General features: G+C 65.4%; 107 protein-coding genes, 4 tRNA genes and 1 pseudogene (1 of these 112 running past the window's edge). 45 read left to right on the top strand and 67 right to left on the bottom strand.

What is annotated here, in order from left to right:
• Nucleotides 1–10: 10 nt before the first annotated feature.
• The 3 genes from QW887_RS13325 to QW887_RS13315 form a co-directional block, all read right to left on the bottom strand.
• Nucleotides 11–163 carry a hypothetical protein gene (locus QW887_RS13325; RefSeq protein WP_315715000.1) on the bottom strand — a complete coding sequence of 51 codons (153 nt, stop codon included), beginning with the start codon at nt 161–163 and terminating at the stop codon, nt 11–13.
• 130 nt (nt 164–293) lie between these two features.
• The gene (locus tag QW887_RS13320; RefSeq protein WP_315714683.1) at nt 294–593 is read right to left on the bottom strand and encodes a hypothetical protein; all 300 of its coding nucleotides are present in this window, start codon (nt 591–593) and stop codon (nt 294–296) included.
• Nucleotides 594–751: 158 nt separating this feature from the next.
• Nucleotides 752–1,234 (bottom strand): hypothetical protein, encoded by a 483-nt coding sequence (locus QW887_RS13315; protein WP_315714684.1) that lies wholly within the window; start codon nt 1,232–1,234, stop codon nt 752–754.
• A gap of 75 nt (nt 1,235–1,309) precedes the next feature.
• Between QW887_RS13315 and QW887_RS13310 the strand changes: the two genes are divergently transcribed.
• Entirely contained in the window at nt 1,310–1,615 is a 306-nt protein-coding gene (locus tag QW887_RS13310) for a hypothetical protein (RefSeq protein ID WP_315714685.1), read from the top strand.
• Nucleotides 1,612–1,773 carry a hypothetical protein gene (locus QW887_RS13305; RefSeq protein ID WP_315714686.1) on the top strand — a complete coding sequence of 54 codons (162 nt, stop codon included), beginning with the start codon at nt 1,612–1,614 and terminating at the stop codon, nt 1,771–1,773. The genes QW887_RS13310 and QW887_RS13305 overlap by 4 nt, the downstream gene beginning before the upstream one ends.
• A 28-nt stretch (nt 1,774–1,801) precedes the next feature.
• Here QW887_RS13305 and QW887_RS13300 read toward each other — a convergent pair whose 3' ends face one another.
• Both QW887_RS13300 and QW887_RS13295 read right to left on the bottom strand, forming a co-directional pair.
• Complete coding sequence (locus QW887_RS13300) at nt 1,802–2,332, bottom strand: gamma carbonic anhydrase family protein (protein WP_315714687.1); 531 nt, start codon at nt 2,330–2,332, stop codon at nt 1,802–1,804.
• Nucleotides 2,333–2,415: 83 nt separating this feature from the next.
• The gene (locus QW887_RS13295; RefSeq protein WP_009027540.1) at nt 2,416–2,745 is read right to left on the bottom strand and encodes a DUF6949 family protein; all 330 of its coding nucleotides are present in this window, start codon (nt 2,743–2,745) and stop codon (nt 2,416–2,418) included.
• A gap of 196 nt (nt 2,746–2,941) precedes the next feature.
• On the opposite strand from QW887_RS13295, the gene QW887_RS13290 reads away from it, so the two are divergent.
• A complete protein-coding gene (locus tag QW887_RS13290; RefSeq protein WP_315714688.1) occupies nt 2,942–3,640 on the top strand; it encodes a hypothetical protein in 699 nt (232 codons plus the stop codon).
• A gap of 448 nt (nt 3,641–4,088) precedes the next feature.
• Here QW887_RS13290 and QW887_RS13285 read toward each other — a convergent pair whose 3' ends face one another.
• Both QW887_RS13285 and cysE read right to left on the bottom strand, forming a co-directional pair.
• A complete protein-coding gene (locus QW887_RS13285; RefSeq protein WP_006611186.1) occupies nt 4,089–4,301 on the bottom strand; it encodes a DUF3126 family protein in 213 nt (70 codons plus the stop codon).
• A 266-nt stretch (nt 4,302–4,567) separates the two neighbouring features.
• Nucleotides 4,568–5,398, bottom strand: a complete 831-nt coding sequence (gene cysE, locus QW887_RS13280; RefSeq protein ID WP_315714689.1) for a serine O-acetyltransferase — start codon at nt 5,396–5,398, stop codon at nt 4,568–4,570.
• 453 nt (nt 5,399–5,851) lie between these two features.
• Between cysE and QW887_RS13275 the strand changes: the two genes are divergently transcribed.
• Nucleotides 5,852–7,216, top strand: coding sequence for a hypothetical protein (locus tag QW887_RS13275; protein WP_409977901.1), 1,365 nt, complete (start codon nt 5,852–5,854; stop codon nt 7,214–7,216).
• Nucleotides 7,217–7,337: 121 nt separating this feature from the next.
• On the opposite strand, the gene QW887_RS13270 is transcribed toward QW887_RS13275, so the two are convergent.
• A complete protein-coding gene (locus tag QW887_RS13270; protein WP_315714691.1) occupies nt 7,338–8,087 on the bottom strand; it encodes an alpha/beta hydrolase in 750 nt (249 codons plus the stop codon).
• A 147-nt stretch (nt 8,088–8,234) separates the two neighbouring features.
• Nucleotides 8,235–9,386, bottom strand: coding sequence for a hypothetical protein (locus QW887_RS13265; RefSeq protein ID WP_409977892.1), 1,152 nt, complete (start codon nt 9,384–9,386; stop codon nt 8,235–8,237).
• Nucleotides 9,387–9,678: 292 nt separating this feature from the next.
• On the opposite strand from QW887_RS13265, the gene QW887_RS13260 reads away from it, so the two are divergent.
• Nucleotides 9,679–9,921, top strand: coding sequence for a zinc-finger domain-containing protein (locus QW887_RS13260; protein WP_315714692.1), 243 nt, complete (start codon nt 9,679–9,681; stop codon nt 9,919–9,921).
• A gap of 10 nt (nt 9,922–9,931) precedes the next feature.
• Nucleotides 9,932–11,131, top strand: coding sequence for an FAD-dependent monooxygenase (locus tag QW887_RS13255; protein WP_315714693.1), 1,200 nt, complete (start codon nt 9,932–9,934; stop codon nt 11,129–11,131).
• A gap of 16 nt (nt 11,132–11,147) precedes the next feature.
• Here the strand turns inward: QW887_RS13255 and QW887_RS13250 are convergent, their stop codons facing one another.
• The 5 genes from QW887_RS13250 to QW887_RS13230 form a co-directional block, all read right to left on the bottom strand.
• Nucleotides 11,148–11,600 (bottom strand): hypothetical protein, encoded by a 453-nt coding sequence (locus QW887_RS13250; protein ID WP_315714694.1) that lies wholly within the window; start codon nt 11,598–11,600, stop codon nt 11,148–11,150.
• Nucleotides 11,601–12,168: 568 nt separating this feature from the next.
• Entirely contained in the window at nt 12,169–12,735 is a 567-nt protein-coding gene (locus QW887_RS13245; RefSeq protein ID WP_315714695.1) for a hypothetical protein, read from the bottom strand.
• 40 nt (nt 12,736–12,775) lie between these two features.
• Entirely contained in the window at nt 12,776–13,249 is a 474-nt protein-coding gene (locus tag QW887_RS13240; RefSeq protein WP_316194606.1) for a hypothetical protein, read from the bottom strand.
• A 443-nt stretch (nt 13,250–13,692) separates the two neighbouring features.
• On the bottom strand, nt 13,693–14,736 hold the full coding sequence (locus tag QW887_RS13235) for a transporter (RefSeq protein ID WP_315714978.1): 1,044 nt from the start codon (nt 14,734–14,736) through the stop codon (nt 13,693–13,695).
• A gap of 376 nt (nt 14,737–15,112) precedes the next feature.
• Nucleotides 15,113–15,250 (bottom strand): hypothetical protein, encoded by a 138-nt coding sequence (locus QW887_RS13230; RefSeq protein ID WP_315826228.1) that lies wholly within the window; start codon nt 15,248–15,250, stop codon nt 15,113–15,115.
• 388 nt (nt 15,251–15,638) lie between these two features.
• Between QW887_RS13230 and QW887_RS13225 the strand changes: the two genes are divergently transcribed.
• The 4 genes from QW887_RS13225 to QW887_RS13210 all read left to right on the top strand — a co-directional run bounded on the left by QW887_RS13225 (nt 15,639) and on the right by QW887_RS13210 (nt 20,613).
• A complete protein-coding gene (locus tag QW887_RS13225; RefSeq protein ID WP_316194605.1) occupies nt 15,639–18,125 on the top strand; it encodes an arylsulfatase in 2,487 nt (828 codons plus the stop codon).
• A 178-nt stretch (nt 18,126–18,303) separates the two neighbouring features.
• On the top strand, nt 18,304–19,785 hold the full coding sequence (locus QW887_RS13220; RefSeq protein ID WP_315826230.1) for a DUF1254 domain-containing protein: 1,482 nt from the start codon (nt 18,304–18,306) through the stop codon (nt 19,783–19,785).
• Nucleotides 19,786–19,811: 26 nt separating this feature from the next.
• A complete protein-coding gene (locus QW887_RS13215) occupies nt 19,812–20,264 on the top strand; it encodes a DUF2721 domain-containing protein (RefSeq protein WP_315826231.1) in 453 nt (150 codons plus the stop codon).
• Between the two features lie 115 nt (nt 20,265–20,379).
• Entirely contained in the window at nt 20,380–20,613 is a 234-nt protein-coding gene (locus QW887_RS13210; RefSeq protein WP_316194604.1) for a hypothetical protein, read from the top strand.
• A gap of 45 nt (nt 20,614–20,658) precedes the next feature.
• Here the strand turns inward: QW887_RS13210 and QW887_RS13205 are convergent, their stop codons facing one another.
• The 3 genes from QW887_RS13205 to QW887_RS13195 are packed head-to-tail and all read right to left on the bottom strand — an operon-like array spanning nt 20,659 to nt 21,893.
• The gene (locus tag QW887_RS13205; protein WP_315826233.1) at nt 20,659–21,066 is read right to left on the bottom strand and encodes a hypothetical protein; all 408 of its coding nucleotides are present in this window, start codon (nt 21,064–21,066) and stop codon (nt 20,659–20,661) included.
• A gap of 21 nt (nt 21,067–21,087) precedes the next feature.
• Entirely contained in the window at nt 21,088–21,552 is a 465-nt protein-coding gene (locus QW887_RS13200; RefSeq protein WP_316164480.1) for a toll/interleukin-1 receptor domain-containing protein, read from the bottom strand.
• Nucleotides 21,549–21,893, bottom strand: a complete 345-nt coding sequence (locus tag QW887_RS13195) for a GrlR family regulatory protein (protein ID WP_315826235.1) — start codon at nt 21,891–21,893, stop codon at nt 21,549–21,551. Before QW887_RS13195 ends, QW887_RS13200 begins: the two co-directional genes overlap by 4 nt.
• A 93-nt stretch (nt 21,894–21,986) precedes the next feature.
• Here QW887_RS13195 and QW887_RS13190 point away from each other — a divergent pair, with 93 nt between their 5' ends.
• Nucleotides 21,987–22,307 (top strand): hypothetical protein, encoded by a 321-nt coding sequence (locus tag QW887_RS13190; protein ID WP_316194603.1) that lies wholly within the window; start codon nt 21,987–21,989, stop codon nt 22,305–22,307.
• A gap of 88 nt (nt 22,308–22,395) precedes the next feature.
• A tRNA-Leu gene (locus QW887_RS13185) sits at nt 22,396–22,482 on the top strand.
• 34 nt (nt 22,483–22,516) lie between these two features.
• Here the strand turns inward: QW887_RS13185 and QW887_RS13180 are convergent.
• The 4 genes from QW887_RS13180 to QW887_RS13165 all read right to left on the bottom strand — a co-directional run bounded on the left by QW887_RS13180 (nt 22,517) and on the right by QW887_RS13165 (nt 25,002).
• Nucleotides 22,517–23,242 carry a Crp/Fnr family transcriptional regulator gene (locus QW887_RS13180; protein ID WP_316164479.1) on the bottom strand — a complete coding sequence of 242 codons (726 nt, stop codon included), beginning with the start codon at nt 23,240–23,242 and terminating at the stop codon, nt 22,517–22,519.
• A 261-nt stretch (nt 23,243–23,503) separates the two neighbouring features.
• Nucleotides 23,504–24,163: a glutathione S-transferase family protein gene (locus QW887_RS13175; protein WP_316172943.1), complete on the bottom strand. Its 660-nt coding sequence runs from the start codon at nt 24,161–24,163 to the stop codon at nt 23,504–23,506.
• A gap of 31 nt (nt 24,164–24,194) precedes the next feature.
• Entirely contained in the window at nt 24,195–24,680 is a 486-nt protein-coding gene (locus QW887_RS13170; protein WP_315826239.1) for an SRPBCC family protein, read from the bottom strand.
• Nucleotides 24,673–25,002 carry a metalloregulator ArsR/SmtB family transcription factor gene (locus QW887_RS13165; RefSeq protein ID WP_315714704.1) on the bottom strand — a complete coding sequence of 110 codons (330 nt, stop codon included), beginning with the start codon at nt 25,000–25,002 and terminating at the stop codon, nt 24,673–24,675. The genes QW887_RS13170 and QW887_RS13165 overlap by 8 nt, the downstream gene beginning before the upstream one ends.
• 214 nt (nt 25,003–25,216) lie before the next feature.
• Between QW887_RS13165 and QW887_RS13160 the strand changes: the two genes are divergently transcribed.
• The gene (locus QW887_RS13160) at nt 25,217–26,620 is read left to right on the top strand and encodes a methyl-accepting chemotaxis protein (protein ID WP_316194602.1); all 1,404 of its coding nucleotides are present in this window, start codon (nt 25,217–25,219) and stop codon (nt 26,618–26,620) included.
• A gap of 328 nt (nt 26,621–26,948) precedes the next feature.
• On the opposite strand, the gene QW887_RS13155 is transcribed toward QW887_RS13160, so the two are convergent.
• Nucleotides 26,949–28,562 carry an ABC transporter substrate-binding protein gene (locus tag QW887_RS13155; protein WP_316194601.1) on the bottom strand — a complete coding sequence of 538 codons (1,614 nt, stop codon included), beginning with the start codon at nt 28,560–28,562 and terminating at the stop codon, nt 26,949–26,951.
• Between the two features lie 264 nt (nt 28,563–28,826).
• Between QW887_RS13155 and QW887_RS13150 the strand changes: the two genes are divergently transcribed.
• A complete protein-coding gene (locus tag QW887_RS13150) occupies nt 28,827–28,967 on the top strand; it encodes a hypothetical protein (RefSeq protein ID WP_315714707.1) in 141 nt (46 codons plus the stop codon).
• Nucleotides 28,968–29,065: 98 nt separating this feature from the next.
• Here QW887_RS13150 and QW887_RS13145 read toward each other — a convergent pair whose 3' ends face one another.
• Nucleotides 29,066–30,679 (bottom strand): ABC transporter substrate-binding protein, encoded by a 1,614-nt coding sequence (locus QW887_RS13145; protein ID WP_315749432.1) that lies wholly within the window; start codon nt 30,677–30,679, stop codon nt 29,066–29,068.
• 269 nt (nt 30,680–30,948) lie between these two features.
• Between QW887_RS13145 and QW887_RS13140 the strand changes: the two genes are divergently transcribed.
• The 8 genes from QW887_RS13140 to QW887_RS13105 all read left to right on the top strand — a co-directional run bounded on the left by QW887_RS13140 (nt 30,949) and on the right by QW887_RS13105 (nt 41,877).
• Nucleotides 30,949–32,079 (top strand): M20/M25/M40 family metallo-hydrolase, encoded by a 1,131-nt coding sequence (locus QW887_RS13140; RefSeq protein WP_316175576.1) that lies wholly within the window; start codon nt 30,949–30,951, stop codon nt 32,077–32,079.
• A 407-nt stretch (nt 32,080–32,486) separates the two neighbouring features.
• Nucleotides 32,487–33,428, top strand: a complete 942-nt coding sequence (locus tag QW887_RS13135) for an ABC transporter permease (RefSeq protein ID WP_315749429.1) — start codon at nt 32,487–32,489, stop codon at nt 33,426–33,428.
• An 11-nt stretch (nt 33,429–33,439) separates the two neighbouring features.
• Nucleotides 33,440–34,330 carry an ABC transporter permease gene (locus QW887_RS13130; protein ID WP_316175574.1) on the top strand — a complete coding sequence of 297 codons (891 nt, stop codon included), beginning with the start codon at nt 33,440–33,442 and terminating at the stop codon, nt 34,328–34,330.
• Between the two features lie 133 nt (nt 34,331–34,463).
• Nucleotides 34,464–36,110, top strand: coding sequence for an ABC transporter ATP-binding protein (locus tag QW887_RS13125; RefSeq protein ID WP_315714712.1), 1,647 nt, complete (start codon nt 34,464–34,466; stop codon nt 36,108–36,110).
• A gap of 295 nt (nt 36,111–36,405) precedes the next feature.
• A complete protein-coding gene (locus tag QW887_RS13120; RefSeq protein ID WP_316185317.1) occupies nt 36,406–37,905 on the top strand; it encodes a M81 family metallopeptidase in 1,500 nt (499 codons plus the stop codon).
• A gap of 20 nt (nt 37,906–37,925) precedes the next feature.
• A complete protein-coding gene (locus QW887_RS13115; RefSeq protein ID WP_315714714.1) occupies nt 37,926–39,089 on the top strand; it encodes a M20 aminoacylase family protein in 1,164 nt (387 codons plus the stop codon).
• 65 nt (nt 39,090–39,154) lie between these two features.
• On the top strand, nt 39,155–40,576 hold the full coding sequence (locus QW887_RS13110; RefSeq protein ID WP_316185315.1) for an amidase: 1,422 nt from the start codon (nt 39,155–39,157) through the stop codon (nt 40,574–40,576).
• Nucleotides 40,577–40,986: 410 nt separating this feature from the next.
• Nucleotides 40,987–41,877 carry a crotonase/enoyl-CoA hydratase family protein gene (locus QW887_RS13105; protein WP_316170264.1) on the top strand — a complete coding sequence of 297 codons (891 nt, stop codon included), beginning with the start codon at nt 40,987–40,989 and terminating at the stop codon, nt 41,875–41,877.
• A gap of 211 nt (nt 41,878–42,088) precedes the next feature.
• On the opposite strand, the gene QW887_RS13100 is transcribed toward QW887_RS13105, so the two are convergent.
• The 4 genes from QW887_RS13100 to QW887_RS13085 all read right to left on the bottom strand — a co-directional run bounded on the left by QW887_RS13100 (nt 42,089) and on the right by QW887_RS13085 (nt 46,731).
• Complete coding sequence (locus QW887_RS13100; protein ID WP_316194600.1) at nt 42,089–44,128, bottom strand: methyl-accepting chemotaxis protein; 2,040 nt, start codon at nt 44,126–44,128, stop codon at nt 42,089–42,091.
• A gap of 92 nt (nt 44,129–44,220) precedes the next feature.
• On the bottom strand, nt 44,221–45,198 hold the full coding sequence (locus QW887_RS13095) for an NADPH:quinone oxidoreductase family protein (RefSeq protein ID WP_315714718.1): 978 nt from the start codon (nt 45,196–45,198) through the stop codon (nt 44,221–44,223).
• Complete coding sequence (locus QW887_RS13090; RefSeq protein WP_315714719.1) at nt 45,198–45,803, bottom strand: 2-hydroxychromene-2-carboxylate isomerase; 606 nt, start codon at nt 45,801–45,803, stop codon at nt 45,198–45,200. Before QW887_RS13090 ends, QW887_RS13095 begins: the two co-directional genes overlap by 1 nt.
• A 223-nt stretch (nt 45,804–46,026) precedes the next feature.
• Nucleotides 46,027–46,731 (bottom strand): glutathione binding-like protein, encoded by a 705-nt coding sequence (locus tag QW887_RS13085; protein ID WP_316170266.1) that lies wholly within the window; start codon nt 46,729–46,731, stop codon nt 46,027–46,029.
• A gap of 137 nt (nt 46,732–46,868) precedes the next feature.
• Between QW887_RS13085 and QW887_RS13080 the strand changes: the two genes are divergently transcribed.
• Nucleotides 46,869–47,891: a methionine synthase gene (locus QW887_RS13080; RefSeq protein WP_316194599.1), complete on the top strand. Its 1,023-nt coding sequence runs from the start codon at nt 46,869–46,871 to the stop codon at nt 47,889–47,891.
• A 502-nt stretch (nt 47,892–48,393) separates the two neighbouring features.
• Nucleotides 48,394–51,600, top strand: coding sequence for an autotransporter domain-containing protein (locus QW887_RS13075; protein ID WP_316185308.1), 3,207 nt, complete (start codon nt 48,394–48,396; stop codon nt 51,598–51,600).
• A gap of 51 nt (nt 51,601–51,651) precedes the next feature.
• Here QW887_RS13075 and QW887_RS13070 read toward each other — a convergent pair whose 3' ends face one another.
• The 3 genes from QW887_RS13070 to QW887_RS13060 all read right to left on the bottom strand — a co-directional run bounded on the left by QW887_RS13070 (nt 51,652) and on the right by QW887_RS13060 (nt 53,671).
• Nucleotides 51,652–52,269, bottom strand: a complete 618-nt coding sequence (locus QW887_RS13070; protein WP_316185307.1) for a hypothetical protein — start codon at nt 52,267–52,269, stop codon at nt 51,652–51,654.
• A gap of 104 nt (nt 52,270–52,373) precedes the next feature.
• The gene (gpt, locus tag QW887_RS13065) at nt 52,374–52,895 is read right to left on the bottom strand and encodes a xanthine phosphoribosyltransferase (protein ID WP_315714724.1); all 522 of its coding nucleotides are present in this window, start codon (nt 52,893–52,895) and stop codon (nt 52,374–52,376) included.
• Nucleotides 52,896–52,933: 38 nt separating this feature from the next.
• Nucleotides 52,934–53,671 carry a competence/damage-inducible protein A gene (locus QW887_RS13060; RefSeq protein ID WP_316175562.1) on the bottom strand — a complete coding sequence of 246 codons (738 nt, stop codon included), beginning with the start codon at nt 53,669–53,671 and terminating at the stop codon, nt 52,934–52,936.
• Nucleotides 53,672–53,899: 228 nt separating this feature from the next.
• Here QW887_RS13060 and QW887_RS13055 point away from each other — a divergent pair, with 228 nt between their 5' ends.
• The 5 genes from QW887_RS13055 to QW887_RS13035 all read left to right on the top strand — a co-directional run bounded on the left by QW887_RS13055 (nt 53,900) and on the right by QW887_RS13035 (nt 59,155).
• Nucleotides 53,900–55,318 (top strand): circularly permuted type 2 ATP-grasp protein, encoded by a 1,419-nt coding sequence (locus QW887_RS13055; protein WP_315714726.1) that lies wholly within the window; start codon nt 53,900–53,902, stop codon nt 55,316–55,318.
• 89 nt (nt 55,319–55,407) lie between these two features.
• Nucleotides 55,408–56,352, top strand: coding sequence for an alpha-E domain-containing protein (locus QW887_RS13050; protein WP_315714727.1), 945 nt, complete (start codon nt 55,408–55,410; stop codon nt 56,350–56,352).
• Between the two features lie 171 nt (nt 56,353–56,523).
• The gene (locus tag QW887_RS13045) at nt 56,524–57,372 is read left to right on the top strand and encodes a transglutaminase family protein (protein WP_315826251.1); all 849 of its coding nucleotides are present in this window, start codon (nt 56,524–56,526) and stop codon (nt 57,370–57,372) included.
• 234 nt (nt 57,373–57,606) lie between these two features.
• Nucleotides 57,607–58,365 carry a peptidase gene (locus QW887_RS13040; RefSeq protein ID WP_315714729.1) on the top strand — a complete coding sequence of 253 codons (759 nt, stop codon included), beginning with the start codon at nt 57,607–57,609 and terminating at the stop codon, nt 58,363–58,365.
• Nucleotides 58,366–58,399: 34 nt separating this feature from the next.
• A complete protein-coding gene (locus QW887_RS13035; RefSeq protein ID WP_316185305.1) occupies nt 58,400–59,155 on the top strand; it encodes an SDR family oxidoreductase in 756 nt (251 codons plus the stop codon).
• A 209-nt stretch (nt 59,156–59,364) separates the two neighbouring features.
• On the opposite strand, the gene QW887_RS13030 is transcribed toward QW887_RS13035, so the two are convergent.
• Nucleotides 59,365–60,591 carry an MFS transporter gene (locus QW887_RS13030; RefSeq protein WP_315749409.1) on the bottom strand — a complete coding sequence of 409 codons (1,227 nt, stop codon included), beginning with the start codon at nt 60,589–60,591 and terminating at the stop codon, nt 59,365–59,367.
• A gap of 117 nt (nt 60,592–60,708) precedes the next feature.
• On the opposite strand from QW887_RS13030, the gene QW887_RS13025 reads away from it, so the two are divergent.
• A complete protein-coding gene (locus QW887_RS13025; protein WP_316194598.1) occupies nt 60,709–61,959 on the top strand; it encodes a NupC/NupG family nucleoside CNT transporter in 1,251 nt (416 codons plus the stop codon).
• On the opposite strand, the gene QW887_RS13020 is transcribed toward QW887_RS13025, so the two are convergent.
• The 3 genes from QW887_RS13020 to QW887_RS13010 form a co-directional block, all read right to left on the bottom strand.
• Complete coding sequence (locus QW887_RS13020; RefSeq protein ID WP_316194597.1) at nt 61,897–63,918, bottom strand: acyltransferase family protein; 2,022 nt, start codon at nt 63,916–63,918, stop codon at nt 61,897–61,899. The genes QW887_RS13025 and QW887_RS13020 overlap by 63 nt on opposite strands.
• Nucleotides 63,919–64,139: 221 nt before the next feature.
• On the bottom strand, nt 64,140–64,745 hold the full coding sequence (locus QW887_RS13015) for a cupin (RefSeq protein WP_316194596.1): 606 nt from the start codon (nt 64,743–64,745) through the stop codon (nt 64,140–64,142).
• A 203-nt stretch (nt 64,746–64,948) separates the two neighbouring features.
• Nucleotides 64,949–65,233, bottom strand: a complete 285-nt coding sequence (locus QW887_RS13010) for an usg protein (protein WP_315714735.1) — start codon at nt 65,231–65,233, stop codon at nt 64,949–64,951.
• A gap of 379 nt (nt 65,234–65,612) precedes the next feature.
• Between QW887_RS13010 and groES the strand changes: the two genes are divergently transcribed.
• Both groES and groL read left to right on the top strand, forming a co-directional pair.
• Nucleotides 65,613–65,927 (top strand): co-chaperone GroES, encoded by a 315-nt coding sequence (gene groES / locus QW887_RS13005; RefSeq protein ID WP_315714736.1) that lies wholly within the window; start codon nt 65,613–65,615, stop codon nt 65,925–65,927.
• Nucleotides 65,928–66,014: 87 nt separating this feature from the next.
• Entirely contained in the window at nt 66,015–67,655 is a 1,641-nt protein-coding gene (gene groL, locus QW887_RS13000) for a chaperonin GroEL (protein ID WP_315714737.1), read from the top strand.
• A 177-nt stretch (nt 67,656–67,832) separates the two neighbouring features.
• On the opposite strand, the gene lepB is transcribed toward groL, so the two are convergent.
• The 10 genes and pseudogenes from lepB to QW887_RS12950 form a co-directional block, all read right to left on the bottom strand.
• Nucleotides 67,833–69,047: a signal peptidase I gene (gene lepB / locus QW887_RS12995; RefSeq protein WP_315826254.1), complete on the bottom strand. Its 1,215-nt coding sequence runs from the start codon at nt 69,045–69,047 to the stop codon at nt 67,833–67,835.
• 322 nt (nt 69,048–69,369) lie between these two features.
• Nucleotides 69,370–70,713 (bottom strand): RtcB family protein, encoded by a 1,344-nt coding sequence (locus QW887_RS12990; RefSeq protein ID WP_316194595.1) that lies wholly within the window; start codon nt 70,711–70,713, stop codon nt 69,370–69,372.
• 321 nt (nt 70,714–71,034) lie between these two features.
• Nucleotides 71,035–71,326 (bottom strand): annotated as a pseudogene (locus QW887_RS12985) (GIY-YIG nuclease family protein).
• A gap of 215 nt (nt 71,327–71,541) precedes the next feature.
• On the bottom strand, nt 71,542–72,693 hold the full coding sequence (locus tag QW887_RS12980) for a slipin family protein (RefSeq protein ID WP_315749397.1): 1,152 nt from the start codon (nt 72,691–72,693) through the stop codon (nt 71,542–71,544).
• 354 nt (nt 72,694–73,047) lie between these two features.
• Nucleotides 73,048–73,113, bottom strand: a tRNA-His gene (locus QW887_RS12975).
• A gap of 2 nt (nt 73,114–73,115) precedes the next feature.
• Nucleotides 73,116–73,188: transfer RNA gene (locus QW887_RS12970), tRNA-Phe, on the bottom strand.
• Between the two features lie 300 nt (nt 73,189–73,488).
• Nucleotides 73,489–74,025: an HNH endonuclease gene (locus QW887_RS12965; RefSeq protein WP_316194594.1), complete on the bottom strand. Its 537-nt coding sequence runs from the start codon at nt 74,023–74,025 to the stop codon at nt 73,489–73,491.
• A 40-nt stretch (nt 74,026–74,065) separates the two neighbouring features.
• A tRNA-Asp gene (locus QW887_RS12960) sits at nt 74,066–74,140 on the bottom strand.
• 1 nt (nt 74,141) lies between these two features.
• Nucleotides 74,142–74,318 carry a hypothetical protein gene (locus QW887_RS12955; RefSeq protein WP_315767494.1) on the bottom strand — a complete coding sequence of 59 codons (177 nt, stop codon included), beginning with the start codon at nt 74,316–74,318 and terminating at the stop codon, nt 74,142–74,144.
• Nucleotides 74,319–75,715: 1,397 nt separating this feature from the next.
• Nucleotides 75,716–76,891 carry a DUF2778 domain-containing protein gene (locus QW887_RS12950; protein ID WP_315749391.1) on the bottom strand — a complete coding sequence of 392 codons (1,176 nt, stop codon included), beginning with the start codon at nt 76,889–76,891 and terminating at the stop codon, nt 75,716–75,718.
• 542 nt (nt 76,892–77,433) lie between these two features.
• Here QW887_RS12950 and QW887_RS12945 point away from each other — a divergent pair.
• Nucleotides 77,434–78,234, top strand: a complete 801-nt coding sequence (locus QW887_RS12945) for an FkbM family methyltransferase (RefSeq protein WP_315749389.1) — start codon at nt 77,434–77,436, stop codon at nt 78,232–78,234.
• Between the two features lie 8 nt (nt 78,235–78,242).
• Here the strand turns inward: QW887_RS12945 and QW887_RS12940 are convergent, their stop codons facing one another.
• The 3 genes from QW887_RS12940 to QW887_RS12930 all read right to left on the bottom strand — a co-directional run bounded on the left by QW887_RS12940 (nt 78,243) and on the right by QW887_RS12930 (nt 81,356).
• Nucleotides 78,243–79,760: a glycosyltransferase family 39 protein gene (locus tag QW887_RS12940; protein ID WP_316194593.1), complete on the bottom strand. Its 1,518-nt coding sequence runs from the start codon at nt 79,758–79,760 to the stop codon at nt 78,243–78,245.
• Nucleotides 79,757–80,890, bottom strand: coding sequence for a glycosyltransferase family 2 protein (locus QW887_RS12935; protein WP_316164460.1), 1,134 nt, complete (start codon nt 80,888–80,890; stop codon nt 79,757–79,759). The genes QW887_RS12940 and QW887_RS12935 overlap by 4 nt, the downstream gene beginning before the upstream one ends.
• Nucleotides 80,891–81,155: 265 nt before the next feature.
• Nucleotides 81,156–81,356, bottom strand: coding sequence for a hypothetical protein (locus QW887_RS12930; protein WP_315714746.1), 201 nt, complete (start codon nt 81,354–81,356; stop codon nt 81,156–81,158).
• A 158-nt stretch (nt 81,357–81,514) separates the two neighbouring features.
• On the opposite strand from QW887_RS12930, the gene QW887_RS12925 reads away from it, so the two are divergent.
• Together QW887_RS12925 and QW887_RS12920 are read left to right on the top strand one after the other, a co-directional pair.
• Entirely contained in the window at nt 81,515–82,339 is an 825-nt protein-coding gene (locus QW887_RS12925) for a DUF72 domain-containing protein (RefSeq protein ID WP_316175550.1), read from the top strand.
• A 15-nt stretch (nt 82,340–82,354) separates the two neighbouring features.
• Nucleotides 82,355–82,816 carry a DUF488 domain-containing protein gene (locus QW887_RS12920; RefSeq protein WP_316175549.1) on the top strand — a complete coding sequence of 154 codons (462 nt, stop codon included), beginning with the start codon at nt 82,355–82,357 and terminating at the stop codon, nt 82,814–82,816.
• 4 nt (nt 82,817–82,820) lie between these two features.
• Here the strand turns inward: QW887_RS12920 and QW887_RS12915 are convergent, their stop codons facing one another.
• The 18 genes from QW887_RS12915 to QW887_RS12830 form a co-directional block, all read right to left on the bottom strand.
• Complete coding sequence (locus QW887_RS12915; protein ID WP_316175547.1) at nt 82,821–84,506, bottom strand: tannase/feruloyl esterase family alpha/beta hydrolase; 1,686 nt, start codon at nt 84,504–84,506, stop codon at nt 82,821–82,823.
• Between the two features lie 92 nt (nt 84,507–84,598).
• Nucleotides 84,599–85,903 (bottom strand): adenylate/guanylate cyclase domain-containing protein, encoded by a 1,305-nt coding sequence (locus QW887_RS12910; protein WP_316175545.1) that lies wholly within the window; start codon nt 85,901–85,903, stop codon nt 84,599–84,601.
• Nucleotides 85,904–85,942: 39 nt separating this feature from the next.
• A complete protein-coding gene (locus QW887_RS12905) occupies nt 85,943–87,100 on the bottom strand; it encodes an ABC transporter permease (protein ID WP_316175543.1) in 1,158 nt (385 codons plus the stop codon).
• The gene (locus tag QW887_RS12900) at nt 87,097–88,035 is read right to left on the bottom strand and encodes an ABC transporter ATP-binding protein (RefSeq protein WP_315749378.1); all 939 of its coding nucleotides are present in this window, start codon (nt 88,033–88,035) and stop codon (nt 87,097–87,099) included. The genes QW887_RS12905 and QW887_RS12900 overlap by 4 nt, the downstream gene beginning before the upstream one ends.
• Nucleotides 88,032–88,823 (bottom strand): efflux RND transporter periplasmic adaptor subunit, encoded by a 792-nt coding sequence (locus QW887_RS12895; RefSeq protein ID WP_315714754.1) that lies wholly within the window; start codon nt 88,821–88,823, stop codon nt 88,032–88,034. Before QW887_RS12895 ends, QW887_RS12900 begins: the two co-directional genes overlap by 4 nt.
• Nucleotides 88,820–89,488: a TetR/AcrR family transcriptional regulator gene (locus QW887_RS12890; protein ID WP_315714755.1), complete on the bottom strand. Its 669-nt coding sequence runs from the start codon at nt 89,486–89,488 to the stop codon at nt 88,820–88,822. The genes QW887_RS12895 and QW887_RS12890 overlap by 4 nt, the downstream gene beginning before the upstream one ends.
• 116 nt (nt 89,489–89,604) lie before the next feature.
• The gene (locus QW887_RS12885) at nt 89,605–90,885 is read right to left on the bottom strand and encodes an alpha-glucosidase/alpha-galactosidase (RefSeq protein ID WP_315714756.1); all 1,281 of its coding nucleotides are present in this window, start codon (nt 90,883–90,885) and stop codon (nt 89,605–89,607) included.
• 96 nt (nt 90,886–90,981) lie between these two features.
• Nucleotides 90,982–92,007, bottom strand: coding sequence for an alcohol dehydrogenase AdhP (gene adhP, locus QW887_RS12880; protein ID WP_316188434.1), 1,026 nt, complete (start codon nt 92,005–92,007; stop codon nt 90,982–90,984).
• Nucleotides 92,008–92,129: 122 nt separating this feature from the next.
• Complete coding sequence (locus tag QW887_RS12875) at nt 92,130–92,543, bottom strand: DUF2000 family protein (RefSeq protein WP_316188435.1); 414 nt, start codon at nt 92,541–92,543, stop codon at nt 92,130–92,132.
• Nucleotides 92,544–92,667: 124 nt separating this feature from the next.
• The gene (locus tag QW887_RS12870; protein ID WP_316188436.1) at nt 92,668–93,072 is read right to left on the bottom strand and encodes a DUF4189 domain-containing protein; all 405 of its coding nucleotides are present in this window, start codon (nt 93,070–93,072) and stop codon (nt 92,668–92,670) included.
• 177 nt (nt 93,073–93,249) lie between these two features.
• Nucleotides 93,250–94,854, bottom strand: coding sequence for a molybdopterin-binding/glycosyltransferase family 2 protein (locus QW887_RS12865; protein WP_316185284.1), 1,605 nt, complete (start codon nt 94,852–94,854; stop codon nt 93,250–93,252).
• Nucleotides 94,851–95,552, bottom strand: a complete 702-nt coding sequence (locus QW887_RS12860) for an XdhC family protein (RefSeq protein ID WP_316194592.1) — start codon at nt 95,550–95,552, stop codon at nt 94,851–94,853. The genes QW887_RS12865 and QW887_RS12860 overlap by 4 nt, the downstream gene beginning before the upstream one ends.
• Nucleotides 95,553–95,555: 3 nt before the next feature.
• Nucleotides 95,556–95,879, bottom strand: coding sequence for an XdhC family protein (locus tag QW887_RS12855; RefSeq protein WP_315750017.1), 324 nt, complete (start codon nt 95,877–95,879; stop codon nt 95,556–95,558).
• Between the two features lie 13 nt (nt 95,880–95,892).
• Complete coding sequence (locus tag QW887_RS12850; RefSeq protein ID WP_315749367.1) at nt 95,893–97,098, bottom strand: VWA domain-containing protein; 1,206 nt, start codon at nt 97,096–97,098, stop codon at nt 95,893–95,895.
• Between the two features lie 168 nt (nt 97,099–97,266).
• Complete coding sequence (locus tag QW887_RS12845; protein ID WP_315714763.1) at nt 97,267–98,175, bottom strand: MoxR family ATPase; 909 nt, start codon at nt 98,173–98,175, stop codon at nt 97,267–97,269.
• A gap of 31 nt (nt 98,176–98,206) precedes the next feature.
• On the bottom strand, nt 98,207–99,064 hold the full coding sequence (locus QW887_RS12840; protein WP_315714764.1) for a xanthine dehydrogenase family protein subunit M: 858 nt from the start codon (nt 99,062–99,064) through the stop codon (nt 98,207–98,209).
• Between the two features lie 48 nt (nt 99,065–99,112).
• Nucleotides 99,113–99,598, bottom strand: a complete 486-nt coding sequence (locus tag QW887_RS12835) for a (2Fe-2S)-binding protein (RefSeq protein WP_172180444.1) — start codon at nt 99,596–99,598, stop codon at nt 99,113–99,115.
• A 131-nt stretch (nt 99,599–99,729) separates the two neighbouring features.
• Entirely contained in the window at nt 99,730–100,176 is a 447-nt protein-coding gene (locus QW887_RS12830) for a carbon monoxide dehydrogenase subunit G (protein WP_315714765.1), read from the bottom strand.
• A 231-nt stretch (nt 100,177–100,407) separates the two neighbouring features.
• Between QW887_RS12830 and pcaD the strand changes: the two genes are divergently transcribed.
• On the top strand, nt 100,408–101,190 hold the full coding sequence (gene pcaD / locus QW887_RS12825; RefSeq protein ID WP_315749364.1) for a 3-oxoadipate enol-lactonase: 783 nt from the start codon (nt 100,408–100,410) through the stop codon (nt 101,188–101,190).
• 22 nt (nt 101,191–101,212) lie between these two features.
• Here the strand turns inward: pcaD and QW887_RS12820 are convergent, their stop codons facing one another.
• Entirely contained in the window at nt 101,213–101,758 is a 546-nt protein-coding gene (locus QW887_RS12820; protein WP_315714767.1) for a hypothetical protein, read from the bottom strand.
• Nucleotides 101,759–102,192: 434 nt separating this feature from the next.
• Between QW887_RS12820 and QW887_RS12815 the strand changes: the two genes are divergently transcribed.
• The 8 genes from QW887_RS12815 (at nt 102,193) to QW887_RS12780 (ending at nt 111,881) form a co-directional block, all read left to right on the top strand.
• Complete coding sequence (locus tag QW887_RS12815; protein ID WP_315749362.1) at nt 102,193–103,398, top strand: HlyD family secretion protein; 1,206 nt, start codon at nt 102,193–102,195, stop codon at nt 103,396–103,398.
• Nucleotides 103,398–105,368 carry a glycosyltransferase gene (locus tag QW887_RS12810; RefSeq protein WP_315749361.1) on the top strand — a complete coding sequence of 657 codons (1,971 nt, stop codon included), beginning with the start codon at nt 103,398–103,400 and terminating at the stop codon, nt 105,366–105,368. Before QW887_RS12815 ends, QW887_RS12810 begins: the two co-directional genes overlap by 1 nt.
• Nucleotides 105,369–105,441: 73 nt before the next feature.
• Entirely contained in the window at nt 105,442–106,491 is a 1,050-nt protein-coding gene (locus QW887_RS12805; protein ID WP_316194591.1) for a hypothetical protein, read from the top strand.
• Nucleotides 106,492–106,788: 297 nt separating this feature from the next.
• Nucleotides 106,789–107,706 carry an ABC transporter permease subunit gene (locus tag QW887_RS12800; RefSeq protein ID WP_315714772.1) on the top strand — a complete coding sequence of 306 codons (918 nt, stop codon included), beginning with the start codon at nt 106,789–106,791 and terminating at the stop codon, nt 107,704–107,706.
• Nucleotides 107,707–107,719: 13 nt separating this feature from the next.
• The gene (gene livM / locus QW887_RS12795; RefSeq protein WP_316194590.1) at nt 107,720–109,048 is read left to right on the top strand and encodes a high-affinity branched-chain amino acid ABC transporter permease LivM; all 1,329 of its coding nucleotides are present in this window, start codon (nt 107,720–107,722) and stop codon (nt 109,046–109,048) included.
• Nucleotides 109,045–109,878 carry an ABC transporter ATP-binding protein gene (locus QW887_RS12790; protein ID WP_315714774.1) on the top strand — a complete coding sequence of 278 codons (834 nt, stop codon included), beginning with the start codon at nt 109,045–109,047 and terminating at the stop codon, nt 109,876–109,878. Before livM ends, QW887_RS12790 begins: the two co-directional genes overlap by 4 nt.
• Nucleotides 109,875–110,606: an ABC transporter ATP-binding protein gene (locus QW887_RS12785; RefSeq protein ID WP_315749359.1), complete on the top strand. Its 732-nt coding sequence runs from the start codon at nt 109,875–109,877 to the stop codon at nt 110,604–110,606. The genes QW887_RS12790 and QW887_RS12785 overlap by 4 nt, the downstream gene beginning before the upstream one ends.
• Nucleotides 110,607–110,762: 156 nt before the next feature.
• Nucleotides 110,763–111,881, top strand: coding sequence for a branched-chain amino acid ABC transporter substrate-binding protein (locus QW887_RS12780; RefSeq protein ID WP_315737407.1), 1,119 nt, complete (start codon nt 110,763–110,765; stop codon nt 111,879–111,881).
• 138 nt (nt 111,882–112,019) lie between these two features.
• On the opposite strand, the gene QW887_RS12775 is transcribed toward QW887_RS12780, so the two are convergent.
• On the bottom strand, nt 112,020–112,421 hold the full coding sequence (locus tag QW887_RS12775) for a response regulator (protein WP_315714777.1): 402 nt from the start codon (nt 112,419–112,421) through the stop codon (nt 112,020–112,022).
• A 237-nt stretch (nt 112,422–112,658) separates the two neighbouring features.
• On the opposite strand from QW887_RS12775, the gene QW887_RS12770 reads away from it, so the two are divergent.
• Nucleotides 112,659–113,395, top strand: partial view of a PAS domain S-box protein gene (locus QW887_RS12770; RefSeq protein WP_315714778.1) — the 5' end (the start) only. It continues 2,038 nt past the right edge of the window; the window shows 737 of its 2,775 coding nt (coding positions 1–737); it begins with the start codon at nt 112,659–112,661; the stop codon falls past the right edge of the window.

Below are 113,395 nucleotides of genomic sequence, written 5' to 3'. Positions count from 1 at the left end.
CCGTCGGCTGCTAGCGCAGGCGACGATCGTCGCGACGGATCTTCGCCAGCTGCCTGCCGCCCTGCTCGAGCTCCCAGGCCATCCAGACCAGCGCGGCGCCCAGGCTGACGACGACGCCCATGAAGACAAACGTGAGTTCAGGGGATGTGAGTGTGTTGATCATGCCTGGATCCCATGCAAGCGTTGCGCCAGCTACTTCTCCGCCGCCGCTCCGCCGATCGGAGCGGCAACAAATCGTCACGAGATGTCGTTAAGGCGAAGTGACCGGATCGGCCGGTCGCCTCGCCCAAGCTTCATTCACACACCTCGACGTTGCGGAAGCGCCAGCCGCGCGCTGTCCGCACACGCTTGCGGGCGACGTAACAGCCGCCGAGGTCCTCGTAGGTGTACGGGTAGTAATAGGGATAGCCTCCGTATCCGTAGTAGCCGGGATAACCAAAACCCAAGCCAAACCCGAGTCCAAAACCCGGGCCAAAGCCACGATGGCCGAAGCCATGATGGAAACCGCCCGGCCCGTGCGCCGACGCCATGCCCGGAATCATTGCGGCCGCGATCACGGCGCCCGCCAGCAATCCCATCAATCTCTTGCGCATCGATCCGTCTCCAAATTCAACCGGCATGAGAGCGTCATTGTACTCTGTGCTCCCAGCGGGATGTCTCTAAGCCGGATTTGGAACGGCGCGCGGGCAACCCCGCTCACATCTGCGCGATCTCGATGTCGTTACGTGACGTCCGGAGCCGCGGGCAATATTCAGCAACCGCGGCAGATGCTCTTCACCTTCCGGTCGACCGTCTTGTTCTCCTGCTGAACCTGCTCATCGGTATCACTGGCGCGGTTCGGTCCCGTCGCCGCGGTGCCTCCCGCCGCTCCACGACCCACGCCGGTCGTGACGCCGGAATTGCTCGACCCCACCCGGCTTGCGCCCGAGCCGGACGACTGCGCTGTGCCGAGGCTGTTAGTCCCGTTTGCAGCTGCCGCCCCCGGTTGCGACAGCCGCGAGGGATTGCTGCCGCTTCCGGCTCCGTTCTGCGCGTTGCCGAGACCGGCGACGTTCCCTGATCCTGCAGCGGTACCGGTCGTGCCGATGCCGGCGGCTCCCGCGCTCGCCGCGCCACCGGCGCTCGCTCCACCGCCAGCGCCTCCCGCACCGCCGCCACCGCCTTGCGCAAACACCGCAGTGGCCGTGCCGAGGCCTGCAATCACGATCAAAGTGCCCAATGAAAACCTGGCCATGGGACCGTCTCCCTTTACACTTCAACCCAACCGGACGGACCGCGTTCCGGAACGAATGTTGATCGGAGAGGATTGATGGGGCGAGGAGAGCAAGGAGCCGTGCGCAAGCTGATCGCCTTCGACGAGGACACGTTCGACAAGCTCAAGCAGCTCGGCGGCGATCAGATGCTGAGTCTGCAGGACCTCGCCGACGAGGCGTTCATGGACCTGTTGGAAAAGCACGGCGTACCGGCGGATCTGAAGGACGCGCTGCGCAAGAGCGCTGCGGAGGATGGCGATGGCGCAGGCAAGCCTGCGCGCAAACGCAAGAACGAGCCCGACGACAAGTCCAGAAACCAGTCGAAGCACAAGCCGAAGCAGAGGAGCAGGACGTCAGCATGAGCACCGACCCGTTCGAACAGGGCGAGCGCGCCGCGCGCGAGAACATTCCGGCCGAGGCCAATCCCTATCAGGACGGCAGCGAACAGCATGCGCTGTGGGCGAGCGGCCACGAACGTGTCGCCAGCGCAGCGGAGGCAGGCGAGTCCGAAGGGACGTGAAGAATCTCCGACTCCATCGGCCGTGATGTCAGCCGATCTTCTTCAGACCCTTGGTGTAGCGCGGTCCCTTGGCGACATAGGCCTTGGCCGCGATGCCCATGCGCTCGACCTGCGCCGGCTCCAGCGTGCGCACGACACGCGCGGGCGCGCCGACGATCAGCGAGTATTCCGGAAAATCCTTGCCCTCGGTGATGATGGCGCCGGCGCCAACGACGCTGCCGCGGCGGATATGCGCGCCATTCATGATGATCGAGCCCATGCCGATCAGGGCATCATCCTCGACGGTGCAGCCGTGCAGGATCACGTTGTGGCCGACGGTGACGTTGCGGCCGACGCGTAGCGGGAAGCCAGGATCGACGTGACAGGTGGCGTTGTCCTGGATGTTGGAGCTCTCGCCGATCTCGATCCAGTCATTGTCGCCGCGGATCACCGCGCCAAACCAGACCGTGACCTCCTTGGCGAGCTTCACCCGGCCGATCACGGTGGCATTGTCGGCGATGTAGTAGTTGCCGTCCGCCGGCAGCTCGGGCGCCTGCCCGTCGAGTTCGTAGATGGCCATCGAGGTCTCCCGTTCGCAGGCGACCTTGGCACAGCCCCCGGAGCGATTTCAAGCAAGCGCCGCTGCGGCGCCCGGCACGGGAACTAGGCCAGCACGCCCGCGGCGCGCAGCGTCATCACCACGAAGGTGCCGCACATCATGCTCCAGAAGCCGGCGATCACGGTCGCCAGCATCACGAACTCGAAGCGACGGCGCTCGATGCGGGCGCCGCGCAGCGTGTTGCGCATGATGATGAAAGGCGCGGCGAACACCAGGAATGGCACCGCGGCGAACCGCCGGGGCGTGACGCCCTCCTGCAGCAGCTCGAATCCCGGCGGACGTTCGGCATAGGCCTGGTAGCCGCTCGCCAAGGCGCCGGCCAAGGCGAAACCGATGAGGAGCGAGAACAGGGAATTGAACGCCTCTGCCGACATCGTACGCACTCACACACTTGCAGAACTGACCGATGCTGGTTTGGCAAAAAGCGACCGCGCCCGCCACATTATCCTTAAGGAAGGGTTAATGGCGGCCGCGGCCGGTGCGCGGCTCCCTGCAGGTAAGTTTCTGCAGAATGCCGCATCGCCATGGCATAGTCGGCGCTGATTCGGTCCTTGAGATCCCCTGCCCGCCATGACGATGTTTTCGGTCCGCAGTGCCCGCCCTTCGAACGGACATGGCCATGCCGTGCCGATCATCCTGGGCTGCGTGCTGGCGGCGGCGGCAATCGCGCTGGTCGCCTACCTGCTCTGGCCGACCTGGCGCGCCGGCACCTTCAAGGGACCCGAGCGCCTGCCGGTCAGCATCGGCGGCACCGTGTTCAACGTGCCGGCGGCCGCCATCCGGGTGAAGATCCAGCGCCATACGGGGCCGCAGGAGCGCGTCGATCTCGGCTTCGAATATCCCTCGCTCACGCCGCCCGAGGCGCCGCATCACGTCAGCGCCGACCAGATCGATCAGGCGCCGCACCCGATCGATCGCATCTTCGTCTCGATATCGGCGCATCACGACGCGATGTCGCCCGAGATGCGACTGAAGACGATCTATCCGCGCTATCTCAATCCGACGGCCGTGCCGGTGCAGGACGGATTGAGCATGCGAAGCTTCCGCGCGGGCACAGCGTACGACATGGAGGATCTGTTCACGGCCGAGCAGCCTTTGCTGGTCGCCCGCTGCACGCGTGATGCCGCCACGCCGGGCATGTGCCTCAGCGAGCGCCGCGTCGAGGGCGCGGATCTCGTGTTTCGCTACCCCCGCAGCTGGCTGTCGCAATGGCAGGACGTGGCGAGCGCGATGGAGCGGCTGACTGCGCAGATGCACGCGGTGAAGTAGGTCGTAGGCAATCGTTGAAATCGTGGCCCGGATGAGCGCAGCCCGCGCACGGACGTCGAATGTGAGAGCTGCCAAACTCTCTCCGATCGTCATTCCGGGGCACGCGAAGCGTGAGCCCGGAATCCATACTCACGAGCGGATGTTGGGGCGACCACATGCGCCACGGCCATCGCGCGTCTCACGCCGTCCTGGGGCTATGGATTCCGGGCTCGCGCTTCGCGCGCCCCGGAATGACGGCGTGGATGGAAGCTGGGCTCATCCGCGGACGGATTGCGTGCTGACAGCGTGTGCGTAAGCACGCTGGAGCCGGTCTGCGGGAGCTGCTCTCTCAACCCGCGCGAGCGCGCCCCTGGGCGCGCCTGCACCACGATTCGTTCTGGCAACGCCGCCATCTTCGCAAGCGTCCCCGCATGCGCTTCGCGCTCATGCGGGCCGCTGCATCCGGCAACTACTCGACCAGATCGTCTTCCAGGATCGCCATCTGGAACTGGAACGAGCGGTCGTCGTCCTCGTCGTCGACGAACAGCACGCCGATGAACTCTTCGCCGATATAGACCTCGGCGGAGTCTTCCTTCTTCGGCCGCGGCACCACACGGATCTTGGGATTGCCGAACACGCGCTTCAGATACGCGTCGAGCTTCCTGACTTCCTGAACGTCCACGGTGATCTCCAATCGACAGCGAGGTTTGCAGATGATGCGGACGTTGCAGCGCGAACGTCCGTGTCCTTATGAGTTCGACATTCCAGCCCATCGATCGAGGCAAGACGAGCCGGCGATGTCGAACGACCTGAAAGGGACGCCGTGGATCTCACATTCACTCCGCCAAGACAAACGGCGGATCGTCAAATCCACGGACGCCAATGTGTTCGCACGAATTTCCCTGGATGAGAAGGTCTTGACTTCGCTGTCGCCGACGCGCTCGCGGCTCAGATCCCGATCGCGTTGATCATCTGATCCATGGTGCGCGACGGCTCCGCACAACCGGCCTCGCCGACGATCTTCGCCGGCACGCCTGCGACGGTGACGTTGTTCGGCACCGGCTTCACGACGACTGAACCGGCGGCAATGCGCGCGCAATGACCGACTTCGATGTTGCCGAGCACCTTGGCGCCGGCGCCGATCAGCACGCCGTGACGAATCTTGGGATGCCGATCCTCGTTCTCCTTGCCTGTGCCGCCGAGCGTCACGCCGTGCAGAATCGAGACGTTGTCCTCGATGATGGCCGTTTCGCCGCAGACGAAGCCGGTGGCGTGATCGAGGAAGATGCCGCGGCCGATGCGCGCCGCCGGATTGATGTCGGTCTGGAACACCGCCGAAGACCGGCTCTGCAGATAGAACGCGAAATCCTTGCGGCTCTTGCGGTACAGCCAATGCGCCAGCCGGTGCGTCTGCAGCGCGTGAAAGCCCTTGAAGTAGAGCAACGGATCGATGAAGCGCGTGGTGGCGGGATCGCGATCGTAGACGGCGACGAGATCGGCGCGAAACGCATGGCCGAGGTCCGGCTCGTCGCGCAGCGCGTCGTCGAAGGTCTGGCGGATCAGGTCGCCCGACAGCGCGGAATGATCGAGACGATCGGCAACCCGGTGCACGACCGAATCCTCGAGACGGCCGTGGTGCAGAACGGTTGAATAGATGAAGGTCGCAAGCTCGGGCTCGCGACGCACGATCTCTTCTGCCTCGTGGCGGATCCGATCCCATATCGGATCAAGCGTCGCCAGCTTGCTGCCCTGCTGCGGATTGGTCTGATGCATAGCCATGGCTGCTTCTCGCAGTTTCAGTGGGCGGGCCTTATAGCACGGCGCATGGAACGATGTCCTCAGCGGGCTGCGCGAGGCCGGGGATCCATTCCAGCCAGCCTGCCTCCCAGAGAACACGGGATTGAGACATTTCCGTTACGCCCCGCCGGTGACGTCCCGGTTGCGCCGCCATGCCATTCGGCACCGCGTCGGCTCAAGGTGGGCAGCAGGAACCCAAAATCAAGACGATCACCGGGGAAGCAATCCGTTCCCGCCCCCTGGAGCACCCTGCGGGAGGGCGGGTGGGGCGGATACCGGTGGCTGCGGCAAAAAGGAACCACCCGGAGGATCGAAGGCCGGCGGCCCCCCGTTCGATCACGGGATCGGCTTTACCATCCATCGCTCTGCGTCTACTAGTGAATATCGCCCTGACCATACTTCGGCCACGGTGCTCCTGATCGGGGGGACACGGGTATCAGTAACACTCAGATCCTGGACGAACGCGCGACCGAGGCCGGATTGGCCTGGCTCCCCGTCATCGTCATCCCGCTCTTCCTGGTCGCGCCGGCGCTGTGGAACGGCTACCCGCTGCTGCAGTGGGACACCGGGGGCTATCTCGCGCGCTGGTACGAAGGCTATCTGGTGCCGAGCCGCTCGACCGTGTTCGGGCTCTATCTGCATTGGGGCGAGGGCTCGAGCTTCTGGCTCAATCTCGGCCTGCAGGCGCTGGCGACGCTGTGGATCCTGCAGCTCACCTTGCGCCTGCTGGGACTGGCCCAACCGCTGCGACTGCTCTGGATCGGCCTGCTGCTGATCCTGACCACCGCCCTGCCCTGGCTCGCCAGCATGCTGCTGACCGACATCTTCGCTGGCCTGTCGGTGCTCGCGCTCTACATCATGGTCACTCAGGCGCGCCGGACCACCGTCCTGGAAAAGTGCGCGCTGTTCGGCTTCGTCGCCTTCGCCTCCGCCACCCACAGCGCTACGCTGGGCGTGCTGTTCGGCCTGTGCTGCGCCGGCTGGATCGCCTATCCCTGGCTGCGCCGGCAGATCGCGCTCTCCGGCCTGGTCCAGGCCAGCATGACGATCGTCGCGGGTGCGGCGATGCTGCTCGCGGCCAACTTTGCCCTGTCCGGCCAGCTCGCGTGGACGCCGGGCGGTACCGGCGTCGCCTTCGGCCGCATGCTCCAGGACGGCATCGTGGCGCAATATCTGAAGGACCATTGCGCCCGCGAGAAGCTGAAGCTCTGCCCCTATCGCAACGAGCTGCCGCCCACCGCCGACGACTTCCTGTGGGGCAACAGCATGTTCAACAAGCTCGGCCGCTTCGAGGGCATGAACGACGAGATGGGCTTCATCGTGAAGCGGTCGCTCGCGGCCTACCCGCTGTGGCAGGCCAGGGCCGCCGCGGTCGCCACCGCCGAGCAGCTGGTGCATGTGGCGACCGGCGAGGGCACCAACGGCTGGCTGCCGCACACCTATGGCATCATCGAGCGCTACGTCCCCTCGCAGGTCAAGAAGATGCGCGCCGCACACCAGCAGCACTGGGAGATCAGTTTCGCCGTCATCAACTGGCTGCACGTGCCGGTCGCGCTGGCCTCGATGCTGGCGGCGGCGGCGATCGCAGCGCACGCGATCTGGCGCCGGCGGCGCGACGACGTGGCCCTGCTCGCCATCACCGTGACCCTGGCGCTGCTCGGCAATGCCGTGATCTGCGGCGTCATCTCCGGCCCGCATGACCGCTACGGCGCCCGGATGGTGTGGATCGCCACCTTCACCGCGCTGATCGCGGCGGCGAGGTGGTTCAGCGGCGAGCGTGTGGACGGCTCCGCCGCATGACGCCCCCGTAGCCCGCATCAGCGACAGCCGGCGCCGCAAGGCGTCGGGATAGCGACATGCGGGGTCTCGCGCGCTGTGCCGGAGACCCCGGGGGGTCGCTGCGCTCGCCCGGGCTACGGCTTCAGCGCCGTGACAGAAAGTCGATCACCCCGGCCTTGTAGACCTTGTCGCCGACCGCGCGCATGTGATCGCGATTGGGGATATCGAGCACTTCGGCACCGGGGATGAGCGCGCCGAGCGCCGGACCGGAGCCCGACACTTCGTCGGCCGTGCCGACCGCGACCAGCACCGGCACGGCGATACGGCGGGCGTCGTCGCGCGAGATCAGGCCGCGCGAGCCGCGCATGCAGGCGGCCAGCGCCAGACGGTCCGAGCGGGTCTGGTCGGCGAAGGCGCGGAAGGTGCGGCCCACGGGATCGGTCACGTTATCGATCGAGGGCGCCTCGAGCGCGGCGGCGACGTTCTCGCCGGGACCGCCGCCTTCGATCATCGCCATGCCGATGCCGCCGAAGATCGCCGAACGCAGCCGCTCTGGCGCGGTCAGCGCGATATGCGCGGCGATGCGGCCGCCGAGCGAGTAGCCCATCACGTCGGCGCTGGCGAGGCCGAGATGATCCATCAGCGCCGTGACGTCGCTCGCCATCTCCGCGATCGAATACAGCGTGGGGTCGTACAGCTTGGCCGAATCGCCATGGCCGCGGTTGTCGAGCGCGATCACCCGGCGGCCATCCTTGCGCAATTCGGAGATCCAGGCCGGATAGACCCAGTTGACGTTCTTGCTCGAGGCAAAGCCATGGACGAGCACGATCGGATCGCCCTCCCCCTCGTCGATGAAGGCAATTTCAACGGCGCCGTTGTGAAAGCTCGGCATCGGTCGCGAATCCCGGAACGCTGGAGTGAAGCTGGTCGGACGAAGTCTAGATCATGATGCGATTCCACGGAATCGCATCATGATCTTATCCCTTTGTTTGAGCATGATCTTTTCGGAAAACCGGCTTCCACTTTTCCGGATCATGCTCTAGCCGCAGGACGCGGTTGCGGCCAGTTCGGGAGCGACGGCCGCGGCCTGCATCCGGCGCAGGCGGCGCCGCCGGCTCCGGTCGAGCCAGGCCTGGGTGGCCCGCTCGGTCATCGCCTTCAGCGATGCGACGAAGCTGAGCAGCGTCATCAGCGCGCCGAACAGCCAGAGCGCGAGATTGAATGCCCCCGCGGTCAGCAGCAGCGCGCCGCGGCCGAGCAGCTTCAGGATCGCCCGCGTCTGCCCGCCCTTGGCCTCCGCCAGGCGGGCCGCGCGGGCGATGTCCTTCGGTCCTTCGGCGAGCTTGAGCGAATCCAGTGCGCCGCGCGTGCCGGCCTTTTCGGTGATGCGGCCGACATCCTTGGCGAGCCGCACCAGCGCGCCGGCCTTCTCGGCGCGGAACGCCGCCCGGATCGCGGTCGCGGTCTGGCCCGGACGAAGCACCGAGCCCGAGGCCACCGCCTGCTGCAACAGCGGCGCATCGACCACCTCGCGCGCGGAGCGTCCCGCCCAGGCGGCGAGCCCCTCGCCGAGCCGGCCAACCTTTCGCGCATCCTTCACCAGCGTCAGCCCGGCCCGCACTGGCGCGGCGGTGCCGGCCGAGGCATAGGTTGCGGCGGTGACGGCAAGACCGGCCGTGGCCAGGCCCAGCACCAGGCGGTCGGTCTCCTCGCCCATCACCAGATGCTTGCCTTCGCGGACCGCGTCGCGGATGTCGCCGAACACGAAGAGATCGCCGGCCACCGTGCCGGACAGGCTCGCGACGTCGTCGGCCTGGCCGGTGACGAGCCCGGTCGCGAACCGCTTGGCAACGCTGGCCGGCGCCTTCTCGGCGGCCACCGCATCGCTCACGCGCTGCACCAGCACCTCGTCGAGCGCGACCTGCTGATCCCGCGCGAGCGCGACGAAGCTCTCCGCGAGATCTGGATCGCCGGCGGCGAGCGCGTCCTCGATATTGCCGATGATCCGCGCCGGATCGTTCTGCAGAACGGACGCGATCTGAAGCTCCGACAGCCTCGCCGGATCGTCCTGCGCCACGACGATGGCTCCGGCCCCATAGGCGTGCGGCCATATCGCAGCGCCGACCGCGGCGCTCACGGCGAGCCCGGCCAGCGCCAGACCGAGTCCCAGCTTGATTCGCTTCGAGATCACGCCGCCTTCACGTTTTCGCGGGAACGATGCGGAGAGACATAGTAATTCCCGTGCCTGGCACAACGGCCCCGACGAAAGAAGGGCTTCTCGGCGGCCCTGAGTTTGTGTCGAATCCACAGGCCACAACATAACGGCGTGCGTTGCACCAAACGCGGGTTCCCAGCACTAGGAATTGGCCTTAAGGCTCAGTATGGTCGCGCCGTTTTCGACGCGCGCGGCCGTGCGACCTCAGTTCCGTCCCGCTCCGTCGTGCTGACCGCATACGCTCCCGTTGCCACGCGAGGTGATACCGATGGCCGATAACATCGTCCCGCATTTCAACAACGATGCCGGAGTCCCCGTCATCGAGATCGGCTCGCATGAGTTCATGTGCGTGGGCGCCAATCCGCCGTTCGATCATCCGCACGTGTTCCTCGATCTCGGCAACGACAAAGAGATCATCTGCCCGTACTGCTCGACGCTGTACCGCTATGCGCCGGACCTCGCCGCCGGCGAGGCGCGGCCGCCGGAATGCGTGCTGAAGGACGTCGCCTGATCGGCGTGTCGTGGCATCGCGTACCGTCTATGTGGCGGGGGCCGGAATTGGCGGCCTGACGGCTGCGCTCGCGCTCGCCACCAAGGGCTTCCGCGTCGTCGTGCTGGAGAAGGCCGAACGGCTCGAGGAGGTCGGCGCCGGCCTGCAGCTCTCGCCCAACGCCAGCCGTATCCTGCTCGATCTCGGCCTGGGGCCGCGGCTGACCGCGCGTGCCGTGGTGCCCGACGCCGTCAGCATCATGAGCGCGCGGGCCGGCGGCGAGATCGCCCGCCTGCCGCTCGGCGAGGCCGCGAGCCAGGCGGCTGGCGCGCCTTATTGGGTGATCCACCGCGCCGATCTGCAGGCGGCGCTGGCCGCGGAGGTGATGGCGCATCCGGACGTCGAACTGCGGCTCGGCTGCCAGTTCGAGGACGTCGCCGCCCACGCTAAGGGCCTGACCGTGGTGCATCGCCGCGGCAATGAGCGCCGCCAGGACGTGGCGCTGGCGCTGATCGGCGCCGACGGCGTGTGGTCGGCGGTCCGGCACCACCTGTTTCCGCAGGTCCGCGCCGAGTTCTCCGGCCTGATCGCCTGGCGTGGCACGCTCGACGCCCGGCAATTGCCACGCGAATTGACGGCAGCGCGGGTGCAGCTCTGGATGGGCCCCGAGGCCCATCTCGTCGCCTATCCGATTTCGGCCGGCCGCCAGGTCAACGTGGTCGCGGTGGTGCCGGGGACCTGGAACCGGCCGGGCTGGAGCACGGAGGGTGATCCGAGCGAGCTCAAGGCGGCGTTCGCGCCGCCGCGCTGGCCCGCGACGGCGCGGCTGCTGCTCAATGCGGTCGACGGCTGGCGCAAATGGGCGCTGTTCGGCGTCCCCGAAGGCATCGAATGGACCGAGGGCAGCGTCGCGCTGCTGGGCGACGCCGCGCACGCCATGCTGCCCTTTGCAGCGCAGGGCGCGGGAATGGCGATCGAGGACGCGGTGGTGCTCGCCAAGTGCCTGAGCGAGGCGCGCCCGGACGGTCCGGGCGCGATCCCGGCTGCGCTGAAACGCTACGCCAAGCTGCGCCGCCCGCGCGTCGGCCAGGTGCAGCGCACCGCACGCAATCAGGGCCGCCTCTATCACATGACCGGACCGCTGGCGCTGGCCCGCGACCTCAGCATCAAGGCGCTCGGCCCGCAGCGCCTGTCGGCGCGGCAGAGCTGGATCTACGACTGGCGGCCGTAGGCGAAGTGGCCCGGTCTCAGTAGACCGAGCCGTCCCGCGGCAGGGTCGACGGCGTACCCGCACCGGAGGCCATCGGCCGCGCGGGACGCGCCGGCTTGACCGGCTTGCCGGATTTCGCAGCAGCCGGCTGCGGCGCCGGGGTCTCCTGGCACTTGTTGCGGCGCCAGGCCTCCTCGGCGAACTGGGTCTGGCCACGGATCGCGATATAGTCGTTGCGATAGGCGACCTCGGCCACCACCGCGCCGCCGGCTCCGGTCTCTGCCTTGGCCATCAGGCCCTGCAGCTCGGCTGCGCGCCCGGCCAGCGCCTTGCGCTCGGCCTCGAGCTGCTTGCAGTCATAGAGCTCATACTTGGCCGGATCCGCGAAGGCGGTCGACACGCTGTCGCTCATGCCGGCGCAGCCCGACAGCAACGATCCCACCCCCAGCAGTCCCGCGGCCAGCGCGACGCGAAGCCGATCGCTGGTCATGCAGCCTCGACCGTGCGGCGGCGTCGAGCCATGGGCTCGATCATGGGCCGATCGGCCGCGGACATCGGCCCGAACGGCGGCAGCATTCGTCTCTGCGATGGTCCTCGGATTCGTCACGCTCACCTCGCCCAACGACCGGCCCGCAAGGGATGCGGATCCGAATCGGATTCTCGTGATGGGTCCGTGCCTTACAACGGCCGCTTCGTCCATGTCTTGCACCACGTGATCCCAGACTTGGCAAAGCGCTTCAACGCGAAGGCATCTCAAAGCAGCTGGTGACGGCCGGATTGAGGCTTTACCAAGGCGCTCGCGCTGGCTTGAGCAGGAGCTTCGTCAGGCACGCCATTGCCGGACGCTTACGGTTTTCACCTTGATCCGGTCCCTTTCATGGTGCGGGCGGTCAATCGGTTTCGACACCATCCCCTCTTATCCCTTGCTGCGGGCGGCGGGACAGGTCGGCCCCGATCTCGCCGCGCCCAAGGGAGCGACGAGGAGGCCGCCCGAGCGAGAGAAACAAGCTTCGGGGCGGGACGGCGGCGCCGGCCACAGAGCGCCGCCGTTGGCGAGATCAGCGATCGGCATCACCGATGCGAATATAGATGCGCGATCCATTGCAGATCTGAGCGTACTGGTTGCCATCGGAACGGCTGACCAATTGGACGATCGGCGCGGGCTGGGCGAATGTGATGGTCCGCGCGCCCTCGCTGATCACCCCAGTCGCATCTGCAACGTCGGCGACTTGCGTCAGCCCGGCGATCGGGCCGGTCAGGATCGTGTGGCTGTACGTGCCCGGCACCGCCTTAAGCAACACCCTCTCATCGGAGGTGATCGTGTACGTGAACTTGTATGAGGTAACGCCGGTCTCGCCTCCGCCGGTGTCCACCGAGAAGTCCTGGACATCCATCATCCCGGTGCCATCGGCGCGAAGCACCATGACGCCTTCGACGGTGAAGGAAAAGAGCTTCAGCGGGCCGCCCTTTGGCGTGAAGTTCGAATTGAATCCGACAGCGGCCGGATTCCGGATGCACAACGATTTGCCAGCTAACGCATAGGTTCCGCGTAGACTTGCATGATCATTCGCAGACGCGGCCGTGCTTGCCGTCGCAGCGGCGGCCAAAATAAGAAAGCGGTGCATATGGTTTCCTCCCCAATCCGAACAATGGCTCGCCCTTACATCAGCGGTCGTCGTCGCTGAGGCGGGTCATGAGGAGAGATCCATTGCAGATCCGGGCAAACTGGGTGCCATTGGAACGACTGACCGTCAGGACGGTCGGCGCGGGCGGAGCGAGGACGATGGCCCGTGCTGCTTCGCCGATGAATCCGCTGGTGTCGGGAACATCGACGACTTGCGTCAACCCGGCGTTCGGTCCGGTCAGGGTCGTGGAGCTGTACGTACCTGGCACCGCCTTGACCGACAGCTTGCCACCGGGGTCGATCGAGTAGGTGATCTGGTACGAGATATCGCTGGTCGTCCCTTCGCCGGCGTCGACCGTGAAGGACCGGTTGTTCACCGTGCCGGTGCCGTCGGCGCGAAACACCATGACGCCGTCGACGGTGGTGGCGAAGAACACGACCGGACCCTTCGGCAAGAAGTTCGAATCGAATCCGATCGACGCCGAGTTCTGGATACAGTCCGATGCGCCCGTCATCGCATAGGTCCCGTGAAGCCGACTAGGGTGATCATGAGCAAACGCCGCCGCGCTTGCAGTGATACCGACGAGGACCAGAATAGAAGAGCGATGCAAAGTAGCCTCCCTGATCGAATGATCGCCCTTGCGTGGGCTGGAGGTACCATATGCCGCAAAGATGACGATTAGTCGTTGTTAGTAACAAAGCTGCAAAAATAGCACCACACCCGCAAGAGTTGAATGCTCTGCGGCAATTTCTCATGCGAACAGCTCGACTCCAGCAAGCGCAATCTTCACATCAGTCCCCGCTCCTCGTGCATCCACAACCAGCCGTGCCGGATCCGAGGTCGTCTCCCCGGTGGTGGTGTAGCTAGCGGTGGCGCAGCGCGTTCGCCGGGGAGAGCCGGGCAGGTCAGCTGGCGATTGCCGGGGCGGGAGCTGGGCCGCCACGGCTCATCAAAGCCTTATTTCGTGATCATCCGCCTCGGTGGCGCGGTCGGTGTTGGTGCTGCCGGCGAGATGACAAACGTCACCCAGGCGTTCCAGCCGTCAGGCCGGTTTTCCGCGGCAAATTCCTTGTAGGCCTTGAAGTTGAGGTAGCCTTGCATGTCACCAACCGGGAAGATAAACCCGACCTGCGGGCCGACACCCGCGACCTGCGAGCGGAAGCAGCCGACGCGATCGCCGGAGCCGCTATCGCAGCCAAGTTGCTTGTAGACGTAGCCCACCAGCCCGATCTGGACCTGCTTGCTCAGGAATTGCGAAGCGCCCCAGTCGAAGTGCATGTCGACGCCGCTTTGATACTGCGTGTCAGGATTTGTGAAATTGTAGGTGAAGCCTAGCACGCCGGAGAGCTCATGTCCGCTCTGTGGATTGAAATAGGTGTAGCCGCCGCCCGCATCGATCGTCCCATGCCCGATCCCGATATTGGCGAGGCGCGTGGACTGGTAAGCGCCGACAGGGATGTCACCCATCACGTAGGTCATGTAGTTGTTGACGCCCGCGTTCCAGCGCAGTGCGAATTGGGGGATCAAATCGCCGAAGCCAGTGATGGAATCGCTGACGGAATCAAAGCGCGAGAACGGAATTGAGCCGCCCGGTGTTGAAAGCGAGCCCGTCACCAATCCATTGAGCGAGGTTGTATTTGCGCCGTAGATTCCGATCAGGCTTGCAGACGCCTGACCACCGAGAACCGGTGTCGCGAAGACGTAGGTCGCGTTCAGCAGGCCAAGATCGACGTTCGCATTGACGTTTGCGTTCAAGGTAGCTGTCAGATTCGCAGGAATACGGCCGATCTGGATCTCACGAGCGCGCGCCACGTCCCTGCCGGCAGACACTGAGGTATGATAGTAAATTGACGCAGCCGACCAACCGGGCTGCTGAGGCGTGGCGGCAAGGCTACCGAATGTGCCCGGAATCCAAAAGCTGATGCCGCTCTCATCTGCCGAGACAATCGTCGGTACTGATGCAATGGTCGCAAATGCAATAGCGCCAAGCGCCCTCGTCATTCTCATGGCAATCTCCTGCCGAACCACAACCCTCGCTCATAGTGAGTGACGAGCATGATGCTGACAGCATGACAGGCCGTACTGCGCCGGGCGATAGCCGTCACGATGATAGGGAACAATTTGCAACCGGATGTTGCAAATGGAGCACAGTGTCGCGCTGGTCCGCCGCTTAGCAAAGAATTGCTGTTTGTTCCTAAGGAAATTCACGCGGCGCTTTGAGAGACAGGATAGCCTCGCGCGTGATCATGAGAGACAAACCTTGTCGCCGTTTGGGAAAGTGCCTTTTGGTTTCTCGTCTTTCAGGAGGCAGTTGCCAGCTACATCCATAGGGCCGCACGGCCTCCGCACAGCCATCTCCCAGGTCAAGACGATTGCCCTACTCGAGACGATCGCTCTTGATCGCAAGCCGATGCTTCGCAGAAAGCTTCTGCCAAGAAACCAACGAAACTGCTGCAACCAAGGTGATCGCGAGCGCGGCGCCGACGACGGGATGATTGAGCTTGTAGGCGAGCATAGCGTATCGCTGTCGATCCAGGAAGACCAGGAAAGCTTGCCCTTGACGGTTTGAGACTCAGAAAATGTTCCCCATTGATTTCGCTCAAGGTCCGTTATTCGACTTGTTCGGTGCAGCACGATGCCGAGCGTGTGCGCGTGTCCTGCTCTTCAGTATTTCTTCGATATTTGATGGTTCTTTGCAGATGCCTGACCGGCGTGAGACATCGGCAGGTCCATACAATAATACAATAGATGAGCGTGCCCCGCTGGTTAGCACAGCCAGGCGATCGCATCTGCCCTAGGCGCCTTCGCGCGTGGGTTGATCTGCGTCAACGTCGCTCCTTGCGCCGTCCTAGAGGATCACAAGTATCTGCGCGGTTGCGCGCACCTCTTGGGGAGGGCCTGCGATGAATTTTCGTGCGATTGCTTCCATATTGTTTTTGACGTCGGCGATATCCGCCCCCGCGTTTGCACAGCAAGCGCAACCGACTACGCCGCCGCTCGGCTCCCCGGCCGCGACCATCACCATTCCGGGCGACCAGCTTCCACCGCCACCGCCGAAATTCGGCGGCACGATCACGGAGGATGCGAAGACCTCGAAGCCGTGGTGGCCTCCGACGGTCGTGCCGCGTAAAGGTGCGCCGAACGTTCTGCTGATCATGACCGACGATTCCGGTTATGGCGTGCCGAGCACATTCGGCGGGGTGATCCCAACGCCAACGCTCGATCGCATCGCCAAGAATGGCCTGCGCTACACCCAATTCCACTCGACGGCGCTCTGCTCGCCGACGCGAGCGGCTCTGATCACCGGTCGCAACCATCACTCGGTCGGCTTCGGCCAGATCAGCGAACTGGCGACTGGATATCCGGGCTATGACTCGGTCATCGGTCCGGAGAACGCGACTATCGGCCGGATTCTGAGCGACAACGGATATGCCACATCGTGGTTCGGCAAGAACCACAACACGCCGTCCTTCCAATACAGCGCGGCCGGTCCGTTCGACCAATGGCCGAGCGGGATGGGCTTCCAGTACTTCTACGGCTTCATGGGTGGCGAGACCGACCAGTGGACGCCGTACCTGTTCCGCGACCACACCCCCGTTTACCCGTGGGTCGGGAAGAAGGGCTACAACCTGATCACCGACATGGCGGACGACGCGATCCGTTACATGAAGGAACTTGACGCCGCGGCGCCCGAGAAACCGTTCTTCGTCTACTACGTACCTGGCGCAACCCATGACCCGCACCAGCCAACCAAGGAATGGATCGACAAGATCAGCAAGATGCACCTGTTCGACCAGGGCTGGGAGAAGTTGCGAGACCAGATCTTCGCCAACCAGAAGCGATTGGGCGTGATTCCCGCAAACACGCAGCTCACGCCGTGGCCGGACGTCTTGCCGAAGTGGGATTCGCTCTCGGAGGTGAAGAAAAAGATCGTCATTCGCGAGGCCGACGTGTTCGCGGCCTATACCGCCTATGTCGACGATGAGATCGGCCGGGTGATCCAGGCGGTCGAAGACATGGGCAAGCTCGACAACACGTTGATCATCTACATCAACGGCGACAACGGCACGAGTTCGGAAGGCTCGATGATGGGTACGCCAAACTGGCTGACGGTCGCCAATGGCGTGCTCGATTTGCCGGAGGTCGAGTATCTTCGATATTACGAATCCTGGGGTTCGGACCAGACCTATCCGCACATGGCCGTGCCGTGGGCGTGGGCGTTCGACACGCCATTCAAGTGGACCAAGCAGATCGCGTCGCATTTCGGTGGGACGCGGCAGGGTATGGCTATCTCGTGGCCCGGCCACATCAACGATGTCGGAGGCATTCGCCCCCAGTTTCATCACGTGATCGACATCGTGCCCACAATCCTTGAGGCGGCCGGCATCAAGGCGCCCGACATGGTCGACGGCATCAAGCAGAAGCCCATTGAAGGCGTTAGCATGGCGTACACGTTCGACAAGGCAAATGCCAACGCACCGTCGAAGCGCACGACCCAGTACTTCGAGATGTTCGCCAACCGCGGCATTTACCACGAAGGCTGGTACGCCGCGACCACACCACCCGAGCCGCCGTGGCTTGTCGGCACGAAGGCGCTGCCGCCGGTCGAGCAGTACAAGTGGGAGCTCTACAACCTTGCCGAGGACTTCTCGCAGGCGGACGACCTTGCGGCGAAGAATCCCGAGAAGCTCAAGGAACTGCAGGCGGTGTTTGCGGCGGAGGCGAGCAGGTACCAGGTGTTTCCGCTGGATAACTCGGTGCTCCCGCGACTTCTCACGCCGCGGCCGAGTGGGACGGCGGGGCGAACGGAGTTCACCTATGTCGGTGAGAACGCTGACATTCCGATTGCCAATGCTCCCAGCCTCCTGAACAGGGACTACACGATCACAGCCGAGATCACCGTGCCCAGTGGCGGTGCCGAAGGGATGATCGCTACAATGGGCGGGAGGTTCGGTGGCTACGGCCTTTACCTGCTCAAGGGTAAACCGGTCTTCGTCTACAATCTTCTCAATCTCAAACGTTACAGCTGGGAGGGCGGCGTTGGAGCCGATGACTGGCTGGGCCAGGCGCTCAGTCCGGGTAAGCACAAGATCGTCTTCGACTTCAAATACGATGGACCCGGACTCGGCAAAGGCGGCAGCGGTGTCCTTTCGGTTGACGGCCGGGTGCTGTCGCAACAAAAAATGGAACACACGATTCCATTCATGATGGCGATCGATGAATCCATGGACGTTGGGCTCGATACCCGCACCGCGGTCGATGATAGCTATACGCTGCCATTCCGATTCACCGGCAAGATCGACAAACTGACCTACAACATCAAGCCGGAACAGTTGGCTGAGGAAGATCGCAAAGCCATGCAGAAGGCCGCGACCAAAGCAAACGACTAGCCTGGTCATTCCCAGCAAAGCAGTGGGGAGCAAAAGCTCCCCACTCTCAGAATCCGATATGTTCCGGGCGTCATCTGCGGTGGTCTCCCTCTTCCACGGCTTGCGACCGAAAGACGGGACGTTTCGAGCTTAGGTCAAATATGGGTCGAGCGGCGCGTTAATGAAAAGGAGATCGCTCATGAATTCATCTGCTGGACAGGAAGGCATTTCGCTTGATCGCCGCTGCCTGCTCACGACCGCACTCGGTGCCGGGCTGGGCACAGCCTTGTCATCCACAAGAAGCGAGGCGGCCGGCCCGCTGCTGCGCGCACTCGGCGACCTGAAGGGCGATGTCGAGGAAGAACTGGCGTATGTTCTTGCGTTGGAATGCTATGTCTACGGCTTTCCGCTTGTCATGATGGACGCAACCCGAGCGGTGATGACGGCCACGTCGAAGTCCGAACAGTATAAAGCGCCTGTCAACCAGTTCGGCAGGATGCGGACTTATGTCGATCCGGATTTCAAAGACTGCGTCCGCATCAGCGTCAACTCCCTCTGGGCGTTTTCATTCATCGACCTGGACAAGGAGCCGTTCGTCTATTCTCAGCCCGACACTCAGGGGCGATACATCATCATGCAGGCGCTCAACATGTGGACCGACGATTTCGCCTCGGCGGGCAGTCGGACGACCGGAACTGGCGCCGGAAACTTCCTGATCGCCGGCCCCAAATGGAACGGTGTTGCGCCCAATGGCATCAAGCAAACGTTCCGTTCGACGACCCGCTACGCATCCGTTCTGGTCCAGATCGCATGCGACAGCCCCAAGGAGTTCGTTGCAATCAACAAGCTGCAGGATGAATTGCAACTGACGCCGCTCAGCGCCTGGGGCAAGTCCTACACGCCACCCTCCGATGTGCCGATCGACACCAGTGTCGATACAACGGCGACGCCGTACGATCAGGTGCGGCTCATGACCGGCGAGATGTTCTTCAAGCGCCTCGCCGCTGCGTTGAAGGACAACCCGCCTTACCCTGACGACGCCAAGACTATCGACAAGCTCAAGCGCATCGGGATCGAGGTCGGCAAGGACTTTGAACCGTCCAAGCTCGATCCGGCCGTTCTGCGGGGGATCAACCGGGCGCCGGCCGAGGTCTGGTACAAGCTGGAAACAGGCCCCTACACTGCGCCGACCGTCAACGGCTGGCAGGGCGCGCTGAATATCGGTCGCTTCGGTACCGACTACACCACGCGGGCATTCATCGCCTGGTTTGGATTGGGGGCGCTGACATCGGACGATGCGGTCTATCCAACCGCCTTTGTCGATGGCGACGGCAACGTGCTGGACGGCGCGGCGAAGTATGTTCTCCATCTGGAGAAGGACGAGATATTCCCATCCGAAGCTGGGGTCTGGTCGGTCTCGCCCTATCGCGAGAATTTCTATGTTCGGAACGCGATCAACCGCTACGGCATAACTTCGGCGATGCCGATCAAATACAATCCAGACGGCTCGCTCGATATCTACATCCAGGCGCAATCACCAGGCGCCGACAAGGAGACGAATTGGCTTCCGTGTCCGCCGAGCCTGCCCTTCAATCTCAGCGTCAGGGTCTATCAGCCCAAGACTGCCCTTAAGGATGGCACGTTCAAGATCCCGCCCATCCGGCGCGTTCGCGACACCTGAAGAACTTGCAAGGACTGCGCGAGGAGATGGACAGTGTAATCCAGTTAGTGCCGGTAACGCCTTCAATCGACCAGCTGGCACGGATCATCGGCAACGTGGCGGCCCCGGCTTTCCTGCTGGGAGCCGTCGCGTCCTTCATCTCGGTTCTTATTTCCCGCATCAACCGTGTGGTCGACCGGGCCCAGTTCCTTCACGGCATCACCGATGATGATGCTTCAAAGGCTTACCTCAAGACGGATATTCCCCGGCTGCGGCACCGGGCTTCGCTCCTGAACAGGTCGCTGTTCTGCTCCATCCTTTCTGCGATCCTCACCGCCCTCATCATCATCGTTGCCTTCATCAGCGCCCTGTTCGATGTTGCCCACGAATATGGCGTGGCGCTGCTGTTCATGGCTGCGCTGCTGACGTTCTGCGCTTCTCTCATCGACCTCGCCCGCGAAACCCGAATTGCACTTCACGACAACGACCTGCGCGTGTAAGTCTTCCAGGGCAGTCGAGGGGTGATCGGATGTGACGAAGAGGTCTCGGAAGAGGCGCGGGCGTCAGAAGGCCACCGCGACGGCCCGCCGTGGAGCTCCGAGAAGCTCATGCACCGTGAGCCATTGGCTGCGCGAGAAGGAGCGCGAGGGCCTGATCGGCGCCGGCACCACCCTGCACGGCCTCCGCGTCTCCTACGCGGCCTGGTGGAAGCGCAATGGCGCGACGGACGCGGAGATCGCCGACCTGCTGGGCGACAAGTCGCAGCGGATGGGAACCCACTATACTCGGCACGTCTCCCGGGAGGACAATGTAGTCCGGGCGTTCAAGCGATTGAAGAATATGGATTAATCGTCTGGGTATTCACACGGAACTGAAGAATGATCCGCGCTTAAGCTATGATCCTTCGGCCTCACCGCCTTCCGAGATCTCAGCAGCTTTCATGCGCGCGAGCCGAAGCTCTTCCTCTATCAGAGCCTCCTGTTCACGCTGGCGCTGTGCAACGGTCATGCGCTCCTCCCTGATCGCTCGGGCGCGCGCCCTTAGCTCTTCTTCGGTCAAGGTGCGCACGATCTCGCCCGAGGGTAACCTTCCTAAAGCTCTTTGGATAGTTTCGTAATCAGCTGACGGAGGGGCACGTCGTCTGGGTGACGTCAGTCTTGCTGTAATTTCATCGACAAGAGGAGCAAAGAATTTCTCCGGCGAGGCCAGCACCAGATTTTGTTGACGCAACAGCGCCATCATCTCCTGCGCCAGTTCGGCGTAGTCCGGTGGTCGATCAGCGGCCGCCGCGGGTTGTGCCATCGAGGATTGTTCTAGCAGAAGCTAAACTGGCTTTTCGATACTCGGCCAAAGCATTGGAAAGAGCTGATCCAACTCGTCGTCGGAACGGCGTTGCTCGGGCTCGACCGCCTCGTTTATATCACCAATAAGCTTCCGGAAATCCTGTTCGCCAAAGACCGTTCCCTGGAAGATTCTTAGCGGCGCTTTGACGTCAGAATGCCCGATGTCGAAGAGGACGGTCGCCCCCCGGCCAGACAGGTGCTTGGACAGGGCACCAGCCTCGAACGCAATCCATTGAGAATCCAGGTTTTCTCGCGTGAGAACAACCAAGCCGAAGCTGGATTTCTCAAGTTCGTCTCGAATCACCCCCTGCCATTGAGCTCCCTTCTCGATGTCAGTTGTAGTGATAAACGGCTTGACCGCAGGCAGAATTAACGGAGACCATTTTCGGAGCTCGTTGGCGATTTGTTGGCTCGACTGCCCTGACCAGCTAATAAAAAGCTTCATTTGAAATCTCCGGGCCTCGCGACGCGCCGTAGACTGATTGCCAGCGGGACGGGAGGCACCCCACGACCAAGCGCCCGGCCCTGCGCCATGATCAGATCATCATCGGCAAGCCCGACGAAGCTCACCTCGAGCTCTCTCAGCGGACCGAAAGCGCTACTGAGCGCTCCGGCATAGTGCACCACGCGAATCTTACCCGTGACGCGATTTCCGTCCTGTTGATATGATCCATAGTAGTAGTAGCCGCTGTCGCCACCCGACAAATTGCCATCCTGGATGGTCATCACCCCCACACCTTCGCTGAGAGCTGCGAACTGAGCGGTCCAGAGGCCATTTATGTCCATGACGGCTCCTTCAGAGGCAAGGCTCTCTACCATTGGCATATAAGATCACGCTCACTCGCAATGCTGGGGTAGTGCGGCTGAGGAACATAGATTATGGAGATTGCAGGGAAAATGCTCACCTGGGAGACTGCACAAACGACCCTCACTTGGCTATCTGTGCTCGCCGGTGGCGCAGCGGCATATCTTTGGTACCGCGCCTCTGTCGTAGTGGTGTGTGAAGGCGATCCCAAAGACGTCCCCGGGTACTACCTTGGCATGAACCATCCTTGGGCAAAAAAGGCAGGAAAGCAGATCAGCGTGCTGGGGACTTTTGCTGAAGGATCTCGCCTAAATCAGAGAGCCGCCATCGTCACGGGGATTTCTATCGGGCTCCAGGCGCTCGCAGTTGCCGCTGGCTACTTCGTGTCGAAGTGAACGAGAACAGAACGAGTTTTGTCTAACACTGGGCGGTTCCCGTCTAACGCTTGCCGCGGCAGAGGAAAAAGGGTAGCGCAATCAACAGGCGGGCGTGGCGGAATTGGTAGACGCAAGGGACTTAAAATCCCTCGATGGCAACGTCGTGTGGGTTCGAGTCCCACCGTCCGCACCAGCTATGCTCACCTTCCTTGACCGCCCTGCCCGGCTCAGTTCAACGCCGCCAGCCGCTCGAGCTCGGCGAGATCGGTAACCTCCAGCCTGCCCTCCGAGATCGTCAGGATCTTGCGATCGCGAAACAGCGCGAGCACGCGGCTGACATGGACCGAGGTCAGGCCGACGGCGTCGGCGATGTGCTGCTGCTTCAAGGGAAACGGATAGCGGTGGTGCTGGACCACACCGTCCACCGCGACGCGCCGCATCAGGCTGAGCAGCAGATGCGCGATCCGACGCTCGGCCGGACGCTGGCCGAGCACGGTGATGAGCTCGTAGGAGGCCCGGCCGTTGTCGCCGAGAGAGCGGAACACCTCCATCATGACCAGCTCGTCGGCGCGGCACTGCTTGCGGACCTCCTCGCCATCGAGCCGGCTGACCTGGACCTGGGTCAATGCCTTGGCCGAGAAGCTCATGCCTTTGGCGAAGATCGCCGCCGGCGAGAAGATGTCGCCCGGCAGTAGGAAGCGCAGGATCTGGCGGCCGCCATCCGACAACTGGATGTAACGGAATGCCCAGCCGCTGCAGAGTACGAGCACATCGTCGCGCGCCTCGCTCTGGCATTTGATCTGCTGGCCGGCCCGGACGGTGAAGAACTGCTGATGGAGCCGCGGCAGCGCCGACTGCGCCCGGCAGGCCTTGAAAAGCGCGGCACAGAATCCGGAATCGACGTGGGTGCAGGAGACGCAGCAGCCGGGGAGATCGGGTTCTGATCGCAGCATCAAGGGGTGCGCGCTTGTGTCCAATCCGTCCCGCCGACCCGGCTTCGTCATTCGGTCATCGGGACGCTGTGGCGGTCGATCGGGTGCGGCGGATGCCGAGGCCCTTCGACCTACGTCGCAGCTAAAATGGAACCGGCCCGCAGCGATATAACCTGGATTAATCAGACGGCTGAAAGTCGCGCATCCATCCCGGCGGCCGTCGCGGCGCGATCGCTCGCTTGGGCTTTGGATCTCACCCGAAGCATGATTGACGCCACGTGCCTACGCCGCTCGCGCTCGCGCCGTCAGCTCCGCCATGGTGGTGGACTTGAAGCTCGGCCGCGCCTCCAGCCGTTCGATCCAGGCGACAAGGTTGGGATGGCCGGCGGTCAGCTCCGCCCATTCCGGCGTCAACGACAGGAAGCTCGCCTGCGGCGCGGCCTGCAGATCGGCCAGCGACAGATGATCGCCGACCATGAACGGCTGCTCGCCGAGCAGCCGCGACAACTCCGCGATGACGGTTCTCGCCTGCGGCATCGCGCGCGCGATCGCGGCTTCGTCGGTGGTCGTGCCGAAGAATTGCGGGCCGACGATGCGCTGGAAGATGATGACGTTGCAGACGCCCTGGAACAGGTACCAGTCGCTGATGTTCATCACCTGGTCCATGCGCGCGGCCTGCCTGATATCCGCGGGCGTCAGGGCCGGCTCGGGCAGCACGCGGTCGAGATAGCGCAGGATCGCCTGGGTCTCGTACAACACGAAGCCGTCATGCGCGAGCACCGGCACGCGCCCGAAGGGATGACGCGCCAGATGCGCCGCGCCCTTGGAGTCGCCCGGCGCCAGCGCCGCGAGCCGATACGGCGCGCCTTTCTCCTCCAGCGCGATCAGCACGCTGCGCCCGAACGGGCTCCCCGGCACGGAATGGACGACGAACTCGGACATCACGATCTCCCCCACGCAGATGATGAACTGCTCATGATGACGCCGGCGGCCGCTCGGCCTCGGCTACGAAGCGCTGCAGCAGCCCCGGCCAGCCGCCGTCGACATCCCGCCGCATCGACGCGCCGGCCTCGCGGCCCATGGTTTCGAACTTGTGGTGCAGCAGCTCGACGCGGGTCACGTCCGGGCCCTCGGCAACGAATTGCACATCGACCTCCGAGCGCATCGCCGCGTCCGGCTTCCACTGCGCATCGATCTGCCACAGCATGACGAAGCGATGCGGCGGCTCCCATAGCGTGATGGTCGCGACCGTGGTCGCCGTGCCGTCCTCGGCGATCTCGAGCCAGCGGCCGCCGAGCTTCGGCTCCAGCATCACCTTCTCGATCGGCTTGCGGCCGACCCCATGCGTATGCGGCCACCAGCGCGTCAGGCCGCGCGTGAACACGTCGAACGCATGATCGATCGGCGCCCGGACATGGACGAGCTTCCGCACCGGCGCGATCACGGCCCCCTCACTCATCGATCCCCCCTTTCGTCTGCCGATGCGTGCGCTCCGCCTCGATCTTGAAGGCGAGCAGCGCGTCGTCCCAGAAGCTGTCGAGCCAGTCGCGCAGCTCGGCCAACCCCTCACGGCGCAACGCGTAGATGCGGCGCACGCCTTCGCTGCGCTCCTCGACCAGCCCGGCATCCTTCAGCACCTTCAGATGCTGCGAGACCGCCGGCCGCGACACCGGCATCCCGGCCGCGATCGCATGGACCGGCCGCGGTCCACCGCGCAGCCGTTCGAACACCTCCCGCCGCGTCGGGTCCGCCAGCACATTCAGTGTCGTTCCGTAAGTCATGGCTTACTGTAAGCCACTACTTACATAAACGTCAAGGCGGCAGGCCGGAGAACGCGAGAGCCCCGATCCCTGCAGATCTCGCCACCGCCGGTTGCAGGGAGAAACCCGCCATTAACCATAACCGAACCAGGGTGGAACCAACGGTTGCCGGCGTCCGGGCGGGTTGTGCGACGTCGCTCAGGCTGGCCGGGGCTCGCCATCAATGAGAGGCACGATGCTGGGATTCCGCCGAAAGAACGAACCATCGGACGCCCCGCTTGCGTCCGACACCTCCGCACACGACGCCTTCCAGGACGCGCTGGCGCAGTGCCTCGGTGACTGGGCGGACGGCAAGCTCAATCGCGATATCGGAGGCGTCGATGCTGCCGCGCTGCGCGCCCAGCTCAAGCCGCAACTGATCGAGGCCATCCATCGTCTCGGCACCGCGCTCGCGGCCCGCGCGTCCCAGGATCTCGATTCCGTCGTCGACATCTGCATCAACAGCAACGAAGCCTCGATCAGCGCGGCGCGCCTGATCGGCGCCTCCAACAATCAGTCCGAACGCTGTCAGAGTCTCGCTGCCGCATCGGTGGAGATGCAGGCCTCCGTGCACACCATCCGGTCGACGTCGACCGAAGCCGCTGCCGAGGCCGCCGCGACGCGCCAGGCCGTCGAGAACAGCGTGACAGCGGTACAACGGACGTTGCAGACGATGAACGGCATCGCCAGCTCCGTGCGCGACACCTCGGCGAAGATCGCCGATCTCAGCGCCGCCTCCGCCGAGATCGGATCCATCGTCGGCACCATCGACGCGATCGCCAACCAGACCAACCTGCTGGCACTCAATGCCACCATCGAGGCGGCGCGCGCCGGCGAATTCGGCAGGGGCTTCGCGGTGGTCGCCGCGGAGGTCAAGAACCTGTCGCAGCAGACGACCAAGGCGACGGAGGACATCAAGGGTCGCATCGAGCGGCTGCAGGCCGAGATGAGCGGCATCGTCGAGGCCATGGCCGGCGGCGCCAAGGCGGTCGAGGTCGGCATGTCCGAGATGAACGATCTGGCACAGGCGATCGATCAGGCCGGCACCCGGACCGCGGTGGTCAGCACCAAGATGGACGAGATCTCCGGCATTCTCGCCGAGCAGTCCGCCGCGACCGACGAGGTCGCGCAGGGCATCACCATCATCGCCGATCTCGCGACCGCCAATGCCAACGAGGTGATGTCGCTCGCGGACACCATGGGCAAGACGGACGCGAAGGTCGGCAAGATGCTGGGCGAGATCGCCAAGCTCTCGCTCGACAACCAGGTGGTGAGACTGGCCAAGGCCGACCACGTGATCTGGAAAAAGCGGCTGGTCGACATGTCGGTCGGCCGGCTGCAACTGCGGGCCGACGAGTTCTCCGATCATCACACGTGCCGGCTCGGCAAATGGTACTATGGCGAAGGCGGTCGGCAATTGGCCGGGGATCCGGCATTCCGCAACCTCGAACGCCCTCACGAGGCGGTGCACCGCCACGGCAAGGAAGCCGCGCGCCTGTTCAGCTCAGGGCGCATCGATGAAGCGCTCAACGAGATCGGCAGGGTCGAGGTCGCTTCCAGCGAGGTGTTGGCGGCGCTGGACGAGATCAGGGCCTCATAGCTACGAGGCTGCTGCCGACGTCACGTCACTCCATCCTCGCGTCATTCCGGGGCGTGCGCAGCACGAGCCCGGAATCCATAGCCACAGGACAGGGTGTGGTGTGAGATGGCCGTGGCGCTTGTCTTCGCCACATGACGGCGCGTGGATATGGATTCCGGGCTCATCGCTGCGCGATGCCCCGGAATGACGGCGAGAGAGCCGGCCCCGTCGGCAGTCGTGTAGCCCGGATGAGCGATAGCGACATCCGGGTCTCCTCCACAGCGCGTTTGAACCCGGATGTCGCTATCGCTCATCCGGGCTGCGGCTACGGGCCGCGGCCGACATCTCGTCACTCGCTCTTGTCGACGTTCCAGAACACCGGCACGGCCTGCCCTTCCAGGACGCCGGTGATCGATTTGCGCCAGGCGCTCGGCATGAACCATTGGCCGAGCGGCACGTAGATCACCTGGTCGTAGACCTCCTGCTGAATCTGGGCGGCGATCCGCTTCTGGTCCTCCGGCTTCGTGGCCTTGGCGAAGGCGTCGCGCAGCTCCTCCATCTTGGGATCGTCGGGCCAGCCGAACGGGCTCTTCTGGCCGCGTGCGCCGACGAAGGTGCTGCCTATCGGATTGCCGGAGTCGGCGATCACCGAGTTGGTGAAGAACATGTTCCAGCCGCCCTCCTTGGGCGGCTTCTGGCTGGCACGCCGCGTCACCACAGTCTGCCAGTCCGTCGTCTGCAGATCGACCTTGAAGCCGGCCTCGCGCAACAGCTGCGCGGCGACCACCGGCTGCGCCTTCAGGGTGATCGCATCGCCCGGCGCGAGGATCACGACGGGCGTACCGTCATAGCCGGCCTCGGCCAGCAGCTTCTTGGCCTGCTCCATGCCGTTGCCCTTCACCAGCGTCTCCGAGCCGATGTCGGATTCGAGCGGCGTGCCGCAGCCGAACACGGCGCCGCAGATCGTGTAGTACTTGGCGTTACCGACGAGCGCGTCGAGCACATCCTTCTGGTTCAGCGCCAGGAACGCCGCACGGCGGATCTTCACATTGTCGAACGGCGGAAACAGGAAGTTCATGCGTCCCAAGGTCTGGTAGCCGAACTTGTTCAGCACGTTCATCGAAAGATCGGGATTGGCTGATAGCACCGGCTCGAGATCGAGCGGCGGGAATTCCATGAAGTCGATGTCGCCGGCCTGCAGCGCGTTGACGGCCGTCTGCGCATCGGGCATCGAGACCCACTCGACGCGGTCAACCTTCACCACCTTGCCGCCGGCCGTCCAGCTCGGCGGCTCCTTGCGCGGCACGTAGTCGGTGTTCTTCTCATAAACCGCCTTCACGCCCGGCTGGAATTCCGCCTTGACGAACTTGAACGGTCCGGAGCCGATCTGCTCCGAGATCTGCTGGTTCGCGGGCGTCTCGGCCAAACGCTTCGGCATCATGAACGGTACGTAGGAGGACGGCTTGCCGATCGACTCCAGCACCAGGCCGTACGGCTCCTTCAGCTTCAAGGTGATGGTCTTGGCATCGGTGGCCTCGAGCGAGGCCGTGGCCTCCATCAGCTTCTGGCCCATGCTGTCGTTGCGGCTCCAGCGCTTCAACGAGGCGACGCAATCTTCGGCGGTGACCGGCGCGCCGTCGTGCCACTTCAGGCCGTCGCGCAAGGTGAAGGTGTAGGTCAGCTTGTCGTCCGAGACCGTCCACTCTGCCATCTGCGGCTGGATCTGAAACTTGGCGTCGGTCCCGAGCAGGGTGTCGTATACCATGTAGCCGTGGTCGCGCGTGATGTAGGCCGGCGTGAACACGGGATCGATGACGCGCAGATCCGAATGCATCACCGCCGTAATCGTCTTCTTGCCGGCGGCGAGGGCCTGGGTCGTCACGCCCGCCATCGACACGGCCATGACCGAGGCGACGAACCATGAAACGAGCGCGGATGCGGTCCGGCGCGGAGTATGTGACATGCGATCTCTCTTGACGTGGGCTTCCATCCGAGGGCCCCGATACCGATCAAGGCCTGACGAGGCGTCCTGCGTCGCGTCTGCAAACGCTCAGCAAACAGTCTCGGCGAGGGAGACTTGCAGCAGTTCCATCGGAGGTCAATCGCCACGGACGCATGGGTCACCGCATCACGCGGCTGCACACATCGTGACTGCCGACGATGGCGTCCCGCCATCTGGAACTCGGCTGCGCCTCGTCCGTTATGCGCAGCAGCAAGGAGCCTGATGATGCCGAATGAAGTCACCAAGCCGCGGGACAGCCGACATCCGGCCATGCCGATCCGCACCGATAAGAACCCGTCCCAGGATCAGATCAGCCCACCCTTGATGGTCGAGGGTCTCGAAGCCGTGCGCGATCCGCACTGCTGAAGGGCGCTAACGCACGGGCGAATGCAGGAACAAAAAAGAGACGCGGCGAAGTCTCCACTTCGCCGCGTCTTTGTTTGCGTCACGAGTGCGTCCGCCGCCTACTCGCTCTTGTCGACATTCCAGAACACCGGCGTCGCCGGGCCGTCGAGCACGCCGGTCAGCGATTTGCGCCAGCCACTCGGCAGCAGATATTGTCCGAGCGGGATGTAGATCACCTTCTCGTAGTTCTGCTTCTGGATTTCGGTGGCGATCTTCTTCTGCTCGTCGAGCGAGGACGACCGCGCATAGGCGTCGCGCAGCTTCTCGATGTCGGCATCCTCGGCCCAGCCGAACCAGCCGCCCTTGGTGCCGCGGCCGCCGACCGAGACGTTCGCCACGGGATTGGCGACGTCGGCGCCGACCCAGTTGGTGAAGAACATGTTCCAGCCGCCCTCCTTCACGGGCTTCTGGCTGGCGCGCCGCGTCACCACCGTCTGCCAGTCGGTGGCCTGCAGGTCGACCTTGAAGCCGGCCTCGCGCAACAGCTGCGCCGCCACCACGGGCTGCGCCTTCAAGGTGGTGACGTCGCCCGGCGCCATGATCGCGATCGGCGTGCCGTCATAGCCGGACTCGGCAAGCGCCTTCTTGGCCTCGGCCATGCCGTTGCCCTTGATCAGCGTCTCGGCACCGACGTCGGTCTCGAGCGGCGTGCCGCACACGAACACGGCGCCGCAGACCTTCTGGTACTTCTCGTTGCCGACCAGCGCGTCGAGCACGTCCTTCTGGTTCAGGGCGAGGAAGGCCGCGCGGCGCACCTTCACGTTGTCGAACGGCGGGTTGAGGAAGTTCATGCGGCCGAGCGTCTGGTAGCCGAACTTGTTCAGCACGTCGATCTTGAGCTCGGAGTTCGACTCCAGCACCGGCAGCATGTCGTAGGGAAGGTTCTCCATGAAGTCGATGTCGCCGGACTGCAGCGCGTTCACAGCGGTCTGCGCGTCAGGCATCGTGATCCACTCGACGCGGTCGACCTTCACCACCTTGCCGCCGGACGTCCAGCTCGCCGGCTCCTTGCGCGGCACGTAGTCGGTGTTCTTCTCGTACACCGCCTTCACGCCCGGCTGGAATTCCGCCTTGACGAATTTGAACGGGCCCGAGCCGATCTGCTCGGGAATCTGCTGGCCCTGCGGCGTCTCGGCGAGACGCTTCGGCATCATGAACGGCACCAGCGAGGACGGCTTGGCGATCGACTCCAGGACGAGTCCGTAGGGCTCCTTCAACTTGAGCACGATGGTCTTGGCATCCGGCGCCTCCAGGCTCGCCGTGAAGTCCATCAGCTTCTGGCCCATGCCGTCATTGCGGCCCCAGCGCTTCAGCGAGGCGACGCAGTCCTCGGCGGTCACGGGCGTGCCGTCATGCCATTTCAGGCCGTCGCGCAGGGTGAAGGTGTAGGTCAGCTTGTCGTCGGAGACCTTCCAGTCCGCCATCTGCGGCTGGACCTTGAAATTCGAATCGGTCGCCAGCAGCGTGTCATAAACCATGTAGCCATGGTCGCGGGTGATGTAGGCCGTCGTGAATCCGGGATCGATGACGCGCAGATCCGAATGCATCACCGCCGTGATCGTCTTCTTGCCGGCTGCGATGGCCTGGGTGCTCAGCGCCGTCGAGAGCGAAAGCATGGAAACGGCGAGGCTCGTCGCGAGCGTCAGACGTTTCCAGCGCGGGCTGTGGAACATTACGAGGTCTCCTGAGTGGATGGCTTGACCTGAAACTCATCAGATCCAGACCATTCGTTGGGCGTGCAGATCAATCCTTGTGCGAACTAACATGCTGTAAGTCGCGAGCTTTCGACAGTTGCAGACGTCGCCTTTCGCGTCAATCCGCATTCAGCGCATGCGGCCCTGGGCTGAGAATGCCGTTAACGTCTGCGTAGCTTTCGCTTTACAAGACGTGCGCAACTCCGTCTCGTGTCATGAGATCGCGACAAAGCCTTGAGAGAGCACAAATGAATCCAGCCCATCTTCCCTTCGATACCGACATCATGCTGCAGGGCTTGCGCGGCTGGGTCGAATGCGAAAGTCCGACCTGGGACGCCGCCGCGGTGGAGCGCATGCTGGATCTCGCCGCGCGCGACATGGCCATCATGGGTGCGACGATCGAGCGCATCGCCGGACGCCAGGGCTTCGCCGGCTGCGTGCGCGCCCGCTTCCCGCACCCGCGGCAGGGTGAGCCGGGCATCCTGATCGCCGGCCACATGGATACCGTTCACCCCGTCGGCACGCTGGCCAGGCTGCCTTGGCGCCGCGAGGGCAACAAATGCTACGGGCCCGGCATCTGCGACATGAAAGGCGGCAACTATCTGACGCTGGAAGCGATCCGCCAGCTGATCAAGGCTTCCATCGCGACGCCGCTGCCGATCACCATCCTGTTCACGCCGGACGAGGAGGTCGGCACGCCCTCGACCCGCGACATCATCGAAGCCGAGGCGCAGCGCAACAAATACGTGCTGGTGCCCGAGCCGGGCCGTCAGGACAACGGCGTGGTGACCGGCCGCTATGCCATCGCCCGCTTCAATCTCGAGGCGATCGGACGTCCGAGCCATGCCGGCGCGCGGCTCGGCGCGGGCCGTTCCGCGATCCGGGAAATGGCGCGACAGATCCTCGCCATCGACGGCATGACGACGGAGGACTGCACCTTCTCGGTCGGCATCGTGCATGCCGGCCAGTGGGTCAACTGCGTCGCCACCACCGCCACCGGCGAAGCCCTCAGCATGGCGAAGCGGCAGGCCGATCTCGACCGCGGCGTGGAGCGGATGCTGGCGCTGTCCGGCACCACCGACGACGTGACCTTCAAGGTGACGCGCGGCGTGACGCGGCCGGTGTGGGAGCCGGATTCCGGAACCATGGCGCTGTACGAGAAGGCGCGCGGCATCGCCGAACAGCTCGGCCTGTCGCTGCCGCACGGCTCGGCAGGCGGCGGCTCGGATGGCAACTTTACCGGCGCGCTCGGCATTCCGACCCTCGACGGCCTCGGGGTGCGCGGCACCGACATGCACACCCTGAACGAGCACATCGAGATCGACAGCCTCGCCGAGCGCGGCCGCCTGATGGCGTGCCTGCTCGCGACCCTGGCGTAGGATTGCCTCCGGGCAAGATCTCGTAGCCCGCATGAGCGCAGCGACATGCGGGGTCATCGCCGCAGCGCGAGACCCCGGGGTCGCTTCGCTCTCCCGGCTACGCACCGCCTGCTGCGCAGCAGCACGGTTTCATTTTCCGGGACCAGGACGGTGAGTAGACAACGGCTCCACGGCGCGCGCATGATGGCATGCGGCTTGCAAAGTTTCGCGCAGGGTTCGCCGCAAAGTGCTGCGACATTGTTCGCAAATGCGACGGTTCGCGCGGATCACGAACACCGTGTCATCGCGCGTGCACGAGCGGACGAGCGAACACCGGAGACCTTGAAAGCGATGGATATCGGTGACATGCACACTCTCTCACGACGTTGCGCGCGTCGCCCCAGCACCATGAAGGCGGTTCTCTCAAGATGATCGGTTATCTGCTTCGCCGCATCCTCGCATCCATCCCCGTGATGGGCGTGGTGGCGCTGTTCGTCTTTCTCCTGCTGCGGCTGACGCCGGGCGATCCCGCCGCGATTCTCGCCGGCGATAACGCGACCCCTGAGCAGCTCGAGCGCATCCGCACCACGCTCGGACTGAACGAGCCGCTCTACATCCAGTTCATCACCTGGATCAATCAGCTGCTGCATGGCGATCTCGGCGTGTCGCTGATCTCCAAGGTGCCGGTGCTGCAGATGATCGGCCAGCGCATCGAGCCGTCGATCTCGGTCGCGGTCTCGACCATCATCCTGTCGATTCTCGTCGCTGTCCCGCTCGGCGTCATCGCGGCCTGGAAGCACGGCACCTGGATCGATCGTTTCGTGATGGCGCTCTCGGTGATCGGCTTCTCGGTGCCGGTGTTCGTCATCGGCTACATCCTGATCCAGCTGTTCGCGATCAACCTGCGCTGGGTCCCCGTCCAGGGCTTCAAGAGTCTCAGCGCCGGCTTCGGCCCGTTCTTCGAGCGCATCATCCTGCCGACCTGCGCATTGTCCTTCATCTACGTCGCGCTGATTGCGCGCATGACGCGCGCCGCGATGCTCGACGTGCTCGGCGAGGACTTCGTGCGCACCGCGCGCGCCAAGGGCGTCAGCGAGATCGCGGTGCTGCTGCGCCACGCGTTGCGCAATGCGGCCGTGCCCGTCATCACGGTGATCGGCTCCGGCTTCGCGCTGTTGATCTCCGGCGTCGTGGTCACCGAGAGCGTGTTCAACCTGCCCGGCATCGGCCGCCTCACCGTCGACGCCGTGCTGGCGCGCGACTATCCGGTCATCCAGGGCATGATCCTTCTGACCTCCTTCATCTATCTCGCGGTCAATCTCCTGATCGACCTCGCCTACACCCTGCTCGATCCACGCATCCGCTACTGAGGCCCTTTCCGATGGCGATCGTCACCACCCCTGAGCCGTCGATCCCGGTCACCACGCGACTGGGGCCCCGGTTCGGCTTTCTCACCTCGACCCCGATCATCGCCGTGGCGACCGTCTGCCTGTCGCTCATCGTGCTGATATCGGTCCTTGCACCGCTGCTGGCGCCGCACGATCCCGTGCTGCTCGCGCCGGCGCAGCGGCTCAAGCCGTCGAGCGCGCAGCACCTGCTCGGCACCGACGCCTATGGCCGCGACCTGCTGTCGCGCACGATCTATGGCGGCCGCATCTCGCTTCTGGTCGGCGTCGGCGCCGCGATCATCTCGATCGCGATCGGACTCGTGATCGGCCTCGTCTCCGGCTTCTTCCGCTGGGTGGACGCCATCCTGATGCGCGTGATGGACGGCCTGATGGCGATCCCGAGCATCCTGCTCGCCATCGCCGTCGTCTCGCTGTCGGGCGCCAGCGTAGGCACCGTGATGATCGCGATCACCATCGTCGAGATCCCGCGCGTCGCGCGCCTGGTCCGCTCGGTCGTGCTGACGGCACGCGAGGAGCCCTATGTCGAAGCTGCGATTTCGCTGGGGACGTCGATGCCCAAGATCATGTGGCGGCATCTGATGCCGAACACGATCGCGCCGCTGATCGTCCAGGGCACCTACATCTGCGCCGCCGCGATCCTCACCGAGGCGATCCTGTCGTTCCTCGGCGCCGGCATCAGCCCGGAGACGCCGACCTGGGGCAACATCATGGCCGAGGGCCGCTCCTACTTCCAGATCAAGCCGTCGCTGATCTTCTGGCCGGGCCTGCTGCTGTCGATCGCGATCCTCTCGATCAACCTGATCGGCGACGCCGCCCGCGACGCGCTCGACCCGCGCATGAAGCAGCGCGAGGCCGGCAAGTGACGGCCCTTCGTAGCCCGGATGATCATCTCACTTTTCGTCATTGCGAGCGAAGCGAAGCAATCCAGGGCCACGCCCGGAACTCTGGATTGCTTCGTCGCTTCGCTCCTCGCAATGACGCTGGAGAAATGAACACATGACCGACACCATCCTCGACATCGACAATCTCGTCGTCACCGTCGGCAAGACGAAGAACCCGAACGGCCCGCGCATCATCGACGGCGTCTCGATCAAGGTCGAAAAGGGCGAGACGCTCTGCGTCGTCGGCGAAAGCGGCTCCGGCAAATCGGTGACCTCGCTGACCACGATGGGCCTGCTGCCGAAGAACGCGCTGCATGCCGTCGGCGGCAGCGTCAAGCTGGTCGGCGAAGAGCTGCTCACCGCGAGCGATCGCCGGCTGCGCGAGCTGCGCGCCACCCGGATGGCGATGATCTTCCAGGAGCCGATGACCGCGCTCAATCCGGTCGTGCCGGTGGGCCGCCAGATCGACGAGGTCCTGCGCGCGCATACGTCCCTCGATGCGCGGACGCGGCGCAAGCGCATCCTCGACATGATGGAGCAGGTCCACCTGCCCGACGTCGAGCGCATTTTCGGCTCCTATCCCCATCGCCTGTCCGGCGGCCAGCGCCAGCGCATCATGATCGCGATGGCGCTGGTGCTCGAGCCGAAACTCCTGATCGCCGACGAGCCGACCACCGCACTCGACGTCACCACGCAGAAGCAGATCCTCTCGCTGATCCGCGAGTTGCAGCGCGATCACGGCACCGCCGTGCTGTTCATCACCCACGACATGGGCGTCGTCGCCGAGATCGCCGACCGCGTCTCGGTGATGCGCCAGGGCCGCCTGGTCGAGACCGGCGCGCTCGACAAGATCCTGCGCAGCCCCGAGATGGACTACACGCGCAACCTGCTCGCCTCCGTCCCCAGCCTGATCCCACGCCCGCCGCGGCCCGAGAGCACCGAGCCGGTGGTGCTGGAGACCAACGAGCTCGGCAAGGTCTATCGCGAGCGCTCGTTCCTCGGCAAGGCGCGCGAAGTCGTCGCGGCGCAGAACGTCACGCTCACCCTGCGCAAGGGCCGCACGCTCGGCATCGTCGGCGAAAGCGGCTCCGGCAAATCGACCGTGGCCCGCTGCATCGTGCGGCTGATCGATCCGACCTCCGGCGGCGTCCGCCTCGCCGGCCACGAGATCTCGATCCTGACCCGCCGGCTGCTGCAGCCGCACCGCAAGCGCATCCAGATCGTGTTCCAGGACCCCTACCGCTCGCTCAACCCGCGGCTGACCGTCGGCGAGAGCATCGCCGAGGGACCGGTCAACTACGGCACCTCGCATGACAAGGCGATGGCGCGGGCGCGCGAGCTGCTCGAGCTGGTCGGCCTGCCCGCGGACGCGATCTCGCGCTACCCGCACCAGTTCTCCGGCGGCCAGCGCCAGCGCATCGCGATTGCGCGCGCGCTCGCGCTCGATCCCGACGTGCTGGTGGCGGATGAAGCGGTCTCCGCGCTCGACGTCTCGGTGCAGGCGCAGGTCCTGGAACTGCTCGACGAGATCCAGCGCCGGCTCGGCATCGCCATCCTGTTCATCACGCATGACCTGCGCGTCGCCGCGCAGATCTGCGACGACGTCGTCGTGATGCAGAAGGGCCGCATCGTCGAACAGGGCCCGGCCGGCGAGATCCTGACGCATCCGAAGGAGGCCTATACCAAGTCTCTGCTCGAGGCCGCGCCGGGACGGAACTGGGATTTCGCGAACTTCCGGCCGGTGGCGGAGGCGGTGGCGTAGCAGCGTCACCCACCGCTGTCATTCCGGGGCGAGCGCAGCACGAACCCGGAATCCATACCCACCGGCGGGTGTGGTGATATCGGGTGGTCGACAGCCTGCTTCCCAACGACCGTCTGTGGGTATGGATTCCGGGCTCATCGCCGCGCCATGCCCCGGAATGACGCGCGGAGAGAGTCCGTGCAGGCCGGCGCGCCGTCATCGTGGCCCGCATGCAAAACGGCATCGCTCCTTCGCTTGCCTGCGCCGCGAGGGCCGGTCTAACGTCATGACACGTTCAACGGCCTCAGGCGAAGTAATGACGCGCGTCGCGATCGGCGGCTTTCTGCACGAGACCAACACATTCGCACCGACGAAAGCGGACTACGACGCGTTCATGCATGGCGGCGGCCGCGCCTCGATCGCCGATGCGGCCTCCGTGCTCACGACGATGCGCGGCATCAATGCCGGCCAGGCCGGCTTCATGCCGGTCGCAGAAGCCAACGGTTGGGACGTCGTGCCCACCATCGCCTGCGCGGCGAGTCCCTCCGCGCATGTCACCAGGGATGCGTTCGAGCGCATCACGGGCGTGATGGTCGACCGCATCAAGGCCGCCGGCCCGCTCGACGGCGTCTATCTCGACCTGCATGGTGCGATGGTGACGGAGCATCTCGACGACGGCGAAGGCGAGATCCTGGCGCGCGTGCGCGAGGTGATCGGCCCGAACGTGCCGCTCGTCGCGAGCCTCGACCTGCATGCCAACGTCACCCCCGAGATGATGGCACATGCCGATGCGCTGATCGCCTACCGGAAATATCCGCACACCGACATGGCCGACACCGGCCGCGCCAGCGCCGAGCACCTCGCGCTGCTGCTGCGCGCAAAGACGCCGCTGGCGAAAGCCTTCCGGCAGTTGCCGTTCCTGATCCCGATCAGCTGGCAGTGCACCAATGACCAGCCGACCAAGGGCATCTACGAGAAGCTTGCGGCGCTGCAGAGCGAGGCGGTGCCGACGCTGTCGTTCGCGCCCGGCTTTCCCGCCGCCGATTTCGCGCATTGCGGCCCAAGCGTGTTCGCCTATGGCCGGACGCAGGCCGACGCGGACGCCGCGGCGGATGCGATCGCGGCGATCGTCGCGGGCCACGAGGATGATTTCGACGGCCGCATCTACACGCCCGATGACGGCGTGCGCCATGCGATGACGCTGGCGAAGACAGCGACGCGTCCGATCGTGATCGCCGACACCCAGGACAATCCCGGCGCGGGCGGCGATTCCGATACGACCGGCATGCTGCGCGCGCTGGTGCGCAATCGCGCCAGCCGCGCCGCGATCGGCATGATCTACGATCCGCAAGCGGCGATCGCCGCGCATGCGGCCGGCGAAGGGGCCACCGTGACGCTGTCGCTCGGCGGCAAGAGCGGCATTCCCGGCGATGCGCCGTTCGAGGAGAGCTTCATCGTCGAGAAGATCTCCGACGGCCGCTTCGTCGCACCCGGCCCGTTCTACGGCGGCCGCAAGATGGAAATGGGACCGTCAGCGTGTTTGCGCATTGGCGACGTCCGCGTCGTCGTGGCCTCGCACAAGTCCCAGCTTGCCGACCAGGAGATGTACCGCTTCGTCGGCATCGAGCCGACCGCGCAGGCGATCCTGGTCAACAAGAGCTCGGTGCATTTCCGCGCCGATTTCGAACCGATCGCCGAACATCTCCTGATCTGCGCCGCGCCCGGCGCGATGCCCGCCGATCCCTCCACCCTGCCCTGGACCAGCTTGCGTCCGGGCATCCGCCTCAAGCCGAACGGCCCGGCGTTCAAAGCTTAACCCGACAACGGAAACGCCCCATGCCCACCATCGATCGCATCCAGGCTTACGCCGACGAGCTCACCGCCATCCGCCGCGACCTGCACGCGCATCCGGAGATCGGCTTCGAGGAGACGCGCACCTCCGGCATCGTCGCCGAGAAGCTTGCGCAATGGGGCATCGAGGTGCATCGCGGCCTCGGCGGCACCGGGGTGATCGGCGTGCTCAAGGGCAAGAACGACAGCGGCAGGAAGATCGGCCTGCGTGCCGACATGGATGCGCTGCCGATGGAGGAGAATACGAACCTGCCGTGGCGCTCGACCATCCCCGGCCGTTTCCACGGCTGCGGCCATGACGGCCACACCACGATGCTGCTCGGCACCGCGCGCTATCTCGCCGAGACCCGCAACTTCGACGGCACCGTGCACTTCATCTTCCAGCCGGCGGAGGAAGGCCTCGGCGGCGCACGCGCGATGATCAAGGACGGCCTGTTCCAGAAGTTTCCCTGCGACGAGCTCTACGGCCTGCACAACGCGCCGGACTTGGAGCACGGCGAGATCGCGATCCTGCCCGGTCCGGCAATGGCCGGCGCCGACTTCTTCGACATCCGGATTTCCGGCTACGGCGCTCATGGCGCCATGCCCGAGCGTTCCAAGGATGCGGTGGTGATCGCGACCACCGTGGCGCAGGCGATCCAGACCATCGTCAGCCGCAATGTCGAGCCGCTGCAGGCCGCGGTCGTCTCGATCACGCAGATCCACGCCGGCTCGGCCTACAACGTCATTCCCGGCGATGCCTGGCTGTGCGGCACCGTGCGCGCGTTCTCGGACCCCGTGCGCGCGTTGGTGCGCGAGCGCATGCGCGCGATCTGCGCCGGCATGGCAGCCGCCTTCAATTGCGAGATCGATGTCGACATCCGCGACACGTTCAGCGTGCTGGTGAACCAGGAGGAGCAGTCCAAGGTCGTCGAGCAGGTCGCGCGCACCGTGGTCGAGCCGTCCAAGGTGCTGACCCGCTCGACGCCGAAGATGGGCAGCGAGGATTTCGCCGACATGCTGCAGACGATTCCGGGCGCCTATTTCTGGGTCGGCCATGACGGCTCGGTGCCGGTGCACAATCCCGGCTACGTGCTCGACGACAAGATCCTGCCGATCGGCGCCAGCATGTTCGCCCGCATCATCGAGACGCGGCTGCCGGCGGCCTAGCGCGACTGACATACGTCAATGAGCGGGCGGCAGATCGAGATGAACTTCGGCGTGGGAGTACCAGCATGCACAAGCCCGTCTCGGATGACGTCACCTCGCTTCACGATCTCTCCGCCGTCGACCTGATCGCCGGCTATCGCGCGCGCCAGTTCTCGCCGTCCGAGGTGATGGACGAGGTCCTGGCGCACGTGGCGGCGTGGGAGCCGCACATCAAGGCGCTGTATCTGCTCGACGCCGACGCCGCGCGGGCCGCGGCCGAGGCGTCGACCGCGCGCTGGGCCAATGACGAGCCGGCCGGCGTGCTCGACGGCGTACCGGCGACGGTGAAGGACAATCTCGCCACCAAGGGCCAGCCGATGCCGCTCGGCGCAGCCAGCGTCACGCGCACGCCGCTCGCCGCCGATGCGCCGCCGGTGGCGCGGCTGCGCGAGGCCGGCGCGATCATCTTCGCCAAGACCACGATGCCCGATTACGGCATGCTGTCGTCGGGCCTGTCGAGCTTCCATCCGCTGACGCGCAATCCATGGGATCTCCGCATGAACCCCGGCGGTTCGAGCGCCGGTGCGAGCGCCGCAGCCGCCGCGGGCTGCGGTCCGCTGCATGTCGGCACCGACATCGGCGGCTCGATCCGGCTGCCCGCATCGTGGTGCGGCCTCGTCGGATTGAAGCCGAGCTTCGGCCGCGTGCCGATCGACCCGCCTTATGTCGGCCGCGTCGCCGGTCCGATGACGCGCATCGTCGACGATGCCGCGCTGATGATGAGCGTGCTGTCCAAGCCCGACCGCCGCGACGGCACCAGCCTGCCGCCGTCGGACCTGCACTGGAAGGTCACGGAGAAGCCGGTGCGCAAGCTGCGCATCGGCCTGATGCTCGATCTCGGCGGCGTCGGCCAGCCACTGGAGGAGCCGGTGCGCGCGACGACCCTGGCTGCGGCGAAAGCCTTCGAGGACGCCGGCGCCGTGATCAGCGAGGTCAAGGGCTTCCTGACGCGCGAGATGCTCGACGGTCTCGACAATTTCTGGCGTGCACGGCTGTGGGACGATCTGGCGCGGCTGGCGCCCGAGGTGCGCGCGATGACCCTGCCCTACATCCTGCGCTGGGCCGAACGCGCCGCCGCGCTCTCCGGCGTCGAAGTCGTCAGAGGCTTCAACGTCACGATGGCGCTACGCGCCGCCGCGGCAAGACTGTTCTGCGACTACGACTACATCATCTCGCCGGTCTCGCCCGGCGTGAAATTCCCCGCCGAGTTCGCCTCGCCGGTCAACGATCCCGAGAGGCCGTTCGAGCACATCACCTACACCGTGCCCTGGAACATGTCGGAGAACCCAGCGATCTCCGTCAATGCCGGCTACGACCCCGACGGCTTCCCCATCGGCCTGCAGATCGTCGGCCGCCGCTTCGATGATGTCGGCGTGCTCGGGATGGCCAAGACGTTCGAGGGATTACGCGGCGAGCAGCGGCCATGGCCGATACCGCCGGCCTCCTGATTCGCGTCACCCCACTCCTTCCTCCGTCATTGCGAGCGAAGCGAAGCAATCCAGAGTCCCGCCCACGACTCTGGATTGCTTCGCTTGCGCTCGCAATGACGGGGAAAGAGCGTGGGCCACATCGCTGCCGGATCGCGTGTTGGGAGACCAATGAAAAGCGCGGCGCTTTGCCCGCCATGCGGAATGTCGTCACGATTTGACGCGGCCTCTCGCTGAACTATTGTACTCCCTATCGTCGATCCCAGTCGTCGTCATTCCGGGGCGTGCGAAGCACGGGCCCGGAATCCATACTCACGATGGTGGTTATGGATTCCGGGCCTGCGCCCAAGAGGGCGCATCCCGGAATGACGGCGGAGATTGTGGCACGAGCAAACAACTAATAAGCGCCACGACAACATCAGGAAGCGCCAATGGCTTATCAGACCATCCTCTACGACGTCGCCGACAAGATCCTCACCATCACGCTGAACCGGCCGGAGAAGCTCAACGCCTTCACCGGCACCATGATGGAGGAGCTGATCGACGCCTTCGATCGCGCCGACAAGGACGACGGCGTCAGGGCGATCATCGTCACCGGATCGGGCCGCGCGTTCTGCGCGGGTGCTGACCTCTCCTCCGGGGCCGACACGTTCGATCGCGATGCCAAGCGCGGACCGGTGAAGCGCCACGCCGATGGCCGCGTCGACTATTCCGATCCGCAGGTGCGCGATGGCGGTGGCCAGGTCACCTTGCGCATCTACAAGTCGCTGAAGCCGGTCATCGCCGCGGTCAACGGCCCCGCCGTCGGCATCGGCGTCACCATGCAGCTCGCGATGGACATCCGCATCGCCTCTGACGCGGCGCGGTTCGGCTTCGTGTTCTCCCAGCGCGGCATCGTGCCGGAGGCGGCGTCGAGCTGGTTCCTGCCGCGCATCGTCGGCATCTCGCAGGCGCTGGAATGGTGCTACACCGGCCGCGTGTTTCCGGCGCAGGAGGCGCTCGCCGGCCGCCTCGTCAGCAAGGTCGTGCCGCCGGATGATCTGCTGCCCACCGCCCGTGCGCTGGCCCGCGAGATCGCCGACAAGACCGCGCCGGTGTCGATCGCGCTGATCCGCCAGATGATGTGGCGCATGATGGGCGCCGACGATCCGATGGAGGCGCACAAGGTCGACAGCCGCGGCATCTACGCGCGCGGCCGCTCCGACGACGTCAAGGAAGGCGTGGTGTCGTTCCTGGAGAAGCGCCCTGCGCAATTCAAGAACACGGTGACGGCCGATATGCCCGACTATTTCCCGTGGTGGGATGAGCGGGAGTATAAGTAGCGCCACGGCCCCAGGACACCATTTGGCAAAGAACGGCGTCCAGAGCGCCACGCGATAGATGGCGCGGTATGGATCCTGGCTCAAGGCCGGGACGACACCGCGTGGGCGGCGACTGCAACGACTCCATCACCAGCACCAGGATCGCAATCGACCCCGGCAGCCAATCACCGCCGCCAATCACATCGCCACCAATCACATCGCGTGCGACCGCTCACGCCGCCTTGATGCCGCGAATGAAGTCGTCGACATGGCGGCGCATGCTCTCGGACTGACGCAGCAGCTCCGCCGACGCCCCGAGCACCTGGCTGGCGGTGGCGCCGGATTCGTTTGCGGCGGCCGTGACCTGCTGGATGTTCTGCGAAATTTCGTCGGTTCCCTTGGCTGCGTGCTGGACGTTCCACGCCATCTCGCGCGTCGCGGCGCCCTGTTCCTCGACGGCATTCGCGATCGACGACGCGATCTCGTTCAGCTCGCCGATGGTCGTGGTGATGCCGCGGATGGCCCGGACGGCCTCGCTCGACACCTCCTGCATTCCGGAGATCTGCGCGCGGATCTCGCCGGTCGCCTTGGCGGTCTGCTCGGCGAGCAGCTTCACCTCGCCGGCGACGACGGCAAAGCCGCGGCCGGCTTCACCCGCCCGCGCGGCCTCGATGGTCGCATTGAGCGCGAGAAGATTGGTCTGGCCGGCAATGTCGCTGATCAGCCGCACGATGTCGCCGATCCGCTCGGCCATGCTGGAAAGGCCCTGCACGGTCTCGTTGGTCCTCTGCCCCTCCGCGGCCGCCTTCTGCGCCATGTCGGCCGACTGCGTCACCTGACCGCCGATGCCCGCGACCGAGCTCGACAGCTGGTCCGTCGCAGCGGCCATCGTCTGCATGTTGCTCGACGCGGCCTCGGTCGCCTGCGCAACGCTGCTCGCTTCACTGCAGGTCCGGCTCGCCGTCCGATTCATCACGGCGGCCGTCGATTCGAGCTGTGCCGAGGCTGAGATCACGCTGTCGATCACGGCCGCGATGTCACCGCTGAAACGGTCGGTCAGTTCGCCGACGCGCTTGGCTTTTTCGGCGCGCTGGCTCATCGCCTCCGCATCCCTGGCAGCGAGCTCGGCGCCATGGATCATGTTCTCCTTGAAGACCTGCACTGCCCTCGCCATCAGGCCGACCTCGTCGCGCCGATCGACCGCGTCGATTGCAGTGCTCACATCGCCCTTCGCCAGCCGCGTCATCGTATCGGCAAGGGCGTTGATCGGCCTGGTGATGCTGCGCGCCAGCGCAACGACGATCGCGAGGCTCAGCGCCAAGGCGACCAGCAGCAGCGCGCCGACGGCGGCGAGGCTGGCCGTGGCCGCGGCCTGCTTGCCGGCCATCAGCTCGGACAGCTCGACGGCCAGAGCGTCTTCGATCTGCTTCAGCAGATCGATCCGCAGCGTGGCCGCATCGAACCAGGCCTTGCTCGCGAGCCCTTTGAAATCACCGCTGACGCCGCCCTGCTCCACCACCTTGCGCATGGCAACGACACCGTCGATCGCCGGTCCCGTCATCGCCGCATCGAACGCCGCACGTCCTTTCGCCGAGGCGGCGGCGCGAAAGGCCGCGAAATAGCTGTCCTGCGCCGCAGCCAGCCCTATGGCGCGCGCGTAGGCGGCCTGCTCGAAGCGACCGGCGGCAAGGCCTCCCGCCACGACCGCGCGCTCCAGGCCGGCGCGCTCCTTGCCTTCGGTCAGATTGCCATAGGCAATGATCGCCTTGGAGATATCGTCGTCATCGCTGAGCCTCGATATGCCGCTGATCAGGCTGATCAGCCGGCTGACGATCTCGGTGAGCGAGCTGACCGCTGCCGCCGGCGTGACGGCTTGGACATCGATGTCGCCGCGGCGGCGATCGAGCTGCGTCAACGCCTGTTCGCTCGCCTGCGCCGCCTCGGCCAGTGCGGCGCTCCGGCGCAGCCCGTCCAGCGCGGCAAACGCGTGCGCGCGCTCGCCATCGGTCAGCTTGCGCTGCTGATCCAGCTCGGCACGCATCTGCGTGCCCTTGCTGCTCAGAAATGCCGACGACATGCCGCGCTCACGCTGCAGCTCATGAACGAAGCGGCTGAGCCTGGCGACGGCGTCCGCCGCCGGCTGCATGCGCGTCATCTCGACACGCACCGCCCATTTCGTGGAAATCTCGTAGGCCGCCAACGCGGCCAGTGTGACGATGGGCAGCAATGCAGACAGGGCTATGCGGTGAAGTATCTTCGACGTCTTCAACATGATCGGCCTCGACCTGTCCGATCACTCTATGAATCCAGTGGTAAAAAAATACACAGCCCCATCCGCCGAATTTTTGGGCAGACGCCTGCCAACTAATCCATCACCAGCGCGACGCGTCCGATCGCCTTGCGATCGATCAAAAGCCGCATCGCCGATGCGTAATTGTCGAACGGCACGCGGTGGGAGACGTTGGGCCGCAGCTTGCCTTGCTCGGCGAACGCGAGCAGTGCAGCCATCCGTCGCTCGCCCAGCTCGGGATCCTTCCGCACCGCCTCGCCGGCGCGAACGCCGAGCACGCTTGCGCCCTTCATGAGGATCAGATTGGTGCGTGCGAGCCCGATGCCGCCGGTGAAGCCGATCACCAGCAGCCGCGCGCCCCAGGCGATGCAGCGAACGCTGTTCTCGAACACCTCGCCGCCGACAGGATCGAACACGACGTCGACGCCACGGCCATCGGTGATGTGTTTGACGGCGTCGCGGAACGGCCCGCGTGAATACAGAATGAGATGATCGGCGCCACGCGCGCGTGCCACCGCGAGTTTCTCCTCCGACGACGCCGCCGCGATCACCGTTGCGCCGAGCAGCTTGCCGATCTCGACGGCGGCGAGGCCGACGCCACCGCCGGCGCCGTGCACCAGCAGCGTCTCGCCGGGCTTGAGCTGGCCGCGATCGACCAGGGCGTGATGGGCGGTGCCGTGGCCGGCCAGATAGGTCGCGCCTTCCGCGTAGTCGAAAGTCGACGGCAGCGGCGTGAGCTGGCTGGCCGCAACCACCGCCTCCTCCGCATAGGCGCCGAAGCGCATGCGGACGATCACCTTGTCGCCGACGGCGCGGCCGGTCACGGCGGCCCCGGTTTCGACGACGTCACCGGCTGCCTCGACGCCGGGCGTGAACGGCAGCTCAGGCTTGAGCTGATACTCGCCGGCCGCCATCAATATGTCCGGAAAGTTAATGCCGGCAGCGCGGATCTTCACCCGCACCTCGCCGTCACCGAGTGAGCGCGGCGGTAGGGCCTCCAGCCGCAGCGTCTCCGGCGGACCGAGCTCGCGGCAGACGATCGCACGCGGCATCAGGCGCGCCCCTTCGCCCGCGCCAGCGCCTCGCGGATCAGCGGCAGCCGATCATTGCCGAAATACATGTCGGTCACGTCGAGGAAGATCGTCGGCGAGCCGAAGCCGCCGCGCTTGACGACCTCCTCGGTGTTGATGCGCAGCTGGTCCTTGATGCCCTGCTGCGCGATCCCATCGAAGAACGCCTTCGGATCGACGCCGACGCGCCGGCACACCTCGGTCAGCACCGCATCCTGCGAGATGTCCTGGTCCTCGCCCCAATAGATCTCGAACACGGCCCGTGCGAACGGCACCATGTCCTGGCCCAGCCAGATGCAGCCGCGCATCGCCTTGACGCTGTTCACCGGAAACACCGATGGCGGCATCTTGATCTTGAGCCCGGCCGAGCGGGACCAGTCGTCGAGGTCCTTCAGCGTGTAGGCCGCCTTGGCCGGCACCGGCTTCTCGCGCTGCGCATAGACGCTGGGATTGACGGTGTTGAAGATGCCGCCGACCAGGATCGGCCGCCAGACGATGTCGACGCCGAATTCTTGCGCGAGCGGTTGGATGTTGTGGAAGGCAAGATAGGTCCAGGGGCTGGAGCAGTCGAAGAAGAATTCGATCATGTGTGTTTCCTCAAGGTCTCGATAAGTTCGCCTTTGCGCGCGCAAAAATCCGGAGTGTGGTCGTGGCCCTGGATTGCTTCGCTTCGCTCGCAATGACGGAGAGAGTTGGTGCAAACCACTCTCTCCGTCATTGCGAGGAGCGTAGCGACGAAGCAATCCAGGGGCTGCAACATACGGTCTGGATGGCTGATCCCCATGCTCCTCGCGATGCCGCGGAGCTCGCTCACGACCGCCCCGTCATCTCCTTCGCGCGCGCGCCGAACATCACATGACGCGACTGCTCGTTGAACGGCTCCTTGACGAACTTGCCGATCGCCAGCCCCGCCTGCAGCTTGGGCCGCGCGCGCAGGTCCGCGTACCAGCGCTTGATGTCGGGATAGTCGTCGAGCGTGAATCCCTGGGCCTTGTGCGTCATCATCCAGGGAAAGCAGGCGATGTCCGCGATCGAATAGTCGTCGCCGGCGACATAGGCGCCGGTCTTGCCGAGCTGCACGTCGAGCACGTGGAACAGCCTGGCCACCTCGTCGCGGTAGCGCTGGATCGCGTAAGGGATCTTCTCAGCCGCATAGAGCGCGAAATGGCCGTGCTGCCCCATCATCGGCCCCAGTCCGGCCATCTGCCACATCACCCATTGGATGACACGCGAGCGCGCCCGCGCCTCCTGCGGCAGGAAACGGCCGGTCTTGTCGGCGAGATAGATCAGGATGGCACCGGTCTCGAACACCGGGAACGGCGCGCCGCCATCGGCCGGCGCGTGATCGACGATCGCGGGAATCCGGTTGTTCGGGCTGATCGCCAGGAACTCCGGCTTGAACTGGTCGCCGGCGCGGATGTCGACGGGAATGACGGTATAGGGCAGCCCGAGTTCCTCGAGCATGATCGAGATCTTCCAGCCGTTCGGCGTCGGCGCATAATGGAGATCGATCATCCTTCCACGATTCCTTCCCCTGACCATTATGCCGCGCTGCGGAACACGCGAGGCGGCTTCGTTCTTCTGTACCTGAAGGGTAAGCCATGGCAGACAGGCGCTCAAGCCTGACCGCCTTTATGCTGGAGAGTTCGACCATGCTGTTTCCATCGACCATCGCAGGCTCGCTGCCGAAGCCGGAATGGCTGGCCGAGCCCAACGTGCTGTGGGCTCCGTGGAAGTCGAAGGGCGAGGAGCTGGCGCGTGCCAAGCGCGATGCGACGATCCTGGCGCTGAAGCTGCAGGAGGATTCCGGCATCGACATTCTCACCGAGGGCGAGCAGTCGCGCCAGCATTTCGTGCACGGCTTTCTCGAGCGCGTCGAAGGCATCGACTTCGCCCACAAGGTCGAGATGGGCATCCGCAAGGACCGCTACAAGGCGATGGTGCCGCAGGTGGTGGCGCCGCTGTCGCTGAAGGGCCGTGTCCATGGCGACGAGGCGCGGATCGCGCGCACGCACACCACGCGCGCGCTGAAGTTCACGCTGCCCGGACCGATGACGATCATCGACACCATCGCCGACAACTACTATGGCGACCGTGTGAAGATGGCGTTCGCCTTCGCCGAGCTGCTGAACCAGGAGGCCAAGGCGCTGCACGACGACGGCATCGACATGATCCAGTTCGACGAGCCCGCCTTCAACGTCTACATGGACGAGGTGCGTGACTGGGGCATCAAGGCGCTGGAGCGCGCCGCCGAAGGGCTGACCTGCCCGACTGCCGTGCACATCTGCTACGGCTACGGCATCAAGGCCAACACCGACTGGAAGGAGACGCTGGGCGGCGAGTGGCGACAGTATGAGGAGACCTTCCCGGTCATCGACGCCAGCACCATCCAGCAGGTCGCCGTCGAATGTCGCAATTCGAAGGTGCCGATCGAGCTGCTCGGCCTGCTCAAGAACAAGATCGTGCAGGCCGGCGTCATCGACGTCGCCAGCGACGCGATCGAGACCGCCGAGGACGTCTGCAAGACCCTCGAGGACGTCATGAAGGTGGTGCCGAAGCAGAACATCATCGCCACCACCAATTGCGGCATGGCGCCGATGCGGCGCGAGATCGCCGAGGCCAAGCTGATGGCGCTCGGCACCGGCGCAAAGCTGGCACGGCAGAGGTTTGCCTGACTCAGATGTCAGGTCAGACCCGAGGCAAGGGCGTCGACGGCTCGCCGCCCCCCGAGGCATCGCGCTCGGGGCCCTGGCTCAATCGCGATCGCGCCGAGAGGCGACACGCACACGGGCCTGGAATCAAAGTAAGAGCGCATCCGAGGTGAGCACGGCCTCACCACGCGCGATTCGCCGCAACAGCACGGCCGCGCCTTTGCTGCCCCTGCACGACCGCCGCGATGGCCACGTCAGCCTTTCATATGCACTGCTCTGTGTTTTGCGGCAGATCGCAGCGATCATCGATCACGGTCGCCGGATGGGGAAAATCTATCCTTGGTAGCAAAATACCAGACGCACAACATTCCCGACGCTGTGTGTCTTTGCTGCGCTTGACAGTATGTGTCCTAACATTTCATTTCTTGGCCACAAGTGTGGCGTGAATTTTTTGCTGCTTAATCCAGTTCGTATCTGACCTCCGCTTTCATTATTGGGGAATGCAATGGCTTGCCTTGCGAGAACGATGTTTGCTGCGCCGAAGTCGCGGCGCTGGCTGACCCTCTCGGTTCTTCTTGCGGGCACCATGTTGAGCACCCAGGCCCTGGCGATCGATGTCGCCAACCAGACCGACTGGAATACGGCGGTGGCAGCGGTCGCGGCCGCCGGCGCCAACTCGACCGTCACCATCAACATCACCAGCGGCTTCACGCTGTCGAGCTCGCTTGCGCAACTGCAGGCCGCCAACAGCAACGTCACGGTGAACATCACCGGCAACGGCCAGACGATCAACGGCGCCTCCTCGTTTCAGGGCATCGTCGTCAACGGTGCCAACGCGCCGACCGTGAACATCTCCAGCCTGGCGATCACCAACACGGCCGCGATCGGCGGCAACGGCCAGAACGGCCAGAACGGCTATTATAGCGGCGGTCTGGCCTATGGCTCCGGCGGCGGCGGCGGTGGCGGTCTCGGTGCCGGCGGCGGCCTGCTGGTCGGCAGCGGCGCCAACGTCACGATCGCCGCGGTGACCTTCACCAGCAACAGCGCCACCGGTGGCGCCGGCGGCAATGGCGGCAGCGCACAGAATGCGGCGGCCGACCCGGTGAATGGCGGCAACGGCGGCGCGGGCGGTGCCGCGAACAACGGCGGTGCCAGCGGCGGCGGCGGCGCGGGCGGCACCGGCGGACATACCGGCACGCAAGGCACGGCCGGCACCGCGGGCGCCGCGCTCGGCGACGGCGGCGGTGGCGGCGGCGGCTCAGGCACCACCAACAGCAACACCTACACCAACAACAATCCGGGCGGCACCGGCAACGCCAATGGCGGCAACGGCGGCACCGGCGGCGACGGCGCGACGAATGCCAGCGGCGCGGGCGGGCCTGGGCCCGGCTCCGACGGCGGCGCCGGCGGCAATGGCGGCGCAGCCAATGGCGGCGCCATCTATGTCGCCACCGGCGGCACGCTGACGATTCTCGACTCGCCGATTTCGGGCAACACCGTCACCGGTGGCGCCGCCGGCACCCCCGGCATCGGCATCGGGCCAAGCGCCATCAACGGGTTTTCGGCAGCGGCCGGTGCAGCGCAGGGCGCCGGCATCTTCCTGAGCGGCGTGACGGCCAATATCAGCGTGTCCGGCGGCACCGTGACCTACGGCGACTCCATCGGCGGCACCGGACTGACGACCGGCGGCGTCAACACGGCGATCAACAAGACCGGCATCGGCACGTTGGTGCTGTCGGCGACCAATACGTTCACCGGCAACGTCAACATCAGCGCCGGCACGCTCTCGGTCGGCGCCACCGCCAATCTCGGCAACGTCGCCAACGACGTGATCATTTCCAATGGCGGCACTTTGGCGGTCACCGGCACGACGACGTTCGCCAACGGCCGCGACTTCAAGATTGCCGGGCTGTCGACGATCGACGTAGCCGGCGCGACCACGACCACGTTGCAAGGCATCGTCGGCGACGGCGCCTCCGCCGGCACCCTGGTGAAGGCGGGCGGCGGCATCCTGCTGCTCTCGGGCACCAACACCTACACCGGCGCGACCAATGTCGACGCCGGTACGCTGCGCGCGGGCTCGGCCGGCGCGTTCGGCGCCAGCACGGTGTTCAGCGTGCTGTCCGGCGCCACGCTGGATCTCAACGGCTTCAACAAGACGTTCGGCACGCTGAGCGGAGATGGCACCGTCACCGGCGCCAACGCGACGATCTCAGGTTCGTTCGCGCCGGGCAACGGCACCCCGGCGTCCTCCATGGCTATCGTCGGCAACCTCGCGTTCCAGTCGGGCGCGCAATACCTGGTGCAGGTGAATCCGAGCACGGCGTCGTTCGCCACCGTCACCGGCACTGCGACGCTCGGGGGCGCCGCCGTCACCGCGACCTTCGCAAACGGCAGCTACATCTCCAAGCAATACACCATTCTCACCGCCACCGGCGGCGTCAGCGGCACCTTCGGCGGCGTCACCAACACCAACCTGCCGGCGGGCTTCAGCGCGACGTTGAGCTACGACGCCAACAACGCCTTCCTCAATCTGACGATGGGCTCGTCGGGGAACATCAACCAGCAGAACGTCAGCAACGCGCTCAGCAACTACTTCAACACGAACGGCAGCATTCCCGTCGTCTTCACCGGGCTGACGCCAGCGGGGCTGACGCAGATCTCGGGCGAGACCGCGACCGGCTCGCAACAGACGACGTTCAATGCGATGACGCAATTCATGGGCGTCATGACCGATCCGTTCATCGGCGGCCGCGGCGACCAGGGCTCTGCGCCCAGCGGCGCGATCGGCTACGCGGAGGAGACGCTCGCTTTTGCGTCCAAGCGCAATCCGAACGACGCGCTGGCCGCGATCTACACCAAGGCGCCGGCCGCGCCCGTGGTCAGGCCGGGCTGGAGCGTGTGGGCAGCCGGCTTCGGCGGCTCGCAGACCACCGATGGCAACACCGCGCTCGGGTCCAACAATACCACCAGCAACATCTACGGCACGGCCGTCGGCGCCGACTACCGCTTCTCGCCGTCCACGATCGCCGGGTTCTCGATGGCCGGCGGCGGCACCACGTTCAGCGTCGCCAATGGCGGCAGCGGCCGGTCCGACCTGTTCCAGGCCGGCGCCTTCGTCCGGCACACGGTCGGCCCGGCCTATATCTCCGCGGCATTGGCCTATGGCTGGCAGAACATCACCACCAACCGCACCGTGACGGTGGCCGGCGTCGACCAGCTGCGCGCCAACTTCGACGCCAACACCTTTGCCGGCCGGGTCGAGGGCGGCTATCGCTTCGTGTCGCCCTGGATGGGGTTCGGGATCACGCCCTACGCCGCGGCGCAGTTCACGACGTTCAGCCTGCCGGGCTATGCGGAGAATGCGGTCTCCGGCGCCAATACCTTCGCGCTACGCTTTGGATCGCAGAACGTCACCGATACGCGGTCGGAACTGGGCCTGCGCACCGACAAGGCCTATGCGCTGGCTGATGGCGTTTTCACGCTGCGCAGCCGCTTCGCCTGGGCCTATGACTTCAACCCCAGCCGGTCGGCCGGGGCCACGTTCCAGACCCTTCCGGGCGCATCCTTCGTCGTCAACGGCGCGCGGCAGGCGCAGAATTCAGCGCTGACCACGGTCTCCGCTGAAATGAAGTGGCGGAATGGCTGGTCGGCCGCCGCGAGCTTCGAGGGCGAGTTCTCGGATGTGACCCGCAGCTACGCCGGCAAGGGCATCGTGCGCTACACGTGGTGACGCGCGGAGCTCCGCGCGGCACATCCGCGCGGCGCCCCGATCACCCGACGGTCAGGTCATCGCGCTCGGATGCAGCACCGGCGCATAGCCCGCCTGGATCGCGCGCAGCGTCGAGGGCGGGGTCAGCAGCAACGCGTCGGTGATCCCTGCGCGTGGCGCGTCATAGCCCGCCGCCGACCAGGGCAGCGCCCTGCCTTTTCGGATCAGAAAGCTCTCCTCGCCTGCCTGCACCATGGCCCCGTCAGGCAAGGCGGCGAGCGGCGTCGGCAGCGGATGCAGGCGCTTGCGACCGCGATCGAGGCGCTCGCGATGGAGCACGCGATCAATCTCGGAGATGCGCAGAGCCCCGACGCCGTTGCCCTCTTGCCATGCGGCGCGAAACCTCTTGGCGTCGTCGCGCCGGCAATAGAAGCAGGGGCGATGGCCGGCGGCGAGCGCGGTCGCCTCGTCAAGGAAGAACAGCTCGGTCCAGCTTTGCGTTGCCATGACCTTTCGGCGCTTGCCGCGAAACTCGCACAGGCAGACCAGCCAGGCGGGGCTCGACCAGCGCTTCCGCAACAGCGTCTTCGTCGCGGGGTCGTGGATGATGCCGCGATTTCCGGTGAAGAGGCCGCGATGCGGCGCGGCGACGATATCGCCCATCGGCGTGACGCGGTTCTGCAGCGGCATGGCGAGCCTTCGGCTGGCGAATAGCGAATGGGGAGTAGCGAATAGCGAACGCCTCGCCCACCCGAATTCCCTATTCGCTACTCCCTATTCGCCACTCTCCGGGCTTACGCCGCCCCGTCGCGCAGTGGCGGCGCGAACGACAGCGCGGTGTCCCAGGGGAAGAAGATCCAGGTGTCCTGCGACACCTCGGTGATGAAGGTGTCGACCAGCGGTCGGCCCTTCGGCTTGGCATAGACGGTGGCGAAATGGGCGTCGGGGAGGATCTCGCGGACCATGCGTCCGGTCTTGCCGGTGTCGACGAGATCATCGACGATCAGGAGCCCCTTGCCGGTGCCGCCGCCGAGTTGCGCCGTGTCGGCCGAGATGCCCTTCAGGACCTGCAGCTCGCCCTGCTTGGTGTGGTCATAGCTCGCGATGCAGATCGTATCGATGACGCGCACGCCAAGCTCGCGCGCCACGATCGCCGCCGGCACCAGTCCGCCGCGGGTGATGGCCACGACGGCATGAAACGGCCCGATCTCGTTCAGCCGCCAGGTCAGCGCCCGGCAATCGCGATGAAACTGGTCCCAGGACACCGGGAAGGCCCGGCCCGCGCGCTCCTCTGCACTCAAAGTCTTGTCTGGCATCTCATCTCGTCCGTGAGTTCTCGACAGCTGCACCTGCTTTAGCGCGTCACGTCGAGCCCGGCGAGCATCTCCTTCACGGCCGCCATCGCGGCCGACAGCTTGTCCTGGTCGCGCGAGCGCACGACGAGATGCGTGTTCGGCTTCTGGTCCTCGTCGATGAAGGGATAGCTGCCGATGATGGTGTCCGGATGCGCCTTGGCGATCTCGCGCAGGGGGCCGCCGATGTCGCCCTCGCGGGCATTGGCGCGCACGGTCTCCGACAGCATGCGCACGCCCGATTTCAGCTTCGGCGCAACGATGTCCATCATCGCCTGCATGATCGACGGCACGCCGGCCATGACGATGACGTTGCCGAGCTTGAAGCCGGGCGCCAGGATGGTGGCGCTCTGGATCAGCTCGGCGCCGTCGGGGATGCGCGCCATGCGCAGCCGCGCCTCGTTGAGCTCCTGCTCGCTCCAGCGCTCGCGGAAGCGCGCCACCACCTCGGGATGGTGGTCGATGCCGACGCCGAACGCCTTGGCGATCGCATCCGCGGTGATGTCGTCATGGGTCGGACCGATGCCGCCGGTCGTGAACACATAGGTGTAGCGGTGCCGCAGCGCATCGAGCGCCGCGATGATGTCCGGCTCGTCGTCCGAGACCACCCGGACCTCCTTGAGGTCGATGCCCAGATTGGTCAGGTATTCGGCGATGAAGCCGATGTTCTTGTCCTTGGTGCGGCCGGACAGGATCTCGTCGCCGATGACCAGCAACCCCGCGGTGACGATCTCGCTCATGGTTTCTCCTCGCATCTGTCGTCTCTTTTGGCCCGCCACGGCGCCAATGTCATCCGGAACGTCGCAGTCTATGCCGCGGATTTGAGCACCACGCAGCCGGTTTTTCGGGCACGGCCTTCGCACCCCCCACGAAATGCCGCAGGAGAATGCATATCGCGCTGGCCCGCCCCTTGCTACCATCCCGAGGAGTCATGCAGTGTATGGCGAGGCTGGGACACACGGGCATCTATGGCAGTTGCGTTCGACGAAATGAACGGGCCGGGCGGCGAGGTCCGTCAGGCTTATCAGGAGCTGTCGCGGTGGCTGAAGGAAACGCCGCCGGAGGCGCTGGAGTATCGCCGCCACGAGGCGGAGCTGCTGTTCCGGCGAATCGGCATCACCTTCGCGGTCTACGGCGAGGCGGAGGCGCAGGAGCGGCTGATCCCGTTCGACGTCATCCCGCGCATCCTCTCGGGCAAGGAATGGACCCTGCTGGAGAAGGGACTGAAGCAGCGCGTCAAGGCGCTGAACATGTTCCTGCGCGACATCTATCATGGCCGGGACATCCTCCGCGCCAACGTCATCCCGGATGACTTGATCTTCCAGAACCCGGTGTTCCGCCCGGAGATGAACGGCCAGGACGTGCCGCACGACGTCTACGTCCATATCGCCGGCATCGACATCGTCCGTGTCGACGCCAACGACTTCATCGTGCTCGAGGACAACGCGCGCACGCCGTCGGGCGTGTCCTACATGCTGGAAAACCGCGAGATCATGATGCGGCTGTTTCCGGACCTGTTCGCGCGCCACCGCGTCGCACCGGTCGAGCGCTATCCGGACGAATTGCTGTCGGCGTTGCGCTCGGTGGCGCCGCTCAGCGCCTCGGCCGAGCCGACGGTGGCGCTGATGACACCGGGCATCTACAACTCCGCCTATTACGAGCACTCGTTCCTGGCCGACAAGCTCGGCATCGAGCTGGTCGAGGGCCGCGACCTCATCGTCAAGAACGACGAGGTGTTCATGCGCACCACCGAGGGGCTGAAGCGGGTCGACGTGATCTACCGCCGCGTCGACGACGACTTCCTCGACCCCCTCACCTTCCGCCCGGACTCGGCGCTCGGCGTGCCCGGCCTGATGTCGGCCTATGTCGCCGGCAACGTGACGCTCGCCAACGCGGTCGGCACCGGCATCGCCGACGACAAGGCGATCTACTCCTACATGCCCGATGTCGTGAAGTTCTATCTCGGCGAGGAGCCGATCCTGAAGAACGTGCAGACCTGGCGCTGCCGCGAGCCGCAGGATCTGTCCTACGTGCTCGACCATCTCGGCGAGCTCGTCGTCAAGGAGGTGCACGGCTCGGGCGGCTACGGCATGCTGATCGGCCCGGCCGCGACCAAGGCGACCATCGAGGCGTTCCGCGACAAGCTGAAGCGCGAGCCGGAGGGCTTCATCGCGCAGCCGACGCTGGCGCTCTCGACCTGCCCCACCTGCGTCGCGTCTGGCCTGGCGCCGCGCCATGTCGATTTGCGCCCGTTCGTGCTGACGGGACGCGACCGCACCACCATCGTACCCGGCGGCCTCACCCGCGTGGCGCTGAAGGAAGGCTCGCTGGTGGTGAATTCCAGCCAGGGCGGCGGCACCAAGGACACATGGGTGCTGGATGAGTAAGCCTCGCCGCCCTCGCTTCACGCGCTTCGTTCCCGTGCATGCCTTCCCCGTCGCAGGGGCGGGTTCACATCGCACCTCATAGATTGCCCATGCTGTCGCGCACCGCCGAAAACCTGTACTGGCTGGCCCGCTACGTCGAGCGCGCCGAGTACCTCGCCCGCACCATCGACGCCACCCTGCGCGTCACGGCGCTTCCCGCGGCCTATATCGGCAAGACCAATGAGTGGGAATCGGCGCTGATGACCGCCGGCGTCAATGTCAGCTTCTACGAGCATTACTCCGAGGCCAACGAGCAGAACGTCGTCGAATATCTCTCGTTCAACCAGTCGAACCCATCCTCGATCAAGAACTGCATCGAGGCCGCCCGCCTCAACGCCCGCTCGGTGCGGACAGCGCTCACATCGGAGATGTGGGACACCCTCAACGGCTCCTGGATCGAGCTCCAGGAGGTCTGGAGCAAGGGCACCAAGACGCGCGAGGAGCTGGCGCGCTTCCTGCGCTTCGTGCAGGAGACCTCGCTGCGCTTCGACGGCTCGGCCTACCGGACCATGCTGCGCAACGACGCCTACTGGTTCTCGCGGCTCGGGCTGCATCTGGAGCGCGCCGACAACACCGCCCGCATTCTCGACGTCAAATATCACGTGCTGCTACCCGAGGAGGAGCACGTCGGCGGTCCGCTCGACTACTACCAGTGGACCTCGATCCTGCGTTCGGTCTCGGCGCTGACGGCCTATCACTGGGTCTATCGCGAGACGCTGAAGCCCTGGCTGATCGCGGACCTGCTGATCCTCAACGACACGCTGCCGCGCTCGCTGGCAAGCTGCTACGGCAACCTCGTCCGCAATCTCGACCAGATCGGCGTCGCCTATGGCCGCCAGGGGGCCGCGCAGCGCCATGCCCGCGGCGTCCGCAACCGGCTCGACCACTCCAACATGGACGACATTTTCCAGCGCGGCGTGCACGAGTTCATCCAGGAGTTCATCGCCGACAATTCACGGCTCGGAGAGATCATCACCAAGCAGTATCTGATCTGAGCGCCTGGAGCGCGGCGAATACGGCGATGGGCGGCCGTCGGACTGTGACTGCGAGACCACGTCCGGCACCCGGCCCCTACCCTCCGCCCGAGGGATCCTCCTTCCCCCTTTCAGGGAGAGGTGAAACGAGCTACCGCGGACAGTACATCTGACGAAGACTGGTCGACCGCCATGCGCCTGCGTATCTCCCATTCCACCACCTACCGCTACGAGCCGGCGGCGACCGGCGCGATCCAGATCATCCGCATGACGCCCGGCAGCAATGACGGCCAATATGTGGCGGAGTGGCAGATCGACGTGTCGACCGATTCCCGCCTCGACATGCACGAGGACGCATTCGGCAACATCACCCACGTGATCACGCATGGCGCGCTCGAGGACCTCACGATCACCGCCGAAGGACTGGTCGAGACCCACGACACCGGCGGCGTGCTGAAGGGAGCGGACGAACGCTTCCCGCCCAGCTTCTTCCTCCGGCAGACGCCGCTCACGGCCGCAAATGCGGCCATGGCCGCCGTCGTGCGCGATCTGCGCGCGGAGTCGGAGAGCGACGTACTCGGCCTCCTGCACACGCTGATGATGCAGGTCTACGAGCACATGACCTTCGACGAGGATCCGACCCACAGCGGCACCTCGGCAGCGGAAGCCTTCGTGCTGAAGCGCGGCGTCTGCCAGGACTATGCGCATATCTTCATCGCCTGCGCGCGCGCCGCCGGCATTCCCGCGCGTTTCGTATCCGGCCACTTCCTGCGTTCCGATGGTGCAGTGCACCAGGAGGCCGGCCATGCCTGGGCGGAAGCCTATGTACCGGATCTCGGCTGGGTCGGTTTCGATGCCGCCAACTGCATCTGCACCACCGACGCTCATGTCCGGGTCGCGATCGGGCTCGATTATCTCGGTGCGGCGCCGGTGCGCGGCACACGCTATGGCGGCGGCACCGAGACGCTCACCGTGAAAGTGAAGGTCGAGCAGGTCGGCCGCGGCGGTCCGTCGCAATCCCAGTCGCAGCGGCAGTCCTGAATTCTGGAACGCGCGCTCCACCCATGGTGTCGTTCCGGGGCGCGCGAAGCGCGAGCCCGGAATCCATCGGGTGGCAGAATGCACGGAGGGATGGATTCCGGGCTCGTCGCTTCGCTCCGCCCCGGAATGACGACCTTTTGTGGAGCGACCACTCATCCCGGCTTCGACATTGGCGGGGGTGGACGGGAGGCCGATTTTCGCTAGTAATTCGCGCAAAGGCTCGAGGGGACTGAGATGACTTATTGCTGCGGAATTCTGGTGCGTGACGGCCTCGTCATGATCGCGGACACCCGAACCAATGCCGGTCTCGACAACGTCTCGACCTTCCGCAAGCTGCACATCTTCTCCAATCCGGGCGAGCGCATCGTGGCGGTCGCCAGCGCCGGCAATCTCGCCATTAGCCAATCCGTGCTGTCGACCTTGACCGAAGGGATGGAAGACCCCGACACCGGCGAGGTCGAGACCCTGATGAACGCGCCGACGATGTTTCAGGCCGCACAGCGCATCGGCAAGGCGATCCGCATGGTGCACGCCACCGAAGGCCCGGCGCTGAAGGCCGAAGACATCTCGTTCGACGTCTCCTTCCTGTTCGGCGGCCAGATCAAGGGCTCGCGGATGCGGCTGTTCATGGTCTACACCGCCGGCAACTTCATCGAATGCACCACCGACACGCCCTATCTGCAGATCGGCGAGCACAAATACGGCAAGCCGGTGCTCGACCGCGCCATGCATTACGACGTCGAGCTCTACGAGGCGCTGAAGACGGGCCTGATCTCGATGGACTCGACGATGCGCTCCAATCTCGGCGTCGGCCTGCCGATCGACGTCCTGGTCGTGCGCGCGGAGGCCTGCGAGGCAGACCTCAATCATCGCATCGAGGCCGGCGAGCCCTATTTCCACGATCTCCGCTCGCGCTGGTCGGCGGCCCTGCGCGCTGCGCATAACAACATTCCAAGGCCGCCCTATAAGACTCAGAGCGAGTCAAAACACTGAAACTGCAAAACACTTGAACTGAAGGTGAGGAAACATGGCTGAAGCGGCAAAGAAGATCGCGCTGGTGACAGGCGCAGGCACGGGGGTCGGCCGCGCCGCATCGCTCGCGTTGATGAACTCCGGCTTCACCGTGGTGCTGGCCGGCCGCCGCAAGGAGATGCTGGAGGAGACCGCCAAGCTCGGCCCAGCCGGCATGAGCCTCCCCGTCTCCGCCGATATGATGGACCCCGCCTCGATCGCGACGCTGTTCGACACCGTGAAGTCGACCTACGGCCGGCTCGACGTGCTGTTCAACAATGCCGGCATGGGCGCGCCACCGGTGCCATTCGAGGACCTCACCCTGCAGCAATGGCAGTCGGTGGTGGCGACCAACCTCACTGCGCCGTTCCTGTGCACGCAGCACGCCTTCCGCATCATGAAGGATCAATCGCCGCGCGGCGGCCGCATCATCAACAACGGCTCGATCTCGGCGCACGCGCCGCGGCCGTTCTCCTCGCCCTACACCTCGACGAAGCACGCGATCACGGGTCTGACGAAAGCGTCGAACCTCGACGGCCGCGCCTATGACATCGCGGTCGGCCAGATCGACATCGGCAACGCCGAGACGCCGATGACCGAGCGCATGGTCGGCGGCGTGCTGCAGCCCGACGGCCGCATGATGCCGGAGCCGCGCATGGACGTGAAGGCCGTCGGCGACGCCGTCGCCTACATGGCCGGCCTGCCGCTCGACGCCAACGTCCTGTTCATCACGGTGATGGCGACGAAGATGCCGTTCGTGGGACGGGGGTGATCACTTCTTTCAGATCGCGCTCCCTGCTCTCTCCACTCGTCATTCCGGGGCGCGCGAAGTGCGAGCCCGGAATCCATAGCCACACGCGGTGGTGTGGCGCGAGATGGATGTGGCATTTATCTTCGTCACACGACGTCTCATGGTGATGGATTCCGGGCTCATCGCTGCGCGATGCCCCGGAATGACGGAGAGAGCGCGGCCGGCTCGCCCTACTCCAACCGCTCCACCTTCCGCAGCTCGGGAAACAGCTTCATCCACGCCAGCGCGATCGCGATGGTGCCGACGCCGCCGAGGATGGCGGCGGGCATGGCCCCTAACAGCGCGGCGGTGACGCCGCTCTCGAACTGGCCGAGCTGGTTGGAGGCGTTGATGAACAGGAAGTTCACCGCGCCGACGCGACCGCGCATCTCGTTGGGCGTGGCGAGCTGAACGAGAGAAAAGCGGATCACGACGCTGACGGTGTCGGCGGCGCCGAGAACGGCGAGCGCAGCGACCGAGATCCACATCACATGCGAGACGGCGAACACGACCGTCGCCGCACCGAACACGATGACCGCCTGGAACATGCGCAGGCCGACGCGCCGCCGAATGGTGTAGCGCGCCAGCACCGCCGTCATCGCCAGCGCGCCGACCGCGGGCGCGGCGCGCAGCACGCCGAGCCCGAACGGCCCGGTGTCGAGAATATCGCGCGCGTAGATCGGCAGCAGCGCAGTGACGCCGCCGAGCAGCACCGCGAACAGATCGAGCGAGATGGTGCCGAGGATCGCCGGATTGGCGCGGATGAAGCGGACGCCGGCGAACAGATCGTCCTTGCTGCCCTCGAGCCGCTCGGCCGGCACGTCATCAGGCACCTGCATCAGGCCGGTCAGGGCCATGCCTCCGATCCAGAACAGCATCATGATGCCGTAGGGCACACCGGGCGCGACCGCATAGGCGAAGCCGCCGATCGCAGGCCCCGCGATGGTCGCGAGCTGCGCTGCACCGCTGGACAGCGCGCTGGCCCGCTGCAAGGTGCCGGACGGCGCGATCAGCGGCAGCAGCGCCGCCGTGGCCGGGCTTTCGAAGGCGCCGGCAATGCCGAGCACGAAGACGGCCGCGAACAGCTGGAATTCGCCGAGCTGACCGGCGTAAGCGCCCCAGCACAGATAGAGCGCCGTCAGCGCCTCGACGAGCTGACAGAGCTGCACGACGCGCTTGCGCTGGAATCGGTCGGCGGCGCTGCCGGCGACGAACACCAGCAGTGCCGTTGGCAGGAACTGGATCAGCCCGACCATGCCGAGATCGAAGGCGCGCCCGGTCAGATCGTAGATCTGCCAGCCGATCGCCACCGCCGCGATCTGGCTCGCAAAGCGCGACAAGCTGCGGGACGACAGGAAGAACAGGAACGCGCTTTGCTTCAAGAGATCGCGCGCGCCGATCGGGACGGTGGACGACATGATGGCGACTGCGTGACGCAGCCCTCACTGCTTGTCAATCGCGGGCCCCGCATGGCCGTGCGGCATTGCACGCGGCAGTTCCCTGCGCCCATAATGAAACGGGGTTCGGGGGATCTGATGCTTCAGCTGCAATCGGCGTTCGGGATAATCGCACTGCTCGCGATCGCATGGGCGCTCAGTGAAAACCGGCGCGCGGTGTCGTTGAAACAGGCCGGGCTCGGGCTGGTGGTGACGCTCGTGACGGCCATCGTCCTGCTCAAGGTGCCTGCGGTCGCCCGCGCGTTCGGCGCCATCAACGACGTCGTGGGCGCCATCTCGTCGGCCTCCCGGGCCGGCACCTCCTTCGTCTTCGGCTATGTCGGCGGCGGCGACCTGCCCTTCGAGCTGAAGGCGCCCGGTGCCGATTTCGTGCTCGCCTTCCAGGCGCTGCCGATCGTGCTGGTCATGAGCGTGCTCACGACGCTGTTGTTCTACTGGCGCGTGCTGCCGCCCTTGGTGCGCGGCATGGCCTGGCTGCTGGAGCGCACCCTCGGCGTCGGCGGCGCGGTCGGCCTGTCGACCGCCGCGAATGTCTTCCTCGGCATGGTCGAAGCGCCGCTGTTCATCCGGCCGTATCTGGCGCAGATGACGCGCAGTGAATTGTTTCTCGTCATGACCGGCGGCATGGCCGGCATCGCCGGCACCGTGCTGGTGCTCTACGCCACGCTGCTGGCGCCACTGATCCCGGATGCCGCCGCGCATTTCGTCATCGCCTCGGTGCTCGGCGCGCCGGCCTCGATCCTGGTCAGCCTGATCATGGTGCCGGAGACGTCGAAGCAGCTCACAGGCGGCGCGCTCGGCGATCCCGGGACCGAGGCCACCTCGACCATGGACGCGATCGTCAAGGGCACCAGCGCCGGGCTCGAACTCTTGATGAACATCGTGGCGCTGCTGCTGGTGCTGGTCGCGCTGGTGCATCTCGCCAACGCGATCCTGTCGCTCTTGCCCGCCATCGGCGGCGCCGACATCTCGCTGCAGCGGCTGCTCGGCCTCGTGATGGCGCCGGTGTGCTGGCTGATGGGCCTGCCGTGGTCGGAGGCCGTCACCGCCGGCAGCCTGATGGGCACCAAGACGGTGCTGAACGAGCTGATCGCCTATGTCGAGCTGGCCAAGCTCGACGCAGGCGCGCTCGATCCGCGCGCGCGGCTGATCATGCTGTACGCGATGTGCGGCTTCGCCAACTTCGCCAGCCTCGGCATCATGATCGGCGGCCTCGGCACCATGGCGCCGACCCGGCGCGACGAGATCAACGCGCTCGGGCTGAAATCAATCGTCTCCGGCACCCTCACCACCTGCCTGATGGGCGCGATCGTCGGCGTGCTGACGTGAGCTGAGCTCGGTCGTCTTCGGGAGAAGCAGCGGCGCGATCCGGGCCATCACGAGCTGCGAGCCCGCCGCCGTGAGATGCGCGTGGTCGAAGGACAGCGGGACGTCGCCGACCGTGAGCGGACAGCGGCCGCTCTCGCAGACCGCCGACAGGATCGAGACGTAGGAAAAGCCCTCGTCGCTCGGCAGCGCCGCCTGCATGGCCGCATCCAGCGCGAAGATGTCCGAGCGGACGAAAGCCACGGGATCCGGAGTCGCGCCGCGCAAGGTGGCGCGCGCCAGCATCGACGGCAGTCGCGCGCGAAATTGCACGGAGGGGCCGAGCAGCACCACTGGAATGCCGGCGTCACTGAGCCGAGACAGGGCCGACCTGAGGTCGCGCACCATTCCGGCAAAGCGCGGCGACCGGGCATCTTCGAGCCAATCGGCTGACATCACCACCAGGTCGGGCCGGTGTGCCGCGAAGTAGTCGCGCATCTGGGCCGCCAGCGCGCGGCAGGCGGCCACGCCCTGCGTCTCCGCGCTGAAGGTCGGCATGCAGGTGGGCTGGCTCGCCTGCATGATGTTGACGGTGTCCGGATCGAGCTCGGCCTTGAGGCCGTGATAGTAGTGCGCGGCAAAGCTGTCGCCCCACAGCAGCAAGTTGGTCTTGCCAGGCACTGGACGGAGACAATCCTCGGGCACGCGCCCGTCCGGCGTCGTGAAGCAGGTGCCGTAGCGATAGACCGGCTTCATGTCGTAGGCGTTGTAGGCGTCCAGCCGCTGCGCCGCGCGGTCGGCGTCCGACACGGCGCCGGCGCGCAACAGACCCACGCCGCTGCCGGCCAGCAGCAGCAGGCTTGCCAGCGCCGCAAGACCGAAGGCCGCGCGCGGGGTCACTGCGAGTTTGCGATGGCGGAACGGCTGCTCGATGAAGCGCCAGGACAGCGTGGCGACTGCGACCGTGAGCGCGAACAACGCCACCCGCTCCCAGCCGTCGAGTGCGAGGCCGGGTTTGGCGAAGCGCGCGAAGGCGAACAACGGCCAGTGCCACAGATACAACGAATAGGAAATGCGGCCGAAGAACGCCGCCACGCCGAGCGGCGATAGCGGGCTACGCGGCACGTTGGCCACGCCGGCGCCGCTCCACAGGAACAGCGCGGCACCGAGGCATGGCGCCAGCGCGTCGACGCCGGGGAAACCCGGTCCGGGGCGCAGCGCCAGAATCGGCACCGCCATCAGCAGCAGCGACAGCGCGCGGGCGCCGCGCCGGGCGACACCAGGCCGCGGTGCGGGAAGGCCGGATATCGCGACCAGGCTGCCGAGCAGGAATTCCCAGGCGCGCGGCGGGCTGAGGAAGAATGCGCTCGCGGACGCGCCCTCGCGCATCAGCAGCAAACCGAGCGCGAACGAGCCGGCAGCCAGCAGCGCCAGCGTGAAAGTCAGCGCCAGCCTGCGGCCGCGCGCTATCAGCAACACGGCCCAGACCACGATCGGCAGCACCAGATAGAACTGCTCCTCGACCGCGAGCGACCAGGCGTGCAGCAGCGGCTTCTCCACCGCGGCGTGGTCGAAATAGCCCGACTGCTGCCAGAAGAAGACGTTCGAAGTGAAGGTGACGACGGCGGCCGCGGAACGGAAGAATTCGGCGCGCTCGGAGCCCAGCATGTCCTGCGACGCCGGGAGCGCCGCGAACGCCACCATGGCGTAGAGCGCCGGCAGCAGCCGCCGCACCCTCCGCTCGTAGAATTGCACGAACGAGAAGCGGCCCGCCCCGATCTCCGCGGCGATGATGCCGGTGATCAGGTAGCCGGAGATGACGAAGAAGATGTCGACGCCGACGAAGCCGCCGAAGATCGCCGGCGCCTCGAAATGGAATGCGACGACGGAGAGCACCGCGATGGCGCGCAGCCAGTCGATGTCCTCGCGATGTCCTACACCCGAAGCCGAGCCGGCGCCCGCGCTGGCGAAGCGGGGCTGCATCGATGCGCGCGTGCGAGGCGCGCGCGGGATCGTGGGAGCGAACTGGACGACGAAGCGCGGCAACGGGACGGGTACGCCTTTACGCAAGCCCGCGGCGAACACCTCTTACGGATTCGTCGCCGGCCCATCCGTCCCAGTGACGCGAGACCGGATGTCAACACACACGCGCGATGGGACCGCCGTCCATCGCACGCGAATGTTTCCATCCATTTCTGTCGGCTTTACGTCGACAGTTCGACGGTTTTGAAGTCGGCCGGCAGGATCACTTCCAGCAGCTCGACGTCGTCGGAATAGTCGAGGATCATGTGCCGGATCTTCGGCGGCTGGGTCCAGCAACTGCCCTCCTGCATCAGCGTCTCGCCGACGCCTTCGAGGTAGCTCTTCACCCAGCCCTTGAGCACATAGACCATCTGGAAGTCGACCGCATGGGTGTGCAGCTTGGAGACTTCCTGCGGATTGCACGGCGGCAGCATGCGGATGACATGCGCACGCGCCAAACCGCGCGTCGCGTCGGCGATGCCGAGGTCGCGGTAAACAGCATAGGCGCGCAGGCCGTCGGCCTTGAAGTCCTCCTCGCGGTGATGGCTGATCGCGACCTTCTGTTTGCGGCGGCGCGGCGCCGGCGCTGGTCGCCCCTTGCTCGCCAGCGCCTTGCGCGCCGAGGGCGCAGCCGCCCGGCCCGGCTTGGCGGGCGTCTTCGCCAGCGGCTTGGCGCTAGTTCTCGTAACGGCCTTCGCCGTCGCCTTGCTGCTCTTGCCGGTCTTCAGCGCCGCTGACTTGGCGGCGGCGCGTGATGCGGGCTTGGTCGTCCGGCTCTTGGTGGCCATGGTGCTCTCCCTGCGTATCCTCGTCGCGAGGGTAGCACATATTGGAGAGTCCCAGCAGCCGCTCCAACAAAGGTCGTCATTCCGGGGCGTGCGAAGCACGAGCCCGGAATCCATTCCTCCGCGCGTTCTGCCGCCCGATGGATTCCGGGCTCGCGCTTCGCGCGCCCCGGAATCTCATGAGGCGGCAGCGGTGGCTGTCAGCCTCAATGCAGCCGGAAGACGCCGTCGACGGCGCGCAGCTCGGCCGGCTTGATCAGCTTGGAATGCGCCACCGTGACCGAATACAGCGGACCCTCGATCTTCTCCTGCCAGAACGCCAGGAAGTCCTGCAGCGCCGGGAATTTCGGAAACAGGTCGTAGTTCTGCCAGACATAGGTCTGCAGCAGCGAGCGATGGTCCGGCATCCGATACAGGATCTGCGCCGTCGTCAGCCCGTAACCCAGCACCTGTTTCCGAAAGTCCTCGGAAACCTCAACCTTCGACACCATGCCAACCTCCGTTTCTGGAGCGCATGTCCGTGTGGCCATCCGGGATGGAGCCACCCGGCAAAGATGCGCTCACTGCCTAGAAATGTGACGCATGTCCTCAACCCATCTCAAGCTTAAATGTTTAACGACATGTTGAAAAATGCTGCATTAGCAGCCACTTAGCCCAGGTGCTAATACGGGGTTTCACGGTCCGTTCCGCTCCCGTTAACGCTATCGGAACGCTTTGGCAGAGCCCGCAGTTGACTGCTAATTTTTCTGCTACAAGCCCTTGCCCGGCTGAATGCTCTCCCCTAAATCCAGCCTGCGTGCTGGCACTCGCCGGCGCCGACTGCCAAATTTCCAGAAACTGACAATCGCCTCAATAGCTTAGGAGGACTGTATGGCTTTCCGTCCGCTTCACGACCGCGTCGTGGTCAAGCGCATCGACGCCGAAGAGAAGACCGCTGGCGGCATCATCATCCCCGACTCGGCCAAGGAAAAGCCCTCGCAGGGCGAAGTGATCGCGGTGGGCCCGGGCGCCCGCGACGAGAGCGGCAAGCTGGTCCCGCTCGACGTCCAGGTCGGTGATCGCGTGCTGTTCGGCAAGTGGTCGGGCACCGAGGTCAAGATCGACGGCCACGAGCTGCTGATCATGAAGGAAAGCGACATCATGGGCGTGCTCACCGACACCGCGTCGAAGAAGAAGGCCGCCTAAGCCAACCCGCTCAACGCTCACCCTGAGGAGCGCCTGCGGGCGCCCTGCCCAGGGTGAGACGACCAATTCAACTCAGGGAAACCCAATATGTCAGCAAAAGACGTAAAGTTCGGCGTCGACGCTCGCGACCGCATGCTGCGCGGCGTGGACATCCTCGCCAATGCCGTCAAGGTCACGCTCGGTCCGAAGGGCCGCAACGTCGTCCTCGACAAGTCGTTCGGCGCGCCGCGCATCACCAAGGACGGCGTCACCGTCGCCAAGGAGATCGAGCTCGACGACAAGTTCGAGAACATGGGCGCGCAGATGGTGCGCGAGGTCGCCTCGAAGTCCGCTGATGCGGCCGGCGACGGCACCACCACCGCGACCGTGCTGGCCCAGGCCATCGTGCGTGAAGGCGCCAAGGCGGTTGCCGCCGGCATGAACCCGATGGATCTGAAGCGCGGCATCGACCTCGCGGTCGAGGCGGTCGTTGCCGACCTCGTCAAGAACTCCAAGAAGGTCACGTCGAACGACGAGATCGCCCAGGTCGGCACCATCTCCGCCAACGGCGACGCCGAGATCGGCAAGTTCCTCGCCGACGCCATGAAGAAGGTCGGCAACGAGGGTGTCATCACCGTCGAGGAAGCCAAGTCGCTCGAGACCGAGCTCGACGTCGTCGAGGGCATGCAGTTCGACCGCGGCTACATCTCGCCCTACTTCGTCACCAACGCCGACAAGATGCGCGTCGAGATGGATGACGCCTACATCCTGATCAACGAGAAGAAGCTCTCCTCGCTGAACGAGCTGCTGCCGCTGCTCGAGGCCGTGGTGCAGACCGGCAAGCCGCTGGTGATCGTCGCCGAGGACGTCGAGGGCGAGGCGCTGGCCACCCTGGTCGTCAACCGCCTGCGTGGCGGCCTGAAGGTCGCCGCCGTCAAGGCTCCGGGCTTCGGCGATCGCCGCAAGGCCATGCTGCAGGACATCGCGATCCTGACCGGCGGCCAGGCGATCTCGGAAGACCTCGGCATCAAGCTCGAGAACGTCAACCTCTCCATGCTCGGCCGCGCCAAGAAGGTGATGATCGACAAGGAGAACACCACGATCGTCAACGGCGCCGGCAAGAAGGCCGACATCGAGGCGCGCGTTCAGCAGATCAAGGCGCAGATCGAGGAGACCACCTCGGACTACGACCGTGAGAAGCTGCAGGAGCGTCTGGCCAAGCTCGCGGGCGGCGTCGCGGTGATCCGCGTCGGCGGCGCGACCGAGGTCGAGGTCAAGGAGCGCAAGGATCGCGTGGATGACGCGATGCATGCGACCCGCGCGGCTGTCGAGGAAGGCATCCTGCCGGGCGGCGGCGTCGCCCTGCTCCGGGCGTCCGAGCAGCTCAAGGGCCTGCGCACCAAGAACGACGACCAGAAGACCGGCATCGAGATCGTCCGCAAGGCGCTCTCCGCCCCGGCCCGCCAGATCGCGATCAACGCGGGTGAGGACGGCTCGGTCATCGTCGGCAAGATCCTGGAGAAGGACCAGTACGCCTATGGCTTCGACAGCCAGACCGGCGAGTACGGCAACCTGGTCTCCAAGGGCATCATCGACCCGACCAAGGTGGTTCGCGCCGCGATCCAGAACGCCGCCTCCGTGGCCGCGCTGCTGATCACGACCGAAGCCATGGTCGCCGAGCTGCCGAAGAAGAACGCCGGCGGCCCCGCGATGCCTCCGGGCGGCGGCATGGGCGGCATGGACTTCTAAGTCCAGCCTCCTCGCGAAGACACCAAGGGCGCGGCGCAAGCCGCGCCCTTTTTGTTTGCCACGGAGCCAGATGAGCGAAGGCCTGCGCCCTCTCAGGGCGCAGGCGGAAGCCACGTCTCGCATCTCACAAGCTGTGCTGAAGAGTACGCATGTCGCGAGTGGGCGGCCGGACGCGGACTACTTCACCATGGCCCCGATCCGCTCGAAGCGAACCCGCGCCGAGGCGCCCTCACCGTCGCGGGAGAAGAAGATCATCCCGATCCGGCCGATCAGGTTCTCGAACGGGATATAGCCGACCGCCGACAGCATCCGGCTGTCGGTCGAGTTGTCTCTGTTGTCGCCGATCGCGAACACGTGCCCGGGCGGCACCGTGTAGACATTGGTGTTGTCATAGAAGCCATGGTCGACGCAATCGAGCGTCTCGTAGCTCACCCCGTTCGGCAAGGTCTCGCGCCAACGCTTGACCCGCGCCACCTCTTCCGAGCCGCACGCGCCGGTGCCGACGAAATCGGCCACCTTCTCCCGCGCGACCGGCGTATCGTTGAGATAGAGCTGCCCGTCCTTCATCTGCACGCGATCACCGGGCAGCCCGACGATGCGCTTGACGTAATCGGTCCGGTTGTCCTTTGGCAGCCGAAACACCGCGACGTCGCCCCGTTCCGGCCCGCGCGCGAGAAGGCGCCCGGCAAACAGCGGCGGCGAGAACGGCAGCGAGAAGCGGCTGTAGCCATAGGCGTACTTCGTCGCGAACACGTAGTCTCCGACGAGCAGGGTCGGCATGTTCGAACCCGACGGGACGGTGAACGGCTGAAACAGGAAGGTTCGGATGACCAGCGCCACCATAGCCGGAGCCAGCAGCGACGCGACGCCATAGGCGAGCAGCGATCTGCCGGCACCCAGCTTCGCCGTTCCCCCGAGCATCAGCACCGCAATGATCAATCCCCACAGTCCGAAGGCACCGCCGATCACCTGCAGCACGGCGCTGTTCACCGCCGGCGCCAGCCCCGCCAGCACCAGACCGAGGACCAGACCGAGAATGCTCGGCAGCATCGAGAACGCGAGCACCGCCCGCATGCTCGCGGCCGAGGCATGGCCGCCGAGCCAGCGCGTCACTGCGCTCAGGATGAAGGCCGACACGTAAAGATTGAGGATGCCGAGACATGCCCCGAGCAGGATCGTGCCGGTCAGGACACGCCAATCGGTTATCTCCGCCCCGACGCCCTGCCCGACCAACCAATTGATCGCCGCGGCTGTGCCGCCCAGAGCCACGAGCAGCACGATCAACCAAGAACTTGGCGTCACCGCTGCGATGGCTTCGCCGGTCTGGCGCGGCGCCCCCCAAATCGACAATAGAGGCGAGCGCTGCGCGCGCGCCGACGTTTCCTCAGACATGACTACTCCCTGGCCGACGCCGTCCGACTAACAGCAGTTCGCGATCGCGACCAGTGCCATTGCCGTGCGACGCAAGCGAAAGGCCAAGCCCCCAAACAGAATCCCTCCCCGCACCCTCAATCGTCCGCCCGGCGAACAACGCAATGGACCCGATCGGACACAGCTCGACCTCGTTGATCGCCTGCCTCGGATGAGGAAGGCCTGCGCCCGTTGAGGCGCAGGCCGGAGCGGCATCCTGGATCTCGGGAGTTGCGCGGTGAAGCCGCATATGGCTGACGCTCATACGGGCGACTTGCTGCCCCTTATAGGAGCCTCGGGGCCTTCACCGCCCCTTCCGCCACGGCGCGTCGGCTTCCCAGTCACCGGCCATGATCGAGCCGTAAGGGATCACCTCGTCGGTCACCTCGCCGAGGCCGTAGCGTGCGATCTGCGCCCGTACCGACGCCGCGTTCTTGTAGGCCTGCGGCAGCTCCGACAAATCAGGCTTGCCGCAATAGAACCGCGCATCGATGCCCTCGGGCATCTCCGGGCGATGCGCGCGCAAAAACGCCTTCCGACCGAGATTACGGCCAGCGCCGTGCGGCGCGAAGCCGAGCGCATCCTTGTTGTCGCGATGCTTCAGGATCAGCACCGGCTCGGCCATGTTGAGCGGCACGATCGTGCGTCCGTCATCGTCAGCCGAGAAGCCGGACCAGTTCGGCGTCGCGCCCTTGCCGTGGTAGTACAGGCCGTCGCTCTTCTGGAAGACGAAGTTGTGCTCGTTCCAGAACCGGTCCGCGACGGCGTTGCCGAGCTTCGCCGCAGCGAGATCGTGAATCGCGTGGTGATTGGCCCTGGTCCACAGCCGCGCGACCTGCAACGCCTCCCAATAGGCGCGGCCGTCGTCGCTCGACGCCTTGATCCAGGCGCTGTGCTCCGGGACCTTCGGCGCATGGATCGCGGTGTGCCGCTTCGCCACCGCCATGCCGCGCTTGTAGAGCTGTGCGCCGAAGCCGCGCGAGCCGTGATGCGTCACCAGCGCCGCCTGCCCGGTCGACCTGAGATGGCCGACATAGGCGAAGTGGTTGCCGTCGCCCTGCGTGGCGAAGTGGCCGATCGCGAAGCGCTCGAGCCCCTTCAGGAACGGGTTGCCGTCAAAGCCTTTCATCACCTCGCCCGGCGGCTGATGCAGCCGGTCGCGTCCGCCGGGACCGAAGTGGGTCACGGCGTGGACGGCGTCAAGGATGCGCTTCGGGTCGTCCCCGCGGTTGAACACGGTCACCGCCACTGAGCAGCAGATGTCAGAGGAATGGAAGCCCGGATGGATCGCGTCCTCACAGGCGACCACGCCGCCGACCGGGATGGTGCCGAGCGCCGTTCCCGACGGACAGGCGTCCGGCATCACGGCGCCGGCTACGATGGTCGGCACCCGCATCAACGCATCCATGTGCTGGGTCACCGCCGCGACATTGGCGCGCTCCAGCTCGTTGTCGGCCTCGATCAGCATCGCGAACGGCACGCCGTTGGTGCGCATCAGCGTCTCCGCCGGCTGCAGTTCCTGCAGCGCGGCGAAGATCGCGTCATCATCGGCGCCATCGGCCCGCATCGCATTTGCCGTCGCCAGTCCCTCCTTGAACCAGCGACCGGGCCTGAAGCCCCAGGCGATCAGGGTGTTTCCGTCGATCATCGCTCGTCTCACATTCCAATCAGGTCAGTTCGTAACATCCAGCGGCAGCTGCGTTCATTCGCCGCTCGTAGCGCGATGAGTGGTGGCTGTGCGTGCGTAGTTCGTGACACCAAGATGCTGCGCTCATCGCGGGCCAAGCATATGGCATCCGTCGATGATCTATGCCCCCGACACTGTGCTGGCCCAGAATGGCGGAGGAAAGAGCGCGTGATCTCTCGATGCGTCATTCCGGGGCGCGTCGGCAAGCAAATGGCAAAGCCATTTGCGCAGACGGCGCGAGCCCGGAATCCATACTCCCGACGATCAGTGTGAGGCACCGTCTCAACCACAAATCCCCGGATACAGATCGTCCCAATTCGGGTTGTTCTCCTCGATCAGCCTGATTTTCCAGTCGCGCCGCCACTTCTTCAGCTCCTTCTCGCGCGCGATGGCCGTGATCGCGTTGTCGTAGATTTCGAACCAGACGAGCTTGCCGATGTCATAGCGCGAGGTGAAGCAAGCCCGGAGCCGCCTTGGTTCGGTGTTCGTAGACGCGTCGAATGAGATCATTCGTGACGCCCAGATAGAGCGTCCCGTGTTTTTTGCTCGCCAGTAGATAGACGTAGTATGCCATCCGAGAGCCGTGGTTATGGATTCCGGGCTCAGCCGCTACGCGGCTGCCCCGGAATGACGCGTGGAGAGAGGTGTGATCTCTCCTCCCGTCATTCCGGCGCTCGCGCAGCGAGAGCCCGGAATCCATACTCACGAAACCCAGCAGCTTTTTCAATTCTGTCCCACGCTCCCTCCATCGCAAGCGAGAAGCCGCCCGTGGGCGGCCTCCCTTGTCCATCACGCCGTCTCCGGCGCCTTCAGCCGCACCAGCCGCGTCAGCAGCGCGTCGAGGCCGGCGCCGTCGCCGGCGTGCAGGTCGATACGGCCGACCTTCTCGACCAGGCGCTCCAGCGACTCCAGCTCCTTGAGCCGCAGCAGCAGCGGGTTCTCTTCCATCAGCCTGGCAGTGTTCAGGAGCGAGCGCGTCGCCGCCGTCTCCTCCTGGCGACGGATCAGGTTGGCCTTGGCCAGCCGCTCCGCCTCCACCACCTTGTTGACGAGCTCGCGGATCTCGCCGGGCAGGATCACGTCCTTCACGCCGAGCTCCGTCACCTCCACGCCCGAGCCGCCGAGCCGCGCGCGCACGTAGTCGCGCAGTTCGGCATCGAGCGAGGCCTTGGCGGCCAGCACCTCGTCGAGCGTGCGTGACGCCACCGCCTCGCGGATCGCGAACTGCACCAGCCGGTACAGCCACGCATCCACATCGGGCGTGGTCGCGACAGCCGCCTCCGCGTCGGCAATCCGCCGGAACGCCGTGAGCGTCACCCGCAGCGCGATGCGATCCTTGGTCAGCATCTCCTGCGCGGTGATCTCCAGCACTGTGGGCCGCATATCCAGGCGCTTGACCTCGATCTTGCGGCCGACCGCCCAGAAGGCGTGCCGGCCCGGCGCCAGCCGCTCCGTCAGCTTGCCGTCGACATGGAGCAGACCGGCCTCGTGGTTCTCGACCACGACCTCGGTCACAACGCTCGGCCGGTTACGCTCGATCATCGCCAGATGCCGCGCGCTCACACGCACGTCGCTTGCGATGTCGATGCGCTCGACCTCGACCTGCGTCGCCACCTTCCAGTAGACACGTGTCTGCCACGGCGTGAGCAGATGCGTCGGCCGGCCGTCGAGGCTGACGATCGCGATCTCGTTCGCGCCGGTCTCCACGGCCTCGAAGAGTTCGGCGGCGAGATCGGGCCGCGCGGCCTTCAGCACCGCGTAGCGCTCGGCCGGGTATTCGGCCCTGACCACGTCGTACACTTGCACCATCAGCCGGTGCAGCGGATCGAGCAGCGCATGACGGCCAGGACCGAGCACGCGCACGAGCTGGCCGTCACGCCACACCAGCGCCCGCTCGCCATCCTCCACCGTCACGGTCTTCGTCACCAGATGCCAAGTCACAACACACTCCCACAGCTTGCGTCCGGCCCATCGGCCGAAACGCGATTCATTGATCAAAGGACGTGAGGACCGGACGACGCTTCCTGCGTGAACCGAGCGGACCGAGGCTTGAGCATCTGACGATGCCGGGCGCACGCGCGCGGTCACACGAGCTATCAGCCCGAGCGTCCTTGCGCAGCCTTCCCGGCATCTTCAGACGCGGTATCCACCGCGGCACAGAGCCGGTTCTGCAGTGTCTTGATCTGGTCGAAATGCCCTAGAACTTTCTTCTTGGGCAAAACGGCCGGACCGCGACTGAAGCGCGCGTCCGGTCCTCGTCAGAGGCGATTAGCTTTTCAGGCTAAACCGAAGCGCTGGAGCGGGAGTCGAACCCGCGACCCGATGATTCACAGTCATCTGCTCTACCTAACTGAGCTATCCTTTGGTGGTGTCGATCGGAATCGAACCGATGCCTTCGGGCCTTCAACCCGACGCTCTCCATGAGCTACAGACTCCTTGTTCTTTGCGACGACGGAACACGGGACCGGACACCGGCCGCGCCAGTCGGGATCTCAGCGAGCCCGAACCAAAGTCATCACGAAGGACCGTGCTACTACACACAATCAACGGCACGCGCAAGACGTAGACATCGATTATTTTCGAACGATCTCATTCCGTAACTAATCGTCTACATATCGATCTACTCATAACGACGTCGCTCGCATGCAAATGCGGGCGACGCAATTTCGTAGCCCGGATGTCGCTTACGCCGAGGCCCGCTGGACCTCGGCGCACGCTCATCTGGGCCACCTCTCCTCACCGCTCCAGCTCCACGTCCCAATAGAGATAATCCTGCCACGTCTCGTGCAGGAATCTCGGCGGAAACAGGCGCTGCGCGGCCATCAGCTCGTGCCGCGTCGGCTCGAAGGGCGGCCGTCGCGGCTTGAGATAGCGCCGGTCCTTGCGCGCGTTGCATGGACTGCAAGCGGCGACGATGTTGGTCCACGACGTCTCGCCGCCATCGGCCCGCGGTACCACGTGGTCGAACGTCAACTCGCCGTGCAGATAGCGGCCGCCGCAGTACTGACATTCGAAGCGATCGCGCAGGAATACGTTGAACCGCGTGAAAGGCACGCGCATCGCGGGCCTGACGTAGTCGCGCAGCGCGATCACCGACGGCAGCCGCATGGTGACGCTCGGGCTACGAACGACCCGGTCGTATTCCGCGACGACGACGTGAGAGCCGCTGACGACTGCCCTAATCGCATCCTCCCAGCTGACCACTGACAGCGGGAAGTAGCTCAGCGGCTGGAAGTCGGCGTTGAGAACCAGCGCCGGACTTGTTGCTGACATCGTCGACCTCCTCTCTTCGCTTCAACCGCCTGGTCGTTTTTGGCGCCCATGGCGGGAATCGAACCCGCCTTCCCGGATCGACGGTCCGGTCCCTTCGCCAGATGGGGACATGGGCCTCATGGTCTACCCGGCGCACCGCTCGACGCTCGCCGGCCATCGCGCCCGCCGTCCGCCGAGTGCGGATGAAACGCGTCCGGATCGGTGCGATTGAGGTAGTCGAGATAGAGCTGCCGCGCGCGCGCCTCGGTCACGCCTCGGCACGTCATGACGATGCGCACGAAGGCTGCTGCCACCGGTGAATCCAGTGCGCGCGCAATGTTGCAAGTCTCGGGATCTTCGCCTGACGTCCGGGTCATCCAACCCTCCGCTTGGTGCGCGGAGGGTGCAGTCCCGCCGCTGTTATGCTCTTGCTGAAATCTGGAGTCCCGGTCGGGCCAGGATTTTCACGAGATCGCTTGGACCCTGACAGGCGACGCGCAGACCCGACCAATCGCTCGACCGATTAAAGGGTCGTTCGTTGGTGGCGGCGTTCGCGAGATGTGAGCGTAGGCTCAACACGGTCGTAGTCCTCAAGAGCGCGCCGGTGATGATCGGCGGCCGATTGCGATGGGGCAGAGCTATGCGCAGAATTTTCCGAAACCGTCAAGACCAAAGCGTGATGCGATGACGTTGCCGGCTTCCGCAATGCGACGGATCTGCAACAGCTGGACTGCTCGTCGGGCAAATCAGTTGCGCATTTTCGCGCACGACAACAGCACTGTCGCCCGCTCGAACGATCGAAGACGCGCGCGCGCGAAAGCTGATTTGTTGAGCCGGGTCAATCAGATCGCCCCGCTCGCCTCCTGTGCCTCGCATTTTCTTGTTTCCAAAAATCGGAAATCATGCATTCTATGCCGGTCCCGCCCTCATGAGAGGGGCGCTTCGCGATCGTCATGAACGTGGAGGGCGGGATGCGGTGGGCGCGTCGGGTTGCAGCGTGATCTGATCACGCGGACGAACGATCCGGTGCGCACGGCGAAGTCGTGATGTCCTGACACCCCGATGCTGGCGTCAAGGTCGAGAGAGACGAATGCTCCGACCGATGGTGGCCAGAAAGCCCGGCGCACCAGGGAGACCACGTATAAGCCGTAGGTCCATCGCGCGGGGAATGCCGGATGATGCGGCTGAACCTGTGGTGACTGCCGCCTGCTTTTTCTTCTGCAGGCGGGCCATGGGTGAGGCCCTCACCCGGCATTCCCCGCGCCCTCTCCTGATTTACGAGGGCGATGTCGCTGGCAAGCCTCGGGCGTCATTCGCCGCGAGAATGCGATGTCGTGTCCAGGAGTGTTCGAGCTGTGTATCCGTTTTTCCTTCTTCCAGTGCGATCGCATGAAGCGGTCGCCCGGAGCGACGCCGATCCCGAAGCCGCATCAGAAATCGTGCGCTCGTGACTGCACGGCAGCCAACGGATTCTCGATCTTGTGGCTCTGAAAGTGCGTGCTCTAGGAGATTGGGAGATCGGACGAGCGCTGCAAGTGAATGCGCCCTCTCCCACAAGGGAAGAGGGCGCTGTATCGCGCAGCGTAGTAGTTGGCGATATAGCACTCGTGCGACGGGATTCACGGCGCACCTTTGCACGCCCTACAGTTCGGAACTACTGCTGAGTGTGAGGGCGACCATGCAGATCCCACCTCAACGCCGCCTGTCCAGCTCACTCGATGCGGGCGAGCACGGCGAGCTTGCGGATGCCCTTGTTCTTGTAGGCATCGAGGAACGCATAGTAGTCACGGAACGAGACGCAGCCGTTGGAGTCGCCGTTCGGGCCGAGCATGAAGGTGTGCGCCAGCAGGCCGTTGCGACCGTGGATGGCGTCCTCGCCGCCGATCGGGTTGAGCCGCAGCGCCGGCACGCCATGGAACAGCGCCTCGCGCGGCTTCAGCTCGTAGATGTGCGGCGGGGTGACGCCGCGCATCTTGATCTTCTCCGAGCTCGGCTTGTCGAGGTTGTCGCCGAGGCCGGAATGCGCCTCGAGCTTGGTGCCGTCGGGCAGATACACCGCCTTGGCCGAGATGTCGTACACGGCCGTGCTCAAATCGTACGGCGGCCGGCCGCCGCGGGTCGGATCCTTGGCGATGCTGGCAGTGATGTTGGAATCAGCCGAGGCATAGGCCAGGAGCCCGCCATCCTGGTTCTCCGGCTTGCCCCAGAGCTTTTCCTGGATCGAGTGGCGCTCACCCGCGATCGACAGCACCGCCGCCTTGGCACGCTCGGTCATCGCGCGCAGCGAGAAGCCGCTGCTCTTCGGCGCATTGGCCTCGGCAGCCTGCGCCGGCGTCGCGGGCTGCGCGGCCGGCCTGGTGTTGGCGAGCGCCAGCTGCATCGGCGGCCGGGCATCCTTCTTCGACGCCTCGGCGACCTTCGCAGGCTCGGCCGGCTTGGCCTCGGCCGACTTGGTCTCGATCTGCCTGGTCTCGATCTGCTTGGGCGCGGCTTCGGCGAGCTTGGGCAGCGGCGGCGCGCCGTTCGCGGCGTTGGAGGCGACGCCCTGCGGCACGGCCGCGCCGAAGCGGTCGTTGAACATCTGCGGCGTGATGGCGGCGGCCGTGGTGACGGGCGGAGATTCCGGGAATGCCGAGAAGGCCTCACCCACAGCATCGGCGGCGCTGCGCGTCGCAAGCCGCGGCGCCGGGCGCACGACGGGCTCATCCTGCTCGATGCTGCCCAGGGTCGGATAAGCGTCGGCCGCGATGATCTTGGTATAGACCGTTACGGCGCAGCCCCCGATCAGGCATGCGATTGCCGCGCCACCGATCAATTTGTGAGAGAACGCGATCAGGGAGGACTTCCTGCGATTTCGTGCGGCCAACGCAGCTCGACTGTTACTCATTCACTCACGCCCGAACGAATACTCGACAACTCTCGCTCGATGCGCCACGGACACCCGCTTTGCATCTCGCAGAAGCACAGAGCTTCATTAAGGCGACTTTTAGTTAAATGCTGATTAAGTTTTGGCGGATTAGAGGCGGGTTAACCATCAGGGGCTGTTTTGCCGGGAAAGAGGGCAGAAACAGGGCAAAACCGCAGCCGGAAGCAATATTGCCGTACCGGGAAAATCGGGAGAGGCAGCATCCGTCGGCCGCGCCGATCCGTAAAACAGCGCACGCCGCGTTAACGATTGGGCCTGGGCGGCGGCGAGCGATCGATGATCTCTCGTATGCGTGCGCTGACGAGGTAAAGGCCACAGGTCTCGCCAGTCGAAAGCCCCTGCTCCGGCAGGCCGGGTGCGCGACAAGCGCATCCGTAGCAACCCGGAGTTACAGGCGCTGTGGCCGCTGGCGACAGTATGGTACGGGACGATTCTCTGCGACACGCCGTCGGCGAATCGTACCGCGTCCGCTCCCGGCCAAGACGACACGAGAGGACCTCTCCATGCAGATCCCCGGCCGGAAGCTGGCCTTCGTGCTGGCCTCGACCAATCAAGGTACGATGATCGTCAACCGGCTCGACTATCGCATGATCGACGCCAACCGCGGCTACGGCGTCGGCTTCCAGATCCTCAACACCGGCGCCTTCGATCCGGGAGAGGTGCAGCTGGCCGTCCGCCTGCTCGGCGTACGCCGCAGGCACCATGGGGACGGCGCGGTCGCGATCGACTGCGGCGCCAATATCGGCGTCCACACGATCGAATGGGCGAAGGCGATGACCGGCTGGGGATCCGTGCTCTCGATCGAGGCGCAGGAGCGGATCTACTACGCGCTCGCCGGCAATATCGCGATCAACAACTGCTTCAACGCGATTGCGATCCATGCCGCGGTATCCTCCGAGCGCGGCGTGCTCAACATCCCGAGCCCGAACTATCTGACCCCGTCGAGCTTCGGCAGCCTCGAGCTGCGCCAGCGTCCCAACACCGAGTTCATTGGCCAGGCCATCGACTATGAGAACGACACGGTCGAGGTGCGCAAGCTTCCGCTGGACGATTTCAACCTGCCGCGTTGCGACCTGATCAAGCTCGACGTCGAGGGCATGGAGCTCGAGGCGCTCGAAGGTGCGGCGGCGACGATCGAACGCTGCACGCCGATCATGCTGGTCGAGAAGATCAAGACCGATGCCGACCAGTTGCGGCAATGGTTCGATCGCCGCGGCTACAAGACCATCGACGCCGACATCAACATGGTCGCGATCCACGGCGGGGACAAGGCGCTGGCGGACATCATTCCGCAGCAGGCCTGAGGCGCGTGTCAGCGCTGCAGCTCCGGCGGCGGCGTGCGGTCGAGGAGATCGCCCTTCGGCTCGCTGAGCGCGTAGAAGGCGTAGGTCTCGATGGTCAAGGACCCGCGCTTGCGCGCGGCCTCGCCGACCTTCTCGATGCGGCCGAACGTGTTGCTGACGTAGACCCGCGTCGCGATCTGGGCCTCGTCGACGAAAAGCTGCGTGCCCGCGAGCTTGGCCGGATCCGGCTCCGGGAAATTGACCCAGCGGATGCGCTGGATCGGCTGCAGCACGCAGGTCCCCGGCGGCAGATAGAACGACAGCCAGGCGGTGGTGCCATAATCCATCGCCAGCACGCAGGACGCGTCGGCGCGCACCCGCGCCGCCTCGATCTCGGCAGCCAGCGGCCGCCAGCCGACGCCGACGCTGCGCACCGTGGCATCGCGCCGGTAGCCGGACAGCAGGCCCGTGTTGGCCTGCACGATCAGCGCGACGAACATCACGACGCCGGCGGGCACGGCCCACCGCAGACAGAAGGTCGCGGTGCGCTGCTCGCGCGCCGACCAGGCGACGAGATGGGCCGCCGCCGCGGCAGCCACCACGAACGCCGGATAGACCGGCGCGAACCAGTTGGCCTCGACCCGGGCATGCAGCGAATGCCAGACGAAATAGGCGACGATGACCCAGACCATCGCCTCGATCAGGACGCGCGCCGCCGCATCCCCTGCCCTGCGCCGGGCCAGGCCGTAGAGGCCCATCAGGCCGAGGATGAAGACCAGCGGCGTCGCGAAGGCGAACTGCGTCGGGATGATCTCGGCGATGTAGACAGGCCTGACCGCCTCGACCCTGGCACGGCCGAGCTGCTTGATGAACGACACCCATTGGTGATCGGCATTCCACAGGATCACCGGCGCGAACAGCGCGAATGCCACAAGGCCGCCGAGATAGGGCCAGGGCGAGGCCAGCCAATGGCGCAGTTTCGGCACGGCGACGAGCCAGATCAGGATCGCCGCGCCGAAGAACATCGCGGTGTATTTCGACAGCAGCGCCGCACCGACGGCTGCGCCGACCGCGAGCCACCACGCGCCCCTCCCCGTCTCCAGCACCTTGGCGCAGAAGAACAGCACGAAGCTGGAGGCGACCAGCAGCGGCGCGTCGGGGGTCACGATCAGTGTGCCGACCGCCGCCATCAGGGTGACGTTGAGCAGCAGCGCCGCGGTCGCCGCCACGCGCACGCCGCCGAACAGGATCTCGGCCGTGCGATACACCGCATAGCTCATGGGCAGGCCGAGCAGGATCGAGACGAGGCGCACGCCGAGCTCGCTGTCGCCGGCGATCAGCGTGCCCAGCCGGATCACGACCGCAACCATCGGCGGGTGGTCGTAATAGCCGCCCGCGAGATGCTTCGACCACATCCAGTAATAGGCTTCGTCGAAGGTGATCGGCGTGACCGCGGCCGCGATCAGCCTGACAACGACGAGGCCTGCGATGGTCAGCCAGACATTGCGGACCAGCCGGGCGTCCTCGGCACCTGCCGCAGATGTCATCGCTTGCGCCAGACGAACAATCCGGAGATCGCGTAATTCCACACCACGCCCATCAGCGCGCCGGCGGCGCCCGCCAGCCACCAGATCGGCTCTTGGTCATAGACCGAGAAGGCGACGCCGACATTGGCCAGCAGGCCGACCGAGCAGACCAGATAGAAGACGAGCAGGCCACGCAGGATGGCAAAGCCCTTCAGCCGCTGGTCGCGATAGGTGAGAAAGTTGTTGAGGATGAAGTTCGAGGTCATCGCGACGAAGGCGCCGAGCGCCTGCGACTCCGCGAACGGAAGGTCGAACAAATTGAGACCGAGGAACAGCGTGGCGAGATGGACCACCAGGCCGGTGCCGCCGACCATCGCGAACAACAGGAAGCGCAGCGACACCACGTCGTTGGTCATCTTGGCCAGCACGAGGCCGAGGAAGTCGAGCGCGACCATCGAGTCGAGCTTGCTCTCGCCGTGCAGGCGCGAGCCGAACGTATAGGGCACCTCGACCGTCTTCAGACCACCCTCGGCGCTGGCGATGATGTCGAGCAGGATCTTGAAGCCCTGCGTGGAGAGCTTCGGCGCGATCGCCTCGAAGCGGTCGCGGCGGATCATGAAGAAGCCGCTCATGGGATCGTTGACCTCGACCTTGAGCGCGCGGCGCGCGATCTCGGTGGCGAAGGCGCTGGCCCCCGCCCGCTTGCTGTCGAAGCTCGCGGCGCTGCCGCCCTCGATGTAGCGGCTGCCGACGACGAGCTCGGCCGCACCGCTCTGCAGCAGCGACAGCATCTTCGGCAGCTGGGTCTCGTCATGCTGCAGATCGGCGTCGATCACGGCGGCAAAGGGCGCGCTGGCGGCCAGGATGCCCTCGATGCAGGCGCCGGACAGGCCGCGCCGGCCGACTCGGCGGACGCAGCGGACGCGTTTGTCGCTGCGCGACAATTCGCGCACCACCTGCCAGGTGCCGTCCGGGGAGTTGTCGTCGACGAACACCACCTCCCACGGCACATCCTTGAACGCCGCCTCCAGCCGCCGGTACAGCGTGGTGACATTGTCGCGCTCGTTGAAGGTCGGAACGACCACCGAAACGATCGGAATATCAGCGGTTTGCGGCGGCGCGGGCATGGCCGGTCGGAGGACATCGTTCATGGTGCGGATGCGTATATCTGCCGCGTTCCACACTGCCAAGCGCAACGGCTGAAGGAAGACGCAAAAAGCCCGGACTGTGGTGCCGGCGTGCACCGCTGCCGAACGGGCGGCCCAAAATGCCAACGACCACAAACAAAGGGCGCGCGTACATCCGGCGCAACCGCTCTGCCGTGGTCGTCTCGGTGCCGGAGCCGTTACAGCTCGACGTCACCGTCCCGACCAAAATGGGGTACCTCGGCAGGATTGCAAGGGGTCCCTGGCCGGCCTAGTTCGGAACCTCCCGGACCACGGGTCCGCGTACGGCCGGAGCCACCGGAACCGTCTGCACCGGCGTGGGCGGCACCTCGACCTTGGCCGGCTGCATCTGACGGGCCATCGGCCCGACGGGAACATAGTAGAAGGCTGCCGCAAGCACGACAGCGGCGACGATTGCCCCCAGCAGGCCGCCGACCGATTCCGCTCTCATTGTCATATCTCCCCTTCCCGGCCCCGGCCCTGGATACACGAGGCTCCGGAGCACGGGAAGAGCGACGGCGCGACCGCGCCGAACTGGTCAGAACCGGCCCGGTTGACTATCGTCTCCCCTACCGCAACACCCTCGGCAATCAGCATCGGAATTGGTCCGTGAGCAAAGCCCCCGCACGCGCCTCGCAATCCAAGAGCCACATCTACATCGGCATCGGCGGCTGGACCTTCGCGCCGTGGCGCGGTGTGTTCTATCCGGACAAGCTGCCGCAATCGAAGGAACTCGAATACGCCGCCTCGAAGCTGACCTCGATCGAGATCAACGGCACCTATTATGGCTCGCAGAAGCCGGAGAGCTTCCGCAAATGGGCGCGCGAGGTGCCGGACGGTTTCATCTTCTCGCTGAAGGGGCCACGCTTCGCGACCAACCGCCGCGTGCTCGCCGAGGCCGGTGATTCCGTGAAGCGCTTTTACGACACCGGCGTGCTCGAGCTCGGCGACCGGCTCGGGCCGGTGCTGTGGCAGTTCGCGCCGACCAAGAAGTTCGACGAGGCCGATTTCGGCAAGTTCCTCGAGCTGTTGCCGCGCGAGCTCGACGGCCGCAAGCTGCGTCACGTCGTCGAGGTCCGCCATGACAGTTTCTGCGTCCCCAGCTTCGTCGCGCTGCTGCGCGAGTTTGCAACGCCGGTCGTGTTCGCCGAGCACGGCAAATATCCGGCGATCGCCGATGTCGTGGGTGATTTCGTCTATGCCCGGCTGCAGAAGGGCAATGACGAGCTTGCGACCTGCTATCCGCCGAAGCAGCTCGACGCCTGGGCGAAGCGATTGCAACTGTGGGCTGGCGGCGGCGAACCGAACGATCTGCCACGGGTTGACGACAAGCCGGCGAAGAAGATGCCGCGCGATGTGTTCGCCTATGTCATCCACGAGGGCAAGGTGCGCGCGCCAGCCGGCGCGATGGAGCTCATCGAGCGCGTGAGCTGACGCAGGAGGCGCATGATGGCCAAGAGCAAGACCCTGTTCACCATCGGCTACGAGCACACGCCGGCCAAAGCCGTCCTCGACGAGCTGCAATCGGCCGGCGTCAAGCTGCTGGTCGACGTCCGCGCGGTGGCGGCCTCGCGCCGGCCGGGCTTCTCCAAGAGCCAGCTCGCCGCAGGGCTCGACGAGCGCGGCATCGGCTATGTGCACCTGCGCGGGCTCGGCACGCCGAAGGAAGGCCGCGAGGCGGCCCGCAGCGGCCACTACGACACGCTGCACAAGATCTACAGCGCGCATCTGAAGACGCCGCAGGCGAAGGAGCAGATGGACGAGCTGGCCTCGCTCGTGAAGAGCGCCGGTCCCGTCTGCCTGCTCTGCTACGAGCGCGACCACGCTCATTGCCACCGGCAATGGATCGCCGAGATCATCGAGGAGCGCGACCATGTCCGAGTCGAGAATCTGATCGCGCCGCAGGTCTGACGTTTCACTCCGCCGCGCAGGTGAAGGATGACGCCTGCTCGACGTCGCCGCCGACATATTTGGCGAATTTCGGCCACGGGCACAGCGGCCGCGTCCGCTGCGGGCTCCATGTCGATGGGAGCTCCTTGTTGGCCGCATTGACCGAGGCCGTGATCGCCTCCGGCGCCTTGCCCTTCTCGACCCAGTCCATCAGCGCGCCCAGCGCATCGAACTTCTCCAGCGTGACGCCGCCGCCGCAATGGGTCTCGCCGGGCAGCGCAAACAGCCGCGCGAAACCGTCGGCCTTGCCCTGGACGTTGGCGTTGAGCTTCTCATACCAGCGGATCGTGTCGTTGATTGAGAACACCGGATCAGCCTGGCCGTGGTAGATCAGCATCTTGCGGGCACCGTTCTGGAACGCCGGCAAGGTTGGGTTATCGACCGCGGGCGGGGCCATGAAGTCCATCGCCGACTCCGTGAAGGGGCCTTCCTTGGCGTAGATCTTCGGCGCGTCCTTGTCGAAGTCGTAGGTCTGCAGCTTCTCGACGAGCTTGTCGGGCGAGCCTTCGATCTCGACCGGCGGCGTCGAGAAGATGTAGTTGAGCGAGGCGCCGCCCATGGTGGCAATGATCGGAAGGTTGTTCCACGGCGCCACCGGGCTTTCGACCTTCCAGGCACGCCAGTTGCCGGTGCCGACGCCACCATCCACCGGCCAGTCGGAATACAGCGGCTCGCCCTTGGAATTGTGCGGGCCCGCGAAGACTTTCTTCAAGGCATCGACCTTGGCGGCCGGCAGACAGGCTTCGGTTGCCCCAGCGGCGCAGCGCAGGCTGTCGAAATCGAACGCCTTCTGGCAGGCTTTCAGGTTGGCCGTGAGGCCGTCCTTGGCGCCGTCGAGCCCGTCGCAGACCTCCGTGATCTTGGAAGCGATCAGCTTGGCATCCTCCCGCGTGATCGACTTGCGGATGTCGACGTCGGCCTTGGTCAGCGCCTGCACGTCCCAGGCGTGCTGCACGGCAGCGCGCGGCAGGTTGAAGCCGGGATTGCCGACCAGGAAGCCGTCATACTGCTCGGGCATGCGCTCGGCAGCCACCATGGTGTGGCGGCCGCCATTGGAACAGCCGGCGATGTAGGAATAGTCCGGCTTCCTGCCGTAATGCGCCGAGATGATCGCCTTCGCGATCGGCGCCAGCGTGATGTCGGCCGAATAGCCATAGTCGCGGCGCGCCTGCGGATCGAGCCCGAAGGCTGAGCCGGACGCAAGCCCGCGCGGCTTGTTGGCGGGATCGCTGCCGGAGTGGCCGCTGTCCGACGACAGCACGGCAAAGCCGCGGGCGAGCGGCGTCACACCGCCACCGACGAGACCGTCGGCCTTGTCGCCGAGCGCCGGCACCACCAGGCCGTCATTACCGCCATTGACCTGATGCAGGAAGCGGCCGTTCCAGGTCTCCGGCAGCCTGATCTCGAACTGGATCGCATAGGCATGGCCATCGACGCCGGTGCGCTCATTGACCTTGCCGGAGAGAATGCAATGCCGCGGCAGCCCGTCGGCGGCCTCCTGCAGCTTCGATCCCGTCAAGGTCAGCCCGGGGACCTTCAACGCCTCGGCCGTCACCTTGCTGCAGGCAACATCCTCAGCCCGCACCGCCTCCATCCCGGTTACGCACAAGATCCCTGCTGCGGCCAAAAACGACGCCCCGGTTCGGATCATGCATTCCCCCTGATGATGCTTCTCGTTGGGGGCAGTTAAACGCGGAGGCCAGCCAATGTAAATCTCCGACATCGCGCGCCGTATCGCCTGCGTCAGTGCAATTGCCAGATCTCGAACGGCCGGTCGTAGCCGCGCACCGACACCGCGCCGTGGAAGACGGCGTCGCGCGCCCCGTCGCCGGCCGCCTGCCGCACCTCGCTCGAGATCAGGAGCTGCGAATCGAACTCCTTGTTCAGCGCCTCGAGCCGCGAGGCGAAATTCACGGTGTCACCGATGACGGTATACTCTTTGCGCCGCGGCGAGCCGATGCTGCCGGCGACCACCTCGCCCAGATGTATGCCGATCCCGATCCTGAGCTGCCAGGACGACGATGCGTTGACCCGCTCCATCGCTGCCACCATCTCGCGCGCAGCCATGACCGCCTGCACGGCGGCATCGCGCGCCTCGAACGGCGCGCCGAACAGCGCCAGAAAACCATCGCCGAGGAATTTGTTGACGATGCCGCCATGACGCTCGAGGATCTCCACCAGCACCGCGAACGCTCCGTCGAGACGATCGACAACCTGCTGCGGCGTCTTCGACCGAGCCGCCGCGGTGAAGCCGCGGAAGTCGACGAACATCACCGCGACCTCGTGGATGTCGCGCGCCTCTGCCGTCCCCTCCTTCATCAGGCGCTCGACGACCTGGGGCGAGACGTGCTGGCCAAACAAATCCGTGACGCGGTCGCGCGCCGACGCGGCCTCGATGCTCGCCGCGAACTGGCGTCGCAGCTGCACGCTGACGGCACCGGCGAGCATCCCGCACAACAGGATGATGAAGCTGCGCTCACCGTGATAGTAGACCTCCGGATTCTGGCTGAGATCGATCGAAGGCCGGTCGAACAGCGCCACCACCAGCAGCTCCACCGCGGCAACCAGACCGGTGAAGCTCGACAGCCAGAAATCGAGACGAAGCGTCGAGAGAACGATGAAGATGAAATAGACCAGCGGCGCGCCGAAGCCCAGCGCCTTGTCGTGGCCGATGCCCTCGATCTGCAGGATGAGGACGAACGTTGGCAGCGAGGTCTCGACCAGGGCGCTGACATAGCGCCAGATCACCGGCACGTCCCGGCCGTGGCGGATGTCCGCCTTGATCCTGAACAGGATGAGAGTCTCGAAGCTGATGAATGCGACGATGATCGCGTAGACGTAGAGGACCCCGATCCGGCTCGGCCAGATCCACTCCGAGATCCTGGGCTCGAAGATTTCGACCAGCACCGATATCACGAGAAACAGAGCCGCAGTGGCGATCAGCGCCCTCACCCGCAGCAGCTCGGTGTTCAACGTCTGGCGCATCAGCGCCTGGTCGAACTCGGCCGGCGCTTCGTTCGCCTGTCCTGCTCCTCCCACGATCTGCATCTTGCCTCAGCCGTTCCTGCTCCCGGCCGCCATTGTGCCTCAATCGAGGGTGCGGCGGAAGCGTAGGACGGCGACCGTCATGGCGAACAGCATGAGGCCGAACAGGGCGATCGTATCATGCTGCAGGTTCTGGAGCGTCGAGCCCTTCAGCATGATGGCGCGGACGATGCGCAGATAGTGCGTCAGCGGCAGGCATTCACCGAGCACTTGCGCCCATTGCGGCATGCCAAGAAAGGGAAACATGAATCCGGACAACAGGATGCTCGGCAGGAAGAACATCATCGAGAGCTGCATTGCCTGCAGCTGGTTCTGCGCCAGGGTCGAGAAGGTGTAGCCGATCGAGAGGTTGGTCGCGATGAACAGAGTCGACAGCAGCGCCAACAGCAGCAGGTTGCCCATGATCGGAACGCCGAACAGCAGGACGCCGATGCCGATGATGATCGTCGCCTGCAGGAAGCCGACCATCACATAGGGGATGATCTTGCCGAGCATGACCTCGACCGGCTTGATCGGCATCGACAGCAGGCTCTCCATCGTGCCGCGCTCGATCTCGCGCGTCACCGAGAGCGCGGTGAAGATCAGCATGGTCATGGTCAGGATGGTGCCGACGAGGCCCGGCACGATGTTGAGCCGCGACGAGGCCGCCGGGTTGTAGCGCGCGTGGGCCCGGATCTCGAACGGCGTCGTGACGGGATTGCCGGTGTACAGATCGTGCGCCAGCGCGGTCTGCACGATCATGCCGAGCGAGGACAGCGCCGATGACGCCGCGACCGGATCGGTCGCGTCGGCCGCAACGAGCAGGGCCGGCCGGTCGCCGCGGCGGACCGCGCGCTCGAAGCCGCGCGGGATCTCGACGCCGAACAGGACCTTGCCGGACAGCAGGAGATCGTCGAACTCGGCGACGCTGCTGACCTCCTGGGTGAAGCGGAAATACGCGGTGTTCTCCATCGCCTTCAGGATCGAGCGGCCGAGATCGCTGTCCTCCTGCAGCAGCACCGCCGCCGGCAGATGATGCGGCGTGGTGTTGATCGCGTAGCCGAACAGCATCAGTTGCATCACCGGGATCATCACGATCATCGCAAACGAGACCCGGTCGCGCTTGAGCTGGATGAACTCCTTGACCAGCATCGCGTAGGTGCGCCGCCAGAAGCCGAAGCGCGGCTCGGAAGACGCGTGATGGACGGCTGCGTCGCTCATTGGAAATTGTCCCGTGAACGGTTCATCAGGTCGATGAAGACGTCCTCGAGCGAGGGCGCGGCGGGCTGCCAGTGCAGATCAGCCTTGTCGCGCCAGGGCGCGATCGCAGCGTCCAGCGCGTCGCGGTCGCGGCCGGACACGTGCAGGCTGGTGCCGAACGGCGCCACCATGTCGACCCCCGGCTTGCCGGTGAGGTCCGCCGCGAGCTCGCGCAGATCGTCGCCGCTCACCGTATACGTGGTGAGCGCCGATTGCGCGATCACCTCCGAGACGGTGCCGTGCACCAGCAGATGACCATAGGCGATATAGGCGATCTCGTGACAGCGCTCGGCCTCGTCCATGTAGTGGGTCGAGACCAGCACGGTCAGCCCTTCGCCGGCGAGCGCATGGATCTCGTTCCAGAAGTCGCGCCGCGCCTTGGGATCGACGCCGGCGGTGGGCTCGTCGAGCAGCAGCAGTTGCGGATTCGGCAGGGTGCAGGCCCCGAGCGCCAGCCGCTGCTTCCAGCCGCCCGACAACTCGCCGGCGAGCTGCCGCTCGCGGCCGGCAAGCCCGAGCCGCTGCACCATGTCGCGCGCGGCCCGGCGCGGATCGGACATGCCATAGAGGCGCGCCACGAATTCGAGGTTCTCCCGCACCGAGAGGTCCTGATAGAGGCTGAAGCGCTGCGTCATGTAGCCCACCCGGCGCTTGATCTTGTCGGCGTCGCGACGGATGTCGAAACCGAGGCAGGTGCCCTCGCCGCCGTCGGGTGTCAGCAGGCCGCACAGCATCCGGATGGTCGTGGTCTTGCCCGAGCCGTTCGGGCCGAGAAAGCCGTAGATCGAGCCGCGCTTCACCTGCATCGACAGATCATGCACGACCTCGCGGCCGTCGAAGGACTTGGTCAATCCCTGGACGTCGATCGCGATCTCGGCGGGACCCGTTCCGTTCATTGCTTGTCCGCCACCGGGGTCTTCGGATCAGGCGTCCTGGAATGCGGATAGATGCTCACCGGCTGGCCGACGCGCAGCGCATCCGGCCGCGACGGCCGCGCCTGGATCAGATAGACGAGCTTGTTGCGCTCATCGAGGCTGTAGATCACCGGCGGCGTGTATTCCGCCGAGGTCGCGAGGAAATAGATTCTGGCCGTCAGATCATCAGCACAGTTGTCGCAGGTGACGCGGACCTCGTCACCGATCGCGAGCTTCGGCAGATCAGGCTCGGGCACGTAGAAGCGCAGCTTCATGTTGCCCGGCGGCATGATCGACAGCACTGGCCGTTGCGCCGCGACCATCTCGCCCTCGCGGAAGTAGATCTGCTGGATAGTGCCCGCGACCGGTGCCACGCCCTTGCGCCGTGCCAGCCGCGTCTGCGAGGTCACGAGATGGGCCTCGGCGACGCGCAGCGCCGAAACGGCGGAGTCGAGCGTCGCCTGTGTCCCCGCGCCCGTCTTGCTCAGGGCCGCGGCGCGGTCATAGGTCTGCTGCGCGTTGGCCAGCGTCGCCTTGGTCTGGTTGAGATCGGCCTGCTGCAGATCGTCGTCGACCGAATAGAGCGGATCGCCGACCTTGACCACGTCGCCCTCATGCACGTTCAGCTTCGTGATCCGACCCGCTTCGTCCGGGCTGACGAAGATCATGTCGGCCTCGACCCAGCCTTGATAGCCGGGATCGCGCGTCTCCTTGCAGGCGTTGAACGTGAAGGCCGTGACCAGCACGGCGAGGCAATGCAGCAGGCTCATGTCGGCCTCCTCGTGCCAAAGATCAGATCGAGATGGGTCTGCAGCATCGCTTCGGCGTCGAGCGGCGCATGTCGCTCGAACAGGCTCTTCCACAGCACCGCGACCATCATTGGCGCGATCATCAATTGCGGGTGTTGCACCAGCTTGGGCTCGCGGATCTCGCCGCGCGTGATCGCCAACTGGATCAGCGCGCGCATGGCCGCGAGACCGCGGGAGACGACCTCGCGATAATAGAAATCGGCAATGGCCGGAAAGCGCGGCCCTTCCGCGATGATGAGCCGGACGAGATCGGCCCGCCGGGTGCCGGCGACCTCCTGCAGGAACATGCGCGCCAACGCCTCGACCATGTCGCGCACCGAGCCGCCGGCAGGCGGCGGTGCGGCAAGACGGCCGACGAAGGGCACGATCGCGGTCCGGATCAATTCCTCGAACATCGATTCCTTGTCCTTGAAGTGCAGATAGATCGTCCCCTTGGCGACCCCGGCCCGCTTGGCGACGTCGTCCAGCCGGGTCGCCGCGAAGCCTCGGGCGATGAACTCGTCCATCGCCGCCTGCACGATCGCCGCGCGGCGCTCGGCGGAGCGATCCGCCCGGCGCGACGCGCCAGCTCCCGCTGGCTTGGCGGCCTGAACTCTGCGCTCGGACAATTTCGACGGCTTCGACATGGAACAATTATGACTGACTAGTCAGTCATTGTAAAGAGGCCTCGCAGATCTATCGGCGCGGGTCAGGAGCCCTACCCGACCGCGCGCGGCCCCCTCGTCAGACGAAGTCGGCGCGATCACGCACAGGACCTGATGTAAGGCCGATTGACCTCCCAGAGCTCGTCCACGATCTGGCGCGCGGCGGCCGCCGAGTTGACGACGGGATCGATGAGCAGCGCCTGCAGCGCGAGATCCTTGGAGGCGGTCATGGCCGCCTGCACCGCCAGTTGCTGAACCTGAACCTGGACCGACATCAGCTTGGCGACGGCATCTGGAAGCGGGCCCAGCGACACCGGATGGATACCGACGCGATCGGCGACAACGGGCACTTCGACCGCGGCCTCGGCAGCCAGGTTGGGAATGACGTGACGGTTCAGAACGACGCCGGACTCGATGACCTGCTTCCGATCGTGCAGCACCGAGCCGATCACGGTGACCGCGCGCTCTCCGGACGGCATTCGCCACCAGTCCGGCATGCCGGATTTGCCTGCCAGGACCTCGTCGATCTGCCGGATCAGCTTGGCCCGTTCCGCCTCGTCCCAGGCGAAGTCGTACCCGCTCTCGCCCGCTTCCCAGCCATAGGCGAGATATTCGCCGACATGGCTGTCGCCGCAGCCCAGCCAGAAGCCGAAGTCGCGCAACAGCGCCCGCGTCAGCGGCGCGACCTTGGGGTCGTGGCTCCCAGCCTTTTCGCGGAGCAGTGGATAGAGATCGGCCCCGGTGTCGCGATCCCGGATCTGCATGAGACATTGGAAATGGTTGAGCCCGGCGCCCCACACGTCCACGCGCTCCTCGGCCAGTTCCAGAATGGAAGCCACCTGGCTGCGCGCGATGAAGATGCCGTGGCACAGGCCGATATGCGCGAGGCGGCTGTGAAGCCCCAGCGCGAGGATGATGCGGCTCTCAGGATTGGAGAAGTTGATGAACAGCGCGTCCGGACAGCGCCGCTCCATCTCGCGCACGAAGTCGAATACGACCGGCAAGGTGCGGAGCGTGAAGAACAATGCGCCCGGCCCGCCATTCTCGCCCAGCGTGTGCCGGATGCCGTATTTGCGCGGCACCTCGAAATCGAGCTTCCACAAGCGGTTGCGGTCGATCGCGGTGGCATGGATCACGAAGCCGGCGCCGTCGAGCGCCGCGCGCCAATCCGTGGTCGCCTCGATCTTAAGGCCGGCGCCGGAGAGGTCGTTGAGCAGCCGGGCCAGTGCTTCCGACCGGGCAAGCCGGATCGGGTCGCGGCCGACCAGCACGAGCGTCGAACCCGCGAGATCATGCGTCGAGAACAGGTCCCGGAACACGCTGAGTCCGAAGGACGCGCTGCTCGCGCCGAGGAAGACGATCTTGGTGACGGCTGCCATGAGCAATTTGTGCCAGCGCCGCGCGTCCCCATTCCTGATCCAGATCAAACCGCCGCCCCAATGTACGGCACGGCGGCGCGTCGATCGGTCTTGCGATCAGCCGAAGTCGAGCACCACGCGACCGTCGATCTTGCCGGCCTTCATGCGGTCGAAGACGGTGTTGATCTCCGACAATGGCGCTGTGGTCACCTCGGCCGTCACCTTGCCGTCCGCGGCGAACGCGATGGCTTCGTCGAGATCACGCCTGGTGCCGACGATCGAGCCGCGCACGGTGATGCGCTTCAGCACGACATCGAAGATCGGTGTCGGGAATTCGCCCGGCGGCAAGCCGACGAGGCTGACCGTCCCCTTGCGGCGGACCATGTGCAGCGCCTGGGCAAAAGCCGGCGTCGACACCGCAGTGACCAGCACGCCATGCGCGCCGCCGCCGGTGATTGCGATCACCTGCGCCACGGCATCCTTGTCGAGCGCGTTGACGGCATGTTCGGCGCCGGCCTCCAGCGCGAGTTTCAGCTTGTCCTCGGCGATGTCGAGACCGATCGCCTTCAGCCCCATCGCCTTCGCATACTGGATTGCAACATGACCGAGGCCGCCGACGCCGGAGACCACCACCCACTCGCCCGGCCGCGCGTCGGTCTCCTTCAAACCCTTGTAGGTGGTGACGCCGGCGCAGAGGATCGGGGCGATCCTGGCGAAATCCACATTGGCCGGCAGACGCGCAGCGAACGCCGCGGATGCGATCACGTATTCGGCAAAGCCGCCATTCACGCTGTAGCCGGTGTTGTGCTGGTGCTCGCACAAGGTCTCCCAGCCGGTCTCGCAATACTCGCAGCGCAGGCAGGCATCGTGCAGCCACGCCACGCCCACGGCGTCGCCGACCTTGAAGTCGGTGCCCCCGGGCCCGAGCGCCGCGACGATCCCGGCCGCCTCGTGTCCTGGGATGAATGGCGGCACCGGCTTCACCGGCCAATCGCCGGAGGCGGCGTGAAGGTCGGTGTGGCAGACGCCGCACGCCTTCACCCTGACCAGAAGCTCGCCGGGTCCCGGCACAGGAATCGGAACGTCCTCGATGTCGAGCGGCTTGCCGAAGGCTTTGACGACGGCGGCTTTCATGGTCTGCATCTGTCTGCTCCTCATGTCGCGGCGCAAACTAACGACGTCGGCGTATTCCGGGCTTGATCGGCATCAAGCCGCGCCGCTGCATGAAGTAACAGTTTGATGACAGCGCAATGTGCCCATGGCTGTCAGGCGTGAAATTTGAGTCCGTCGACGACCTTGTCGACCACCTTGCGCTCCGCACGAAACGCCAATCCCACCAGATTGAGATCGGTGCGCGCCACCGCCTTCACGACATCACGGTTGGCCTCGTCATGCGTGGTCTTGAACATGTCATCGGTGTAGAGCGCCGGCTTCACGCTGCGCGACAGCGCCCGATCCAGAGCACGCGCCAGCGCGGCACGATCCGGCGCGCCGTAGATCAGGATCGGTTGCCCGATCAACGCGTGATACAGGGTTGCCGAGCCGTCCTCATAAGGTGCGCCGATGCATTCGGGAAATGCCGCGGCGATGCCGCTGGAAAGAAACGCCGCGACGTTGAGCTTCTGCCAGGCCTTGAGATCGTTGCGGATGATCAGCGCGATCTTGGTGTCGAATTGCATGCCACTTCCAGGGTTCGATGTCATCGAACCCCGAGAATAGCCGAGCCGTTCTCAGGGTGAAGCATCGAAATGAAAGCGGACGCGGAACCCCGGCAGCGGAGCCGCTGAGATCATCAGACTTGAATCAACCCTTGGCGTCGCATACCCAGGCGCGGATGACGCATTCCTTGCCGCCATATTTGTAGCATTCCCGGGTCGCCTCGTTGAGCGAGGTCGAGATCGTCGGCCGAACAGCATAGCCGTGGGCGCCGCAGGGATTGGTGAGATCGACCGCGAACGCCGCGCAGGCCTTCTTCATCGTCACCGCGGTGCAGTCGCCCTTGCACTGCTTGAGCGCCGCGGCCTTGGCGAGATGCTCCGCCGGATAGTCGAACGCCTGGCCATAGGCGGCGCACTGGCCCATGGCGAACGCGCCGGCCGCATGCGCCGGACTGATGGCGCTGGTGTCTGCGATGCGCGCGGCACCAACGATCACGGTCAATCCAAATGCAAACAGCGCGAAACGTCGCGCGGCGGTCGAAATGATCACTCTCTCCTCCCCCGAGGCCCAATGTCGGCAAATCTAGCCGGGGGTCGTTGAAACTTGGTGAATGAGAGGTTGAGTCGGAGGGAAGTCGTAGCCCGCATGAGCGTAGTCGAAATGCGGGCTCTCACGCACGGCGTCGGTGAACCCGCATGTCGCTTACGCTCATGCGGGCTACGGGCTTCAACCGCGCCGCGCGGCTTCCAGCGCCTGCGGCGTGTCGATGTCGAGAAATGCACTGTCACCGTCGACCGGCACCTCGGCGACAGCCTCGGTGTGCTTGGCGATCAGGTGCCGCGCGCCGACATCGCCGTCCAGCGTCATCAGCTCGGCGAAGAAGCGGCGCGACCACAGCACGGGGTTGCCGCGGCGTCCCTCGGACACAGGCACCACGATCAAATTGCCGCGATCGGGCGCGAACGCGCCGATCAGGCGGTCGAGCAGATCCGAGGACACCATCGGCATGTCACCCAGGCACACCACCGCGCCATCGACGCCCTCAGGCACCGCGGCAATGCCCGATTTCACCGAGCTGGCGAGGCCGCCGGCGAAATCCGGGTTGCGGACGAAGCGGACGTTGAGGTCGGACAGCGCCTGTTCGACCAGCTCTGCCTGATGACCGGTGACGACGATGACCTCACCGGCCTTGGAGGCCAGCGCCTGCTCGGTCACGATGCGTACCAACTTCTTGCCGTCGAGCTCGGCCAGCAGCTTGTTCGGTCCCCCCATGCGGGTCGAGCGTCCGGCGGCGAGCACGACGGCGACGACCTTGCGTTCGCCCTCGGCCTCCGGCGTGGCGCGCGGCTGCGGCCGCGTCACGATCTCCATGAGGAGGCCACCCACACCCATGGCCGTGAGCTCGGCGCGGCTGACCTTGATGCCGGCGAGCAGCCGCATCAGCACCCAGTCAAAACCGTTCTCCGCCGGCGAACGGGCGCAGCCGGGCGCGCCGAGCACCGGCACACCGCCGGCATTGCCGATCAAGAGCAGATTGCCGGGATCGACCGGCATGCCGAAATGCTCGATGGCACCGCCAATGCCGGTGATTGCGGCTGGAATGACGTCGCGGCGGTCGGCGATGGCGGACGCGCCGAACACGATGACGAGCTCGGCGCCCAGCGCCAGCAGCTCCCTGATCGCAGCAGCCAGCGCGGCCTGCTCATGCGGCACGCGGCGCTCGGCGATGATGGTGGCGCCGGCCGGAGCGAGCCGCTCTGCGGTGACGCGCAGCGTCTTGTCGATGACCTTGGGTGCGAGCCCCGGAAGAAGCGTCGAGACCACGCCGACGCGCTTGATCACATAGGAGGCGATGCTGAGCGCGCCCCTGCCCGCCGCCGCGACGGCGGCATCGCGCAGGCGGCCTTCGACGCCGAACGGGATCAGCTTGACGGTGCCGACCATCTCGCCTTCGACCACCGGCTTGAACGCCGGCAAGGTCGCAAAGGTGATGGCCTCGTCGACGCCGTTGATGCGCTCGACCGCGGCGCGGTCGATCATCAGCACGCCGGCCTGCGCCGCGAACAGATTGGCGCGCCCGGTGAAGGCGCGATCGACGTGAATGCCCGCGCCGGCGACGACCTTGGCGACGTCGGCGGCCGCCTCGTCCTCGGAGACGTCGCCGGCCTCGAGCCGGACGACGACGATCTCCTTGACGCCTTCCCGGACCAGCGCCTCGACCTCCGCGGGACCGATCAGCGTGCCCTTCTTCAGCACCAATGATCCTTTGCGCAGGGTGTGCACCGTCACCCCGCCGATCGCCTCGGCTGGACTGGCAGGACCGAACTTCATGCCGCCTGCTCTTTCTCCTTGGCCGGCAGCCGCAACGTGGCGGTGATCTCGGCCATGATCGAGACCGCGATCTCCGACGGCGACACCGCGCCGATGGCGAGCCCGATCGGAGCATGGATGCGGGCAATGTCGGCATCGCTGGCGCCCTGCGCGCGCAGCCGGTCACCGCGCTTGGCGTGCGTCTTCCGCGAGCCGAGCGCGCCGATATAGAAGCAGTCGCGCGAGAAGGCGTGCAGCAGCGCCGGATCGTCGATCTTCGGATCATGCGTCAGCGCGACAAAGGCGGTGTAGTGATCGACGTTGAGCGGGGGCAGCGCCACGTCGGGCCATTCGGCGATCAGCGGCACGTCAGGGAAGCGCTCGGGGCTGGCGAAAGCCGTGCGCGGATCGACGACGGTGACGTCATAGCCCAGCGACTTGGCGATCGGCGCCAACGCCTGGCTGATATGGACGGCGCCGACGATCACGAGCTTGGCGGTCGGCGCGTAGACGTTCAGGAACAGCCGCTTGCCGTCCACCTCGACCATGCCGCTCTTGCCCATACGCAGATGGGTCGACAGCTCGTTGCGCAGCGGATCGTTGGCGATGGCGGCGGCCCTGACCAGGCGCTGCGCCCCGGAGCCGACGTCGGTGACGAGAATCGCCGGGCGACGCGCGGCACGCTCGGCGTTCAGTTCGGCCAGCGTTGCAAGCTGCATGGATCAACCCACCTTCTCGACGAACACGCGGATGGTGCCGCCGCAGGACAGCCCGACATTCCAGGCCGTCTCGTCGGCGACGCCGAACTCCAGCATCTTGGGCTGGCCGCTGGAGATGACGTCCAGCGCCTCGGTGACGACGGCGCCCTCGACACAGCCGCCGGACACCGAGCCCAGGAAGGTGCCCTCATCGTTGATCACGAGGTTGGAGCCGACCGGGCGCGGGGCCGAGCCCCAGGTCTCGACCACCGTGGCGAGGGCCACGCCGTGACCGGATTTGTGCCAGTCCTCGGCGGCCCTGAGGATGTCTTCGTCGCGGTTGAGCATGGTCATCTCCCTCTCAGGCGGCGGGCCGGATCGCGCTGCGCTGGTGGGGCGGCAGCGGCGACGACAGCGCCGAGATCAGCGTCTCGATCGAAGTCAAGTTATGTACCGGGCGGAATTCGTCAACGTGGGGCAGCATGGTTTTGATGCCCTGCGCCTTCGCCTCGAAGCCGGAATAGCGCAGCAGCGGATTGAGCCAGATCAGCCGCCGGCAGGAGCGGTGCAGCCGGTCCATCTCGAAGGCAAGCTTGCTGTCGGCCTCGCGCTCCAGCCCGTCGGAGATCAACAGCACGATCGCGCCCTGCCCGAGCACGCGGCGCGCCCACTGCTTGTTGAAGGTCTGCAGCGAGGTGGCGATCCGGGTCCCGCCGGCCCAGTCCTCGACATTGGCCGAGCAGCTCGCCAGCGCCTCGTCGGGATCGCGCTGGCGCAGCGCCCGGGTCACGTTGGTCAGCCTCGTGCCGAACAGGAACACCGAGACGCGCTTGCGCGCGTCGGTGATGGCGTGGAGGAAATGCAGGAACAGGCGGGTGTACTCGCTCATCGAGCCGGAGATGTCGAGCAAGGCCACGATCGGCGCCGGCTTCTCGATCCGCCCCAAGCGATGAAAGTTGATGATCTCGCCCTCGGTGCGCAGCGCCTGACGCAGCGTCTTGCGCATGTCGATGCGACGGCCGCGCGGATCGGCGGTGTGGCGGCGGGTCTTCAGCTCGGCCTGCGGGAGCCGCATCTTGGCGATGGCGCGCGCAACCTCGGCGATCTCCGCCGCGCTCATCTGCGCAAAGTCCTTCTTCTGCAGCACCTCGCGGTCGGACACCGCGAGCCGCAGGTCCTGCTCCTGCGCCTTCGGCTCCTCATGGGTCTGCGGCTGCGACATCGCCTCCTGGACCCGGCGCGAGGCCGGCGGCGGCTTCTTCTTGGCGTGATCCGGCAGCGGCACCGAATCGAGCATCGACTTCCACTCCTCGGCCGGGCGGAAGAACAGGTCGAAGGCCTGAGAGAAGATCAGCGCATGCTCGTGGCGCTTGACGAAGATCGATTCGAGCGTGGTGAAGACGTCCGCACGCTTGCCGATGTCGATGACCTCGAGCGCGGTCATCGCGTCGATCACGGCACCCGGACCGACCGGCAGGCCGGCGGCCCGCAGCGCCCGCGCAAAGCCCGCGATGTTGTCGGCGATGCCGCCGGTCGGCGGCGCGAGGTGATTGATGCTTGTGGGCACGTTCTGATCCCTCGTCCGCTTCGCACACGCCTCAAATTGAGCTCGTCATTCCGGGCGCCCGGAGGGCGAGCCCGGAATCCATACTCACGATCGTGGTTATGGATTCCGGGCCTGCGTGCTGCGCACGCATCCCGGAATGACGACCTTTATTTTGGGCACCGGCGTGAACTACGTCTCGTTGGTCGCGTCCTTGATCGCCTTCTGCAACGCATCGCCCTGCATGCGGGCGATGTCGTCCTGATATTTCAACAGCGCGCCCAGCGTGTCGCCGACGACCTCGGCGTTCAGCGAGCGCGCATCGAGCTCCGTCAGCGCCGTGGCCCAGTCGAGCGTCTCGGCGACCCCCGGCGACTTGTAGAAGTCCTGGTCGCGCAGCGCCTGGACGAAGCGCACGATCTGCTGCGACAGCCGCTGCGAGATGCCGGGCAGCCGGGTTTTGACGATGGCAAGCTCGCGCTCGGCGGAGGGATAATCGACCCAATGATACAGGCAGCGCCGCTTCAGCGCGTCATGGATCTCACGGGTCCGGTTCGAGGTGATGATGACGATCGGCGGATGCGGCGCCTTGACGGTACCGAACTCCGGGATCGTGACCTGGAAGTCGGAGAGGATCTCGAGCAGATAGGCCTCGAACGCCTCGTCCGCGCGGTCGAGCTCGTCAATGAGCAGAACCGGCGCGCCGGCGACATCCGGCTCCAGCGCCTGCAGCAGCGGGCGCTTGATCAGGTAGCGGTCGGCGAAGATGTCCGACGTCAATTGATCGCGGTCGACCTCGCCGCCCGCTTCCGCCAGCCGGATCGCGATCATCTGCGCCGCTGAATTCCATTCGTAGACGGCGGAGGCGACGTCGAGACCCTCGTAGCACTGCAGCCGGATCAGCTTGCGGCCGAGCGCCGCCGACAGGACCTTGGCGATCTCGGTCTTGCCGACGCCGGCCTCGCCTTCGAGGAACAGCGGCCGGCCCATGCGCAGCGACAGATAGGTCACCGTCGCCAGCGATCGCTCGGCCAGATAGCCGCGCGAGGACAACAATTCGAGCATCGCGTCGACCGATGCTGGCAGGGCCGGAGCACTCATGGGCGAGACCGCTTCCTTCTTCACGCGTCCGTCACGAAGCCGGAGCCTCGGGTTCGGCGGCTCCCTCCGACGCGGTTGAGGCCTTGGCGCCGGCATTGGCCGCATCGACCGCACGGCGCGCCAGCACGCCGATCAGATGGGCACGATATTCGGCGCTGCCGTGGATGTCGCTGTTGAGGCCTTCGGCCGAGACCGGAATGCCCTCCAGCACCTTCGGCGAGAAGCGCTTCTGCAGCGCCTCCTCGAAGGCGGTGACGCGGAACACGCCATTGCCGCCGGCCCCGGTCACCGCAACGCGCACGTCGGACGGACGGCGGGCGACGAACACGCCGACCAGCGCGTAGCGCGAGGCCTGGTTGCGGAACTTGACGTAGGCCGCCTTCTTGGCCAGCGGGAAGCTCACCTTGGTGATGATCTCGTCCGGCTCCAGCGCGGTCGTGAACAGACCGAGGAAGAACTCCTCGGCCTTCAGCTTGCGCTTGTTGGTGACGATGGTGGCGCCGAGCGCGAGGCATGCGGCCGGATAGTCCGCGGTCGGATCGTTGTTGGCGATCGAGCCGCCGATGGTGCCGCGATGGCGCACCGCGGGATCGCCGATCAGGCTCGCCAGATGGGCCAGCGCCGGAATCGCCTCGCCGACGGTTGCGGAGTTGGCGACGTCGGCGTGACGCGCCATCGCGCCGATGACGAGGTTTCGGCCCTTCACCTCGATCGTATCGAGCCCCTCGACATGGGAGAGATCGACCAGATGCGGCGGGCTCGCGAGCCGCTGCTTCATGACCGGCACCAGCGTGTGGCCGCCGGCGACCAGCTTGGCGTCTTCGTTCTTGGTGAGGAGATTGGCGGCCTGGCGCACGGTCGCCGGCCGATGATATTTGAATTCGTACATGGGGGAATGTCCTGTGCGCAGCGGGCCGACTAAGGCAAGGTCAGACGTTTAGGCGAGGTCCGATTTGGCCATCGCCTTGGCGCCGGCGGCGATCGATTGCACGATGTTCTGATAGCCCGTGCAGCGGCAGAGATTGCCCTCGAGCTCCTCGCGAATGGTCTCGTCGCTGAGCTCATGTCCCTTGCGGTGGACGAGGTCGACCGCGGTCATGATCATGCCCGGCGTGCAGAAACCGCATTGCAGGCCATGATGCTCGCGAAACGCCTCCTGCATCGGATGCAGCGGCGCGCCGTCGGCAGCGAGTCCCTCGATCGTCCTGACCTCATGACCATCGGCCATCACGGCCAAGGTCGTGCAGGACTTCACTGCCTTGCCATCGAGATGGACGACGCAGGCGCCGCATTGCGACGTGTCGCAGCCGACATGGGTGCCGGTGAGGCGCAGATTCTCGCGCAGGAACTGCACCAGCAGCGTCCGCGGGTCGACGTTCGCCGTGACGGGATTACCGTTCACAATCATGGAAATCTTGGCCATTCAGGACTCTCTATTATCCGCGCGACAGCGTTGCACTGCAGCGCAGCCCAGCAAAATCAGTCGAAAACCATCATATGGGCGCTCCCGGCGGCGGGCAACCTCGCCCCCGGCCGCGCATGGGTCGGTTGCGGTCAGCCTTGAACGGCCTTGGCGAAGTTGGCGAAGAATTCGTCGGCGAGCTTCTTTGCGGTGCCGTTGATCAGCCGCTGGCCGAGCTGCGCCAGCTTGCCGCCGATCTGCGCTTCGACATTGTAGGTCAGCAGCGTGCCGCCGTCCTTGTCCGCCAGCGCGACGACCGCGCCACCCTTGGCGAATCCGGCGACACCGCCCTCGCCTTCGCCGGAGATCTTGTAGCCGTTCGGCGGATCGAGATCGCTCAAGGTCACCTTGCCTTTGAAGCGCGCAGAGACCGGTCCGACCTTCATCTTGGCAACGGCGCGGAGGCCGCCATCCTCGGTCCTCTCCAGCTCCTCGCAGCCGGGAATGCAGGCCTTGAGCACCTCCGGATCATTCAGCTTGTCCCAGACCTGCTCTCGCGGAGCGGCCAGCTGGACTTCGCCCGTCATCGTCATAGCCATGTGCATCTCCCCCCGATTGGCGCGGTTAGAGGCATTCAAGTAAAGCACCGAACGCCCAAAAGGAAGGGCGAGCAGCGCCCGGAAGCGTTGCAGAAAAGCCGGGCACCGCAGCATTCCGGACCTCGCCGCCGTCGGGTTTTGATTGGCAGACGGCGGCGGCGGTGGTTAGTTCGCCATCAAATCTGCACGATTCCTCCGGCGGCGCGGCCGCCTGCGACAAGGATTCCGCCCATGCCGATGATCGATGCCGACGGCTGTCTGTTGAATGTCACCGTCGAGGGCCGCGACGGCGGGCCGACCCTGATGCTCTCGAACTCGCTCGGCTCGACGCTGCAGATGTGGGAGCCGCAGATGCGCGCCTTCACGCAGGTGTTCCGCGTGATCCGCTATGACCGGCGCGGTCATGGCAAATCGCAAGTGCCGCCCGGGCCCTACTCGATCGAGCGATTCGGCCGCGATGCGCTGGCGATTCTCGATGACCTCAACATCGAGAAGGTGCACTGGTGCGGCGTGTCGATGGGCGGCATGGTCGGGCAGTGGCTCGCCGCTCATGCTCCTGAACGCATCGGCAAGCTCGTGCTCGCCAACACCACCTGCTACTACCCCGATCCGGCAATCTGGGACGCCCGCATCAAGGCGGTCGAGGACAGCGGACTCGCTGGAATCGCCGACACGGTCATCGCTGGCTGGCTGACGCAGGAGTTTCGTGATCACAATCCTGATGTCGCCGACCGGATGAAGGCAATGCTCGTGGCCACCCCTGTCGGCGGCTATCTTGCCTGCTGCGCGGCGCTGCGTGCCCTGGACCTGCGTGAGGATCTGCCGGCCATCAAGAGCCCGACCCTCGTCGTGGCCGGCCGCTACGACAAATCGACGCCGATCGCGATGGCGGAAGCAATCCGCAGCCGCATCCCCGGCGCCAGCATGACCATCGTCGATGCCGCGCACATCTCGAATGTCGAAGCGGCGGGCCAGTTCAACGATGCCGTGCTGGGCTTTCTGACCCAGCACTGATGCACCGAGATGGATCGGGGCGTCATGCCTGCTGCGGCGACGGCGTCGCCGTGGGCTCCATCTTCGGCGAAGCGGATGCGGAAGACGGCGAGGCTTGCGTCGTCGGCTTCTCCACCAGCATGACGATGGCCGTGCCGAGCAGCATCAGGAGTTCCGTGGCATGCAGACGCAACGCCTGGGGCTCCCCGACTTTGGCAGCCATGATCATGCTGAAGAAGGCGAGCATGCTGCCGAAGCCGAGCCCGATCGACAGCGCCTCGACATAGCCGGCCACTTTTCGCACCCGCGGAACCAGGATCAGCACCAGGAACATCGCGAAGAAGCCTGCGACCGTCAGTCGCGCCAGCGCAAGCAGCCAGGCGGCGCGAACCGTCTCGATGCCCGACAGCTGCAGGTGGTCGCTGATGAACAAGGCCACCGCGATATTCGGCCGCGCGAACAACCCCTGGATCGGCGACACCATGATCTGAAACGCGATGATGGTCCAGGCGGGCACGAAATAGAGCGCCAGCAGCACACCGTTGACGCAGCTGAGCCGCCAATTCCTGATCACGCAATCCTTGATCATGTCACGCCCACCTTTGCATCCCACAAACCGCCCGTCCGGCCGATTTCCAGACGAGCTAACGCCCGGCAAACGCGCCCGGCAATTTAAACCATTCGTTTACCTTAACAGGGGGGCGACGGGCGCGAGAGCCCACCGTCCAATCGCCGCAGAGACCGTGCTGATGACCTCGCCGATCAGGCCCCGAATTCCCGCGTGATAGCGGCCCTTCCGGCCATCGACGCCTCCTCGAACATCTGCACCGCATCCGACATTGCGTCCGTCGGCGGCCGCTGATTCACGTCCATGCGCCTCGCAACTCTGTGCGCCACGCCATCGGTGTTCTTGACTAGCGTCAAAGTAGTCTAAAACAGATATACTACCTTAGAGGTGGACGCCGCTGCGTTTCGCACAGCGGGATCGTGATGCGGCAGGCAGCTGCCGAGCGGGAGTACCGCATGAGAGTAGCTCGGATCTTCATCGGCATCCTCCTGCTGGCCGGCGGCCTCTACATCCTGGTCGGCGAGCATTTCGCCGGAACTTCAGGCGACGCGACCGTCAATGCCCGGCTTTACGTCGTGCGCGCGCCGATCGAAGGCCGCGTGACGCTGGGGGTGAGCAATATCGGCGCCAGGGTCAATGCCGGGGAACTCGTGGCCGAGATCGTCGACGACCGGTTCGACACCACGCGCCTGCTCAATCTCGAGCGCGACCGTGACGAGCAGAAGATCGCGCTCAAGCGGGTTCCGGCGCAGCGTTCGGCGCTCGAGCAGGCGCGGGCCGCCTTCGCGGCCCAGTCGGCCAACTACAAGACCGGCCGCGTCCGCCAGATCGCGGCGCGCATCGCCGAGGCCAAGGCGGCGGAGGATGCCGCGGCCGCCCGGCTGAAGCTCGCGGATCTCACCTTCACGCGGGCCAACGAGCTGAAGGAACGCGGGGTCCAGACGGTCGCCGGCCTCGACCAGGCCAGCGCCTCGCTCGATATCGCCAAGCAGGATTTGGAAAGCGCGAAACAGCGCACCAACTATGTCGAGACCGAGCTCGGCTCCGCGCAATCGGGGGTCTTCATCGGCGACTCCTACAACGACGTGCCGTTCTCGATGCAGCGCATTCACGAGCTCGACCTGCGCCTCGCCGAACTTGCCGTGGACGAGCAGCAGATCCAATCCCGCCTGGTCCAATACGAGCAGCAGATCAACGCCGAACGCGTCCGGATCAACCGGCTGACCTCGGCGACGCTGAGGGCCCGCGTCCTGGGCATGGCCTGGGATTTCCTCGTCGACGATGGCGAATATGCCCGTCGCGGTCAGGATCTCGTCAAGCTGGTGGACTGCAACAGTCTCGTGGTGACCGCGAGCGTTCCCGAAAGTCTCTACGCCCGCCTGTCGATCGGCGCCCCGGTGCAGTTCCGTCTGTTCGGAGACGACCGGATATTCGATGGGACGGTGACACGTCTCGGCGGCTCGGGCGCCTCGCAACTCTACGCCAATCTCGCCGTCGGCCCGACGCCGCAGCACTTGCAGCGGTTCGACGTCACCGTTGCGGTGCCAGATCTCGCCAAGCAGCCGGATCTGTCCTGCGCCATCGGGCGCACCGGCCGGGTGATCTTCACCAGCGGACCGATCGCGGCATTGCGCGGCTTCGTCGCCCGGTACGGCTACTGATGCCGACGCTGTCACCATTCCTGTCCGCGTTCGCAGTCGTTGCGATCATCGTAGGGCTGCGCGTCCTGGCATTGCCCCTCCTGGACCCGAAGATATGGTACTGGCGGACCCTGCTCCTCAGCGGCTCGATCCTGCTGGCCTGGCGCTATGTCGCCTGGCGCTTCACCGAGACCCTTGCTCCGCCCGGCCTCACGCCGGATGGGATCCTCAGCTGGGGCTTCGCCATTCTCGAAGCGCTCACCGTTGTTTCGTCGTCCTTCGCCTTCCTGATCCTGACCAGGACCAAGGAGCGGACGACGGAGGCTGATCGCCATGCCGGCTGGTGGCTTCCGAGGCTGCCGCCTCGGGTCGACATCTTCATCACCACCTACAACGAGCAGCTCGAGGTCCTGGAGCGAACCATCGTCGGCGCCAAGGCGATCACCTATGCGGCATTGCGCGTCTTCGTCCTCGACGACGGCAGCCGGGCCTGGCTCCGGGATTACTGCACCGAGCACGGCATCGGCTATGTCGCCCGCACCGACAAGTCGCACGCCAAGGCCGGCAACATCAACAATGCCTTGCGGCTGCGCGCGGCGGATGCGGACCGGCCGGAGTTCGTCGCCGTTCTCGACGCCGACTTCGTGCCTCATCTCGACTTCGTCGAGCGGACGCTCGCGTTGTTCCACGATCCGGCTGTCGGCCTCGTACAGACGCCCCAGCACTTTTTCAACCCGGACCCGATCCAGCACAATCTCGGCATCGGCGCGTCCTATCCCGACGAGCAGCGCCACTTCTTCGACAACGTCGAGCCGGCGCGCGACGCCTGGGGCATCGCAATGTGCTGCGGCACCTCCTCGATATTCCGCGTCTCCGCCGTGGAGATGATCGGCGGCGTGCCGACCGAGAGCGTCACCGAGGATTTCCTGCTCACGCTGCGCCTGTCCGCGCACGGCTACCAGACCGTGTACCTGAACGAGGCGTTGTCGGAGGGATTGGCGCCGGAAGGCCTTGCGGAATACGTCACGCAGCGCGGTCGCTGGTGCCTCGGCCTCATGCAGATCGTGCGCAACGTCTACAATCCATTCGGCTCCCATGGTCTCGATTTCTTCCACCGGCTCAGCGTGCTCGACTCGCTGCTCTACTGGACGTCGACCTATCCGTTCCGCCTCGCCGCGCTGATCTGTCCACTGCTCTACTGGTGGGGCGGGGTGACGGTGGTGAACGCCTCGATCGCCGACATCATCCGGTATTACGGCCCCTATTATCTCTCGATCATGTACACGCTGAACTGGCTGTCCAAGGGACTGTTCATTCCGATCGTCAACGATGTCTCGCAGATCGTCGCCGCCTGGCCCGTGCTCCGCGCCGCCGCTCTCGGCCTGCTCTCCCCCGGTCCGCACAAATTCTCGGTGACCGCCAAGGGCGGCGATCGCGCCAAGATCATTGTCCAATGGCCGCTGATGCGGCCCTTCCTGATCCTGATGGCGCTGACGATCGGTGGCATGATCGTGTCGCTGACGTCCGATTTCGTCTTCAATACCACGGGGACCGCGGGAGACGGCGTCATCGTCGTGATGTTCTGGACGATCTACAACATTCTGGTGCTGTCGGTGGCGATCGCCGTGTGCATCGACCGTCCACGCTACAACCGGCCGCAACGCCAGATCGTCGAGCCGATAACCCTGACGGTCGACGGCGAGCCGCAACGCGGTTGGATCGTCAATCTCGGCCCCGGCGGCGCACGCGTCAGCGGTCCGGTCGGCCTTGCGACCGGCGCCATCGGCACGCTCACCCTGCCCCTGATCGGCGATATCCCAACCAAGGTCGCGGCTCCGACGAACGACGGCTACCGGCTCATATTTGCGGTGACGCCGCAGCAGCGCGCCCAGATCATCGAGCGGCTGCACACCGCGAGTGGAGTGCCCGGCGCCGACAGCGGCGATCTCGGCCGCATGCTGAAAGAAATCGCGCGAGCCGTGGCCGATTGAGGAGAAGACAATGACGAGGCGACGGTGGAGCTTACAGACAGCGGTGTTCCTCGGCGGCACGACACTGATCGTCGTGACGGCGCTGGCCGTTGCCATCCTCTATTCGGCGTCGCTGCAGCGGCGCGGCGAGGAGCTCGCGATCGAGCAGCTGAGGACGCGCGGTGAGCTCAGCGCAAACCTGCTGGCGCGACAGTTGTACGGCACGTGGAGCGACGTGTCGCGGCTCGCCGCGATCATCGACCCCGCCGACGTCGCCGAGGCGCGCCGGCAGATCCAGTTCGTGAGCCAGTTCCAGCCGCGCTATGCCTGGCTCGGCATCGCCGACTCCGGCGGCAAGGTCATCGCGAGCAAGGACCGGATGCTGGAAGGACAAAACGTCGCCGACCTGCGCTGGTTCCGGCATGGACTCGGGGTGCCGACGGCGGTCGATGATCGCGAATCAGAGGCCCTGGGCCGGATGTTGCAGGCCGCTTCGGGACCGGACCGCTTGATCGCAATGTCGGCTCCGCTCGTGCACGACGGCGCCCCCGCCGGCGTCATCGGGGCCCAGATCGATTGGAAATGGGTGATCGAATCCGTCGCGGCGCTGGCGTCGCGCGACATCGATCTGGTGTTGCTGTCGCGCGAGAGCATCGTGCTGTTCGGCCCGCCGGATCTCGTCGGCAAGCAACTGACGATCGGCTCGGCGCAGGCCGCAAGCCGCGGGGCCTCGGTCGCGCTCATCGAGCGATGGCCCGACGGCAAGGATTATTTCACCCTCACGTTCCCCACCGTGAAGTACGCCGATCTGCCGAGCTTCGGCTGGTCCCTTCTGATCCGGCAGGACGCCGTTGCCGCGATGGTGCCGACCCGCCAGCTTGTGCGCTCGTTTTGGTTCAACGTTGCCGGTGGCGTGTTCTCGATCCTGGTGCTGCTCAATTTCGCCGCGAAATGGGTGGTGACGCCGATGCGCCGTCTTGCCCAGGCCGCCGAGACCATGGTGAAAGATCCGTTTTCTGGCATGGTGGCGCGGGAAACCCGGTACGATGAGGCGACGCGGCTGCGCGACGCCTTGGTCAGGCTCCAGTCGAAGCTGATGGCAAAAGTGCCTGGTTCGACGGAAGACAGCGGTAGCGGCATATAGCGGCGCCAGCAATCGGTGCGAGAACCCTCCTTTTCGGCGCTACGTGCTGGGTTCCCAAGCGGTCATTTGATGGCGACGGCCGGCCCCGAGGAAGGCAGGGGAACCGCGCCATCAAAGGAGGCGGGATAAGCCCGCAATTGTGGCACTGCACGCTGTTGCGGCACCCGGTTCCGAACTGTTAGTACTGCCGCACGCGTCGCCTTGGGCGCGGGTGCGTCTCCAGGCATACCGGCACCCGCTCTACAAGGCCCCCGCCGCGTTGCGAACCGGTATCGGCAGTCTCACTCACGGCAGTTCATGGATTATTTCGCGCAACAGCTCATCAACGGCCTCGTCCTTGGCTCGATCTACGGCCTGATCGCCATCGGCTACACCATGGTCTACGGCATCGTCGGCATGATCAATTTCGCCCATGGCGACATCTTCATGATCGGCGGCTTCATCGCGCTGATCTGCTTCCTGGTCCTGGTGTCGCTGGGCCTGACCGCGGTTCCGGTGATCCTGCTGATCGTGCTGCTGGTGTCGATGGCCATCACGGCGCTCTATGGGTGGACCATCGAACGTATCGCCTATCGCCCGCTGCGGCACTCGTTCCGCCTGGCGCCGATGCTGTCCGCCATCGGCATGTCGTTCGTCCTCACCAACTATTCGCAGGTGTCGCAGGGCGCGCGCGTCAAGCCGGTGCCGCCGATCATCACCGGCGGCTACACGCTGCACGAGGGCGCGGGCGGCTTCGTCGTCCAGCTCTCCAACATCCAGATCGTGGTGGTCATCACCACCATCGTTCTGCTCGCGCTGTTCACCTGGCTGGTATCCCGCACGCGGCTCGGCCGCGACATGCGCGCCTGCGAGCAGGATCAGACCATGGCGGCACTGCTCGGCGTCGACGTCGACCGCACCATCTCGATGACCTTCGTGATCGGCGCGGCGCTCGCGGCCGTCGCCGGCATGATGTACCTGCTGTATTACGGCCTGGTCGATTTCTTCATGGGCTTCGTCGCCGGCATCAAGGCGTTCACGGCGGCGGTGCTCGGCGGCATTGGCTCGCTGCCGGGCGCGATGCTCGGAGGCCTCGCGATCGGACTGATCGAGACGTTCTGGTCGGCCTATTTTTCGGTGGAGTACAAGGACGTCGCAGCATTCTCGATCCTGATCGTGGTGCTGATCTTCCTGCCAACCGGCCTGCTCGGCCGGCCCGAAGTCGAAAAAGTCTGAAGATGGAGTCCGCGTGAGCGCGTCCCTTCCCGCCTCGTCGAAAGGCTCCGAACCGGTCGGAGCCGCCTTCATCCTCAAGAAGGCCCTTCTCAGCGCACTGGTCGCTCTCGGTCTGTTCTCCCTGATGGTCGGCGTCCGCACCGAAGCGGGTCAGAGCGGCCAGCTCGTATACTGGACCCGCTTCGGCGACCTCGCCAGCCTGGTTGTGGCGGTGTTCGTCGGCTCGATCGCGGTCGAGCTGCTGCGGCTGTGGTTCGGACCGCGCGGCGGCCTCGGCAGCTTCGTGCCGCCGTCCGTGCGGAGCGGCATGTCGGTAGCCGGCCGCTATCTCGCGCCGGCGCTGCTGATCTTCACCTTGCTGGTACCGGTGATCTTCTACAATCAGCGTTACATTCTCGACCTCGGCATTTTGGTCCTGACCTACGTCATGCTGGGTTGGGGCCTCAACGTCGTGGTCGGTCTCGCCGGCCTGCTCGACCTCGGCTACGTCGCGTTCTACGCCGTCGGCGCCTATTCCTACGGCCTGCTCTCGACCACCTTCGGCCTGTCGTTCTGGGTCTGCCTGCCGCTCGCCGGCATTCTCGCCGCCTTCTGGGGCGTGCTGCTCGGCTTTCCGGTGCTGCGGCTGCGCGGTGACTACCTCGCCATCGTGACCCTGGCCTTTGGCGAGATCATCCGCCTCGTCCTCATCAACTGGCAGGACGTGACCGGCGGTCCCAACGGCGTCTCCGGGATTCCGCGACCGACGTTGTTCGGCATTCCGCTCGCACCGGGCGAAGGCGGCCTTGCATCGATGCTCGGCATCCCGTTCTCGCCGACGCATCGCATCGTTTTTCTGTTCTATCTGATCCTGGCGCTGGCACTCCTGACCAACTGGGTCACCATCCGGCTGCGCCGGCTGCCGATCGGCCGGGCCTGGGAAGCGCTGCGCGAGGACGAGGTCGCCTGCCGCGCGCTCGGCATCAACATCACCACCACCAAGCTGACCGCATTTGCGACCGGCGCGATGTTCGGCGGTTTCGCCGGCGCCTTCTTCGCCACGCGCCAGGGCTTCATCAGCCCGGAATCCTTCACCTTCCAGGAATCGGCGCTGGTGCTCGCCATCGTCGTGCTCGGCGGCATGGGGTCGCAGCTCGGCGTCGCGCTGGCGGCGCTCGCCATGATCGGCGGCTTCGAGCTGTTCAGAAGCCTCGAGGGCTACCGCATGCTGGTGTTCGGTCTCGCCATGGTGCTGGTGATGATCTGGCGGCCGCGCGGCATTGTCGGCCATCGCGCGCCGACCGTATTCCTGGAAAAATCCAAGAGCATCTCTTCGGACCTCGTCAAGGAAGGCCACGGATGAGCTCCGCTCCCATTCTCGCACTCGAAAACCTCACCATGCGCTTCGGCGGCATCGTCGCCGTCAATGCGCTGTCGTTCACCGCGCAACGCACGCAGATCACGGCCCTGATCGGCCCCAACGGCGCCGGCAAGACCACCGTGTTCAACTGCATCACCGGCTTCTACAAGCCGACCTCCGGCGTCATCCGCCTGACCCATGATGACGGCGCGCAGTTCGAGATGCAGAAGCTGAAGGACTTCAACATCTCCAAGCAGGCCAAGGTGGCGCGGACGTTCCAGAACATCCGGCTGTTTCCGGGCATGACGGCGCTCGAGAACCTGATGGTCGCGCAGCACAACGCGCTGATGCGCGCGTCCGGCATGACGGTGCTCGGGCTGCTCGGCGTGCCCTCGTGGCGCGCGGCCGAGCGGAACGCGATCGATGCGGCCGTGTTCTGGCTGAAGCGCGTCGGGCTGATCGACCGCGCCGACGACGCGGCCGGCAATCTCGCCTATGGCGACCAGCGTCGGCTGGAGATCGCGCGCGCGATGTGCACCTCGCCGGCCCTGCTCTGCCTCGACGAACCGGCCGCCGGCCTCAACGCGCGCGAGAGTGCGGCCCTCAGCGAGTTGCTGCTGTCGATCCGGGCCGATCACGCCACGTCGATCCTGCTGATCGAGCACGACATGAGCGTCGTGATGGAAATCTCCGACCGCGTCGTCGTGATGGACTACGGCGTCAAGATTGCCGAGGGCACGCCGCGCGAGATCCGCGACGATCCGAAGGTCATCGCCGCCTATCTCGGCACCGACGAGGAAGAGGCCGCAGCCGTGATGGAGGCCGAGGCGTGAGTGCGTCCCTGCTCGCGATCCGCAATCTGCGCGCGTCCTACGGCAAAATCGAAGCGCTGAAGGGCGTCGATCTCGACATCAAGCCGGGCGAGATCGTCGCGCTGATCGGCGCCAACGGCGCCGGCAAGTCGACGCTGATGATGTCGATCTTCGGCCGCCCGCGCGCAAGCTCCGGCAACATCGTCTACGACGGCAACGACATCACACAGGTGCCGACGCATCAGATCGCGCGGCTGCGCATCGCGCAGTCGCCGGAGGGACGCCGCATCTTTCCGCGCATGAGCGTGGCGGAAAACCTGCAGATGGGCGCCGACGCCGGCGAGACGACCGACGCGGAGCGGGCCAGCACGCTGGAGCGCGTCTTCGCCCTGTTCCCGCGCCTGAAGGAGCGCGTCGACCAGCGCGGCGGCACGCTATCCGGTGGCGAGCAGCAGATGCTGGCGATCGGACGCGCGCTGATGAGCCGGCCGCGCCTGCTGCTTCTGGATGAGCCCTCGCTCGGCTTGGCGCCGCTGATCGCCCGCCAGATTTTCGACGCCATTCGGACACTCAACCGCCAGGACGGTCTGACCGTGCTGATCGTCGAGCAGAACGCCAATCACGCGCTGAAGCTCGCCCATCGCGGCTATGTGCTGGTCAACGGCCTGATTACGCTGTCGGGCACCGGCACCGAGCTGCTGCAGCGACCGGAGATCCGCGCTGCCTATCTGGAGGGCGGCCGCCACTGAGGCGGGCCCTCAAAACGCGGTCAGAATGGCCTTAGTCCTTCGTAGGTGTGGTCAAAAATTGCCGGTGACTTCGCCGGAAAATCAGCCACAATGCGCGCGGTCTGCGGCCCGCCGTTCGGGCCGTTCCGTGTCGACCTACCCCCGCGAGGATTTCTCATGAAACCACTCAAACTCATCGGCTTGGCTCTGGGCGCATCGCTGGCGCTCTCGACTGCTGCCTTCGCCGAAGACATCAACATCGCCGTGGCCGGCCCGATGACCGGCAGTGAATCGGCCTTCGGCCGCCAGATGCAGAACGGCGCCGAGATGGCGGTCGCCGACCTCAATGCCGCCGGTGGCGTGCTCGGCAAGAAGCTCGCACTGCAGGTGGGTGACGATGCCTGCGATCCGAAGCAGGCGCGTTCGGTTGCCGAAAAGCTCGCCGGCTCCGGCATTCCGTTCGTCGCCGGCCATTTCTGCTCGTCGTCGTCGATCCCGGCCTCCGAGGCCTATGCCGACAGCAACGTGCTGCAGATCACGCCGGCCTCGACCAACCCGCTGTTCACCGAGCGCAAGCTGTGGAACGTGGCGCGCGTCTGCGGCCGTGACGACCAGCAGGGTCTCGTCGCCGCCAACTACATCGCGAAGAACTTCAAGGGCAAGAACATCGCGATCCTCAACGACAAGACCACCTACGGCAAGGGTCTCGCCGACGAGACCAAGAAGGCGCTGAACAAGGCCGGCGTCACCGAGAAGATGTTCGAGTCCTACAACAAGGGCGACAAGGACTTCAACGCCATCGTCTCCCGCTTGAAGCGTGACAACATCGATCTCGTCTATGTCGGCGGCTATCATCAGGAAGCCGGCCTCATCCTGCGCCAGATGCGCGACCAGGGTCTCAAGACCATCCTGATGGCGGGCGACGCGATGAACGACAAGGAGTTCGCTTCGATCACCGGTCCGGCCGCGGAAGGCACGCTGTTCACCTTCGGCCCCGAGCCGCGCAACAAGCCGACCGCGAAGGCGATCGTGGACAAGTTCAAGGCCAAGAACATCGATCCCGAGGGCTATACGCTCTACACCTACGCCGCGATCCAGGTCTGGTCGCAGGCCGTCAAGAAGGCCAACACCACCGACGCCAAGAAGGTAATGGACACCATCAAGGCCGGCGAGTGGGACACGGTGCTGGGCAAGCTCGGCTTCGACGCCAAGGGCGACATCAAGCAGATCGACTACGTCGTCTACAAGTGGGACGCCAAGGGCGGCTACGCCGAGCTCGGCGGCAAGGGATCCTGATAGGAACTTTGACCGTCTCGATCATCATCAGCAAAATGCAAACGCCCCGGTCCTGGACCGGGGCGTTCTGCTGAGAGCTTGTTTCGTCGCTGAGCCCCCGACCGTGGGGAACCACGTCGTACGGAGCAACAGACCGGCTCAGCCGGCACAGGCCGAAAGCGATGGGGTCCCCTTGGCCGCCACCGCCGCACGGGCCGTTTCGACGGCACGCATCAGCTCGGCCGGGCGGAACGGTTTCTGCAGGTAAACGACACGGGTCAGCTCGTCCGACATCGACGCGCCATCGAAGGCAGTCATGCCGGAGACGGCGACCACCGGAACGTCGGGAACCAGCGCGCGCATACTGCTGACCAGATCGAGCCCGTTGGAATCATCGAGATAGATGTCGACGATGACGGCATCGAATGCCTGGTCGCGGAACAACTGCAGTCCGGACGCAGCGGTTCCCGCTTCGACCACGTCGAACTGATTGACGCGCAGCACCATACAGATCATGGCGCGCACATCCTTCTGATCGTCGACCACCAGAATCCGTGGCATCAACTTCTCCAGAATTTTTCCGTTGGACAGCCTACAACGTAGAAAGAAATCGGACACAACTATGAGTATATTTATCTCATTTGCGGTAAAGGTGCGGTTACTCCAACTATTGACTCATTCTACAGAACGATCCGATCTGGTACCATACAACCTTCATTAGAACAGTGATTTTCTTCGCGCACCAGCTGTAAAGCCTCCCCTCTTGCACGTCGGCTCTGTTGCGCAGGACCCTTGGAGATGCAGAGCATCAAGGATCATCGCGAAGTCCTCCTGTCGACGTCCACCGCGACGCGCCGAGACCAAATCGCAGCACTCGCCGCGGTTGCGATCTCGACCTTGCTGTTTGCCGCCGCCGCTCCCTTTGCCAAGGTGCAGTTGCCGCCGGTGCCTGCGTTCGTCGCGAGCTACCAGTCGGCGCTGGCGCTGAACGATCTCATCACCGCGTTCCTGCTGTTCTCCCAGTTCGTGCTGCTTCGCTCGCGACCGTTGCTGTGGTTGGCCTCCGGTTACCTGTTTACCGCGCCAGCCTCGCTGCTGCACACGCTGGTGTTCCCAGGCCTGTATTCTCAGACCGGCCTGCTCGATGCAGGGCCGCAGACCGCAGCCTGGATCTACATGATCTGGCACGGCGCGTTCCCCTTGTTCGTTCTGGTCTATGCGCTGCACGACCGTCTCCGTCCGGCGCCCGTTGGGTCGGTTGCGCTGTCTCTCTCGGTCGCCGTGCTCGGCGTGGCGATTGCACTTGCGGCACTCACCTGGGCGGTGATCGCCCATGATACGGCGCTGCCTGCGCTCGTCCGCGATGACGCTGCCACTCCGGCTTTGAAGATCGTGGTCGGCGCCATCTGGTGCGTAACATCGGCTGCCCTGCTCGTCCTGGCGTTGCGCAGGCCGCACAGCATTCTCGACCTCTGGGTCATGGTGGCGCTGTGCGCCTGGCTGTTCGATCTCTCGATCTCCTCGCTGCTCAACGC

It is taken from the genome of Bradyrhizobium sp. SZCCHNRI3052 (assembly GCF_032484895.1).
Lineage (GTDB): Bacteria > Pseudomonadota > Alphaproteobacteria > Rhizobiales > Xanthobacteraceae > Bradyrhizobium.
This window is presented reverse-complemented; position numbering and strand designations above follow the sequence as displayed.

Bases quoted from the DNA above. Each gene is read 5' to 3' on its own strand.
- QW887_RS13325 (WP_315715000.1), bottom strand. From the start codon at position 163: ATGATCAACACACTCACATCCCCTGAACTCACGTTTGTCTTCATGGGC.
- QW887_RS13320 (WP_315714683.1), bottom strand. From the start codon at position 593: ATGCGCAAGAGATTGATGGGATTGCTGGCGGGCGCCGTGATCGCGGCC.
- QW887_RS13315 (WP_315714684.1), bottom strand. From the start codon at position 1,234: ATGGCCAGGTTTTCATTGGGCACTTTGATCGTGATTGCAGGCCTCGGC.
- QW887_RS13310 (WP_315714685.1), top strand. From the start codon at position 1,310: ATGGGGCGAGGAGAGCAAGGAGCCGTGCGCAAGCTGATCGCCTTCGAC.
- QW887_RS13305 (WP_315714686.1), top strand. From the start codon at position 1,612: ATGAGCACCGACCCGTTCGAACAGGGCGAGCGCGCCGCGCGCGAGAAC.
- QW887_RS13300 (WP_315714687.1), bottom strand. From the start codon at position 2,332: ATGGCCATCTACGAACTCGACGGGCAGGCGCCCGAGCTGCCGGCGGAC.
- QW887_RS13295 (WP_009027540.1), bottom strand. From the start codon at position 2,745: ATGTCGGCAGAGGCGTTCAATTCCCTGTTCTCGCTCCTCATCGGTTTC.
- QW887_RS13290 (WP_315714688.1), top strand. From the start codon at position 2,942: ATGACGATGTTTTCGGTCCGCAGTGCCCGCCCTTCGAACGGACATGGC.
- cysE (WP_315714689.1), bottom strand. From the start codon at position 5,398: ATGGCTATGCATCAGACCAATCCGCAGCAGGGCAGCAAGCTGGCGACG.
- QW887_RS13270 (WP_315714691.1), bottom strand. From the start codon at position 8,087: ATGCCGAGCTTTCACAACGGCGCCGTTGAAATTGCCTTCATCGACGAG.
- QW887_RS13260 (WP_315714692.1), top strand. From the start codon at position 9,679: ATGGCCGATAACATCGTCCCGCATTTCAACAACGATGCCGGAGTCCCC.
- QW887_RS13250 (WP_315714694.1), bottom strand. From the start codon at position 11,600: ATGACCAGCGATCGGCTTCGCGTCGCGCTGGCCGCGGGACTGCTGGGG.
- QW887_RS13245 (WP_315714695.1), bottom strand. From the start codon at position 12,735: ATGCACCGCTTTCTTATTTTGGCCGCCGCTGCGACGGCAAGCACGGCC.
- QW887_RS13240 (WP_316194606.1), bottom strand. From the start codon at position 13,249: ATGACGGGCGCATCGGACTGTATCCAGAACTCGGCGTCGATCGGATTC.
- QW887_RS13235 (WP_315714978.1), bottom strand. From the start codon at position 14,736: ATGACGAGGGCGCTTGGCGCTATTGCATTTGCGACCATTGCATCAGTA.
- QW887_RS13230 (WP_315826228.1), bottom strand. From the start codon at position 15,250: ATGCTCGCCTACAAGCTCAATCATCCCGTCGTCGGCGCCGCGCTCGCG.
- QW887_RS13225 (WP_316194605.1), top strand. From the start codon at position 15,639: ATGAATTTTCGTGCGATTGCTTCCATATTGTTTTTGACGTCGGCGATA.
- QW887_RS13220 (WP_315826230.1), top strand. From the start codon at position 18,304: ATGAATTCATCTGCTGGACAGGAAGGCATTTCGCTTGATCGCCGCTGC.
- QW887_RS13215 (WP_315826231.1), top strand. From the start codon at position 19,812: ATGGACAGTGTAATCCAGTTAGTGCCGGTAACGCCTTCAATCGACCAG.
- QW887_RS13205 (WP_315826233.1), bottom strand. From the start codon at position 21,066: ATGGCACAACCCGCGGCGGCCGCTGATCGACCACCGGACTACGCCGAA.
- QW887_RS13200 (WP_316164480.1), bottom strand. From the start codon at position 21,552: ATGAAGCTTTTTATTAGCTGGTCAGGGCAGTCGAGCCAACAAATCGCC.
- QW887_RS13195 (WP_315826235.1), bottom strand. From the start codon at position 21,893: ATGGACATAAATGGCCTCTGGACCGCTCAGTTCGCAGCTCTCAGCGAA.
- QW887_RS13190 (WP_316194603.1), top strand. From the start codon at position 21,987: ATGGAGATTGCAGGGAAAATGCTCACCTGGGAGACTGCACAAACGACC.
- QW887_RS13180 (WP_316164479.1), bottom strand. From the start codon at position 23,242: ATGCTGCGATCAGAACCCGATCTCCCCGGCTGCTGCGTCTCCTGCACC.
- QW887_RS13175 (WP_316172943.1), bottom strand. From the start codon at position 24,163: ATGTCCGAGTTCGTCGTCCATTCCGTGCCGGGGAGCCCGTTCGGGCGC.
- QW887_RS13170 (WP_315826239.1), bottom strand. From the start codon at position 24,680: ATGAGTGAGGGGGCCGTGATCGCGCCGGTGCGGAAGCTCGTCCATGTC.
- QW887_RS13165 (WP_315714704.1), bottom strand. From the start codon at position 25,002: ATGACTTACGGAACGACACTGAATGTGCTGGCGGACCCGACGCGGCGG.
- QW887_RS13160 (WP_316194602.1), top strand. From the start codon at position 25,217: ATGCTGGGATTCCGCCGAAAGAACGAACCATCGGACGCCCCGCTTGCG.
- QW887_RS13155 (WP_316194601.1), bottom strand. From the start codon at position 28,562: ATGTCACATACTCCGCGCCGGACCGCATCCGCGCTCGTTTCATGGTTC.
- QW887_RS13150 (WP_315714707.1), top strand. From the start codon at position 28,827: ATGCCGAATGAAGTCACCAAGCCGCGGGACAGCCGACATCCGGCCATG.
- QW887_RS13145 (WP_315749432.1), bottom strand. From the start codon at position 30,679: ATGTTCCACAGCCCGCGCTGGAAACGTCTGACGCTCGCGACGAGCCTC.
- QW887_RS13140 (WP_316175576.1), top strand. From the start codon at position 30,949: ATGAATCCAGCCCATCTTCCCTTCGATACCGACATCATGCTGCAGGGC.
- QW887_RS13135 (WP_315749429.1), top strand. From the start codon at position 32,487: ATGATCGGTTATCTGCTTCGCCGCATCCTCGCATCCATCCCCGTGATG.
- QW887_RS13130 (WP_316175574.1), top strand. From the start codon at position 33,440: ATGGCGATCGTCACCACCCCTGAGCCGTCGATCCCGGTCACCACGCGA.
- QW887_RS13125 (WP_315714712.1), top strand. From the start codon at position 34,464: ATGACCGACACCATCCTCGACATCGACAATCTCGTCGTCACCGTCGGC.
- QW887_RS13120 (WP_316185317.1), top strand. From the start codon at position 36,406: ATGACGCGCGTCGCGATCGGCGGCTTTCTGCACGAGACCAACACATTC.
- QW887_RS13115 (WP_315714714.1), top strand. From the start codon at position 37,926: ATGCCCACCATCGATCGCATCCAGGCTTACGCCGACGAGCTCACCGCC.
- QW887_RS13110 (WP_316185315.1), top strand. From the start codon at position 39,155: ATGCACAAGCCCGTCTCGGATGACGTCACCTCGCTTCACGATCTCTCC.
- QW887_RS13105 (WP_316170264.1), top strand. From the start codon at position 40,987: ATGGCTTATCAGACCATCCTCTACGACGTCGCCGACAAGATCCTCACC.
- QW887_RS13100 (WP_316194600.1), bottom strand. From the start codon at position 44,128: ATGTTGAAGACGTCGAAGATACTTCACCGCATAGCCCTGTCTGCATTG.
- QW887_RS13095 (WP_315714718.1), bottom strand. From the start codon at position 45,198: ATGCCGCGTGCGATCGTCTGCCGCGAGCTCGGTCCGCCGGAGACGCTG.
- QW887_RS13090 (WP_315714719.1), bottom strand. From the start codon at position 45,803: ATGATCGAATTCTTCTTCGACTGCTCCAGCCCCTGGACCTATCTTGCC.
- QW887_RS13085 (WP_316170266.1), bottom strand. From the start codon at position 46,731: ATGATCGATCTCCATTATGCGCCGACGCCGAACGGCTGGAAGATCTCG.
- QW887_RS13080 (WP_316194599.1), top strand. From the start codon at position 46,869: ATGCTGTTTCCATCGACCATCGCAGGCTCGCTGCCGAAGCCGGAATGG.
- QW887_RS13075 (WP_316185308.1), top strand. From the start codon at position 48,394: ATGTTTGCTGCGCCGAAGTCGCGGCGCTGGCTGACCCTCTCGGTTCTT.
- QW887_RS13070 (WP_316185307.1), bottom strand. From the start codon at position 52,269: ATGCCGCTGCAGAACCGCGTCACGCCGATGGGCGATATCGTCGCCGCG.
- gpt (WP_315714724.1), bottom strand. From the start codon at position 52,895: ATGCCAGACAAGACTTTGAGTGCAGAGGAGCGCGCGGGCCGGGCCTTC.
- QW887_RS13060 (WP_316175562.1), bottom strand. From the start codon at position 53,671: ATGAGCGAGATCGTCACCGCGGGGTTGCTGGTCATCGGCGACGAGATC.
- QW887_RS13055 (WP_315714726.1), top strand. From the start codon at position 53,900: ATGGCAGTTGCGTTCGACGAAATGAACGGGCCGGGCGGCGAGGTCCGT.
- QW887_RS13050 (WP_315714727.1), top strand. From the start codon at position 55,408: ATGCTGTCGCGCACCGCCGAAAACCTGTACTGGCTGGCCCGCTACGTC.
- QW887_RS13045 (WP_315826251.1), top strand. From the start codon at position 56,524: ATGCGCCTGCGTATCTCCCATTCCACCACCTACCGCTACGAGCCGGCG.
- QW887_RS13040 (WP_315714729.1), top strand. From the start codon at position 57,607: ATGACTTATTGCTGCGGAATTCTGGTGCGTGACGGCCTCGTCATGATC.
- QW887_RS13035 (WP_316185305.1), top strand. From the start codon at position 58,400: ATGGCTGAAGCGGCAAAGAAGATCGCGCTGGTGACAGGCGCAGGCACG.
- QW887_RS13030 (WP_315749409.1), bottom strand. From the start codon at position 60,591: ATGTCGTCCACCGTCCCGATCGGCGCGCGCGATCTCTTGAAGCAAAGC.
- QW887_RS13025 (WP_316194598.1), top strand. From the start codon at position 60,709: ATGCTTCAGCTGCAATCGGCGTTCGGGATAATCGCACTGCTCGCGATC.
- QW887_RS13020 (WP_316194597.1), bottom strand. From the start codon at position 63,918: ATGCAGCCCCGCTTCGCCAGCGCGGGCGCCGGCTCGGCTTCGGGTGTA.
- QW887_RS13015 (WP_316194596.1), bottom strand. From the start codon at position 64,745: ATGGCCACCAAGAGCCGGACGACCAAGCCCGCATCACGCGCCGCCGCC.
- QW887_RS13010 (WP_315714735.1), bottom strand. From the start codon at position 65,233: ATGGTGTCGAAGGTTGAGGTTTCCGAGGACTTTCGGAAACAGGTGCTG.
- groES (WP_315714736.1), top strand. From the start codon at position 65,613: ATGGCTTTCCGTCCGCTTCACGACCGCGTCGTGGTCAAGCGCATCGAC.
- groL (WP_315714737.1), top strand. From the start codon at position 66,015: ATGTCAGCAAAAGACGTAAAGTTCGGCGTCGACGCTCGCGACCGCATG.
- lepB (WP_315826254.1), bottom strand. From the start codon at position 69,047: ATGTCTGAGGAAACGTCGGCGCGCGCGCAGCGCTCGCCTCTATTGTCG.
- QW887_RS12990 (WP_316194595.1), bottom strand. From the start codon at position 70,713: ATGATCGACGGAAACACCCTGATCGCCTGGGGCTTCAGGCCCGGTCGC.
- QW887_RS12965 (WP_316194594.1), bottom strand. From the start codon at position 74,025: ATGTCAGCAACAAGTCCGGCGCTGGTTCTCAACGCCGACTTCCAGCCG.
- QW887_RS12950 (WP_315749391.1), bottom strand. From the start codon at position 76,891: ATGAGTAACAGTCGAGCTGCGTTGGCCGCACGAAATCGCAGGAAGTCC.
- QW887_RS12945 (WP_315749389.1), top strand. From the start codon at position 77,434: ATGCAGATCCCCGGCCGGAAGCTGGCCTTCGTGCTGGCCTCGACCAAT.
- QW887_RS12940 (WP_316194593.1), bottom strand. From the start codon at position 79,760: ATGACATCTGCGGCAGGTGCCGAGGACGCCCGGCTGGTCCGCAATGTC.
- QW887_RS12935 (WP_316164460.1), bottom strand. From the start codon at position 80,890: ATGAACGATGTCCTCCGACCGGCCATGCCCGCGCCGCCGCAAACCGCT.
- QW887_RS12930 (WP_315714746.1), bottom strand. From the start codon at position 81,356: ATGAGAGCGGAATCGGTCGGCGGCCTGCTGGGGGCAATCGTCGCCGCT.
- QW887_RS12920 (WP_316175549.1), top strand. From the start codon at position 82,355: ATGGCCAAGAGCAAGACCCTGTTCACCATCGGCTACGAGCACACGCCG.
- QW887_RS12915 (WP_316175547.1), bottom strand. From the start codon at position 84,506: ATGATCCGAACCGGGGCGTCGTTTTTGGCCGCAGCAGGGATCTTGTGC.
- QW887_RS12910 (WP_316175545.1), bottom strand. From the start codon at position 85,903: ATGCAGATCGTGGGAGGAGCAGGACAGGCGAACGAAGCGCCGGCCGAG.
- QW887_RS12905 (WP_316175543.1), bottom strand. From the start codon at position 87,100: ATGAGCGACGCAGCCGTCCATCACGCGTCTTCCGAGCCGCGCTTCGGC.
- QW887_RS12900 (WP_315749378.1), bottom strand. From the start codon at position 88,035: ATGAACGGAACGGGTCCCGCCGAGATCGCGATCGACGTCCAGGGATTG.
- QW887_RS12895 (WP_315714754.1), bottom strand. From the start codon at position 88,823: ATGAGCCTGCTGCATTGCCTCGCCGTGCTGGTCACGGCCTTCACGTTC.
- QW887_RS12890 (WP_315714755.1), bottom strand. From the start codon at position 89,488: ATGTCGAAGCCGTCGAAATTGTCCGAGCGCAGAGTTCAGGCCGCCAAG.
- QW887_RS12885 (WP_315714756.1), bottom strand. From the start codon at position 90,885: ATGGCAGCCGTCACCAAGATCGTCTTCCTCGGCGCGAGCAGCGCGTCC.
- adhP (WP_316188434.1), bottom strand. From the start codon at position 92,007: ATGCAGACCATGAAAGCCGCCGTCGTCAAAGCCTTCGGCAAGCCGCTC.
- QW887_RS12875 (WP_316188435.1), bottom strand. From the start codon at position 92,543: ATGCAATTCGACACCAAGATCGCGCTGATCATCCGCAACGATCTCAAG.
- QW887_RS12865 (WP_316185284.1), bottom strand. From the start codon at position 94,854: ATGAAGTTCGGTCCTGCCAGTCCAGCCGAGGCGATCGGCGGGGTGACG.
- QW887_RS12860 (WP_316194592.1), bottom strand. From the start codon at position 95,552: ATGCAGCTTGCAACGCTGGCCGAACTGAACGCCGAGCGTGCCGCGCGT.
- QW887_RS12855 (WP_315750017.1), bottom strand. From the start codon at position 95,879: ATGCTCAACCGCGACGAAGACATCCTCAGGGCCGCCGAGGACTGGCAC.
- QW887_RS12845 (WP_315714763.1), bottom strand. From the start codon at position 98,175: ATGAGTGCTCCGGCCCTGCCAGCATCGGTCGACGCGATGCTCGAATTG.
- QW887_RS12840 (WP_315714764.1), bottom strand. From the start codon at position 99,064: ATGTACGAATTCAAATATCATCGGCCGGCGACCGTGCGCCAGGCCGCC.
- QW887_RS12835 (WP_172180444.1), bottom strand. From the start codon at position 99,598: ATGGCCAAGATTTCCATGATTGTGAACGGTAATCCCGTCACGGCGAAC.
- QW887_RS12830 (WP_315714765.1), bottom strand. From the start codon at position 100,176: ATGGCTATGACGATGACGGGCGAAGTCCAGCTGGCCGCTCCGCGAGAG.
- pcaD (WP_315749364.1), top strand. From the start codon at position 100,408: ATGCCGATGATCGATGCCGACGGCTGTCTGTTGAATGTCACCGTCGAG.
- QW887_RS12820 (WP_315714767.1), bottom strand. From the start codon at position 101,758: ATGATCAAGGATTGCGTGATCAGGAATTGGCGGCTCAGCTGCGTCAAC.
- QW887_RS12815 (WP_315749362.1), top strand. From the start codon at position 102,193: ATGAGAGTAGCTCGGATCTTCATCGGCATCCTCCTGCTGGCCGGCGGC.
- QW887_RS12810 (WP_315749361.1), top strand. From the start codon at position 103,398: ATGCCGACGCTGTCACCATTCCTGTCCGCGTTCGCAGTCGTTGCGATC.
- QW887_RS12800 (WP_315714772.1), top strand. From the start codon at position 106,789: ATGGATTATTTCGCGCAACAGCTCATCAACGGCCTCGTCCTTGGCTCG.
- QW887_RS12790 (WP_315714774.1), top strand. From the start codon at position 109,045: ATGAGCTCCGCTCCCATTCTCGCACTCGAAAACCTCACCATGCGCTTC.
- QW887_RS12780 (WP_315737407.1), top strand. From the start codon at position 110,763: ATGAAACCACTCAAACTCATCGGCTTGGCTCTGGGCGCATCGCTGGCG.
- QW887_RS12775 (WP_315714777.1), bottom strand. From the start codon at position 112,421: ATGCCACGGATTCTGGTGGTCGACGATCAGAAGGATGTGCGCGCCATG.